The 81,469-nt window shown below is 62.0% G+C and carries 89 protein-coding genes and 1 tRNA gene; 43 read left to right on the top strand and 47 right to left on the bottom strand.

Going from position 1 to position 81,469, the window contains the following annotated elements:
* Window positions 1-38: 38 nt before the first annotated feature.
* The 6 genes from ABAC460_RS40365 to ABAC460_RS51205 all read right to left on the bottom strand — a co-directional run bounded on the left by ABAC460_RS40365 (window position 39) and on the right by ABAC460_RS51205 (window position 6,185).
* Window positions 39-887 (bottom strand): CheR family methyltransferase, encoded by an 849-nt coding sequence (locus tag ABAC460_RS40365; RefSeq protein WP_023454469.1) that lies wholly within the window; start codon window positions 885-887, stop codon window positions 39-41.
* Window positions 884-2,107, bottom strand: a complete 1,224-nt coding sequence (locus ABAC460_RS40360; RefSeq protein WP_023454468.1) for a protein-glutamate methylesterase/protein-glutamine glutaminase — start codon at window positions 2,105-2,107, stop codon at window positions 884-886. The genes ABAC460_RS40365 and ABAC460_RS40360 overlap by 4 nt, the downstream gene beginning before the upstream one ends.
* A 49-nt stretch (window positions 2,108-2,156) precedes the next feature.
* Window positions 2,157-2,522: a response regulator gene (locus ABAC460_RS40355; RefSeq protein WP_023454467.1), complete on the bottom strand. Its 366-nt coding sequence runs from the start codon at window positions 2,520-2,522 to the stop codon at window positions 2,157-2,159.
* A 27-nt stretch (window positions 2,523-2,549) separates the two neighbouring features.
* Window positions 2,550-2,993, bottom strand: coding sequence for a chemotaxis protein CheW (locus ABAC460_RS40350; RefSeq protein ID WP_023454466.1), 444 nt, complete (start codon window positions 2,991-2,993; stop codon window positions 2,550-2,552).
* Complete coding sequence (locus ABAC460_RS40345) at window positions 2,990-5,500, bottom strand: chemotaxis protein CheA (protein ID WP_023454465.1); 2,511 nt, start codon at window positions 5,498-5,500, stop codon at window positions 2,990-2,992. The genes ABAC460_RS40350 and ABAC460_RS40345 overlap by 4 nt, the downstream gene beginning before the upstream one ends.
* Window positions 5,501-5,963: 463 nt before the next feature.
* Entirely contained in the window at window positions 5,964-6,185 is a 222-nt protein-coding gene (locus tag ABAC460_RS51205) for a hypothetical protein (RefSeq protein WP_369794121.1), read from the bottom strand.
* Here ABAC460_RS51205 and ABAC460_RS50895 point away from each other — a divergent pair.
* Entirely contained in the window at window positions 6,114-6,365 is a 252-nt protein-coding gene (locus tag ABAC460_RS50895) for a hypothetical protein (protein WP_235075832.1), read from the top strand. The genes ABAC460_RS51205 and ABAC460_RS50895 overlap by 72 nt on opposite strands.
* A gap of 226 nt (window positions 6,366-6,591) precedes the next feature.
* On the opposite strand, the gene ABAC460_RS40340 is transcribed toward ABAC460_RS50895, so the two are convergent.
* Window positions 6,592-7,866 (bottom strand): hypothetical protein, encoded by a 1,275-nt coding sequence (locus ABAC460_RS40340; RefSeq protein WP_023454463.1) that lies wholly within the window; start codon window positions 7,864-7,866, stop codon window positions 6,592-6,594.
* 6 nt (window positions 7,867-7,872) lie between these two features.
* Entirely contained in the window at window positions 7,873-8,292 is a 420-nt protein-coding gene (locus ABAC460_RS40335; protein WP_023454462.1) for a hypothetical protein, read from the bottom strand.
* Window positions 8,293-8,513: 221 nt separating this feature from the next.
* Here ABAC460_RS40335 and ABAC460_RS40330 point away from each other — a divergent pair, with 221 nt between their 5' ends.
* The 5 genes from ABAC460_RS40330 to ABAC460_RS40310 are packed head-to-tail and all read left to right on the top strand — an operon-like array spanning window position 8,514 to window position 15,734.
* Window positions 8,514-10,064, top strand: a complete 1,551-nt coding sequence (locus tag ABAC460_RS40330; protein ID WP_023454461.1) for a type I restriction-modification system subunit M — start codon at window positions 8,514-8,516, stop codon at window positions 10,062-10,064.
* 17 nt (window positions 10,065-10,081) lie between these two features.
* On the top strand, window positions 10,082-11,221 hold the full coding sequence (locus ABAC460_RS40325; RefSeq protein WP_162150334.1) for a restriction endonuclease subunit S: 1,140 nt from the start codon (window positions 10,082-10,084) through the stop codon (window positions 11,219-11,221).
* Between the two features lie 6 nt (window positions 11,222-11,227).
* On the top strand, window positions 11,228-14,638 hold the full coding sequence (locus ABAC460_RS40320; RefSeq protein ID WP_023454459.1) for a DEAD/DEAH box helicase family protein: 3,411 nt from the start codon (window positions 11,228-11,230) through the stop codon (window positions 14,636-14,638).
* A 42-nt stretch (window positions 14,639-14,680) separates the two neighbouring features.
* Window positions 14,681-15,229 carry a helix-turn-helix domain-containing protein gene (locus ABAC460_RS40315; protein WP_023454458.1) on the top strand — a complete coding sequence of 183 codons (549 nt, stop codon included), beginning with the start codon at window positions 14,681-14,683 and terminating at the stop codon, window positions 15,227-15,229.
* A 16-nt stretch (window positions 15,230-15,245) separates the two neighbouring features.
* Window positions 15,246-15,734: a GNAT family N-acetyltransferase gene (locus ABAC460_RS40310; protein ID WP_023454457.1), complete on the top strand. Its 489-nt coding sequence runs from the start codon at window positions 15,246-15,248 to the stop codon at window positions 15,732-15,734.
* Here the strand turns inward: ABAC460_RS40310 and ABAC460_RS40305 are convergent.
* The gene (locus tag ABAC460_RS40305) at window positions 15,682-16,215 is read right to left on the bottom strand and encodes a GDSL-type esterase/lipase family protein (RefSeq protein ID WP_023454456.1); all 534 of its coding nucleotides are present in this window, start codon (window positions 16,213-16,215) and stop codon (window positions 15,682-15,684) included. The two genes, ABAC460_RS40310 and ABAC460_RS40305, sit on opposite strands and share 53 nt — an antisense overlap.
* A complete protein-coding gene (gene chpT / locus ABAC460_RS40300; protein WP_023454455.1) occupies window positions 16,212-16,982 on the bottom strand; it encodes a histidine phosphotransferase ChpT in 771 nt (256 codons plus the stop codon). Before chpT ends, ABAC460_RS40305 begins: the two co-directional genes overlap by 4 nt.
* 207 nt (window positions 16,983-17,189) lie before the next feature.
* Between chpT and cysK the strand changes: the two genes are divergently transcribed.
* From cysK to ABAC460_RS40270, 7 genes are all read left to right on the top strand, one after another.
* Entirely contained in the window at window positions 17,190-18,182 is a 993-nt protein-coding gene (gene cysK / locus ABAC460_RS40295; RefSeq protein ID WP_023454454.1) for a cysteine synthase A, read from the top strand.
* 56 nt (window positions 18,183-18,238) lie between these two features.
* Window positions 18,239-19,540 carry a DUF2336 domain-containing protein gene (locus ABAC460_RS40290; protein ID WP_023454453.1) on the top strand — a complete coding sequence of 434 codons (1,302 nt, stop codon included), beginning with the start codon at window positions 18,239-18,241 and terminating at the stop codon, window positions 19,538-19,540.
* A 249-nt stretch (window positions 19,541-19,789) separates the two neighbouring features.
* Window positions 19,790-20,218: a MucR family transcriptional regulator gene (locus ABAC460_RS40285; protein ID WP_023454452.1), complete on the top strand. Its 429-nt coding sequence runs from the start codon at window positions 19,790-19,792 to the stop codon at window positions 20,216-20,218.
* A gap of 322 nt (window positions 20,219-20,540) precedes the next feature.
* Window positions 20,541-21,047: a motility/cell cycle regulatory protein MopJ gene (gene mopJ / locus ABAC460_RS40280; protein ID WP_023454451.1), complete on the top strand. Its 507-nt coding sequence runs from the start codon at window positions 20,541-20,543 to the stop codon at window positions 21,045-21,047.
* A gap of 42 nt (window positions 21,048-21,089) precedes the next feature.
* Window positions 21,090-22,496, top strand: a complete 1,407-nt coding sequence (locus ABAC460_RS40275) for an FAD-binding oxidoreductase (protein ID WP_023454450.1) — start codon at window positions 21,090-21,092, stop codon at window positions 22,494-22,496.
* Between the two features lie 201 nt (window positions 22,497-22,697).
* Complete coding sequence (locus ABAC460_RS49865) at window positions 22,698-23,444, top strand: hypothetical protein (protein ID WP_155914688.1); 747 nt, start codon at window positions 22,698-22,700, stop codon at window positions 23,442-23,444.
* A 236-nt stretch (window positions 23,445-23,680) separates the two neighbouring features.
* Complete coding sequence (locus ABAC460_RS40270; RefSeq protein WP_023454449.1) at window positions 23,681-25,669, top strand: methyl-accepting chemotaxis protein; 1,989 nt, start codon at window positions 23,681-23,683, stop codon at window positions 25,667-25,669.
* A 5-nt stretch (window positions 25,670-25,674) separates the two neighbouring features.
* Here ABAC460_RS40270 and ABAC460_RS40265 read toward each other — a convergent pair whose 3' ends face one another.
* Window positions 25,675-27,249 (bottom strand): Na+/H+ antiporter, encoded by a 1,575-nt coding sequence (locus ABAC460_RS40265; protein WP_023454448.1) that lies wholly within the window; start codon window positions 27,247-27,249, stop codon window positions 25,675-25,677.
* 121 nt (window positions 27,250-27,370) lie between these two features.
* Between ABAC460_RS40265 and ABAC460_RS40260 the strand changes: the two genes are divergently transcribed.
* Window positions 27,371-28,333: an alpha/beta hydrolase gene (locus tag ABAC460_RS40260; RefSeq protein ID WP_023454447.1), complete on the top strand. Its 963-nt coding sequence runs from the start codon at window positions 27,371-27,373 to the stop codon at window positions 28,331-28,333.
* Between the two features lie 27 nt (window positions 28,334-28,360).
* On the opposite strand, the gene ABAC460_RS40255 is transcribed toward ABAC460_RS40260, so the two are convergent.
* Window positions 28,361-28,436 (bottom strand) — tRNA-Ala (locus ABAC460_RS40255).
* A 116-nt stretch (window positions 28,437-28,552) separates the two neighbouring features.
* Between ABAC460_RS40255 and ABAC460_RS40250 the strand changes: the two genes are divergently transcribed.
* Window positions 28,553-28,861 carry a YggT family protein gene (locus ABAC460_RS40250; protein ID WP_023454446.1) on the top strand — a complete coding sequence of 103 codons (309 nt, stop codon included), beginning with the start codon at window positions 28,553-28,555 and terminating at the stop codon, window positions 28,859-28,861.
* A complete protein-coding gene (locus tag ABAC460_RS0124905; RefSeq protein ID WP_031237085.1) occupies window positions 28,858-29,118 on the top strand; it encodes a DUF167 domain-containing protein in 261 nt (86 codons plus the stop codon). The genes ABAC460_RS40250 and ABAC460_RS0124905 overlap by 4 nt, the downstream gene beginning before the upstream one ends.
* A gap of 81 nt (window positions 29,119-29,199) precedes the next feature.
* On the opposite strand, the gene leuB is transcribed toward ABAC460_RS0124905, so the two are convergent.
* The 9 genes from leuB to ABAC460_RS49860 all read right to left on the bottom strand — a co-directional run bounded on the left by leuB (window position 29,200) and on the right by ABAC460_RS49860 (window position 37,502).
* The gene (gene leuB, locus ABAC460_RS40245; protein ID WP_023454444.1) at window positions 29,200-30,267 is read right to left on the bottom strand and encodes a 3-isopropylmalate dehydrogenase; all 1,068 of its coding nucleotides are present in this window, start codon (window positions 30,265-30,267) and stop codon (window positions 29,200-29,202) included.
* Window positions 30,267-30,857, bottom strand: a complete 591-nt coding sequence (leuD, locus tag ABAC460_RS40240) for a 3-isopropylmalate dehydratase small subunit (RefSeq protein WP_023454443.1) — start codon at window positions 30,855-30,857, stop codon at window positions 30,267-30,269. The genes leuB and leuD overlap by 1 nt, the downstream gene beginning before the upstream one ends.
* Window positions 30,858-32,270: a 3-isopropylmalate dehydratase large subunit gene (gene leuC, locus ABAC460_RS40235; RefSeq protein ID WP_023454442.1), complete on the bottom strand. Its 1,413-nt coding sequence runs from the start codon at window positions 32,268-32,270 to the stop codon at window positions 30,858-30,860. It lies immediately after the preceding gene.
* Window positions 32,271-32,439: 169 nt separating this feature from the next.
* Entirely contained in the window at window positions 32,440-33,384 is a 945-nt protein-coding gene (locus ABAC460_RS40230; protein WP_023454441.1) for a branched-chain amino acid transaminase, read from the bottom strand.
* A gap of 187 nt (window positions 33,385-33,571) precedes the next feature.
* Window positions 33,572-33,853, bottom strand: a complete 282-nt coding sequence (locus ABAC460_RS40220) for an ACT domain-containing protein (RefSeq protein ID WP_023454439.1) — start codon at window positions 33,851-33,853, stop codon at window positions 33,572-33,574.
* Window positions 33,831-35,516 carry an acetolactate synthase 2 catalytic subunit gene (gene ilvG / locus ABAC460_RS40215; RefSeq protein WP_023454438.1) on the bottom strand — a complete coding sequence of 562 codons (1,686 nt, stop codon included), beginning with the start codon at window positions 35,514-35,516 and terminating at the stop codon, window positions 33,831-33,833. Before ilvG ends, ABAC460_RS40220 begins: the two co-directional genes overlap by 23 nt.
* A 113-nt stretch (window positions 35,517-35,629) precedes the next feature.
* Window positions 35,630-36,637 carry a ketol-acid reductoisomerase gene (gene ilvC, locus ABAC460_RS40210; RefSeq protein ID WP_023454437.1) on the bottom strand — a complete coding sequence of 336 codons (1,008 nt, stop codon included), beginning with the start codon at window positions 36,635-36,637 and terminating at the stop codon, window positions 35,630-35,632.
* Window positions 36,638-36,676: 39 nt separating this feature from the next.
* Window positions 36,677-37,240 (bottom strand): dihydroxy-acid dehydratase domain-containing protein, encoded by a 564-nt coding sequence (locus ABAC460_RS40205; RefSeq protein WP_023454436.1) that lies wholly within the window; start codon window positions 37,238-37,240, stop codon window positions 36,677-36,679.
* Between the two features lie 118 nt (window positions 37,241-37,358).
* Window positions 37,359-37,502, bottom strand: coding sequence for a hypothetical protein (locus ABAC460_RS49860; RefSeq protein WP_023454435.1), 144 nt, complete (start codon window positions 37,500-37,502; stop codon window positions 37,359-37,361).
* A gap of 460 nt (window positions 37,503-37,962) precedes the next feature.
* Between ABAC460_RS49860 and ABAC460_RS40200 the strand changes: the two genes are divergently transcribed.
* From ABAC460_RS40200 to ilvD, 3 genes are all read left to right on the top strand, one after another.
* Window positions 37,963-38,946: an alpha/beta hydrolase gene (locus ABAC460_RS40200; RefSeq protein ID WP_023454434.1), complete on the top strand. Its 984-nt coding sequence runs from the start codon at window positions 37,963-37,965 to the stop codon at window positions 38,944-38,946.
* A gap of 52 nt (window positions 38,947-38,998) precedes the next feature.
* A complete protein-coding gene (locus ABAC460_RS40195; protein WP_155914687.1) occupies window positions 38,999-39,598 on the top strand; it encodes a hypothetical protein in 600 nt (199 codons plus the stop codon).
* Window positions 39,599-39,679: 81 nt separating this feature from the next.
* Complete coding sequence (gene ilvD / locus ABAC460_RS40190) at window positions 39,680-41,545, top strand: dihydroxy-acid dehydratase (RefSeq protein ID WP_023454432.1); 1,866 nt, start codon at window positions 39,680-39,682, stop codon at window positions 41,543-41,545.
* Here the strand turns inward: ilvD and ABAC460_RS40185 are convergent.
* The 9 genes from ABAC460_RS40185 to ABAC460_RS49145 all read right to left on the bottom strand — a co-directional run bounded on the left by ABAC460_RS40185 (window position 41,542) and on the right by ABAC460_RS49145 (window position 46,740).
* Window positions 41,542-41,997, bottom strand: coding sequence for an OmpA family protein (locus tag ABAC460_RS40185; RefSeq protein WP_023454431.1), 456 nt, complete (start codon window positions 41,995-41,997; stop codon window positions 41,542-41,544). The genes ilvD and ABAC460_RS40185 overlap by 4 nt on opposite strands.
* Window positions 41,982-42,152, bottom strand: a complete 171-nt coding sequence (locus ABAC460_RS50890) for a hypothetical protein (protein WP_023454430.1) — start codon at window positions 42,150-42,152, stop codon at window positions 41,982-41,984. The genes ABAC460_RS40185 and ABAC460_RS50890 overlap by 16 nt, the downstream gene beginning before the upstream one ends.
* Before the next feature lie 489 nt (window positions 42,153-42,641).
* Window positions 42,642-43,286 (bottom strand): hypothetical protein, encoded by a 645-nt coding sequence (locus ABAC460_RS48465; RefSeq protein ID WP_023454429.1) that lies wholly within the window; start codon window positions 43,284-43,286, stop codon window positions 42,642-42,644.
* A gap of 112 nt (window positions 43,287-43,398) precedes the next feature.
* Window positions 43,399-44,220, bottom strand: coding sequence for an OmpA family protein (locus tag ABAC460_RS48460; protein ID WP_023454428.1), 822 nt, complete (start codon window positions 44,218-44,220; stop codon window positions 43,399-43,401).
* A 67-nt stretch (window positions 44,221-44,287) separates the two neighbouring features.
* Window positions 44,288-44,608, bottom strand: coding sequence for a hypothetical protein (locus tag ABAC460_RS40165; protein ID WP_023454427.1), 321 nt, complete (start codon window positions 44,606-44,608; stop codon window positions 44,288-44,290).
* Between the two features lie 98 nt (window positions 44,609-44,706).
* Window positions 44,707-45,522: an OmpA family protein gene (locus tag ABAC460_RS0124880; protein ID WP_155914686.1), complete on the bottom strand. Its 816-nt coding sequence runs from the start codon at window positions 45,520-45,522 to the stop codon at window positions 44,707-44,709.
* Between the two features lie 141 nt (window positions 45,523-45,663).
* Entirely contained in the window at window positions 45,664-46,224 is a 561-nt protein-coding gene (locus tag ABAC460_RS40160; protein ID WP_023454425.1) for a cytochrome b, read from the bottom strand.
* Window positions 46,221-46,514, bottom strand: coding sequence for a type II toxin-antitoxin system RelE/ParE family toxin (locus ABAC460_RS40155; RefSeq protein WP_023454424.1), 294 nt, complete (start codon window positions 46,512-46,514; stop codon window positions 46,221-46,223). Before ABAC460_RS40155 ends, ABAC460_RS40160 begins: the two co-directional genes overlap by 4 nt.
* The gene (locus ABAC460_RS49145) at window positions 46,501-46,740 is read right to left on the bottom strand and encodes a ribbon-helix-helix domain-containing protein (protein ID WP_081716619.1); all 240 of its coding nucleotides are present in this window, start codon (window positions 46,738-46,740) and stop codon (window positions 46,501-46,503) included. Before ABAC460_RS49145 ends, ABAC460_RS40155 begins: the two co-directional genes overlap by 14 nt.
* Before the next feature lie 138 nt (window positions 46,741-46,878).
* Between ABAC460_RS49145 and murC the strand changes: the two genes are divergently transcribed.
* From murC to rpoH, 5 genes are all read left to right on the top strand, one after another.
* A complete protein-coding gene (gene murC / locus ABAC460_RS40150; RefSeq protein ID WP_023454422.1) occupies window positions 46,879-48,306 on the top strand; it encodes a UDP-N-acetylmuramate--L-alanine ligase in 1,428 nt (475 codons plus the stop codon).
* Between the two features lie 232 nt (window positions 48,307-48,538).
* The gene (gene murB / locus ABAC460_RS40140; RefSeq protein WP_023454420.1) at window positions 48,539-49,444 is read left to right on the top strand and encodes a UDP-N-acetylmuramate dehydrogenase; all 906 of its coding nucleotides are present in this window, start codon (window positions 48,539-48,541) and stop codon (window positions 49,442-49,444) included.
* A 72-nt stretch (window positions 49,445-49,516) separates the two neighbouring features.
* Window positions 49,517-50,356: a dihydropteroate synthase gene (gene folP, locus ABAC460_RS40135; protein WP_023454419.1), complete on the top strand. Its 840-nt coding sequence runs from the start codon at window positions 49,517-49,519 to the stop codon at window positions 50,354-50,356.
* A complete protein-coding gene (locus tag ABAC460_RS40130; RefSeq protein ID WP_023454418.1) occupies window positions 50,353-50,667 on the top strand; it encodes a hypothetical protein in 315 nt (104 codons plus the stop codon). The genes folP and ABAC460_RS40130 overlap by 4 nt, the downstream gene beginning before the upstream one ends.
* Before the next feature lie 308 nt (window positions 50,668-50,975).
* Entirely contained in the window at window positions 50,976-51,833 is an 858-nt protein-coding gene (rpoH, locus tag ABAC460_RS40125) for an RNA polymerase sigma factor RpoH (protein ID WP_035426303.1), read from the top strand.
* A 93-nt stretch (window positions 51,834-51,926) separates the two neighbouring features.
* On the opposite strand, the gene ABAC460_RS0124865 is transcribed toward rpoH, so the two are convergent.
* The 3 genes from ABAC460_RS0124865 to ABAC460_RS40115 all read right to left on the bottom strand — a co-directional run bounded on the left by ABAC460_RS0124865 (window position 51,927) and on the right by ABAC460_RS40115 (window position 55,547).
* The gene (locus ABAC460_RS0124865; RefSeq protein ID WP_023454416.1) at window positions 51,927-52,832 is read right to left on the bottom strand and encodes a response regulator; all 906 of its coding nucleotides are present in this window, start codon (window positions 52,830-52,832) and stop codon (window positions 51,927-51,929) included.
* 115 nt (window positions 52,833-52,947) lie between these two features.
* Window positions 52,948-54,237: an adenylosuccinate synthase gene (locus ABAC460_RS40120; protein WP_023454415.1), complete on the bottom strand. Its 1,290-nt coding sequence runs from the start codon at window positions 54,235-54,237 to the stop codon at window positions 52,948-52,950.
* 125 nt (window positions 54,238-54,362) lie between these two features.
* Window positions 54,363-55,547: a phosphoserine transaminase gene (locus ABAC460_RS40115; RefSeq protein WP_023454414.1), complete on the bottom strand. Its 1,185-nt coding sequence runs from the start codon at window positions 55,545-55,547 to the stop codon at window positions 54,363-54,365.
* 180 nt (window positions 55,548-55,727) lie between these two features.
* Here ABAC460_RS40115 and ABAC460_RS48455 point away from each other — a divergent pair, with 180 nt between their 5' ends.
* Window positions 55,728-56,192, top strand: a complete 465-nt coding sequence (locus ABAC460_RS48455) for a hypothetical protein (protein ID WP_023454413.1) — start codon at window positions 55,728-55,730, stop codon at window positions 56,190-56,192.
* Window positions 56,193-56,415: 223 nt separating this feature from the next.
* Here ABAC460_RS48455 and ABAC460_RS40110 read toward each other — a convergent pair whose 3' ends face one another.
* Window positions 56,416-57,111 (bottom strand): S1 family peptidase, encoded by a 696-nt coding sequence (locus ABAC460_RS40110; protein ID WP_162150333.1) that lies wholly within the window; start codon window positions 57,109-57,111, stop codon window positions 56,416-56,418.
* A gap of 260 nt (window positions 57,112-57,371) precedes the next feature.
* Between ABAC460_RS40110 and ABAC460_RS40105 the strand changes: the two genes are divergently transcribed.
* The gene (locus ABAC460_RS40105) at window positions 57,372-57,755 is read left to right on the top strand and encodes a hypothetical protein (protein WP_023454411.1); all 384 of its coding nucleotides are present in this window, start codon (window positions 57,372-57,374) and stop codon (window positions 57,753-57,755) included.
* Window positions 57,756-57,947: 192 nt separating this feature from the next.
* Here the strand turns inward: ABAC460_RS40105 and thiD are convergent, their stop codons facing one another.
* Complete coding sequence (thiD, locus tag ABAC460_RS40100; protein ID WP_023454410.1) at window positions 57,948-58,727, bottom strand: bifunctional hydroxymethylpyrimidine kinase/phosphomethylpyrimidine kinase; 780 nt, start codon at window positions 58,725-58,727, stop codon at window positions 57,948-57,950.
* 56 nt (window positions 58,728-58,783) lie between these two features.
* On the opposite strand from thiD, the gene ABAC460_RS40095 reads away from it, so the two are divergent.
* Both ABAC460_RS40095 and ABAC460_RS40090 read left to right on the top strand, forming a co-directional pair.
* Window positions 58,784-59,038 carry a DUF1653 domain-containing protein gene (locus ABAC460_RS40095; protein ID WP_023454409.1) on the top strand — a complete coding sequence of 85 codons (255 nt, stop codon included), beginning with the start codon at window positions 58,784-58,786 and terminating at the stop codon, window positions 59,036-59,038.
* Window positions 59,038-59,382: a hypothetical protein gene (locus ABAC460_RS40090; protein WP_023454408.1), complete on the top strand. Its 345-nt coding sequence runs from the start codon at window positions 59,038-59,040 to the stop codon at window positions 59,380-59,382. The genes ABAC460_RS40095 and ABAC460_RS40090 overlap by 1 nt, the downstream gene beginning before the upstream one ends.
* Before the next feature lie 113 nt (window positions 59,383-59,495).
* Here the strand turns inward: ABAC460_RS40090 and ABAC460_RS40085 are convergent, their stop codons facing one another.
* Together ABAC460_RS40085 and ABAC460_RS40080 are read right to left on the bottom strand one after the other, a co-directional pair.
* Entirely contained in the window at window positions 59,496-60,503 is a 1,008-nt protein-coding gene (locus tag ABAC460_RS40085) for an RluA family pseudouridine synthase (RefSeq protein WP_023454406.1), read from the bottom strand.
* A 298-nt stretch (window positions 60,504-60,801) separates the two neighbouring features.
* Window positions 60,802-61,224 (bottom strand): ExbD/TolR family protein, encoded by a 423-nt coding sequence (locus ABAC460_RS40080; RefSeq protein WP_023454405.1) that lies wholly within the window; start codon window positions 61,222-61,224, stop codon window positions 60,802-60,804.
* 125 nt (window positions 61,225-61,349) lie between these two features.
* On the opposite strand from ABAC460_RS40080, the gene ABAC460_RS40075 reads away from it, so the two are divergent.
* The 3 genes from ABAC460_RS40075 to ABAC460_RS0124855 are packed head-to-tail and all read left to right on the top strand — an operon-like array spanning window position 61,350 to window position 62,624.
* The gene (locus ABAC460_RS40075; protein ID WP_023454404.1) at window positions 61,350-61,541 is read left to right on the top strand and encodes a hypothetical protein; all 192 of its coding nucleotides are present in this window, start codon (window positions 61,350-61,352) and stop codon (window positions 61,539-61,541) included.
* A 20-nt stretch (window positions 61,542-61,561) separates the two neighbouring features.
* Entirely contained in the window at window positions 61,562-62,437 is an 876-nt protein-coding gene (locus ABAC460_RS40070; RefSeq protein WP_023454403.1) for an SPFH domain-containing protein, read from the top strand.
* Between the two features lies 1 nt (window position 62,438).
* Window positions 62,439-62,624 carry a hypothetical protein gene (locus tag ABAC460_RS0124855; protein ID WP_031237069.1) on the top strand — a complete coding sequence of 62 codons (186 nt, stop codon included), beginning with the start codon at window positions 62,439-62,441 and terminating at the stop codon, window positions 62,622-62,624.
* A gap of 77 nt (window positions 62,625-62,701) precedes the next feature.
* Here the strand turns inward: ABAC460_RS0124855 and ABAC460_RS40065 are convergent, their stop codons facing one another.
* Together ABAC460_RS40065 and folE are read right to left on the bottom strand one after the other, a co-directional pair.
* Entirely contained in the window at window positions 62,702-63,133 is a 432-nt protein-coding gene (locus ABAC460_RS40065) for an ExbD/TolR family protein (protein ID WP_023454401.1), read from the bottom strand.
* A gap of 292 nt (window positions 63,134-63,425) precedes the next feature.
* Window positions 63,426-64,058 (bottom strand): GTP cyclohydrolase I FolE, encoded by a 633-nt coding sequence (gene folE / locus ABAC460_RS40060; RefSeq protein WP_023454400.1) that lies wholly within the window; start codon window positions 64,056-64,058, stop codon window positions 63,426-63,428.
* Window positions 64,059-64,331: 273 nt separating this feature from the next.
* On the opposite strand from folE, the gene cysS reads away from it, so the two are divergent.
* The gene (gene cysS / locus ABAC460_RS40055; RefSeq protein ID WP_023454399.1) at window positions 64,332-65,729 is read left to right on the top strand and encodes a cysteine--tRNA ligase; all 1,398 of its coding nucleotides are present in this window, start codon (window positions 64,332-64,334) and stop codon (window positions 65,727-65,729) included.
* 1 nt (window position 65,730) lies between these two features.
* Window positions 65,731-66,288 carry an SRPBCC family protein gene (locus ABAC460_RS40050; protein ID WP_023454398.1) on the top strand — a complete coding sequence of 186 codons (558 nt, stop codon included), beginning with the start codon at window positions 65,731-65,733 and terminating at the stop codon, window positions 66,286-66,288.
* A gap of 112 nt (window positions 66,289-66,400) precedes the next feature.
* Here the strand turns inward: ABAC460_RS40050 and ABAC460_RS40045 are convergent, their stop codons facing one another.
* Genes ABAC460_RS40045 through ABAC460_RS40035 form a run of 3 tightly spaced genes read right to left on the bottom strand, consistent with a single transcriptional unit; the run spans window position 66,401 to window position 67,876 of the window.
* Window positions 66,401-66,589 carry a hypothetical protein gene (locus ABAC460_RS40045; RefSeq protein WP_023454397.1) on the bottom strand — a complete coding sequence of 63 codons (189 nt, stop codon included), beginning with the start codon at window positions 66,587-66,589 and terminating at the stop codon, window positions 66,401-66,403.
* A gap of 55 nt (window positions 66,590-66,644) precedes the next feature.
* Window positions 66,645-67,058, bottom strand: a complete 414-nt coding sequence (locus tag ABAC460_RS40040) for a SufE family protein (RefSeq protein WP_031237068.1) — start codon at window positions 67,056-67,058, stop codon at window positions 66,645-66,647.
* Between the two features lie 32 nt (window positions 67,059-67,090).
* On the bottom strand, window positions 67,091-67,876 hold the full coding sequence (locus ABAC460_RS40035) for a sensor histidine kinase (RefSeq protein WP_023454395.1): 786 nt from the start codon (window positions 67,874-67,876) through the stop codon (window positions 67,091-67,093).
* 176 nt (window positions 67,877-68,052) lie between these two features.
* On the opposite strand from ABAC460_RS40035, the gene ABAC460_RS40030 reads away from it, so the two are divergent.
* Entirely contained in the window at window positions 68,053-69,831 is a 1,779-nt protein-coding gene (locus ABAC460_RS40030) for a sensor histidine kinase (RefSeq protein WP_023454394.1), read from the top strand.
* 175 nt (window positions 69,832-70,006) lie between these two features.
* Here ABAC460_RS40030 and ABAC460_RS40025 read toward each other — a convergent pair whose 3' ends face one another.
* Window positions 70,007-70,945 carry a hypothetical protein gene (locus tag ABAC460_RS40025; protein WP_235075831.1) on the bottom strand — a complete coding sequence of 313 codons (939 nt, stop codon included), beginning with the start codon at window positions 70,943-70,945 and terminating at the stop codon, window positions 70,007-70,009.
* A gap of 82 nt (window positions 70,946-71,027) precedes the next feature.
* Here ABAC460_RS40025 and ABAC460_RS40020 point away from each other — a divergent pair, with 82 nt between their 5' ends.
* A complete protein-coding gene (locus tag ABAC460_RS40020; protein WP_023454392.1) occupies window positions 71,028-71,357 on the top strand; it encodes a DUF1491 family protein in 330 nt (109 codons plus the stop codon).
* Window positions 71,358-71,445: 88 nt separating this feature from the next.
* Window positions 71,446-71,826, top strand: a complete 381-nt coding sequence (locus tag ABAC460_RS40015) for a hypothetical protein (RefSeq protein WP_023454391.1) — start codon at window positions 71,446-71,448, stop codon at window positions 71,824-71,826.
* On the opposite strand, the gene ABAC460_RS40010 is transcribed toward ABAC460_RS40015, so the two are convergent.
* Window positions 71,823-72,263: a tetratricopeptide repeat protein gene (locus tag ABAC460_RS40010; protein ID WP_023454390.1), complete on the bottom strand. Its 441-nt coding sequence runs from the start codon at window positions 72,261-72,263 to the stop codon at window positions 71,823-71,825. The two genes, ABAC460_RS40015 and ABAC460_RS40010, sit on opposite strands and share 4 nt — an antisense overlap.
* A 55-nt stretch (window positions 72,264-72,318) precedes the next feature.
* The gene (locus tag ABAC460_RS51050; protein ID WP_023454389.1) at window positions 72,319-72,441 is read right to left on the bottom strand and encodes a hypothetical protein; all 123 of its coding nucleotides are present in this window, start codon (window positions 72,439-72,441) and stop codon (window positions 72,319-72,321) included.
* Between the two features lie 218 nt (window positions 72,442-72,659).
* On the opposite strand from ABAC460_RS51050, the gene ABAC460_RS40005 reads away from it, so the two are divergent.
* The 5 genes from ABAC460_RS40005 (at window position 72,660) to ABAC460_RS39985 (ending at window position 78,491) form a co-directional block, all read left to right on the top strand.
* Window positions 72,660-73,628 (top strand): cation diffusion facilitator family transporter, encoded by a 969-nt coding sequence (locus ABAC460_RS40005; protein WP_031237065.1) that lies wholly within the window; start codon window positions 72,660-72,662, stop codon window positions 73,626-73,628.
* Between the two features lie 69 nt (window positions 73,629-73,697).
* Window positions 73,698-74,381: a PAQR family membrane homeostasis protein TrhA gene (trhA, locus tag ABAC460_RS40000; protein WP_023454387.1), complete on the top strand. Its 684-nt coding sequence runs from the start codon at window positions 73,698-73,700 to the stop codon at window positions 74,379-74,381.
* A 563-nt stretch (window positions 74,382-74,944) separates the two neighbouring features.
* Window positions 74,945-75,517 carry a TetR/AcrR family transcriptional regulator gene (locus ABAC460_RS39995; protein WP_023454386.1) on the top strand — a complete coding sequence of 191 codons (573 nt, stop codon included), beginning with the start codon at window positions 74,945-74,947 and terminating at the stop codon, window positions 75,515-75,517.
* Entirely contained in the window at window positions 75,514-76,854 is a 1,341-nt protein-coding gene (locus ABAC460_RS39990; RefSeq protein WP_023454385.1) for a hypothetical protein, read from the top strand. Before ABAC460_RS39995 ends, ABAC460_RS39990 begins: the two co-directional genes overlap by 4 nt.
* Before the next feature lie 32 nt (window positions 76,855-76,886).
* Window positions 76,887-78,491 (top strand): peptide chain release factor 3, encoded by a 1,605-nt coding sequence (locus tag ABAC460_RS39985; protein WP_031237062.1) that lies wholly within the window; start codon window positions 76,887-76,889, stop codon window positions 78,489-78,491.
* A gap of 69 nt (window positions 78,492-78,560) precedes the next feature.
* Here ABAC460_RS39985 and ABAC460_RS39980 read toward each other — a convergent pair whose 3' ends face one another.
* Together ABAC460_RS39980 and ABAC460_RS39975 are read right to left on the bottom strand one after the other, a co-directional pair.
* The gene (locus ABAC460_RS39980) at window positions 78,561-78,968 is read right to left on the bottom strand and encodes an MAPEG family protein (RefSeq protein ID WP_023454383.1); all 408 of its coding nucleotides are present in this window, start codon (window positions 78,966-78,968) and stop codon (window positions 78,561-78,563) included.
* On the bottom strand, window positions 78,969-79,292 hold the full coding sequence (locus ABAC460_RS39975; RefSeq protein WP_023454382.1) for a CC_3452 family protein: 324 nt from the start codon (window positions 79,290-79,292) through the stop codon (window positions 78,969-78,971).
* A 98-nt stretch (window positions 79,293-79,390) separates the two neighbouring features.
* Between ABAC460_RS39975 and ABAC460_RS39970 the strand changes: the two genes are divergently transcribed.
* A complete protein-coding gene (locus tag ABAC460_RS39970) occupies window positions 79,391-79,987 on the top strand; it encodes a TetR/AcrR family transcriptional regulator (protein WP_023454381.1) in 597 nt (198 codons plus the stop codon).
* 90 nt (window positions 79,988-80,077) lie between these two features.
* Window positions 80,078-81,418, top strand: a complete 1,341-nt coding sequence (locus ABAC460_RS39965; protein ID WP_023454380.1) for a hypothetical protein — start codon at window positions 80,078-80,080, stop codon at window positions 81,416-81,418.
* Window positions 81,419-81,469: the final 51 nt, after the last annotated feature.

Below are 81,469 nucleotides of genomic sequence, written 5' to 3'. Positions count from 1 at the left end.
CGCTCCGGGGCTTTTTCCAAACTCAAACCAACCGGCGCTTACGCCGCGCCGACCCGCAACGGCCGCGCCGTCGTCTGCGACTGGTTTTTGATATACAGCCCGCGCATCCCCGGCATCGGCTTGAACGAGTCGGTGATCCCCAGCACGGTCTCGGCCGCGCCCAAGAACAGATACCCATCGTCCGGCAGCAGGTTGGCGATCTGCTCAAGCACCTTGCGCTTGGTTTCCAGGTCGAAATAGATCAGCACATTGCGGCAATAGATCACGTCCATGCGGCCGATCATGCGCAGATCTTCCAGCAAATTCAGCTTTTTAAACCGCACCGACTGACGGATCTTGGGCGAAATCCGCCACATCTCGTCGATCTTCTCGAAGTGCTTGACCATCATCTGGATCGGCAATCCGCGCTGGACCTCGAACTGGGTGTACAGCCCCGACTGGGCCTTTTCCAGACAACGATCAGAGATATCAGTCGCCAGGATGTCCAGATTAACCCGCGGATAGATCATCCGCATGTCGTCCATCATCATGGCCAGCGAGTAGGGCTCCTGGCCGGTCGAACAGGCGGCACACCAGATCTTGATGTCACCATTGATGCGGCTGCGCGCCAGAGCCGGCAGCACATCCGACTTGAACTGGTCGAACGGCACCTTGTCGCGGAAGAAGAACGTCTCGTTGGTGGTCATCGCATCGGTGACCGTGGTCATCAGCTTCTCGTCGCGCTTGGTGCGCAGCGCCGTCAGCAGGGCCGAGACATTGGCGAACCCTTCACGGCGGGCCACCGGCGCCAGCCGCGACTCGATCAGGTAGGTCTTGTCGGAACCCAAAATCAGACCCGACCGGGTCTTCAGGGTGGCGGCAAGATGATCGATATCTTCGGGTGTCATGGTCTCTCCCCTCGAGCAAAGGCTTTGCAGGCCTGAGCGAGGCCGTCTATGGTTTTGATATATTCGGCGTAGCCCGCTTCGGCGACGGCGCCCGGCATGCCCCAGACAACGCTGGAGGCTTCATCCTGGACCATCACCGTGCCGTTGACCGCCTGCAGCGAGGCGGCGCCGTCACGGCCGTCATGGCCCATGCCGGTCAAAACGACGGCCAGGGCATGGTTGCCGTAGGCGTCGGCAGCGGATTTGAACAGTGGGTCGACCGCCGGACGGCACCAGTTGACCTGAGGCCCCTGATCCAGCTTGATCTGCTTGACGATCGGGTCGTTCTTAATGGTCATGTGGAAGTCGCCGGGGGCGATGTAGACATTACGGCTTTCGATCAGCATGCCGTCCTTGGCTTCCTGCACCTTCTGCGGCAGCGCCTTGTCCAGGTGCTCCGCCAGGATGGTGGTGAAGGTGGCGGGCATGTGCTGCACGATCAGCACCGGAATCTTCCAGTCGTTACCCAACCCCAGCAGGAAGTTGCGCAGCGCCGGCGGACCGCCGGTCGAAGCGCCGACCACCAGGCAGTCGATGCGCTTGGGGCCCGTGCTACGTGGGCGCAGCGGCACGACCGGCGCCGCCACGGGCGTGATCGGGCGCAAAATCGTAGGAGCCGGCTGAGGCGCGGAACCCGGACGAAGCGACGGGGAAGGCGAAAACGAAGTCGATGAATGTCCCATGGACGGGGACGTATTCAAATTCTGTGCCGCAGACGACTCGGACGGCTGCGACGGCCAGGCGCGCGTCCGGCCGCACAACGCGCGGATCTTGGTCAGCAACTCGGTGCGGAAGCCGTCGGCTCCACCGATCCGCGTTGAATCCGGCTTGGGGATATAGTCGGCGGCGCCCAGTTCCAGGGCGCGGATGGTGACATTGGCCCCGCGCGTCGTCAGGGTCGACGCCATCAGCACCTTCAAGCCCGGCTTGGCGGCCAACAGCTTGGGCAACGCCTCAAGCCCGCCCATATTGGGCATCTCGATGTCGAGGATCAGGACGTCCGGCTGGATCTCCTTGACCTTTTCGACGCCCTTGGCGCCATCGATGGCCAGCCCGGCCAGGACCATGTCGGGCTCGTGCTCCAGCCAACGCGAGATCAGCCCCCGCACGACCGCCGAGTCATCGACGATCATGATCTTCAGGGGCCGTAAAGACGCGGCAGGATTGGGATACAGGGCCATTCTCGACGACACAAATGAGGGTGGAATACGCGCTACTTGGGAACCTGACTTAAATCAGGCCGACTTCGGAGAACTTGGCTTCCAGGATTTCGCCATCGAACGGCTTCATGATGTATTCCGATGCGCCTTCGGTCAGGGCTTCGGTAATGTGGGCCAGGTCGTTCTCGGTGGTGCAGAACACCACGATCGGATCCTTGCCGCCGTCTTCCTTGCGCAGTTGGCGCAGGAAGGTGATCCCGTCCATGACCGGCATGTTCCAGTCCAGCAGCACCGCGGCCGGCATCTTTTCCTTGCACAGGTTCAAGGCTTCGAGGCCGTCATTGGCTTCGAGCACTTCGAACTGGAGGTTTTCGAGGATGCGGCGTGCGACCTTGCGGATGACGCGGCTGTCGTCGACGACGAGGCAGGTTTTCATTGAGGTAACGTCCTGTAAAGAAAGGGCTTAGGCCGCTTTCAAATGCGCCGCATCCAAAAGGGTCTGAGGCTCCAACACTATCAGAAGTTCCTTTTCCAATTGATAAACACCGACGATTATTTCGGCCCAGCGCGGCGGCAGATTGCCCGGAGGCGCGTGGAACTTCTCGTCGTCCAGCTTCAGGACTTCATCAACGGAATCAATGACCAGACCGTAGGAATCGCCATGCACTTCCAACCCGACGGCCAGGGGCTCGGGCGAACCTTCCGGACGCGGCGGTAACCCTAACCGGCGCCGCGCGCAAACCGCGGTAACGATCCGGCCGCGCAGGTTCAAAACGCCGGCGATCTCGCCGCGCGACAAAGGCACCGGCGTCAGGCCGCGGGGATGGAAGACATCGTGGACGCGGGCGGCGTCGACACCGAAGAGCTGACCGCCGACGCGGAGGGTGACGTAATCGCGCAGGCTCATGCCACGGCCCTTTCACTGGAAGAATGCCCCGCCCCAGAAGAATTGGGAGAGCGCTGGTGTTCGGCCAGGCCGCGCAGGTGGTAATAATCGACATCGACGATTTCGCAGGCCCGGCCGGCGACGACGGCGGTGCCGCGCACGCCCGGACGATCGGCCGACAGCTCGATCTGCAGGCGGTCCTCGACGACATCGACGATCTCGTCGACCGCCAGGCCCATGGCATAGCCTTCACCGGTAAACACCAGCAGCGGCTGAATGCCCTCGTCCTTGAGCGTATTGTAGTCGCCGACATTGAGGATCGGCATCAGCTTGCCGCGATATTGCAAGGCGGCGCGGCCGTCCATGCGCTCGATCTGCGACACTTCGATATGTTCCAGGCGCGTAATGTGCTCCAGCTCGACCGCCTTGGGCGCGCCGCTGCCGGCCTTGAACAGCAGCATGGCGCAACGGTTGTCGTTGGTGGTTTCCACAGTGCCCTCGTTTTCCTCGGCCTGCTTTTCTTCCAGCATGTTGCCGGCGCGTTCCGACATGGCGTTCGGATCCAGGATCAGCACGACCGAGCCGTCGCCCAGGATGGTGGCGCCCGAGAAGACGTCGACATCGCGCAGCACGGTGGCCAGCGGCTTGACGACGATTTCCTCGGTATCCAGCACGTCATTGACGACCAGGCCATAGCGGCGCTCGCCGACCTGGATGACCATGACGAAGCTCGGGTTCTCGGTCTTGGCGGCTTCCAGTTGCAGCGTCGGCCCAAGCTGGACCAGCGGCAGCAGCTTGTCGCGCAGACGCAGCACCAGGGCTTCGTTGATGCGCTCGATCTTGTGCTCGGCGGTGACGCCGGTGCGGACCAGTTCCATGACGGCGGTCTGCGGCACGGCGAACTTCTGGCCGCCGGCGCCGACGATCAGCGCCGAAACGATGGCCAAAGTCAGCGGGATCTTGATGGTGAAGGTCGTGCCCTGGCCGGGGATCGAGTTCAGGTCGATCTGGCCGCCGATCTGTTCGATATTGGTGCGCACCACGTCCATGCCGACGCCGCGGCCGGACAGGTTGGTCACCTTGGCGGCGGTCGAGAAGCCGGGGGCGAAGATGTAGCGATGGACCTGCTGGTCGCTCATCGTATCCAGCTCGGTCCGCGTCGCCAGGCCCTTTTCGACCAGCTTCTCACGGATGCGGGCGGTATTCAGCCCCTTGCCGTTGTCGGAGATGCGGATGACGATGTAACCGCCTTCGTGGAAGGCGGCCAGCTTGACGGTGCCGACGGCCGGCTTGCCCAGAGCGATACGCTCTTCGGTGGTCTCCAGCCCATGGTCGGCCGAGTTGCGCACCATGTGGGTCAGCGGGTCGCGGATCAGTTCCAGGACCTGGCGGTCCAGTTCCGTCGCCTCGCCCTCCATGACCAGGTCGATCTTCTTGTGCAGTTCGTGCGACAGGTCGCGGACCAACCGCGGCAGCTTCTTCCACGCGGCGCCGATGGGCTGCATCCGCGTCTTCATGACGCTGTCCTGCAGCTCGCCGGTCAGGGTCGACAGGCGCTGCAGCGGGGTGGCGAACGCCGAGTCTTCCCGGTTGCGGCTGATCTGCAGAAGCTGGTTGCGCGTCAGCACCATTTCCGAGACCAGGGTCATCAACCCTTCCAACACGTCGACCGACACGCGGATCGACTGGGTGTTGTTGAGCGCGGCCAGATCTTCACCGCCCATCGAGGCGGGCAGGGGCTCGGCTTCCTTCTTGGCGACCGGAGCCGGGGCGGGCGCGGCAGGCTTCGGTGCCTCGACAACCGGCGCAGTGGCGGGCGCTTCGACTTCAGCCTCGGCGGCGGCAAAGGCGGCTTCCAGCTCGGCTTCGGACACTTCGCCGGGACGCAAAACGCGGCCGGTGGCGGGGTCGACATCGCCGGCCTTCAGATGCTTGGGTTCGTCTTCGGGACCGGCGGCGGCGGCGAAGGCAGCCTCCAGGTCGGCTTCGGAGACTTCGCCGGGACGTAAGGCGCGGCCGGTGGCGGGATCGATATCACCGGTCTTCAGGGTGGGCGCGGCGGCGGGCAGGTTCAACTCAGCCGGTTCGATTTCGGAGCCGATCGGGCGGTTGGGGACTTCGACGGCGTGGACGGCGGACAGATCGACGGCCTGGCCCTCGGCCATGGCTTCCAACTGCGCGATCAGGTCGTGGTCGTCGCCTTCGGGTTCGATGCCGGAGCCTTCGAGGCCAGCCAGGATCACCTTGATGCGGTCGATCGAGTGCAACACCAACGTCACGGCATCGGCATTGACTTCCAGCTTGCCGTCACGAAAGCGGCCCAGGAGCGTCTCGCCGGCGTGGGCGACGGCTTCGAGGCGCGACAGGCCCAGGAAGCCGCAGGTGCCCTTGACGGTGTGCACGAGGCGGAAAATGTTATCGAGCGTCTTTCGCTCGGAGGGGTTAGCCTCGAACCGTACCAGTTCGGCGTCCACGACCTCCAGACTTTCGGCAGTCTCGGTCAAAAACTCGGCAATTAAATCGTCCACGGCTGTCCCCGTCTTTTTGGAGGTGGCTTGGAGACGTAAAAGATACACTACGCCCCGGCCTAACAGCGTCATATTGCTGAGCTTTGGTTAAGAGAGCGTTCGCAAAACCCTAACCAATTCTAAATCAGCGCATTTTGTTCATATTGTCGCCATAGTTGCGCAAACGTTTGTCGCAAGCGGGGGCGCCGTAAAGACGGTTGCCCCAATCTGAACAACCACCGTTAACGGCCTTAATCTTCCCTCTCCCCGCTGGGCGGGGAGAGGACGAGAGCCGAGCGAAGCGTGGGCGACGGCGCGGGGCGGCGAGCCTGAGGGGCCTTCAGAGGACAACTGCGCACTAAACTCGTCCGCTGGCGCCTTCTTCCTTCTCCTCCCCATTTCTTCAATGGGGAGGTGGCGAGCAAGTGAAGCTGGGCCGAAGGCCAGCAGCGAACGCGTCGAGACGGAGGGGTCCTCTTAGCGGCTAATCCTCGAAGGAGACGATAGTGACTTGGCCCGCGACCTTATCAAGGCATAGGACTGGCGGGTCGGGAAGCCGGAGCCATCGCCCGGCCTTGATGCGCGACATCACCTTAGTCTTATACGCCTCCGGAGTTTTCGGCTTCGGGGTGTGATGCCGGTGTTCATTACAATACCGGCACGCGGCGACGATATTTTTTCGGCAATCCCGCCCACCACCATCCATGCGCGCGACCAGATGCTCGGCGGTACACTTGAACTGCCGGCTGGCTTTCAACCCAACCCCAAACCGTTGACAGAACTCGGCTGGGTCCTCCTCCCACATCGGGACCCCACAGTAAAAACAGAGTCCGCCTTGGCGCTCGGCGGCCTGATGACGGATACGGCGCAGTTTTCTGGAATTTGACATGGGCACATCCTGTTTCAAAGCATTGAAATGGATGTGCCGTACCCCTCAACAGGTACGCTTCAGTCGAGGTATATACCCGCACAAGACAGCGCGATAAACGCGCCACTCCTTAGTCTGACCGGTACCACCGGTAAGCCATGTCATCACGGTCGGTAAGCTCTGTCAATATGACGCGACGATGGCCCCTCTCTGGACTTTGCGAAAAGCTTCCGACCGCGCCTCATCATTCACCGACATAACGAAGGCTTACCAGCGAATAGCTGCCGTCGTTATAAAGGTCTTCCGACACTTCGCCCTGCTCAAAGACAACCCAGATCTTTTCCGTGACCTTGTGGCTGAACGACACGGAGTATCTCTGGAACGACACGTCTTCCAATGCCGGATCGCGGTAGTTGCGATCATTCTGTGACAGGGTGAATTCGGCGGTCCATTTCGGCGTCTGATAGTCCAGCTTCAGCGCGTAGATTCCGACCCGGGCCTCAGCTTCCTGGTCCTTGGCGTACTCGATCGTCTGCCCGGGCAGCATCCGGTAGAACAGTGTGAAATTGCCCTTGTCGTTCAGCTTGCGCTGATACCCCATCCAGGCGGACGCCCCCTGGCTTTTGAAGTTGGAGTAGCTGGTGTCGGGCGACGCATAGGCCTCACCGATACCGACATACCAGTCCTGGCGGGCCTTATCTTTCTTGAATATGGAGACGCATTTCTCCTTCTCATCATCCTGCGCCTCGAAAACAGGCGGCGGCGCGAGGTTTGCGGTCGCTGTCAGAAAAATGGCCTGAAGATCGGGAGACGGCACCGTCGTAATCGCTCGCGCCAGGTCTTGCGAAAGAATGACGTCTCGCTCGCCATCCGGATATTTGGCCAGAACGTCATTCAGCGCGTGGATGACGCGCCCGGTCTCTGACCTGTAGGAAGAGGCCGCCAATGCACTGCGAACGGCTTCGCGTAATTCTGGATAACGACTTGGAGGCACCACCCCGACTTCGAACTGAGGCGCCGGAATACCGTCCAGACAGGTCGTGTAAGGAATATTCAGTCGCGGATCACTATTTCCGAGCAGGCTGGTTTGCAGGCCTATGCCCACCTGAGGCCGCCCTTCCTCATCGTGATTGCTGGCTAAACTTACCTGCGTCCGCGCCAGAATACCGAAAGGCGTAACCTTATACCGTCCGTCGGGAGCACTGTCATCTTGGTAAGCGGCCCGAGTGGTTCCGCTGAAAACCCAATAGGGCTTGAAGTTCAGAGCAATAGACGCACCTGCGTCGCCATCGGGGGCGACATCGAAGTACCAGTCCGCGCCAAGGGGGGTGCCGATGACACCGTCAGATTTGAACCCGATGACCTCAAAGGCCGGCACGGCCGGCAGGCCGGTATCGATGGCATAATTACCCTTGTAGGCTTCTCCGCTTGCGGAGACCACGGTGTTGTCCTGGGCGTTCGCGGCGCATGACAAGCCCGACAGAACCGCCGAAAAAAAGATTGCAACTTGGATTTTCATGGCTGTCTACACAAATGTAAAGGTGGCGAGAAAAGCTAGGCTCTGGTGCATCTTCAGCCCGCTGCTGACGAAATCGATGCGGCCGTCGGAATGCCAGTTGATCCCGGCCGAAGGGTCTATGACCATGTAATCGAGTGTCGCGGGCATATCGAACGAGATGTGAATGCGGCTGCCTCCGAGCGGAGCCGATCTCCATCCGAACACAACGTCGAACCCCGGATAAGGGTCGGCGGCCGTATAAGGATAGGAGAACTGACGATTGGTGCCGGTACTCGTCACGGGCAAAGGTGTAGAAGGTCTCAGGGTCGAAACGCCGATATTGACGGAATTGGCCTTCTGTTCGTCGACGACCAAACTAATGGCTTGATTTGCCGCCGGCTTCTTCACCAGGATAGTGAGATTGGGTTTTATTATAACGGTTGACATGGCGCTCCCAGAATTCAACCATCTGGCGAATACGCGCCCTCCTTGTTGCTTGCAACATGCTCCTCAAGGTTGCGTTAACAAAGGTTAACGACTGCGTCATATTTGACACAATTTTTGCGTGTTTCTACCCGTGACATGCCGATAGGTTTAACAAACTGCCCTGTTGTTGCCGCCCGTGACTTCCCCTAGTTTCAGCCTCGAATCGCAAACAGGGGACATCCATGCTCACAGGCGACATCCGCTCAAAGGTCGATCAGGTCTGGAACGCCTTCTGGGCCGGCGGCATCGCCAATCCGCTCGAAGTCATCGAACAGATCACCTACCTGCTCTTCATGCGCGGCCTGGACGAATCCCAGACCCGCGAAGAAGCCAGGGCCACCATGCTGGGCCGTCCGCTCGAACGCGTCATCTTCCCCGAAGGCGCCTACGCCAAGGACCGCAACGGCCGCGATGTCACCTACGCCCAACTGCGCTGGTCCAAGCTGAAAAACGAAGACCCGGCCACCATGTTCACCCTGGTCTCCGACTTCGTCTTTCCCTTCCTGCGCGACATGGCCGAAGAAGGCACCGCCCACGCCGAACATATGAAGGGGGCCCGCTTCACCATCCCGACCCCGGGCCTGCTGGCCAAGGTGGTCGACATGCTGGCCGCCATCCCCATGGACGACCGCGACACCAAGGGCGACCTCTACGAATACATGCTGTCGAAGATCGCCTCAGCCGGTCAGAACGGTCAGTTCCGCACCCCGCGCCACATCATCCGACTGATGGTCGAACTGATGGCCCCGACGCCGAAGGACACCATCTGCGACCCGGCCTCGGGCACCTGCGGTTTCCTGGTCGCCGCCGGCGAATACCTGCGTGAACACCACAAAGCCCTGTTTCGCGACGCCGACCAAAACCGTCACTTCCACAACGCCATGTTCCACGGCTACGACTTCGACCAGACCATGCTGCGCATCGGCTCGATGAACATGCAACTGCACGGCGTCGAAGCCGGCGACATCCGCTACCGCGACTCCCTGGCCTCCGGCCACGCCGACGATGCCGACAAATACTCCCTCATCCTGGCCAATCCGCCGTTTGCCGGCTCGCTGGACTATGAGACCACCGCCGCCGACCTGCTCAGCATCGTCAAGACCAAAAAGACCGAACTGCTGTTCATGGCCCTGTTCCTGAAGCTGCTGAAACCGGGCGGCCGGGCGGCGGTCATCGTCCCCGACGGCGTCCTGTTCGGCTCATCGACGGCGCACAAGGCCATCCGCAAGATGCTGGTCGAAGACCACAAACTCGACGCCATCGTCAAACTTCCGTCGGGCGTGTTCAGACCCTATGCCGGCGTCTCGACCGCCATCGTCATCTTCACCAAGACCAATTCCGGCGGCACGGATCATGTCTGGTTCTACGATCTTCAGGCCGACGGCATGAGCTTGGACGACAAGCGCCAGATGCTGGTGCCGGAAGCGAAGTTCGGCCCGACCCCGGACACCGCCCTGGCGCCGGAAGATCATGCGAAGAACAACCTGCCCGACGTCGTCGCACGCTGGGCCGGTCGCAACGGCGCCGAACGCGACAATCCCCGCACCGCCCAAAGTTTCACCGTGCCGCGCGAAGACATCGCCGCCGCCGACTACGACCTGTCGCTCAACCGCTACAAGGAGGTGGTGCACGAAGCCGCCGACCACCGCGCACCGAAAACGATCATCGCGGAACTGCTGGCCTTGGAAGACGAGATCGCCAAGGGTCTGAAGGACTTGGAGGCGATGCTGTGAGCGGAATGTCTCGTCTCTTGGCTATCGAAGAATTTTGCCTAACAGGAAGCGGCGGTACGCCTAGCCGCAGCAACGACGAGTTTTACGGCGGAAACATTCCATGGGTTAAATCTGGCGAACTCCGAGAAAAAGTGGTCGTAGAGACCGAAGAAGCAATTACTGAAGAAGCGCTGGCGAAGAGTTCGGCAAAGCTCGTTCCCGCAGGAGCAATATTACTTGCGATGTACGGAGCTACGGTAGGCCGACTCGCACTTCTAGGCATCGACGCAGCTACCAATCAGGCCGTTTGTAATATTCGTCCCGATCATAAGGTTGCGGACACGGCGTATGTATATCGGGCATTGGAAGCGAAAGTCCCTGAGCTAATAGCGATGGCTACTGGGGGAGCACAGCCAAACATTAGCCAAGACAAAATTCGCAAACTAAAAATCCCTCTGCCTCCGCTGGACGAGCAGAAGCGGATTGCGGCGATCCTGGATAAGGCCGATCAGTTGCGCCAGAAGCGCCGCCAGGCCATCGCGCTGCTCGACAGCCTCACCCAGTCGATCTTTCTGGAGATGTTTGGCGATCCAATTGCTAACCCCTATGGCTGGCCTGCTAAGCCTTTAGATGAGTGTATCCTAATTGATGCTCCTTTAGTTGATCCCCGCCTAACTGAATATTGTAACTTACTCCATTATGGTCCCGACCGCATTGAGAAGGAGAGTGGCAGATTATTGCCTGCAAAGACTGCACTGGAAGACAATTTGATAAGCAAGAAATTTTTATGTAGTGAAAAGCATATACTTTATTCTAAAATTCGACCTTACCTAAATAAAGTTGCCCTCAGTCCTGGGCAGTGCCTATGTAGCGCAGATATGTACCCCGTCGAGCCAAAGCAACACGTTATGGACAATATCTATCTTTGGTTTATGCTTCGAACATCGGCGTTCCTCGGCTATGCGGAGAGTTGTTCCGGGCGAGCCAACATTCCTAAGATAAATCGAGAGCAATTGTTGGGATTTGAGATTTTGGTGCCTTCGCTCGCAGATCAAAAATCGTTCGGTTTGTTGATTGGCAAAGTCCAGAGGGAAACGTCTAGACAAGAGCTGTCATTGAGCTCGGTCGAAAACCTCTTCTCCTCTCTCCAACACCGCGCCTTTTCGGGTCAACTCTGAGGCCATATGTCCAACTTCGCCTTTCTGGCCGCTGAATTCCCTGAGGTGTTCGACAGCGCGAAGCGGGCGGAGTCCAATGTCGGCGGCGATCCCAGGGCGGCCGCCTTCTATGCCCGGCGCACCGTCGAACTGGCCGTGCAATGGGCCTACAAACACGATTCCGGCCTGCACTTTCCCTATGACGACAAGATCTCGGCCCTGATCCACGAGCCCAGCTTTCAGGCCCGCGCCGGCCAGGCCGTCTTCACCAAGGCCAAGGTCATCGTCCGTATCGGCAACCGCGCCGTTCACGAAGCCAAGGCCATCCCGGCCCAGGAAGCGTTGGACGCCGTGCGCGAGCTGTTCCATCTCTGTTTCTGGCTTGCCCGGACCTATGGCCGCCAACCGCCCGCCGACGGCCTGAGCTTCGATCCCGCCCATCTTGCCCGCCGCGACGACCTGATGAAACAGGCGGCCGACCACATCAACCGCCTGCGCGCCGAAGCCGAGGCCCGCGACCAGGCCTTTGCCGACCTGCTGCGCGACAAGGCGGCGCTGGATGCCGAACTGGCAGACGCCCGCGCCGAACGCGACCGTATCCGGCGCGACAACGAAGCCCGCCCCGACCATCACGACTACTCCGAAGCCGCGACCCGCGACCTCTATATCGACCTGCTGCTGAAGGAAGCCGGCTGGAAGCTGGACCAGGCCCGCGACCGCGAATACCCCGTCGCCGGAATGCCGAACACGGAAGGCAAGGGCTTTGTCGACTACGTCCTGTGGGGCGACGACGGCAAGCCCCTGGCCGTTGTCGAGGCGAAACGCACCAAGCGCGACCCGCGCGCCGGCCAGCAACAGGCGAAACTCTATGCCGACTGTCTGGAACAACAGTTCGGCCAGCGCCCGGTCATCTTCTACACCAATGGCTATGACCACTGGCTGTGGGACGATACCGCCTATCCGCCGCGCGAAGTGTCGGGCTTCTACAAGAAGGACGAACTGCAACTGCTGATCCAGCGCCGGACCAGCCGCCGCTCGATCGCCAGTATTGCCGTCAACAAATCCATCGCCGGCCGCTACTACCAGACCCGCGCCATCGCCAAGGTCGCCGAAAGCTTCGAAAGCCACAAGCAACGCAAAGCCCTGCTGGTCATGGCCACCGGTTCGGGCAAGACCCGCACCGTCATCGCCCTGGTCGACCAGTTGATGCGCGCCGGCTGGGTCAAGAGAGTCCTGTTCCTCGCCGACCGCGTCGCCCTGGTCAACCAGGCGGTCAAGGCCTTCAAGGCCCACCTGCCCGACACCTCGCCGGTCAACCTGGTCACCGAAAAAACAGGCGAGGGGCGCGTCTACCTCTCGACCTACCCGACCATGATGAACCTGATCGATGAGCGCAAGAACGGCGCCGCCCGCTTCGGCCCCGGCCATTTCGACCTGGTCGTCATCGACGAAGCCCACCGCTCGGTCTACCAACGCTACGGCGCCATCTTCGACTATTTCGACAGCCTGCTGGTCGGCCTGACCGCCACCCCCAAGGACGAGATCGACCACAATACCTACGGCCTGTTCGACCTCGAAGACGGCGTCCCCACCGACGCCTATTCGCTCGATAAGGCGGTCGAGGACGAATACCTCGTCCCGCCCGTCACCGTCTCCGTCCCCCTGCGCTTCGTCCGCGAAGGCATCCGCTACGACGACCTGTCCGAGACCGAAAAAGAACAGTGGGACATGCTGGAATGGGACGAGGACGACGGCGACCCGCCCGACAGCGTCACGGCCGAGGCCGTCAACAAATGGCTGTTCAACGCCGACACCGTCGACAAGGTCCTGGCCCACGTCCTGACCGAAGGCCTGAAGGTCGCCGGCGGTGACCGCCTGGGCAAGACCATCATCTTCGCCAAGAACCAGGCCCACGCCGAATTCATCGAACAACGCTTCAACGCCGCCTACCCGCACCTGGCCGGCCATTTCGCCCGCGTCATCACCTTCAAGACCGAATACGCCCAGAGCCTGATCGATGACTTTTCCAAAAAGGACGGCGCGCCGCACATCGCCATCTCGGTCGACATGCTCGATACCGGCATCGATGTCCCCGAAGTCGTCAACCTGGTCCTGTTCAAGCTGATCCGCTCCAAGACCAAGTTCTGGCAGATCATCGGCCGCGGTACCCGCCTGTGCCCCGACCTGTTCGGCCCTGGCGAGGACAAGGAGGTCTTCCGCGTTTTCGACTACTGCCAGAACCTCGAATTTTTCCAGCAGAACCCGAAGCCCGACGATGGCCGCAACGCCCTGAGCCTCAGCGAACGCCTGTTTGCCGCCCGCTTCGACCTGATCCGCGAACTGGACAAAAAGGAACAGGTCGAAGGCTTCAGCGAGACCTCGCCGCCCTTCACCGGCGCGCCCGGTTCCGCCCCGGACGAACCCGCTATCCGCGCCGATGCGCTGGACAGCCTGAAAACCTATGTTGCGGCCATGAACCTCGACAACTTCATCGTCCGCGCCAAACGCCGCCTGGTCGAAAAGTATCAGGCCCCCGACGCCTGGAGCCGGCTGGACGATGACACCCGCCACGAACTTCTGGACGAGGTCGCCCCCCTGCCGACCGCGATCAAAACCGAACCCGAAGAGGCCAAACGCTTCGACCTGCTGATGTTCCAGCTTGAAATTGCCCTGCTGCGCGGCGGCCGCAACTTCGACCGCCTGAAAAAGCAGGTTATCGAAATTGCCTCGGCCCTGGACGAACAGACGGCCATTCCGGCCATTGCCGCCCAGCATCCTTTGATCCTCGACCTCCTGTCCGACCCGTGGTGGGAAGGCGTCACCGTGCCGCTGCTGGAACTGGTGCGCCTGCGCCTGCGCAACCTGGTCCATCACATGGAAAAGGGCCGCAAGGCCATCGTCTACACCAACTTCGCCGACGAACTGGGCGCCGGCGTCGAACTGGATCTGCCCCAGGTCGGTGAGGTCGACTTCGCCCGCTTCAAGAAGAAGGCGCGCCATTTCCTGCGCGAACACGAAGACCATATCGCCATTGCCCGCCTGCGCCAGGGCAAGCCCCTGACCGCGACCGACGTCGCCGAACTTCAGGATATGCTGGTCAAGGCCGGCGTCGGTGATGCCGCCCATATCGAAAAGGCCACCGAAGCGGCGCATGGTTTCGCCGCCTTTATCCGCTCGCTGGTCGGGCTGGATCGCCATGCGGTGGCCGAGGCCTTCGGCGAGTTTTTGGGCGACGGCGCGGCGACGGCGGAACAGATCGAATTTGTCGAAATGGTGATCGAGCACCTGACGGAAAAGGGCGTGATGGACCCGGCCCTGCTTTACGAAAGCCCGTTCATCGACGTCGCGCCCCATGGCCCGCAGCAGGTCTTTACCCTGGACAAGACGAAACGCCTGGTCGAGGTCATCCGCGGCCTCAACGACAGCGCGGTGGGGTAGGGCCCTCTTGACGCCAATCTGATCGTCTCTTAAAGTATCCAAATGGATATTTTAGAAGACTTGGCCCATCGCCTCAAACTGGAACGCGAGACCCGAAACTGGTCCCTGGCCGAACTGGCCGACCGTTCCCGTGTATCCAAAGCCGCCATCAACAAGATCGAACGCGCCGAGGTCAGCCCGACCGCCGTGGTCCTGGTCAAACTGGCCGCGGCCTTCGGCCTGACCCTGGCCGCGCTGCTTGTCAAGGCCGAGGGCGGCGACCGGCTGTCCCGCGCCGATACCCAACCCGTCTGGCGCGACCCCGACTCCGGCTACATCCGCCGCCAGGTCTTCGTCCGGCCCGACCACCCGGTCGAGGTCGTCCGCGTCGAACTGCCCGCCGGCCAAAGCGTCACCCTGCCGGCCTCGTCCCTGGCCCACATCCGCCAAGTCGTCTGGGTCATGACCGGAAACTTGACCTTAACGGAAGGTGGCCGCCGTTACGACCTGGCCGATGGCGATTGCCTCGGCTTCGGTCCGCCGGCCGACGTCACCTTCGCCAATGCGACCGATTCGCCCTGCACCTACCTCGTCGCCCTGGCCCGCAGCTGACGCCCAAAAAAGAACCATGATCATCCCCGCAGACTTCACGAATTCCAGAGTTATCGATTTGTTGCAATATCACGCCGCCCAGGCAGCAAATAATACCGCACCGGGCAGTTCCCATGCGCTCGACCTGTCCGGCCTGACCGCCCCCGATGTCTCCGTCTGGACCCTGTGGGAAGGCGACGACCTGGCCGGGGTCGGGGCGCTCAAAACCCTGTCTCCGACGCACGGCGAGATCAAAGCGATGCACGTCGTAAAATCCCGCCGCGGGGCGGGATTGGGCGGAAAAATCCTTGAGCACATAATATCCGAAGCCCGAACACGCCGCCTTTCCCGCCTCAGCCTGGAAACCGGCGCCTGGCCCTTCTTCGAGCCGGCCTGGGCCCTGTACCGCCGTCACGGTTTCGTCGAATGCGAACCGTTCGGCGATTATCTGCTTGATCCCAATAGCCTTTTCTTCACACGTGAGGTAACAGCAGATCCCGCCACAGCCGGTAGCCTTCCTGGCTGAGATGCACCCCGTCCGGGAACAGGTTGCGCGGCCCGCGCCTGTCGCCATCGACAAAATGCGGATATAAGTCAAGGAATTGCGTATCCGCCATCCCTGCCACCGCCTCGGCCAGCCGCTTATTGATGGGCTCGACCACCATCCGGTTCAAACCCGCATCTCCCGTCGGTAACACCGACTGCACAAGGATTTGCGCTTCCGGCCGCAGGTCCCGCAGCCGCGCGATCACCGCCAGTTGCCCGGCGACGATATCTCCCGACTCGTCCCACAGATGGTTGGTGCCGATCATCACCGGGATCACCTCCGGCTGGATATAGGGGTCATTGAGCTGGGTCCGCAGCCGCCACAGCACGTCCTCGGTCCGGTCGCCCGCCACGCCCAGATTGAGGCTGTGATCGGCAAAAGTCTCTGACCAATAAGGGGTTTCCTGCCACCACTCGGTGATGGAATCCCCGACAAAGACGATCCGGATGTTCCGCGTCATGATGCCGGCAGGTTGATCTCAAAGAACAGCGCGTCGGTATCCGCCCGGAACTCCAAGGTCCCGCCGGCTTCCTGAACGGTGGCGTACAGCCAGTGCGGCTGGATCCACTGACCGGCCAGGCCATCACTCAGCGGCAGGCCTTTCAGGCCCTCGGTCGCCTCGACTTTCAAACGGGCGCGCGGGCCGCGCGATTCCGCGGTCAGCTTGATGCCGTCCTCGCCGATCGTGGCTTCCAGCCGCGCATTGCCGCCGACCGGCAGCGAATTCCCGGCGATCAAACCGAGATTGAGCAAGGCCCGCGCCGCCGACTTGGGGAAAATGATCTGACCGTCAATGGCGAAGTCCAGTTCCGCCCGCATGGTCGAATAGACATCGCTCAGGATCTTGTTCAGTTGCGCGCCGGAAAACGCCTCGGCGGAATTTGACGCGCCGAAAGCGACGCGGGCGAAATGGACCAGGGTCACCATCTTCTTGGCGGACGCAGCGATCAGGTTCAGCGCCTCCTGGCGCATATCCTGGGCGGACGGATCGTCCAGCAAATCCAGGCCGGACATGATGGCGCCGGCTGGGGAAATAAAGTCGTGGCACAGCTTGGCCACCATCTGGGTCGCCAGGTCGTGCGAGGTGAAATCCGCGGCGGCGGGAATGTCCGCCGCTTCCACCGGCGGCGCGCTGTCGGCCACGGCCGTGGCGACGTCAGGAGCCGGCGTTTCGACAGGCCCAGAATCGGAAGGCTGCTGGCTCAGATGGGGGGTATAATCGTCCATAAAGCTCTTCCTTGCGCTGCGCGGCGCCAGTATGCGTTAGAATTACTCACAGCAAATGTGAGGTGATTTGGCTTAACTGCAAAGCCAACAGGCGCTAACATGTCTAAATAAGTCCTTAACGACTGGTTAATGAGCGCCAAGGAACGCATCTGGGCCTATTAACATTTTGTTCAGCGCGTATCCTCTTTGAACACTCCGGAGACTCCCATGGCAGCCGACAACCCCCAGACCAACCCCACCGCCGCACGCTTTTCCCGCGCCGGACGCGGCAAGATTTTCGATTCCATCCTCGACACCATGGGCGACACGCCGCTCATCCGCCTGCCGCGACTGTCGGCGGAATATGGCGCCAAGGCCACCGTCCTGGCCAAGCTCGAATTCTTCAACCCGATGGCCTCGGTCAAGGACCGCATTGGCATCTCGATGATCGAATCCCTGGAACAAAAGGGTTTGCTGCAACCCGGTGGTACCATCGTCGAGCCGACCTCGGGCAATACCGGCATTGCGCTGGCCTTCGTGGCCGCCGCCAAGGGCTACAAGCTGATCCTGGTCATGCCGGAATCGATGTCGATCGAACGCCGCAAGATGCTGGTCCTGCTGGGTGCCAAGCTGGAACTGACCCCGGCCGAAAAGGGCATGCGCGGCGCTGTCAACCGCGCGCAGGAACTGCTGGCGGAAAATCCCGGCGCCGTCATGCCGCAACAGTTCCAGAACGAGGCCAACCCCTTCATCCATGAGATCTCGACCGCCCAGGAGATCTGGAACGACACCGACGGCGCCGTCGACGTCATCATTTCCGGTGTCGGCACCGGCGGCTCGATCACCGGCATCGGCCATGCCCTGAAAAAGAAGAAGGCCTCGGTGCAACTGATCGCCGTTGAACCCGAAGCCTCGCCGATCCTGTCGGGCGGTGAGCCTGGCCCGCACAAGATCCAGGGCATCGGCGCCGGTTTCGTGCCGGACATCCTGGACCGCGGCGTCATCGACGGCGTCGAAACCGTGTCCAACGACGCCGCCTTCGCCATGGCGCGGAAATCCGCCCAGACAGAAGGCCTGCCCGTCGGCATCTCGTCGGGCGCCGCCCTGGAAGTCGCCTTCCGACTGGCCGCCAAGGACGAATATGCCGGCAAGACGATCGTGGCCATCATCCCGTCGTTCGCCGAACGGTACCTGTCGACCGCCCTGTTCGACGGGTTATAACTCTCTGAAAGGGCGCAGGAAAATCCCTGCGCCCCCTCTACACAAAAGATTAACGCATGTCGGGCAATCATGGCCGCATGTCGAGTGCTGCCCTGCCGTCCCGTCCTGACAACGACCCTCACCGTGAGGGCGGCGGCCCGGCCGTAGCCAACGATATCGGCCCGGATATCCGCGAAGAAGCGCCGAAATTTCAGGCCCGTCATGTCCTGATGCGGCGCCTGGCCGACGTCGTCTGCCTGCCGGAATCGCGTATCAACGCCTTCGAACGCGCCGTCACCGCCGATCTTCTGGTCGAGATGCTGCGCGAGGCCGAGGTCGAGGACCGCGCCCGCGTGTCGCGCCGCCTCTCCATCCTGGCCGAAGTGCCCAATTCGCTGGTCCGCCTGTTGATCGTTGACGATATCGAAGTCGCCAGGCCGCTGATCGAAACCTGCGACGCCCTCAATGACGGCGACCTGTTCTACGCCGCCCGCCATGGCAAGACCGCCCACCGTCTGCTGCTGGCGTCACGCAAGAACCTGTCCAGCATCGTCTCCGAGACCCTCATCAATACCGAGAGTCTGGCGGTGATCGAAGTGCTGCTGCGCAACGCCAAGTGCACCCTGTCCCAGACGGCGATCGAAACCGTCGTGGCCATGAGCCAGAACGAACCGTCCCTGATCCCGCTGATCATGAAGCGGCCCGAATTACGCCCGTCCTCGGCCTATATCCTGTTCTGGTGGGCGGAATCCGATATCCGCCGTCAGATCCTCAGCCGCTTCGGCGTCAACCGCGAGGTCATGCAGGACATGGCGGCCGACGTCTTCGCCATGGCGGCCGAGGAGAGGTGGCAGGACGCCATGTCACGCAAGGCGCTGCAGTTCATCGAACGGCGCCAGCGCAACCGCGAGGCACTGAAGAAAAGCCCTTACAAGTCGTTGGAGGCGGCGATTGCCGATGCCGCCACCCAGGGCATGACGCGCAAGATGGCCGAGGAAATCTCTTACCTGTCGGGCATCAAGCCGTCGACCGGCGCCAAGCTGCTGCGCGACCGCGGCGGCGAAGGCCTGGCGGTGCTGTGCAAGGCCACCGGTTTGAGCAAGCGCGCCCTGCGCGCCCTGTGGAAGGCCCTGCGCCGGCCGATGAAGGGGCCCGACGGCACGACCCACCCCCATCTGGCGGAAGTGCTGATCACCTATGACGTGCTGGCGGTCGACCGCGCCCAAACCGTCCTGCGTTACTGGAACTGGTCGCTGTCCTCGGCCCTGACCCACGTCATGCTGCGCGCCCTGTCCAGCGGTGAGGAAGTCGATCTGGAAGGCCTCAGTGTTCCGCAACGCGCGGCCATGCTGGCCTTTGCCCAAGACTTGAAGAGCTGACGCCAAAAACTTCATGCGGTAATACGCATGGGCTTATAAAGCTTAGGCGATCGACTGCTCTTTTTACGGCTTGCCCTTTTGTTTGCCATTATTCCCGCGCAGGATTTACTTTCGTGATTCGCGCATTTAGGGCGAGACAAGTAACTTTATTCCGGCAATCAGGTGTAGAACATTTTTTTTAACGTTTCGGCTTGAATATTTCGGATCACTGGCTTAGGTAAAGCGCATAATTTTGACAGGATTAGTGTAATGGAAAACAAAACCGATACCTTGGACATGACGGCGGACATCGTTTCCGCGTTTGTCGGCAACAATTCAGTGCCGGCCAGTGAACTGCCCTCGCTGATTCAAAGCGTGTATCAGGCGCTGAACTCCATTTCGTCGGGTGAAGAAACCAAGGTCGAAGCGCCGAAGGAACCGGCCGTTTCGGTCAAGAAGTCTATCTCCAGCGATTTCATTGTCTGCCTGGAAGACGGCCGCAAGTTCAAGTCGCTGAAGCGTCACCTGCGCACCAAGTACGGCATGAGCCCGGAAGACTACCGCGCCAAGTGGAACCTGCCCAAGGACTACCCGATGGTCGCCCCGAACTACGCCAAGGCCCGTTCGGACCTGGCCAAGCAAATGGGCCTGGGCCAGGGCGGCCGCCAGGTCACCCGCAAGACCCGCGGCAGCAAGTAAGCTTTCCGGCGAAATATGGTAGCTCGCAACCGCACGCTGCCGGCATAAAGCGCGGCAAGTCATCCACAGTTCGTTGCGAAACCCCGCGCTTTGAAAGTGCGGGGTTTTTGCGTTGCTCCACAGCCAATCGCGGCCGGAATAAGGCGCCGTTAACCCTTTTTCGCTTGCCAAGGATTCACCAGTTAAGAGAAGGTGAATTCGGGTGATTCGCGCAGGCGCGAGCCTTTTTTAAAGTCAAACTACAAGTGTTCACACGTTGTTCTCATTTGAGGCAATGTTCATATTGAGTTTTTAGCAGTCAGGGGCGCATGTTCTTTTCGTGATGGCGGGTTTGGCTTCCGAAATGTTGGCGGGTCTGCGCTCGCACGAAGATATCTTTCGCTACTGGAAGAGTTTGCGGCAACGCGGCCGTCTGCCGGCCCGGGCCGATCTCGATCCGGCCGCCATCAAACGCCGCCTGCCGACCATCAGCCTGATCGACGTCCTCGAACCCCACCCCGACAACCTGGCCACCTGTTTCCGCCAGCGCCTGGCCGGCACGGACCTGTTTACGGCCTATGGCGGCGAGATCACCGGCAAGACTCTGGATGGCATCTACACGGCCCCGGAGGCCGAATACTGGGCCGAAGCCCTGACCTTTGTCGTTGAACAGAAAAAGCCCAATGTCGGCCTGCATTCCATGGCGTGGCGCGGCGCCCAGGGTTTGAGCCTGTTCTGGCTGCGCCTCCCGCTCGCCAGCGACGGTGTCAATGTCGACATGATCTTGGGCCACGACGCCCTGATCGGCAAGATCGACATGATGCACTCGGGCATCCGCGCCGCGTCGTAGGTGGCTATGGCTGCCCGCAGCAGGGTGGAGTAATATGGCGCCATGGACACGCCGCACACGCCGGTTCACGGCACGATCTCACCACAATGCCTCCACGACCTGCGCACCTTGCTGGGCGACCGGTTGTCACTCTCGCAAGCCGTCCGCGCGCAATACGCTACCGGTGAAGCCTTTCCCGAAGCCTATCCGCCCGATGCGGTCGCCTTTCCGCTGACCACCGAAGAGGTGTCGCAGATCGCCGCCCTCTGCACCCGCTATCGCGTGCCGATGATCGCCTCGGGCGCCGGCACCTCGCTGGAAGGCCATATCACCGCACCTTTGGGCGGGCTGGCCATCAACCTGGCGCGCATGGACGCCATCCTCGACGTCAGCGCCGACAATATGGACGTCCTGGTCGAAGCCGGAGTGACGCGCGAACAGCTCAATCACGACCTGCGCCACCAGGGGCTGTTTTTCCCGATCGATCCGGGCGCCAATGCCTCGATCGGCGGCATGGCCTCGACCCGGGCCTCAGGGACGAACGCTGTCCGCTACGGCACCATGGCGCACAATGTCCTGGGCCTGACCGTGGTCCAACCCGACGGCACAGTGATCAGAACCGGCGGCAGGGCGCGCAAGTCGGCGGCAGGCTATGACCTGACCCATCTCTATATCGGCTCCGAAGGCACGCTGGGGATTATCACCGAAATCCGCCTGAAACTTCACGGCCTGCCGGCGGCGATCGGCGCGGCGACCTGCGCCTTCGACACCATCGGCGGCGCCATCACTGCCGTCCAGCAGATCATGCTGTCGGGCATCCCCGTGGCGCGGGTCGAGTTCCTCGACCAAGCCCAGGTCCGCGCCTGCAATGCCTGGTCGCAGCTGGGCCTGCCGGACAAACCGCACCTGTTCATCGAATTCCACGGCAGCGACGCCTCCGTGGCCGAACAGGCGGAAATGGCCGCCGAGATCGCGGCTGACAATGGCGGTGAGGGTTTCCAGTGGGCGACGGCGGCCGAGGACCGCAGCCGGCTGTGGAAGGCGCGTCATAACGCCTATTTCGCCAGCAAATCCCTGCGTCCAGGGGCGGTGGTGTGGTCGTCGGATGTCTGCGTGCCGCTGTCGCACCTGCACGAAGCGGTGACCGCGGTCCACGCCGATATCGCCCGCGAAGGGTTATTGGCGCCGATCGTCGGCCATGTCGGCGACGGCAATTTCCACGTCCTGTTCTGCCTCGATCCCAACGCTCCGGAAGAACGCGCCCGGGCGAAAAAGGTCTACCAGGCGATGATCGAGCGCGCCCTGGCCTGCGGCGGCACCTGCACCGGCGAGCACGGCATCGGGCTGAACAAGCGCGAATACCTGGTCCAGGAACACAGCGCCGACGCCGTGGCCACCATGCGCGCCATCAAACAGACCCTGGACCCGCATAATCTGATGAACCCCCAGAAGATCTTTTTGCCTGGATAGTGGAGGCTTCAACGATCAGGGGCGCTTGAGGCAATTGCTCGTTTATGTCAGCCTGCGGACATGGGTGAGGGCACATCTGAGTCGAGTCGGAATTGGACCAAGATCGCGTTGCCGATTCTGGTCTGTTTTCTGGCTGCGCTGACCTTTTCCAACCTCATTCTGTTGTGGAAGAATTCGAACGGGCAGCACCGGGAAATGCAGATGGCTGGTCTGGCGGCGACTCTTGAGACAGCTATGGCTAGCAGCTATGCGCCCGAAAGCTGGCCTTGTGATCCGTCAATGGACTTGCGGACCTCCGACTTATGCGCCCAATGGAAAGCGGCAGATGCAGCTCGCGACAGTGCAAATTGGACTGCCATAGCCTTTATTGTCGGCACGGTTATTAATTTTGCGGCTTTGATTGCGGTAGCTCTCACCTTTCGAGAAGCAAGACGGTCTGCAAATGCTGCGATGCTGGCTGCCAACAGTGCTGGAGAGTTGTTAAAAGCCGATAGAGCTTGGGTTTTGGCTGATGGGCCTACGATTGAATATGATCCATTACGCTTCAATCCTGATGGAGATGACTATCAGGATTTACTAATTTTCGCTTTGACAGTTACTAATTTTGGTTCAACTCCCGCTTTGGGAGTGGCTGTCAATGCCACCTTATGGGTTAAGTATGAACCTACAGGCATTGCGCCAAAAAAATTTGACGGTCGCACACGTCGTCTTTCGGCTTTAGCACCAAATCAAAGTGAAGTTCTTTATTTTTGGTTTTTTGGTGAGTCTGGACGAGAGTTTATGCGAACATCTTCGGGCGAAATTGATATGGAAGTTACCTACTTTGACGTATTTGAAAGAAATCAGCCTCGAATTTTTCACTCGAACTACACTTTGTCAGTAGAGCAGACGGGTCCTAGTAGCTACTATATCGGCCGAAATAATTTTGGTCAGGCAAGAGTTACGTAAAGAAAAAGCGGTATGTTTAATTTTTATTTCAAAAAATTGAATACAAACTTAATCATTTATGTAATGCTTAGCGAGATATGTCATGCAGTCACCAACTCACCAACTCACCGACTCGTTGATGCGATCGCATAACGCGAAATTAAACGAAATATAACTCCGGATTTGCCAAATTAAGCCTAAATTTACGGCCTTTGTTAACACTGTCGGCGAGTGTAATCGTTTGCCGGATCGTGACCATGGGTTTGTTTGGATCGGATGACAGCGCCTTTCGTCGGGCCGTCGACAAGTCTTTGGCGGTGATCCGTTTCCGGCCGGATGGCACCATCCTGGACGCCAATGACAATTTCCTGAAGACCATGGGCTACACGACCAGCCAGATCGTCGGCCGGCACCACAGCCTGTTCATGCCCGAGGGTGCCGCCAACACCGAGGTTTACCGCAGCTTCTGGGCCGAACTTCGCACCGGCGAGTTCAAGGAAGGCGAGTTCGAACGCATCGCCGCCGGCGGCCGTCACATCTGGCTGCAGGCCACCTACAACCCGATTACCGATGCCCTGGGCCGGGTCACGGCCATCGTCAAGATCGCCAGCGACATCACCGCCGAAAAGCATCAATCGGTCGACGACGCCGGCCAGATCGCCGCCATCCAGCGCTCCCAGGCGGTTATCTCTTTCACCATGGACGGCACCATCCTGGACGCCAACAGCAACTTTCTTTCAACCATGGGCTACACCCGCGGCGAGGTCGTCGGTCAGAACCATCGCCTGTTCGTCCCGCCTGAAGAAGCCGGACATCCCTCCTACCGGGCTTTCTGGGCGGCGCTGCGTAGGGGCGAGTTCCAGGCGGCGGAGTACCGTCGCCTCGCCAAGGGTGGCCGCGAAGTGTGGATCCGCGCTACCTACAGCCCGATCATGGATGCCGGCGGCAAGCCGATGAAGGTGGTCAAGTTCGCCACTGACGTCACCGCGGAAAAGATACGCAACGCCGACTACGAAGGCCAGATCGAAGCCATAAACCGCACCCAGGCGGTGATCGCCTTCACCCTGGACGGCATCATCCTGGACGCCAACCCGAACTTCCTGGCGGCGACGGGCTACGGCCTCAACGAGGTCAAGGGCCAGCATCACAAGATGTTCGTCAAACGCGACTATGCCGAAAGCCCGGAATACGCCCATTTCTGGGACAAGCTGCGCTCGGGCCAGCCGGTCTCGGCCATCTACCAGCGCTTCGGCAAGAACGATAAGCCGATCTGGCTCCAGGCGACCTACAATCCGATCATCGACGCTGCCGGCCGGCCGGTCAAGATCGTCAAATACGCCACCGATATCACGGCCTCCATGTCGGCGCGCACCCGCGCTGTCGAAGCCGCTGACGAGACCCTGAACAATGTCGAGGCCGTCGCTTCGGCTGCCGAAGAGATGCACGTCCAGGTCGGGATGATCGTTGACAGCATGGGCCGCACCCGCGACGCCGTCCAGCAGATCCACGCCCGCACCCACGGCGCCGGGACCTCGACCTCGGACATGCGCCGCGCCGCTCAGGCCATGGACGGCGTGGTCCAACTGATCGCCCAGGTCGCCGGCCAGATCAACCTGCTGGCGCTGAACGCCACCATCGAATCCGCCCGCGCCGGAGAGGCCGGCAAGGGCTTTGCCGTCGTCGCCAACGAGGTCAAGCAACTGGCGTCGCAGACCAGCGCGGCGACCAAGCGGATATCGGCGGAAATCGCCGCCATGCAGACCCTGTCGGACCAGGTCGTCGCCGCCCTGTCGTCGATCACCGACGCGGTCGACGAGGTGCAGTCCTATGTCGACCACGCCGTCGAGTCGATCCAGGAGCAGAGCGTCGCTACCGAGGAGATTTCATCCAACATGCATGTCGCGACCAGCGGCGTGGCCAGCATCGGGCGCAATCTCGACGACTGGATCATCGGCATGGAGGAGCGCCGCTTCGACACCCGCATCCGCACGGCGCGGCCGGGCATGATCATCACCAGCGCCGGAGTGAAAATCCCCTGTTCCCTGCGCAATATCTCCAAGCGCGGCGCCAAGGTGATCACCAACGACCCGCGCAAGGTGCCGGACAGTTTCGACCTGGAAATCGGTGACAATGGCGGGACACATCACTGCCTGATCGTCCGCCGGGGCAGCAGCGAGATCGGCATCCGCTTCGCCGAAGCCGTAGCGCCGGAGATGACGTCCCTGGTCGCGCGCTACGGCACCTGACGGCTTCAGGCCTTTGCCGAGATCGCGCTCAGCTCTTCCAGATCCAGATCACGCTCCAGTTCATGCAGGGTGTGATCATCGATCTCGCCGGCGCGGTGCAGCCGGATCAACTCGGCGCGGCCGGCGGCCACCGCCGCCAGAATCAAGTCGAAATGGGCGTGCAGGCGCGGCGTGAAGCTCTCCTTGTCGGCAGCATATTCCACGCTGATCACGGCGCGTTTGCTGTAACGCTCCAGCAGTTGTGGGTGGACCAGCTTGCCGTCTTCGTCATAGGCCAGTTTTTGAACCACCACAGCCTGGGCCTGGGCCATGGAGGCCTCGGCCTGGCTCATGGTCATGCGGGCGCGATCGGCTTCGTGCTCCTTGAGATCGGCCCAGCGGATGACCTGGCCCAGGGTCATGCCCTGGATCACCACAGTCCCCAGGATGACCGCGAACGCCGTCACCAGCATGAAGTCACGGCCGGGGAAATTTTCCGGCACGCTGAGCGCAACCGCCAGCGTCACCACGCCGCGCATCCCGGCCCAGCTGATCACCGTGGAGCACTTGGCCCCCAGTGGCGTGCATGTTTTCCAGCCCATCCGATTCAGGCCGGCGGCGATCAGGTCGCCCCCAAACACCCAGGCGAACCGCGCCAGGGTCAGGGCCAGCAGGATCAGCAGGATCGGCACCGCCATCTGTTCGACGATCACGCCGAAGCCGCCGACCCGTTCCAGCACGCCGCGCAGCGACGAGCCGATCAGCATGAAAACCATGGCTTCCATCAGGAAGATCATCACCGTCCAGAAGGAGGTGCCGCGCATCCGGACAGCGGCGGAGAAGACGACATGCTGGTACCAGCCGCAGATCAGGCCCGCCACGACGCACGCAATAACCCCCGAAACATGCAGCATTTCGCCAGCCAGATAGGAAGCCCAGGCGGTCAGGCACGAGGCGGCGATGATCAGGTATTCGTCCTTCAGGTGTTTGGCCAGCTTCACCCAGATGCCGGCAATGACCGCGCCGACCACGGCCCCGCCGATGGCCAGGATGGCAAAGCTCTGCACGGCCTCGACCGCGCTGAAGGCACCGGTCACCCCGGCCGCCACGGCAAAGCGGAACAGCACGAGGCCGGTGGCGTCGTTGAGCAGGCTTTCGCCTTCCAGCAGGATAGCAGGGCGCTTGGGTAGGTGGACCTGCTGCAGCACGGCGCGGGCCGAGACGGCGTCGGGCGGCGCGACGATGGCGCCCAGCGCGGCGCAGGCGGCCCAGGGCAGGGCAGGGAACAGCCAGTGGGTGACGACGGCGACCACGACGGTGGTGAAGATCACCGCGCCGATGGCCAGCGATCCGACGCCCAGGATATGCTTGCGCAGTTGCGCGAACGGGATGAACCAGGCGCCGTCCATCAGCAGCGGCGGCAGGAAGATGACCAGGACCAGGGCCGGATCGAGATGGATCTGCGGCAGGCCCGGGATAAAGGCTAGCAGGGTCCCGCCGGCCAGCAGCGCCACGGCGGGCGGCAGGTTCAGTTTGCGGGCGATGAAGTGGAGCACGATGATCGCCAGCAACATGGCGATCACGAGTTCAAACAGATGCATGACGCCAATCCCCGGCTGGATGTTGGTCGCCGACCGTAATGGTAATCGGGACCCTGTCAACCTTACCGCTTAGGGTCTTTCCCTCATCGCGGCCTTGGTGCACTGTAGGGACGGAGGCGCGATGACGATCGATCGACGGACATGTCTGGCGGGCTCTGCGGCCGCATTGCTATCGGCGACCGGTTGCCGCAGCGAGCCGCACGTCGCCGTACCGGCGCCGGTGTTCTCGCCGCCCAGGCCCGACGGACCCTATGCCATCGGCCGCTCCGGTCTGGTGACCTCGGGCGCAGGCGCCGTGATCGTCTTCTACCCCGCACAAGGACAGCCGTCGGCCTCGACCCATCCCGCCCCCGTGATGTCGCCTGGTCATGCGGCGCAACTGACGCGGCGCTTCGGCGGCCCGGTGGCTCAGGCCCTGGCCGAGGCGCACGGTCACGCCATCCCGGATGCGCCCATGGCGAAAGGCGCCTGGCCGCTGCTGGTATTTGCGCCGGGCTGGTACCTGACGGGGCAGGATTATCGCGTCCCGTGCGAGGATATTGCCAGCCATGGCTATGTCGTAGCAGCGCTCAGCGACCTGCCCGACGCCGGGTCGCACCCGCCCTATGCCAAGACGGCGGAAGCGATCCTCTCGGTTCTGGCGGACAAAAGCCTCCGCAGCCATTCGCCCGTTGGCGTCTTTGGACACTCTGTCGGCGGTGCGGCGGCAGTTCTGGCGGCTTCCCGCAACCCGGCGATCCGCGCCGTGGTCAACCTTGACGGCGACTATGCCGACGATGCGCTGGCGGCCCGGCCGAAACAGCCGCTTCTGCATGTCCGCAGCATCACGCCTGGCGAGCCGGCGAACAGCATCGCCCGGAGCGAACGCGACTGGGCGGCCGTCAGCCAGGCATCTGCCGCGCCGCATCTGGTGCAGCGCGCGGACTTCCGGCACCTGAACTTTCTTGATGCCGCCCTGTTGTCGGGGCATGTTCCGCAAGACCGCCGCCGTAAGGCCTTCGGCGAGGTCGACCCTGCCAAGGGCCTGGCCATCACGGCGAATCTGGTGGTGGCGTTCTTCGACGAACACCTGAAGACGTCATAACATGTAAGGGAGAACCGGAAGGACGGGTGGTGGAGCTAAGCGGATTCGAACCGCTGGCCTCCTCATTGCGAACGAGGCGCTCTACCAACTGAGCTATAGCCCCGTGCCTTCCGCAAGGAGCCGTCTATTTAAGCCAAGAACGACGCATGTCAAGCGCTCCTTAACTTGTACGGCTTACGGAATCCATTATATCTGCCAGCAGGCAGAGAAAGGTCCGCAATGGTTGGTTTCATCTTCGACGTCCTGAATGGCTTGTTCAGCGCCATCCTGTTCGTGCTGTTCGCCTATATGATCCTGAGCTGGCTGGTCTTCTTCAATGTGGTCAATTTGCGTAACCCGACCATGGCGCGGATTGCCGACGTCCTGGACCGCATCACGGCGCCGATCCTTGAACCCTTCCGCCGGTTTATTCCGTCGGTCGGCGGGCTGGACATCAGCTTCCTGATCGCTGTGCTGATCATCGGCGCCATTCAGCGCCAACTCCTGCCGATTGCCGAGCGTAACCTCTACGCTCTGATCGGTTCTTGAGGATTGCGATACGCCTGACTCCCAGGGCTTCGGCAGATGCCGTCGACGGCTGGGGCGAAGACGAGCAGGGGCGTAGATTCCTGAAAGTGCGGGTCCGCGCGGCGCCCATCGAAGGCCGCGCCAATGAGGCCTTGATCGCCTTTCTGGCCAAAACCCTCGGCATCCCGAAATCGCGCCTGTCGCTGGTCGCCGGTGACACGTCGCGCCTCAAGCAGATCGAGATAGACGGGGACGTGGACCTCAGCCGTCTCGCATAAAGAAAGGGCCAGGACCCGAAAGTCCTGACCCAAGTTTTCACCTTTGCGAGGTGGTCTCATTACGAGGTTACGCCGATGCGGTTAAGCCGCCGTCAATGCGTTCTCGCGAATCTTGTCGACAATCGCCTTGGCCACCGCCGAGCCCGAAGCCGTGCCGCCGATATCGCGCGTCACGAAGCCGCTTTCGACCACGGCGTCGATCGCCGCGTCCAGCGCGTCGGCTTCCTTGGTAAGGTTCAGCGAGAAGCGCAGCATCATGGCCACCGATTTCAAGGTCCCAACCGGGTTGGCCAGGTCCTTGCCGGCGATGTCCGGCGCCGAGCCGTGGATCGGTTCGTACAGGCCCTTGCCCGTGGCGCCGAGCGAGGCTGAGCCCAGCAGGCCGATCGAGCCCGGCAGCACCGAGGCCAGGTCCGACAGGATGTCGCCGAACATGTTTTCGGTGACGATCACGTCGAACGAGGTCGGGCGGGTGACCAGGTGCATCGCCATGGAATCGACCAGGGCGTGCTCCAGCTCGACGTCGGAATACTCTTCCTTGTGCAGGCGGATCACCGTCTCACGCCACAGGCGCGAGGTTTCGATGACATTGGCCTTGTCAACCGAAGTCACCTTGTTGCGGCGCTTGCGGGCGGCGTCGAAGGCAACTCGGGCCACGCGCTCGACTTCGGCGACCGTATAGACGCATTCGTCCGTGGCGGAGGTCTCCGTCCGCGTCTGCTTGCCGAAATACAGGCCGCCCGTCAGTTCACGGACGATCAGCAGATCGGCGCCTTGCACGACGTCGGCGCGCAGCGGCGAGCGGTGCACCTGGGAGGCCTTGACGTCCATCGGACGCAGGTTGGCGAACAGGCCCAGCGACTTACGCACGGCCAGCAGGCCCTGCTCCGGACGCATCTTGCCCAGGTCCCACTTGGGGCCGCCGACGGCGCCCAGCAGTACGGCATCGGCTGCCAGACAAGCCTTGTCGGTGTCTTCCGGGTACGGATTATTGTCGGTATCGATGGCGATGCCGCCGATCCGCTTTTCGTCGAAGTTGAAGGTGTGGCCGAATACTTCGCCGACCGTCTTCAGCGCCTGGACGCCAGCGGCCGCAACTTCGGGACCGATGCCGTCACCGGGGAGGACGACGATATTGAAAGAAGCCATTACGCAGCCTTTCCGTGGGATTGCTCAAATTTTTCAATGTCGGGCAGGCGCTTCAGCAGCCAGCCCATGGCGTCGACGCCTTCCAGCAGACACTGACGCGCGAAGGCCTCGACCTCGAAGGTGATGACCGTGCCGTCTTCCAGCGTCAGGGCGTTCTGTTGCAGGTCGATGGTAACGCGCTGCTGCGGATTGGCCAGCAGCTTGTCATGGACCTCCTTGGACACTACGACCGGCAGCAGGCCGTTCTTCAGGCAGTTCGACTTGAAGATGTCGGCGATTTCGGTCGAGATCACGGCCTGGAAGCCGTAGTCCATCAGCGCCCACGGAGCATGTTCGCGCGATGAACCGCAGCCGAAATTGTTGCCGCCGACCAGGACGCGGTGCTCGGTCGGGTCGATCTGATTCAGGATATGCGGCTTGTCGGAGCCGTCGGCATTGTAGCGCCAGTCGTTGAAGGCGACCTTGCCGAGACCGACCTTGGTGGTGGTGGTCAGAAAGCGCGCCGGAATGATCTGGTCCGTGTCGATATTGGCTTCGGGCAGGACAAGGATGCGCGACGAAAAGCTGTGAATGGGTTCCTGGTTCGACATTTAGGCCTCCTCGAGCGCCATGAATTGACGGGGGTCGGCGACGTGGCCGGCGACGGCCGAAGCCGCGGCGGTGGCCGGGGAGGCCAGAACCGTGCGCGAACCCGGGCCCTGGCGGCCTTCGAAGTTACGGTTGGAGGTCGAGACGGCCAGTTGACCCGGCAGCACGAAGTCGCCGTTCATGGCGATGCACATCGAACAGCCCGGCAGACGCCATTCGGCGCCGGCTTCGAGGAAGATCTCGTGCAGGCCTTCCTTTTCGGCCTCGATGCGGACCCATTCCGAACCCGGAACGACCAGGGCGCGGACGCCCGGCGCGACCTTGCGGCCCTTCATGATGGCGGCGGCGGCGCGCAGGTCGGCCATGCGGCCATTGGTGCACGAGCCGATGAACACGACGTCGACCTTTTCGACTTCGCGCGCTTCACCACCGGTGAAGCCCATATATTTCAGGGCGCGTTCCTGGTCTTCGTTGCCGGCGACGGGGACGCCGCGAACGATGGCCGCTCCCTGGTCGGGCGAGGTGCCCCAGGTGGCCATGGGCTCGATGGTCGAACCGTCGATGCGGATTTCCTTGTCGAAGACCGCGCCTTCGTCGGAGGCGAGCGCCAGCCAGCCCTTGGCCGCTTCGTCATAGGCTTCGCCTTGCGGCACATATTGACGGCCGCGCAGCCAGTCGATGGTCTTCTGGTCGGGGGCGATCATGCCGCAGCGGGCGCCGGCTTCGATCGACAGGTTGCAGACCGTCATGCGGCCTTCCATGTCGAGCTCGCGGATGACATCGCCGGCATATTCCAGCGCGTAGCCGGTGCCGCCGGAGAAGCCGAGCGTGGCGATAACCGTCAGGGCGACGTCCTTGCCGGTGACGCCCGGTTGCAGCTTGCCGTCGACCGTGATGCGCATGGTCTTTGGCTTGCGCTGGGCCAGGCACTGGGTGGCCAGGACGTGGCCGACTTCCGAGGTGCCGATGCCGAAGGCGATACAGCCGAAGGCGCCGTGGGTCGAGGTGTGGCTGTCGCCGCAGACGACGGTGTAGCCCGGCTGAGTCAGGCCCATTTCCGGCCCGATGACGTGGACCACGCCGCGGTTTTCGGCATCATAGCCGAACAGGCGCAGGCCGTTGTTGGCGGCGTTGGCCTCCAGCGTCTCGACCTGCTTCTTGGCCTGGGCGGTGACGTAGGGGCGGTTGCCGTCGGCGTCGGGCGCCAGGGTCGGAATCGAGTGATCCAGTGTGGCGAAGGTCCGGTCGGGCCGGCGCACCTTCAGCCCGCGGGCATCCAGCTCGGAGAAGGCCTGGGGGGAGGTCACTTCGTGGACGAGGTGCAGGTCGATATAGAGGACGGCGGGCTTGTCGGCCCCTTCCGGCTCCACGACGTGGGCGTCCCACACTTTTTCAAACAACGATTTCGCGGTCATCGAACAATCTCTTGGTTGGCTGAACCTTCTCCTCCCCTGTTTACGGGGGAGGTGGATCCTTGCGAAGCAAGGAGACGGAAGGGGCTTTTCCACTGACGGCAAAGCCCCTCCCACCGCTTCGCGGTCCCCCCTCCCCGTAAAGAACGGGGAGGGAGAAGGGGTACATTAGTTACTCGGCCGGGACTTTTGCCTCGATGGGCTCCAGCCAGCCGAAACGGTCTTCGGTGGTGCCGTTGAACAGACCATGGAACAGGGTCTGCAACCGCTTGGTGATCTTGCCCGGCCCGCCGACGCGGGTCGGAATGTCGTCGACGCTGCGGATCGGAGTAATTTCCGCCGCCGTGCCGGTCATGAAGATTTCGTCGGCCAGATACAAGATCTCGCGCGGCAGGTCCTGCTCCAGCACCTCGATGCCGTCGGCCTTAGCCAGGCGGATAACGGAGTCACGGGTGATACCGCCCAGGATCGAAGCCGCCACCGGCGGGGTATAGATCTTGCCGTTCATCATGACGAACAGGTTTTCGCCGGCACCTTCGGAGATCAGGCCGTTGACGCCCAGGCCGATGCCCTCGACATAGCCGCGGTCGCGGGCTTCCTTGCCGATCAGGTAAGACGACAGATAGTTGCCGCCGGCCTTGGCCAGCACCGGAATGGTGTTCGGCGCGGCGCGGTTCCACGACGAGATGCAGACGTCGACGCCCTTGGCCAGGCCTTCTTCGCCCAGGTAAGCGCCCCACGGGAAGGCGGCAATGGCCAGGTCGACCTTGACCCTGTCGGCCTTGGGCGTCACGCCCATGCCGCATTCGCCCAGGAAGGCGATCGGACGCCAGTAGGCGCTTTTCAGGTTGTTGGCGACGATGATGTCCTTCGACGCCTGGACCATCTGGGCCAGGTCGAAGGGAATCGTGATGCCGTAGATGCGGGCGGAATCTTCCAGCCGGCGCAGGTGGTCGCCCAGGCGGAAGCCCACGGGGCCATTGGGTGTATCATAGCAGCGGATACCCTCGAAAACGGACGTGCCGTAATGCAGGGCATGGGTCATGACGTGGATCTGGGCGTCTTCCCAGTTGATGATCCGGCCGTTGAACCAGATTTTGTCAGCGAGTTTGGTCATGTTCTCTCAGCAATCTTAGTCGGTATGGTTTCGTCTGGAACCGTCCTCATACGCCCTTCCTCGGGCGCCAGAAAGACGGATTTTTCAATCGCCTTGCATAAGGCGCGCAAACCCAGCCCTACCGAACCGGGGCCGCGACCACGGCCCCGATCAACCTCTCCGTCAAAACCTGTCAGACGCGCGTCCATCATGCGCGTATCCCTTGCTTGGCCTGCGTATCCGCGCCGGCACCGACTCTCGGGTCGGCGGAAAGGCGCGTGATGCCGTACAGGCGATCGATCTGAAGGCCCAGCTGGTCAGGACTACGCGAGGGGTCACGCGGCCGCACCGTCACGGACAGCCCGCGCTTCTCGCCGAGATCGTAGAGTTCCATCTGGTCGATGTGGAAGCCCCGGCGTTCAATCAGCCCCAGGACCCGCAGCAGCGAGCCTTCGAGACGATCCAGCTCAATATGAATCAAGTGGCTCATCCCAACGCTCCTCCATCATTTCCGCATTCGACGCGCCTGGTGGAACCAGCGGCCAGACGTTTTCGCGCGGATCGATCAAAACATGTAAAAGGGTCGGACCTTCGGCGGCCAAAAGCCGGTCGACGGCGCCCTCGACTTCGTGGCGGTGGGTGATGCGGAACGCATCCAGCCCGAACGCCTTGGCGACAACGACGAAGTCGGGATTGTCCGACAGGTCGATCTCGCTGTAGTTCTCCTGGTAGAACAGCTCCTGCCACTGACGGACCAGGCCCAGAGACGAGTTGTCGAGCAGGACGATCTTCAGCGGGATGTTGTAGCGGTTCAGCGTCGCCATCTCCTGGATGTTCATCATGAACGATCCGTCGCCGGAGATGGTGACGACATGGTGGTCGGGCTTGGCCAGCTTGGCGCCGACCCCGGCCGGCAGGCCGTAACCCATGGCGCCGGACCCGCCCGACGTCAGGTGGGCGCGGCAGTTGGCGAATTCGCAGTGCTGGGCGACCCACATCTGGTGCTGGCCGACGTCGCAAGCGGCGATGAACTTGTCACCGGCCTTTTCCGACAGCAGCTTCAGCAGGGCAGGGGCATAGACCCCGGCGCCGGGCGCGTTATAGCGGAAGCGGTGCTCCCACTTGTCGGCCTTGCACTTTTCGACCCACTTCTGGATGCCTTCCACCTTGGGGTTCAGGCTTTCGATCGTGGTCTTCAGGTTGCCGACAATGCCGACATTGGCCTTGCGCAGCTTGTTGATTTCCGCCGGATCGATATCGGCGTGGATGATCTTGGCATTGGGCGCGAAGGCATTGAGCTTGCCGGTGGCGCGGTCGTCGAAACGCGCACCCAGGGCGATCAGCAGATCGGATTCCTGAACGGCGGTGTTGGCGGCGCGCGTCCCGTGCATGCCCAGCATGCCCAGATACAGCTCTTCGGTCGTCGGAACGACGCCGATACCTTTCAGCGTGGTGACGACCGGGATGCCGGTCCGCTTGACCAGCTCCAGGAAGGCCGGCGAAGCCCCGCCCATCTCGACCCCGCCGCCGGCATAGAACAGCGGCTTCTTGGCAGAGGCGATCAGCTTTTCGGCTTCCCGGATGGCATTGGCGTCGGGCTCGGGCGCCGTCCAGGCGGGGAAGGTGGCGGTCGACGATGTGCCGGTATGGGCGGCGGCAACATCCTTGGGGATATCGACCAGGACCGGCCCCGGACGGCCTTCGGAGGCGATCGCAAAGGCCTCGGCCAGGATGCGCGGAATGTCGGCAGGATTACGGACCAGCCAGGAGTGTTTCACGATCGGCAGGCAGATGCCCAGGATATCGACTTCCTGGAAGCCGTCTGTCCCCATCAGGTGCGTGCCGACCTGACCGGTGATGCAGACCAGGGGCACGCTGTCCATATAGGCGTTGGCGATGCCGGTGATCAGGTTGGTGGCGCCGGGGCCGGACGTGGCCATGCAGACGCCGACCTTACCGGTGGCGCGGGCATAGGCGTCGGCGGCGAAGGACGCGCCTTGTTCGTGACGGACCAGGATGTGTTGCAGGCCAGATCCGGCCAGGGCGTCATAGATGGGCATGATCGCCCCGCCGGGATAGCCGAACAGGGTCTCGACCCCCAGCGCCTTCAGCGTGGAGATGACCAGTTGTGCTCCGGTGGGTTCGTTGCTCATCGTTCAAAACTCGAATTAGATATTTCTTCTCCTCCCCACCTGTGGGGAGGGGGACCGCGGAGCGGTGGAGGGGTATCTTGCTGACCCTTCCCCCACCGCACCACTGTGAGGTATTATGCCTCGACTTGCTGCTTGCTTTGCAGCCAGCTCATGCGCGAACGCAGATCCTTGCCGACATGCTCGATCTGGTGATCCAGGTCCTGGCGCATCAGGGCGTTGTAACGCGGACGGCCGGCCATGTTTTCCAGGATCCAGTCGCGGGCGAAGTCGCCCGACTGGATGTCGTTGAGCACTTCGCGCATGCGCTCGCGGGTTTCTTCGTTGATGATGCGCGGGCCGGAGACCAGGTCGCCGTACTTGCAGGTTTCCGACACGAAGCTGTGCATCTTCTCGAAGCCGCCTTCATACAGCAGGTCGACGATCAGCTTCAGTTCGTGCAGGCATTCGAAATAGGCGATTTCCGGACGGTAGCCGGCTTCGACCAGGGTTTCGAAACCCATCAGGACCAGCTCGGTCGTGCCACCGCACAGGACGGCCTGTTCGCCGAACAGGTCGGTTTCGGTTTCTTCCTTGAACGAGGTCTCGATGACGCCGCCGATGGTGCCGCCGATGCCGCGGGCATAGCCCAGGGCCTTGGTCGACGCCTTGCCCGACACGTCGCGATCGACGGCGAACAGCGACGGCACGCCGCGGCCGCGTTGATATTCGCGGCGGACCAGGTCACCCGGGCCCTTCGGGGCGACCAGGATCACGTCCATGTCGGCGCGCGGGACGACACGGCCGTAGAGGACCGAGAAGCCGTGGGCGAACAGGATGGCGACGCCTTGCGGGGCGTTCGGCTCGATGACGTCCTTGTACAGGTCGGCATGGGTCATGTCCGGGGTCAGGATGGCGATGATGGTCGCGTCCTTACAGGCGTCGGCAACGGACAACACCGTGTGACCGTCCTGCTTGGCCTTGACCTCGCCGGCGCCGCCGGCACGCAGGCCGACCACGACATCGGCGCCCGAGTCCTTCAGGTTCGAAGCATGGGCGCGGCCCTGCGAGCCGTAGCCGATGATGGCGATGCGTTCGCCCTTGAAAGCGTCGGGCGAAACGTCGTCATTCGTATAGATCTTCACAATGGTCTCCGTAGTCTCTTAAGTCTGGGAAGGTGGGGTTTAGAGCATGCCTGCGTTGGTAACGGAAGTGACCATGCGGGCGTATTTTTCCAGCGCACCGGCGCCGAAGGTGATCTTGCCGGGCTTCTGCGCCTTGGAGGCGCGGCGCAGCTCGATGTCGGCGAAGACGTCGATGCGGCGGGCGGCAATGTCGATATGGATGATGTCGTCGTCATTGACATAGGCGATCGGGCCGCGCGCCTGGGCGCCCGGTGCGACATGGCCGATGATGGCGGCGTTCTCGTTGCCCGACGTGCGGGCATCGGTGATGACGGTGACGCGCTCGATACCGGCGTCTTCCAGAGCGTCGGTAAAGGCCTGCAGACCGGCGGCGGTGATCTCGCCGTCCTGGCGGATGATGACGATGTCGCAGGCACGGACGCGGCCGATCCCGGCCAGGGCTTCATCGGTCGAACCGAAGACGCGCGCCGGACCGTCGAAAATTTCTACACCAAAACCATCCAGCTTTACGACGCAGCCTTCCGGAGCGAGCGTGCCATGAAGAATGGCAAAGCCCGAAGCAGAGGCGGCGGTTTGGCGTTGGATTTGCGTGAACTGGGTCATGTCACAGGTTCCGGTGATGAAAACTCTTGGTTACTGAAGGCGCGTATTAAAAATCCCGCTCTTTTAAGGGAGCGGGAGGATGTCTTATCCTCTTGAAAGCGTTAGGTACGACCTTTCGCTACCACTCCGATGACAGGGGGCTTAGTACGCCCCCAATAAGGAGCGATACCAGGTCGAATACGATGACGGCCATGACGAAAGACACGGCCAGAGCGGTCAGCTCCTGCGTCCGGTTCTTCGCGATGGCGATGGCCTTGGCCATGGTCAAACATACTCCTGCACAGCCCAATTCGGGTGTGATGAGTCATATAACCTGAACGCTGCGGGAATTGCAAAGGAAAATTTGGAAAATTATTTCGGTAAGTGCGCGATTTACGGCGGTGCAGCAAAAGATTTTTTCACAATAACGCCGTTTAGAGAAATACGTTTTCGTGATAAGTCGGGTTTTCGCTCGAAATTGCACCCCGCTACGGGAAAATGCGAAACGATTTTGTCTTGGTGTCGGCTGAAACCAAAGCGGGTGACGGGTTTTGTCACGACGCCGCGCCGCACACTATGGTATATCCGTGATCAAGAGCGGAATGATTTTAGCATTCTTCGCCCGCCCCGTTTACGGGGAGGGGGGACCGCGAAGCGGTGGGAGGGGCTTTACCGTCAGCGGGACGGCACCTTCGGTTGCATGGCGCTCTCAAAGAGTCACAGAACTCAAGAGGGAAGAGACCATGCTGATCCGTATCCTGATGGCCGCCGCCGTGCTGGCCATGGCTTCACCGGCTCTGGCCGACGAACCACGCAAGCCGGGTGAATACGCCCTAACGCCCGACTCGCTGGAACAGCCCGGCGTGCAGAAGGGCCAACTTCTGGGACCCTACGAATTCCATTCCAAGATCATCGCCGGCACGGTGCGGCGTTACTGGGTCTACGTCCCGGTCGGCTATGATCCGAAAACCCCGCCCAACCTGCTGGTCTTTCAGGACGGCCAGCGCGCCACCAATCCCAACGGTTCGCTGCGCGTGCCGGCGGTGCTGGACAACCTGATTGCCAAGGGCGAAATCGCCCCGACCCTGGGCGTCTTCGTCACGCCGGGAAATCTGAGCGAGCACTATCCCGACAATCTCGGCATGTCGAACCCCGACCACCGCGCCGAAGAATATGACGTGGTGGACGACACCTATGCCCGCATGCTGCTGGAAGAACTGTTGCCGGAAGTCGGCAAAACCTACACTTTCAGCGACAATCCGCGCCGGCGCATCATCGGGGGCACGTCGTCCGGGGCGATTGCGGCCTTTACCGTGGCGTGGAACCGGCCGGAGTCGTTCGGCAATGTCATTTCGATCATCGGCTCCTATACCTCGATCGCCTATCGCCCGGCCGCCGATGGCCAGCCAGCGCGCTTCGGCGGCGACACCTATCCGGGCATGATCCGCAAGTCGAAGATCCGCCCGATCCGCATCTTTATCCAGGACGGTTCGAACGACCTGGATAACGAACACGGCAACTGGTTCCTGGCCAACCAGCAGATGGTCAAGTCGATTGAATGGGCCAATGCCAATGCCGAGAAATGGAACCTGGGCCCGGCGAAGTACGAGTTGAAATATGTCTGGGGCGACGGCACCCATTCCGACCTGCATGGCGGCACTTTGTTGCCGGACATCCTGCGCTGGGTGGCCGGAACGTCGGAGAAGGCGTGTTGCGCCAAGCCGTGATTGAAAAGCCAGCGCCACGACAGTAATCTTTTCGGATGTAGTGGAGGGGATAATGAAAATGCTTACAAAGATTTTGGCATTTGCTATGGTCTTAACGGCGGCGCCATATGTTGCTCTGGCGGAGGACATCTCGGTCCGCGAAGAGGTCTGCGGACCGGTCAAACCCGTATCGGCCTACACGGCGCGCGCCGCAGGAATGAAGATCGAACTGCCAGCAATCCGCCATGTGAAAGTCGATGGCAAGACGGTTGCCCGTAACGAGCCCTCGCCATGGGAGGACTCGGCCAACGGCGCCGCCATGGCGGTCACGGATAACGCGGTGGTCATTCTGGTGTCAGAGACCGACTGCATCGACCTCACCCGGTCGGATGTCTATGTCCTGGACCTGGACGGCAAGTTAAGGGCCAGTAGCCGCCTTTGGACGGAAAATCACGTTGACGGCTTTGTCCGCGAGGCTGGCGGTCTGGTCTTTTGGAGCGACTGGTTTTGCGATTCCGAGAACAAAGACCTGAAACCCGGGAAGAGTCATGTCTATGTTTTGAAGGACGGCGCCCGATCGTTTGTGCGTGAAGAACGTTCGTTCAACGCTGTTTGCAACGTGCTTCGCAACCAACGGCCGCTGCGCTTCACACCTATGACAGCCATTCCATGATTGCCATCTCGGCGTTCAAGACTATATAGGACCCAAAAGCGCAAACCGTTGCTGCGCCAAGAGCTTTCACAGGTAACCATCATGCCCGCCTATCGTTCCCGCACCACCACCTTTGGCCGCAACATGGCGGGCGCACGGGCGCTCTGGCGGGCGACCGGCATGACCGACGCCGACTTCTCCAAGCCGATCATCGCCGTGGTCAACAGCTTCACCCAGTTCGTGCCCGGTCACGTCCACCTGAAGGACATCGGCCAACTGGTGGCGCGCGAGATCGAAGCCGCCGGTGGCGTCGCCAAGGAATTCAACACCATCGCCGTCGATGACGGTATCGCCATGGGCCATGGCGGCATGCTGTATTCGCTGCCGTCGCGCGACCTGATCGCCGACAGCGTCGAATACATGGTCAATGCCCACTGCGCCGACGCCATGGTCTGCATCTCCAATTGCGACAAGATCACGCCGGGCATGCTGATGGCCGCCATGCGCATCAACATCCCGGTCGTCTTCGTCTCCGGCGGTCCTATGGAAGCCGGCAAGGTGGTATGGCCCGACGAGAACGGCGTCGAGAAAACCCATTCGCTCGACCTGATCGACGCCATGATCCAGGCCGGCGACGACCGTATCTCCGACGCCCAGGTCAAGGCCGTCGAAGAGGCCGCCTGTCCGACCTGCGGTTCGTGCTCGGGCATGTTCACCGCCAACTCGATGAACTGCCTGACCGAAGCCCTGGGCCTGTCCTTGCCCGGCAACGGCACGACCCTGGCCACCCATGCCGACCGCCGCCGCCTGTTCGAAACGGCCGGCCGCCTGATCGTCGACATTACCCGCCGCTACTACGAAAAGGACGACACCTCGGTCCTGCCGCGCAATATCGCCACCAAGGAAGCCTTCGAGAACGCCATGGCGCTGGACGTCGCCATGGGCGGTTCGACCAACACCGTGCTGCACATCCTGGCCGCGGCCCAGGAAGCCGGGGTCGACTTCACCATGGCCGACATCGACCGGATTTCGCGCGTCACGCCGTGCGTCTGTAAAGTCGCGCCGGCCTCATCCGAAGTCCATATCGAAGACGTCCACCGCGCCGGCGGCATCATGGGTATCCTGGGCGAACTGTCGCGCGGTGGCCTGCTGCACACCGAAGCCAAGACCATCCATTCACCGTCCATGGCCCACGCTCTCAGCTACTGGGACATCCGCCAGACCAATGACGAAGAGGTCACCGAATTCTTCAAGGCGGCGCCGGGTGGCGTGCGCACCACCGAGGCCTTCTCGCAGGACCGCCGCTGGGACGACCTGGACCGCGACCGCATCGGCGGGGTGATCCGCTCGAAGGAAAACGCCTTCACCAAGGACGGCGGCCTGGCGGTTTTGTACGGCAACATTGCCGAAAAGGGCTGTATCGTGAAAACCGCCGGGGTCGATGAATCGATCTGGGTGTTCAACGGCACGGCGAGGGTGTTCGAATCCCAGGACGAGGCGACGGTCGCCATCCTGAACAACAAGATTGTCGAGGGCGACGTCGTGGTCATCCGCTACGAAGGCCCCAAGGGCGGCCCGGGTATGCAGGAAATGCTGTACCCGACCACCTATTTGAAATCGAAAGGCCTGGGCAAGGCCTGCGCCCTGCTGACCGACGGCCGTTTCTCGGGCGGGACCTCGGGCCTGTCGATCGGCCATGCCTCGCCGGAAGCGGCTTCGGGCGGTCTGATCGCTCTGGTCCGCGAAGGCGACCGGATCGAGATCGACATCCCGCGCCGCTCGATCCAGCTGGCCATTTCCGAAACCGAAATCGCCAAGCGCCGCGCCGAAGAGGAAGCGCGTGGCGCGGACGCCTATACGCCGCACAACCGCGACCGCGTGGTCTCGGCGGCGCTGCAGGCCTATGCCGCCCTGGTCACCTCGGCCGACACCGGCGCCGTCCGCGACCTGGGGCTGCTGAAGCGTTAGGAAAGATAGTCCAGATATACGCGGTTGTTGAGCGGTTCACGGACATTGTCGGCCGTCGGAACGGGCGTATTCGCTTCCCCTTTAGGAACGAGGCGCAAGGGCAAGGTTACGCCTTTCATCTTTAACCGCGCAGCGACGGCTTCCACACGCCTCCTGGCTAGGCGCAGATTGGCCTCTGTGTCACCGACCGTATCAGTGTGGGCGACGAGGGTTATTCGATCAACCGGAAGGCAGGGATCGTAGTATTTTGTAGAAGCGGCTAACTCGTCGATTATTTGTATGGCGTCGGGTGACAGTTCAGAACTATCCGGCACGAAATAGGCAATATAGTCGCGAAGCTCGTAGGTCGGACAGTCCTTGGTTTCGTCGAATCTCTTCCAAAGGAATACACCAGCGGCAACGCCTATGGTCGTTGCTACAGCAAGGCCGGCTAGGACTATTCGCCGAAACATGCCTTGTCCCCCTTGTCATCGAGCCAGATCGTCACCCGGCGGTTCAGCGGCTCATGGGTATTGTCCGCCGTGGCGACCGCTGGCCGGGTTTCGCCATAAGCATGGATGCTGATGCGATCGGCCGCGATACCGCCACCAATCAGGGCATCGGCCACCGCCTGACCATAGGCGGTTGAGCGGCTCCTCCGTCTCGTCGGCGGTGGCGACCGGAGGGTCGAGGTCGCCCATGATATCCATGGTGATCAGATCTAGCGGCACACCCAACGCCAGAAGCCTGTCTACCACGCCGGTGGTACGCAACCGTGACAGGCGCATCGCATCCTGCTCTGTTCCAACCGTGTCACTGTGGCCCGAGATTTTCAGCCCAACGAATTTTGGGGCACATCTGTCAGGTTGGTTCGTTGATTCCGTGATGGCGACGTCAGCGGCAACTTCGAGCGTGTGATCAAAATCCTCACGCCATTGCGACTCACCCGAAGGAAAGTAGATTCGGTATTCGAAAGGGTGGCGCAGCACGAACGGACACGGTTCGTTTGCAGCGCCTTGCGCATCGGGATTTGCAGCCAAAGCTGAGGTTGCAGATAGACAAACTGTCAATATCGTGAATAACGCTAAGCCGTTGAGTAATCCCCCTCGCATGGCCCTTACCCCTTTTTCGCAGCGTCCATCTCCGCGGCCTGTTTCATCCAGTTTTCGCGAACTATGCGGCTGGGGAACTTGATGCGCTCCGACACCCACTTGATGTTCTCCGGCGTCCAGGCGGCGATCTGGCGGAAATGGTAGATGCCCAGAGCGTGCAACTGCACCTCATTGACCGGCCCGATGCCGATAATGTCCAGCAACGCATCCGGCTTGCCCTTGTCGGCGGCCTTCAGCCGTGCCGGCTCGACCGGAGCGTCCGCCGCGGCCACGGCAGCTTCGACCTGATCGGGCGTCATGGCGGCCAATGGCGATACCGTCGGAGCCGCCTCCGCCTTGCGTGCGCGTGTTTTGGCGGCAACCTCGGGCTCAGGCTTGGGCGTCGTTTTGGCTTTCGGCGCCTCGACCACGGTCGCGACCGGCGCGGCCTCCGCCGGCATGGTCACGTAATCCCTCTCCAGCGGCATCAGTTCGGCCTCGCCCGGCGGCAGGATGGATTCAGTCGCCGGCGCGGGCAGTTCGTCTTCCAGCAGACGCGGTTTCGGCTTTTCCGCCGGCTTGGGGGCCTGGCGGCTCAGCAGATAGCCGATGCCGCGCCCGATCAGGAAGGCGGCAATCAACAGGACGGCGGATTTCAGCAGCATCGACATGGCGCTTCCTTTCCTATTTGCCGTACCGGCGAGCGGCGTATTCGACGGCAACGCCCAGCACCAAAGCCAGCAACAACCACCAGCGTAGTTCGGAAATCAGGTACAACATGGCTTAACTCACGGAACTGATGGTGAAAACGACGCGGCGGTTCTGTTTGCGTCCGGCGGCCGTGGCGTTGCTGGCGACCGGATCGGCGCTGCCGGCGCCGATGGCCGTGACCTTGTCGTCGGGCCAGCCGGCGGCGGTCAGGGCATTCATGGCGTCGACCGCTCGCCCAGCAGACAGGGATTTGTTGACCTCATCGGCGCCGACATTGTCGGTGTAGCCGGTGATGGTCAGCTTGACGTCCGAAGGACAACCTTTCAGCACGCGATAAACATTGCGCAGGGTGCGCTGGCCCTGGGGCGTCAGTTCATAGGCGTTGAACCTGTAGCGGATACCGCCATGCGCCACGGCGGCCGTGATCCGTTCCTGGCAGCGCTGGGCCTCCTGAGACAGAGGTCTGGCCAGGGCGGGGGCCTCGACGACAGCAACAGCGGCTGGCGGCGGACTGGAAGCGCTGACCTTCGCTGACGCCGAGCCCGCGCTTTCGCTATGGCTTTCGACGGCGATGGCGCTTTCATTTGCGACGGCGGCGACACGCGTCGCCACGACCACCGGGGGGACGGCGCGCACCTGCGCCACCGGACCTACCCAGAAATCGTCAGGTTTGAGGATCGCCTGGGCCGCGACAATCTTATCGGGTTTGCCGCTGAGCACGAGGTCCTGGCCCGATGCCGCAACCGTCACGCCGGTGACACCGGCCTGGGTCAGTCTGGCCGACGCTTCGCTTTTCAGCCGCGTCTCAGTGTCTGCTTTGGTTGTCGTCAGGGCGATCACGCCGACGATCAGCAAGGCCGCCCAACCGGCCAGATGGATCATGTTTTTCTTCATGATGCGAACCCTATAGCGATTCCCGCTGCCTTGTTGTCGGAAACAACTGCGGCGGGTTCATGGCGGTTTAGATGGCTGGCGCCTGAGTCACGGTAACGATTCCGAACTGATTGATCGGAAACAGCAAAGGCGGCTTGATCCGCCGGGGCGGCGCGACGGGCAATGGCGGCGGAGGCGGTGGAGGAGGCGCTTCGGCGACGGCCGGTTCTGGCTGGTTGTCATAGCCGTGATAAGGCCGATACGGCTCCCTGTCCTCGAACGCCGCGACGGCCGCCGGTTCGGGCCGCGCGGCACCCTTGGTGAGTATCGACACCACGTGCCCCAGCCACAGACCGACGGAAAACGTCAGGGCGATCAGGACCAGCGATTGCAGCCACAACCACATCATGTCAGCGCCCCCAGCGATGGGCGGCAAAGCCGAACACCATTCCTAGCACAAGGACGCCCAGCAACAGCCAGCGCAGATCGTACAGGAGATATACCATATTACGGCCCCTCCGGTTCGTCGCGCGGATGGAGGATGAAGTCGACCCGGCGGTTGCGCGCCCGGCCGTCGTCGGTGGTATTGTCGGCAATCGGGTTCTGGGCGCCGAAGCCACGTGAACTGACCGACGCCTGGGCCAGGCCCAGGTCGATCAGCGCAAAAGCCGCGGCCTCGGCCCGGGCGGTCGACAGCTTCATATTATCGTTGTCCTGGCCGACATTGTCGGTATAGCCCTCGACGCTGAGCACCAGGTTCTGCGGACAGGTCTGGATGGTGTTGTAAATGTCGGTCAGGATGGTCTGGCTGTCGCCGGTCAGTTCGGCGCTGCCGGAAACGAACTGCAGCCGCCGGTCGGCGACCGCCGCTGTTACCCGGCCAGTGCAATCCTCGGCCGCCTGAAGCACCTGTTCGGTAACCACGGTCTGTGTGGCGACACTATCCAGCCGTGCCTGCATCAGGTCGACCGAGCCTTCGTCCATGCGTACCCGCGTCACCGGCCCCATCAGGACGCTGCCGTAGAGCGTGCTCTCCGGCAGACCGCCGGTCACGCTGCGGGCATGGGCGACGGCCCGCAGCATACGGTCGCGTGCGGTTTCACCCGAGGCCGCAGTCTGGGCAAAGCCGTCTTCGCGATAGGCAAGGGTTGTCGCCTGGCCGTCCATCCGGACTTCGAAATCACCCAGGCCCTGGGCCGCCAGCTTTTGCTGGACCTGGCCGCGCAACATAGTCTCCAGCCCCTCGGCACGCCAGGGGAGGGCAAAGGCTACGCAAAGTCCCAGGACCAGCCAGCCGAGACTGTAAATCCATACCCTGCCCACCGATTCGGTCCCTGCGACGCCAACACATTCAGCGGAAAACGTACAATCGGTTGCGGCAAAAGACAACGCGGTTAACAAATCATTAATGAGGTGTGGCGCTTACGCCCGGGTTCACCGCACGAGCGAATCGAAACTCTCTTGTCAGGACGATTTTTGCCCGACCAGCATGCGGATCAGCACATCGTCGCGGCGGATCAAGTGGTGGTACAGGGCGGCCGCGACATGGATTACGACCAGGCCGGCCAGGGTAAAGCCCAGCACATCGTGAACATTGAACCACAGGTCGGCGGCGGCGGCGTTTTTGGCGGTCAGGGCCGGCAGGTCGAACAGTCCGAAAACGCTGATCCGTGCGCCATAGGCCGAGGTGGCGTACCAGCCGACCAGGGGCTGGACGATCAGCAGACCGTAGAACAGGTTGTGCACGACGGTCGACGCCCTGCGCTGCCACGGCGTCAGGCTCGATTCCTGCTCCGGCCATTTGGCGGTCAACCTGTAGCCCAGCCTGATCACGGACAAGACCATGACCAGCACACCCAGCGAGCGATGGGCGGTATAGAGGGCGTTCTGCGGTTCCCCGGAGGGAAGTTGGTTCATCAACAGTCCTGCCGGGATCAGCGACAGCACACACAAGGCAATGACCCAGTGCAGCAGCCTGGCAGCGAGCGGGTAGCCATCCGGGATGGACGGTGGTTCGGCGCTCATTTGAACTGTCTCAACGGATCCTGAGCATGGTGAAGAATGCGGATAATAACGACGTCAGAATCTACGACCTCGTAATAAATAACATGAGATTCGTGAGGAAAGGATCGCGTATCGGAATGAATATGGGCCACTTTTCGACCTGAAAATGGCATCTGAGCAAGTAACTCAAAGGCGGAAATCATACGGTTAGTATAAAGGTCCGCTTGGTTTTCTCCGAACGAATCGAAAGTGTAGAAATAAATTGCGGTCAAATCCCGATCGGCGTCGGCTGTGAGGCTATAGGTGGCCATCGGCCCTTAACCTGGCCTTGGCATCAGCAATAATCTCTTGGGGCGTGCGGGGGCTGATCCCGCTGTCGAGCCCCTCTTGTATCAAGTCTCGCAATTTCGCTTCTGCGGCCTTGCGTTCCTGATCCCTGCGCAGCACATCGTTGACATAGGCATCGACATTGGCGCCCGCCTGCTGCTGCACCCAATCGCTATTGCCGTCGTCCAGAGAAACCGTGATCCTGTCCATAATCTGCACCTTGCGCCTTGCCGCCATAGTGCCATGAAACGCCCGTGCCACCAAGTTGAAAACGGCCCGTGACAGGCACGACAGCGTAGTATAAAGCGCGTAATCCTTCCCCTTTTTGTCGCGCGTGAACCTGTCCCAATGGCCTCTCTGTCCCAAATCCGCCCTACGCCTTTCGACCTCGGCCCGGTCCATTTCGTCGGCATCGGCGGCATCGGCATGAGCGGCATTGCCGAGATCATGCTCAAGATCGGCTACCAGGTGCAGGGCTCGGACGCCAAGGCCTCGGCCAACACCGAACGGCTGGAAAAGCTGGGCGCGAAGATCTTCATCGGCCACGCCGCCGAACATGTCAGCGACGGCGTCTGCGCCCTGGTCTATTCGACCGCGGTCAAGCACGACAACCCGGAGATGGTCGAGGCGCGCCGTCGCCGCATCCCGCTGGTCCGCCGCGCCGAGATGCTGGCTGAATTGATGCGGCTGCAGTTCTCGATCGCCGTCGGCGGCACCCATGGCAAGACCACCACCACCTCAATGGTCGCCTGCCTGCTCGACGCCGGCGGCATGGACCCGACCGTGGTCAATGGCGGCATCATCAATAACTACGGCACCAATGCCAAGGTCGGCGACGGCGACTGGATCGTGGTCGAGGCCGACGAATCCGACGGCTCCTTCCTGCGCCTGAAGTCGACCCTGGCTATCGTCACCAATATCGACGCCGAACATCTCGATCACTGGGGCGACTTCGAAGCGGTGAAAAAGGGCTTTGTCGACTTCGTCGAAAACATCCCCTTCTACGGTTTCGCCGCCGTCTGCATAGACCACCCCGAAGTCCAGGCCCTGGCCGCCAAGGTCGAGAACCGCCGCCTGATCCCCTACGGCGTCAGCCCCCAGGCTGAGGTCCGCTGCCTGAACATCGAGTTCGGCCCGGAAGGCGCACTATTCGACGTGCAGTTCTCACCGACCGGTGTCGAGCCCTTCATCTGGGAAAAGATCCGCCTGCCGATGACCGGCAACCACAATGTCAGCAACGCCACGGCGGCCATTGCCATCGCGCGTGAGCTAGGCGTCACCGAAGATGACGTGCGCAAGGGCCTGGCAGGCTTCGGCGGGGTCAAGCGTCGCTTTACGACCACGGGCGTGGTCGACGGCATCCGCGTCATCGACGATTACGGCCACCATCCGGTCGAGATCGCCGCGGTACTGACGGCCGCCCGTCAGGTCACGCAAGGGCGGGTCATCGCCGTGGTCCAGCCGCACCGCTATACCCGCCTGCGCGACCTGATGACCGAGTTCTCCTCGTGTTTCCACGACGCCGACACGGTCATCGTCGCCGATGTCTACAGCGCCGGGGAGGCCCCCATCGACGGCGTCAGCAAGACGGCCCTGGTCGAAGGCCTGCATCGTTTCGGCCACCGCAATGCCATCGCGCTCGAAGGTCCCGCGGCCCTGGCTGGCATTGTGGCCGGAGAAGCCAAGTCCGGCGACCTGGTGGTCTGCCTGGGCGCCGGCGACATCACCCAGTGGGCCTATGCCCTGCCGGGGCAACTGGAAGCGCTGAAGGCATGAAGCGGAAGAGCGGGGGGCAGCCGCTATCTTCGGAACTAGCTGCGATCATCGCGGACCCTGACAGCTATTTGTTCGCAGACGGTCGAACTTTGGCTGACTATTTCATCAGTAGTGGTGCAATTGGCTTTAGGTTCAATGGACGTGAGTATTATTGGTTGATCGACCATGAGGAACTTGCTCGGTCACTTCAAAAGCGATTAATGGAGCTGGGCGTGGAGCAACGGAACTAGCTATGACTTGGCGTGACAACCTTCCCACCGTTCGCGGCAAGATCGCTCTGGATACGGCCCTGGCGCCGTTTACCTGGTTCCGTGTCGGCGGCCCGGCCGAGGTATTGTTCATTCCGGCCGACCCGCAGGACCTGAGCGAATTTCTGGCGGCACTCGACCCGGCAGTGCCGGTGACCTATCTGGGTGTCGGTTCGAACGTCATCATCCGCGACGGCGGCATAGATGGCGTGGTCATCCGCCTTGCCGGACGCGCCTTCTCTGAAATCAAGGTCGATGCCGAAACTCATCAGGTTACGGCCGGTCCCGGCGCTCTGGACAGCGCTGTGGCGCGCGCGGCAGCCAAGGCGGGCATCGCCGGGCTGGAGTTTTACGCCGGTATTCCGGGCACGATCGGCGGCGCCCTGACCATGAACGCCGGTTGCTACGGCTCCGAAACCAAGGACGTGCTCGTTTCCGCCTGGGGTTTCGATCGCCAGGGCAAGCGCCACCATTTCAGCAATGCCGACTTTGGTTTTACCTATCGTCATACGCAGATCAGCCCGGACATCGTGTGGATCGAAGCGGTGTTCCAGGGCACGCCGGACGATCCGGCGGCGGTGACTGAACGCATCGACGCGATTACTTCACGCCGCGAACAGACCCAGCCGATCCGCGAAAAGACCGGCGGCTCGACCTTCAAGAATCCGGAGGGCCGCTCGGCCTGGCAATGCGTCGACGGTGCCGGCTGGCGCGGTAAGCTTTATGGCGGCGCCAAATTCTCTGAACTGCACGCCAACTTCATGATCAACACCGGCGATGCGACCGCAGCCGACCTGGAAGGCCTGGGCGAAGCCGTCCGCGCCGACGTCCGCGACAAGCTGGGCGTTGAGCTCAACTGGGAAATCAAGCGGATCGGGAAACCGGCCTAAAGCCTTCCCGCAATCAGGGGAGTTCCTTGTTTCAGGAATCAAGGTAGTTTTCGCCTGAAAAGGGAGTGCGCGTTGCTGTTGGATCTTTATGCCGTCAAAGGCCCGCTCATCATGGGCGTGGTCAATGTCACACCGGACAGCTTCTCCGATGGCGGCCGTCATTTCGGCCTCGAAGCCGCGCTTGCCCATGCCCGGCAACTGATCGAAGACGGCGCCGACGTTCTGGATATTGGCGGCGAATCCACCCGGCCCGGCGCGGCTCCCGTTACCCTGGAAGAAGAGATCAACCGGGTGGTGCCGCTGATTTCAGCCCTGACCGGCTTGAGCGACATCCCCATCAGCATCGATAGCTTCAAACCGGAAGTGGCCGAGGAAGCCTTCAAGGCCGGCGCGAAAATATGGAACGATGTCAGTGGCTTGTCCTACAGTTCCGAAAGCCTGGAAACGGCCGCGCGGCTGGACGGCGATATCGTTCTGATGCACATGAAGGGTGAGCCCCGCACCATGCAGACCAACCCGTGGTACGAAGACGTCACAGCGGAGGTCGAGTCCTACCTGCTGGAGCGCGCGGGCGCGGCGATAAAAGCTGGCGTCGACAAAAACCGGATCTGGCTCGATCCCGGCATCGGCTTCGGCAAGAACCTGGATCATAATCTTGAGCTGATCCGCGCTACCGGCCGGCTGGCCGGGCACGGCTTTCCCTATGTCATGGCGGCGTCGCGCAAGCGCTTCATCGCAGCCCTGGAGGAACGCGAAGGTGCAGAACCGTCACAGCCCGACGACCGCGTCGGCGCCACATTGGCGGTTCATTTGCATGCCGTTGCGGAAGGTGCCAAGATGGTCCGCGTACACGATGTGGCTGAGATGAAGCAGGCCATGCGGCTGTGGAGGGCGATCGGCGGGGCGGGATGACGAGTTACCACTGGCGTGCCGCGATCTATTTTGTCCTGCTGATGGGATGCCTCATCGGCAGCCTCAGCGGTGTGGCGCCTCTGCTGTTCGCCTTTGCCTTCTTTTTCGTCGCCGTGTCGCAATTTTTCTTTTTGTGCCCGCGCTGCGGCAAGCATATCGACACGCGCAGCCACCTCGACGGCAGCTTCTTCTACCTGCCGGGCGAAAAGCACGACGCCCATTGCCCGCGCTGTGGCCGCAGCCGCAAAGACGTGTGGATGCTGCAGTATTTCCTGAAGCGTGAACCCTGGGACGGAATTCGCGAACCTTGACCTCGTCGCGATGTGTTGCACCGCACTCACCGTCTTGTGACCGCTGTCATGTTCAGGTTGGTGCTACGCTAAAGTCACAAAATAGAATTTGTGACGGGGAGGGGTCTTTTTTTCGGCAAAACCCTTCCTAAATCTGAACGCAGTTGTCGGGCATGAACTTGGTCCCCCTGCGCTTCTCCCTTCGCAGACAAGGCCTTGAGTTCATGACCGACACGACTTCCTCTTCCGATCTTCTGGATCGGTCCCCTGAAAGCGAAGATACACCGATGAGCAGCTCCGTTGCCCTGACTACGTCCAACCTGTCCTCGATGCCGGCCCTGTCGCCCGACGGCGGCCTGAACCGTTATCTGTCGGAAATCCGCAAGTTTCCGATGCTGGCCAAGGATGAGGAATTCATGCTGGCCAAGCGCTGGCAGGAACATCAGGACCCAAAGGCCGCGCACAAGCTGGTCACCTCGCACCTGCGCCTGGTGGCCAAGATCGCCATGGGTTACCGCGGTTACGGCCTGCCGGTGGGCGAAGTCATCTCCGAAGGCAATGTCGGCCTGATGCAGGCAGTCAAGAAGTTCGACGCCGATCGCGGTTTCCGCCTGGCGACCTACGCCATGTGGTGGATCAAGGCTTCGATCCAGGAATATGTCCTGCGCTCTTGGTCGCTGGTCAAGATGGGCACGACCGCTGCCCAGAAGAAGCTGTTCTTCAACCTGCGCAAGGTGAAGTCGGAAATCTCAGCCCTGGAAGAAGGCGATCTGCGCCATGAACAGGTCGAACAGATCGCCACCAAGCTGGGTGTGTCGGAAACCGACGTCATCAATATGAACCGCCGCATGTCGTCGCCGGACTCGTCGCTGAATGCGCCGATCCGTGCTTCGGAAGGCGAGTCGGAGTGGCAGGACTGGCTGGTCGACGACAAGCAGGTCTCGCAGGAAACGGTTCTGGCCGATTCCGAGGAATACGATCAGCGCATGGGTCTTCTGGAAGCCGCCATGGGTGAACTGAACGCCCGTGAGCGCGAAATCCTGACCGAGCGCCGCCTGAAGGACAGCCCGACCACCCTGGAAGACCTGGCCGAGCGTTTCGGTGTCTCGCGTGAGCGCGTTCGCCAGATCGAGGTCCGGGCGTTCGAAAAGCTGCAAAAGGCGATGACGGCCTCGCAGGCCGCCTAACCTCCCCACGTGTGGGGAGGGGGACCGCCCGAAGCCGAAGCAAAGCGAAGGCGTAGGGTGGTGGTGGGGCGACTTGCTTTCGGAAGCGCAGACCTATGCCGCCGCGCCGCCGCGGTTGTCCAGTTCCATTCCCGTCGACAGCCGCTTGGCGGCGGCCGTCTCGGCCTCCTGGTCGGCCATGCCCTTGGCGAACAGGTCGTGCGCCCATTGGTTGCCGCTGGCCTTGTTCATGCCCAGGGCCTTGATCATCGCCTCGACCTGGGGCGCCAACCGCGCCTTGGTCAGGATACGCAGCTTCAGGTCGCCGACGATCGCCGTCACGGCAGCCAGGAACTTGGTTTCCTTGATCGACTTGGCAGCGGGAACGATGACCGCCATTTGCTGCATGACGGTGCGCATCATGGTCTCGCCGTCATCGTCGAACAGTTCCAGCGAGGATTTCAACAAACGCACCGCTTCTTCGACGGCGATCCGTTGCGAGCCGTCCTTTTCCGACTTGCGCTTCTTGGCGCCCTTGTAGTCGCCGGTGTTGAAGCGGCGGCGGTCCGGTCCGACATAGGAGGCGACCTCGACCCAGTCGCGCGTCTTGAACAGCACGTTTTCCAGACGGGTCATCAGGTCCTGCCAGGCGAAGGGCTTCATCAGCATCTCGTGGACGCCGGCGTTTCGCGCCTCGCTTAGCTGTGCCGGGGTGACTTCGGCCTTGACCATGATCACGGGCGCCTTGCGGCAGGCCATGTCGCTGCGGCGCAGGGTCTTGACGAATTCGATGCCGTCGACCTTGCTGGCCTTGTATTCGATCAGGATCAGCTGCGGATTGAGGTTGCGCGCCATGGCCAGGGCGCGACTTTCGTCGGTCTCAATGACGATATTGTCGGCGCCGATACTCCGCAGCATGTCGGCCAGCATACGGGCATAGGCCGTGTTTTCCTCCAGAATGAGGACACGGCTCAGATGCATGCGCAGCTTGGCTTGGAGGCGGGGATCCAGGGCGAACATGGTACTCTTTCAACGAAACTTGAAAGCAGCCTAGTTCAAACTGGTAAAAATCCGCTTGGAAAACGCGGTTAAAAAAGGCTGAATCCCTTGAGTTAAAAGGAAACGCCGTTCTCAATCAGTCCTGAAACGGATCGCGCATCAAGATGGTGTCCTCGCGCTCCGGGCTGGTCGACAGCAGGGCGACCGGCGCGCCGATCAGTTCTTCGATGCGGCGAACATATTTGACCGCATTGCCCGGCAGGTCTTTCCACGACCGCGCGCCCTGGGTGCTCTCGCTCCAGCCCGGCAGGTCCTCATAGATCGGCTCGATGCCCTGCTGCGCCTTGAAGCCGGACGGCAGATAATCCAGCACCTTGTCGCCGACCTTATAGCCGACGCAGACCTTGATGGTTTCGATGCCGTCCAGAATATCGAGCTTGGTCAGGGCGATGCCGTCGATGCCGTTGATGGCGATCGACTGGCGCGCCAGCACGGCGTCCAGCCAGCCGACGCGGCGGGCGCGGCCGGTGACGGTGCCGAATTCGTGGCCGCGCGTGGCAATGCCCTGGCCGACCTCATCGAACAGTTCGGTAGGGAAGGGGCCCGATCCGACGCGGGTGGTGTAGGCCTTCAGAATCCCCAGGACATAGCCGACCGACTTGGGGCCCAGGCCGGAACCGGCGGCGGCCTGGCCGGCCACCGTGTTGGACGAGGTCACGAACGGATAGGTGCCGTGGTCGATGTCGAGCAGGGCGCCCTGCGCGCCTTCGAATAGGATGCGCTTGCCTTCCTGGCGCGCCTTGTCCAGCACGTACCAGACCGGACGAGCAAACGGCAGCAGGCGCGGTGCAATCTCTTTCAACGCATCGGTCAGGGCGGTGACGTCGACATCGGGCAGGCCCAGGCCCTGGCGCAAGGCGTTGTGGTGGGTGAGCAGGCGGTCGATCTTGCCGGACAGGGCATCCAGATCTTCCAGGTCGGCAACGCGGATGGCGCGACGGCCAACCTTGTCCTCATAGGCCGGGCCGATGCCGCGGCCGGTGGTGCCGATCTTGCCGGCGCCGGCGGCGGCTTCACGGGCGATATCCAGTTCGCTGTGGATCGGCAGAATCAGACAGGCATTGTCGGCGATGTTGAGCAGGTCGGGCGTGATGCTCAACCCTTGCGCTTCCACCTTGGCGATTTCGGCGAACAGCGCCCACGGATCGATGACGACGCCGTTGCCGATGATGGAATGCTTGCCCTGGACGACGCCGGACGGCAGCAGGCTGAGCTTGTAGACCTTACCATCGACGACCAGCGTGTGGCCGGCATTATGGCCGCCCTGGAAACGCACCACGACATCGGCGCGGTTCGACAGCCAGTCGACCAGCTTGCCCTTGCCTTCATCGCCCCATTGGGCCCCGATCACGGTCACATTTGCCAAGGGAAATACTCCGTCCTTCTTCAGACCTGGGATGGTCCGGTCAACAAACGGTGCGACCCTATAGAGCAGGAATCGGCCCTTGTAACCCCTTAAAGTGTTTTATCTGGATAAAACAACGATGAGGGTCAGGCTGTTGCCTTATCGTCCGAGGTCAGAGCTTCCAGCGCCTGAGCATAGGCCCATTCCAGCCACGGCAGAAGGGCGTCGATATCGTCCGAATCGACCGTGCAGCCGCACCAGATGCGCAGACCCGGCGGCGCCGCGCGATAGCCGGTGACGTCGAAGGCGATACCCTCGACTTCCAGCAGCGAGCCGATCTTGGACGCCAGTTTCGCCTGGAATTCCGCTGGGCGAGTGGTGACCGCGGATTCGACGAACTTCAGGCACACCGAGGTGGTCGAGCGCTGGGCTTCGACCTCGGCGACGAAATCGATCCAGTCCGTTGCCTCGACCCATTCGCGCAGGGTCTCGAAATTGCGGTTGCAGCGATTGATCAACCCTTCCAGGCCACCTTCCAGCGACGCCCAACGCAGGGCGTCGAGATAGTCTTCGACCACCAGGAAGGAGAAGGTGTTGATGGCGTCGCCACCGAGGATATTCGGATCGGCCTTGTCGCCCTTTTTCAGGCGCAGCACCTTCGGGATCGCCCGGCCGGAATCGAAGCTATTCAAACGTTCGACGGCGCGCGGCGACAGCACCAGCACGCCGATGCCGGCCTCACCGCCCAGGGCCTTCTGGAACGAGAAGGTGGCGACGTCCAGGTCGGCCCACGGCAGTTCCATACAGAAGGCGGCTGAGGTGGCGTCGCACAGGACCAGGCCATCGTGGCCTTTGAGGAACGCTCCGTCAGTCAGGCGCACGCCCGAGGTGGTGCCGTTCCACGGAAACACCAGGTCGGCAGCCGGATCGATCTTCGTCAGGTCGGGCAATTGACCATAAGGCGCGCTCAGTACCTCGGCATCCAGCTTCAGGTGTTTCGTGGCGTCATCGGCCCACAGTTGGCCGAAGCTCTCGAACGCTAGGAGCTGGACCTTGCGCGGCCCCAAAAGATTCCACATGGCGGCCTCAAAAGCGCCGGTGTCGGAGCCCGGCGTCATGAACACCTGGTATTCGGCGGGAATCTGCAGGATTGACCGGGTCAGCTCCAGAGCCTGGTTGATGCGGCCGACCGTGACCTTGGAGCGATTCGAACGGCCGACCGGTGCGCCCGACAGGGCCTGCACGCTCCAACCGGGACGCTTGCACGTCGGGCCGGAGGAAAACCACGGCCGTTCGGGCGCGCGGGCGGGCTTGCTGGCGGGCAGGGGCATGTTCGAAGCTCCTTTGTAAATATGGCCGCGTCATGCGCCAAAACCCCTTTCGGGTCAATCACCACCTGAACCGAAAATGAACCGCACCGTTCAGGTTGGGCTCAGTTCCACAATGTCATTATGGCCTCATCGCTGAAGGAACAGCGACTGACATCGAAACCCTGAGCAAGGAGAAAGACCATGAAGACCCGCAACACCCTGATCGCCCTGGCCGTCGCCGCCTCCGCCCTGACCGGCATGGCCGCCCCGGCGTTTGCCGACACCCGCGCCTCGGTTTCGGTCGGGTACAACAACAATGATCGTGACTATCGCGACAACGATCGCGGCTACCGCGACAATGATCGTGGTGGCCGCTGGGATGATCACCGCGGTGGCGGGCGCTGGGACGACCGCGCCGAGAACCGCATCGACAACCGGATCGACAATATCCGCGATCGCATTCAGCAAGGCCGCCGTAGCGGTCAGATCAGCCGCCGTGAAGGCGAGCGCCTGGAATACCGTCTGCGCGACATCGTCTCGCTGAAGCGTTCGTTTGAACGTTCCGGCCGCGGCCTGAACCGTCAGGAAGTGGCGACCTTGGAAGGCCGCCTGGACAACCTGTCCGGCCAGATCCGTTCGGAGCGTCGCGACTATAACCGCTGGTAGGTTTCCTCCCCTTGCCAGCTGGTCAAGGACCGGAGCGGGCGGCTGCCCCGTAAACCCGACCGTTCCGGTCCCCATGGACCCGGAGCCTGCACCTCACCGCAGGCTCCGGGTCTTTTTCTGTGTCAGAGCGCAATCCGATAAAGTGTGCCGCACGTTTCGGTTAAATTGCGCGACACAACAAAGACCTGTACGGCGTTTTGATTCTACCAAAACGCACACCGCTCTAGGGAGCGATCGGGGTGCCGACCAGTTTGTAGCCGAAAACCATGCTGCCATAGGTGGGGTCATCGGTGACGCCACCTCTCAGGACGGCCACGACCTCGCCCTGGGCATTGACCACGGGTGCGCCGGAAAAGCCGGAGATCTTGCCGATCTTGTTCACCTGTTCGAAAATGTAATAGCCGGTGTTGTCGGCGCCGCTGTACTTGACCGCGTAGATATTCTGGTTGCATGCCGGCTCGGCATAGGGGCAGCCGATGACATAGCCGGTGTCGCCGGCAACAGGCGCCTGGGTGGCGACCTTGAGCGGTGTTACCCCGGCCTTGATCGTCTTGATCGAGAAAAACAGGATATCGCGATCATAGTCGTCGTCCGGCGCCAGGAGCGTGTCGACCTCCGCAACCGTTTCGCCCGTTGCCGGCTTCAGGAAGCGCCAATACTTGATCGTGGCGTTGAACTGACTGGGTTTGACGGCGGGTTCGATCCCCATGTCGCCCGTCAGCAGATGCTTGGCCGTGACGGCGTAGGTCTTTCCGTCCTGGCTGATCAGGAAGGCGGAGGCGCCTTCGGATTTCTGGCCGGTCTTGAAGGCGAAGTTGTTGCGAAGAAGAACCTGGTCCTTGAGCGCTGCTGGCTGGCTGAAGCCGGCGACCGGCGCGAGCAGGCAGAGCGCGGTTATGACCGTAGCGAAAGCTTTCATCTGTGGGTTCCCCAAAAAATCTTCGCCCATCTAACAATTTTCCTGGCGGGAATGCCAGAGGCTTGGCGCCGCATGTCAGCGCCGACATATTGCGACAGGCGGCGGCGTAAGGCGTTGCGAGATATATCCTTGTTTTATTGGCGAAAATCCGGCGCCAGCCTAAACCCAACCTGAACCGTGCGGTTCAGGTCCGGCTCACAGGCGGTATGATGATATGGCTTCATCGCTGATGCGCAGCGACCAACCTAAGGAGCCTCACCATGACCCGCACCAAGACGACCCTTACCGCCCTGATCGCCGCCGCTGCCATGACTGCCGGCCTGGCCACCGTCCCGACCCTGGCCTCGGCCCGGCCCCAGAACACGCACATGGATGCCCGTGTCGAAGTCCGTGCCGACAATCGCATCGATGCCCGTATTGACAATCTGCGCGATCGTATCCGCGTTGGCGACCGCACGCATCAACTCAGCAACCGCGAATCTGTCCGCCTGAGCGGCAAGCTCAACGGTATCGTCTCGCTGAAGCGCCAGTTCGAACGTTCGGGCCGTGGCCTCGATCGCCAGGAAGTCGCCCTGCTGAGCGGCAAGCTCGACACCCTGTCCGGCCAGATCCGGGTTCAAGCGCATGATCGCAACCGCCGCTAAAATACGGTTCGGAAACTCCGTCCGGCTGGCCTGCAAAGGTCCGTTTTCTGCGCTTCCGGTGCTCACGTACTTGAGTACGCTCCGCTCCGGTTCTCGAAACCAGCCCTTTTCGGCTCACCCTGACGGCTTTCCAAACCGTATTTAACTTCGGTGACATTTCAACAACCCTCCGCTCCTGCGGAGGGTTTTCTGTTACAGCAACCAGTTGTGCCGCAACGGCCCGTGCCCGCCGCCCAGGCCGGGTGCCATGAGAATGGCTCCGATCACATAGTCGCGGGCCAGTTCGACGGTCTCATTCAAAGGCCGCTCCGGACGCCACAGCGCAGCGCAGGCGCTGGCCAGGGTGCAGCCCGTGCCATGGGTGTGCGGTGTATCCACCCGCTCCGAAGCAAACCGGAATACGGCGTCCTGGGTGAACAGCAGATCGACCACCTCCGGCCCGGGCAGATGCCCGCCCTTCACCAACACATTGCGAGCGCCGGCTCTCAGCAGGGCCTCTCCGGCGCGGCGGGCGTCATCTTCGGTTTCGACCGCAAAACCCGTCAGCGCGGCGGCTTCCGGCGCATTGGGCGTCAGCAACCCGGCGCGCGGAATCATCACCGACTTCAACGCCGAGATGGCCTGTTCGGCCAGCAGCGGATGGCCGCCCTTGGCCACCATCACCGGGTCGACCACGGCAAAGGCATCGGTCGCGTCCATCACTTCGGCGACGGCTTCCATGACGGCGGCATCGCCCAGCATGCCGGTCTTGACCGTATCGGCGCCGATGTCGCTGAGGCAGGCCATCCCCTGGGCGGCGATGATCTCCGGCGGCACGGCCATCACGCCGGTGACGCCCAGGGTGTTCTGGATCGTCAGGGCCGTGATCGCGGTCATGGCGTAGCCGCCCAGGCAGGTGACGGTCTTGATATCGGCCTGGATGCCGGCGCCGCCCGACGGGTCGGATCCGGCGATGATAAGGACACGGTGCACTTTCAATCCTTGGCGAACAGGTTCATCATTGCGATACGCTCAGATAAGAGGCGGCGATGCCCCTGACAACCTCGTTTTACCAGTCCGATATCCAACGCGGCACCTATCGTCACTATAAGGACAAGCTGTACAAGGTGTTCGGCACCGTGACCCATTCGGAAACCGAGGAAGTGATGGTCCTCTATGCGCCCCTGCACCAGGAGGCCGGGAATGCACGGCTATGGGTGCGGCCGCTGTCGATGTTCACCGAAACTGTGGTAACCGAAGACGGCGAAAGGCCGCGATTCGCATATGTTGAAGGTGGGTACTGATGGGACGATGGAATGAGCTGGTGCCGGAGGCGTTTGCCGACCGCAACCACCCCATCCTGAGGGCTATGCGCGGCACGCTTATACTGGTCAGGATGAACCAGATCGGCGCCCATGACGAACTGCAGTCGACGGAAATCCTGGCAGGCCGGTTGATCCGTGCCAACCGCTCGGAAGGTTTCGTCCTGTCCCTTGTCGGCAAGAAATCGGGCCAGGAACTTTTCCTGCCGCTGGTGCCGGATGCTTTCAACCTGGTTGACCGCGGCCGGTATCAGCTGTCGTGCGGCAGCATCATCCACAATCCGGAATTCCTGGGCGCCTTCGACATCTACCGCGAGGGGACATGAATATCCCCTGGGACCGGATCGTCACCGATCCGTGGCTGATCATCATGCTGGTGCTGTTCGTGGGCCTGGGCGGATGGATGCTGTTCCAGAAGTGGCGGAGCAGGCGATAACCGTTACATCCCGCTCAGCGCCTCGACCAGTTGGGCCATGTCGTCCGGCATCTTCGCCCGGAACTTCAGCTTCTCACCGGTGATCGGGTGAACAAACCCCAGCAAGCCGGCGTGCAGCGCCTGACGATCGAATTCCAGCTCCCGCACAACTTCCTGAACCTCACGCGACGGCGCGCCCGAGCCATAGACCGGATCGCCCAGGCAGGGACAGCCCAGGTGCGCCATATGGACCCGGATCTGGTGCGTCCGCCCCGTCTCCAGGCGGCAGGTCAATAACGCCGCCAACGGCTTGGTGAAGCCGAACACCTCCTCGACCTGATAGTGGGTGATGGCTTCGCGTCCGCCACCGCGCAGGACCGCCATCTTCTTGCGGTCATGGTGCGAACGGCCGATGCGGGTATTGACCGTGCCTGAGACATAGCGCGGTGAGCCGCGCACTACAGCCTTGTATTCACGGTCGATATCGTGGCGGCCAAACAGTTCCGACAGGCTGCGATGGGCGACATCGGTCTTGGCGGCCACCATCACGCCGGAGGTGTCCTTGTCCAGCCGGTGGACGATGCCCGGACGCAGCACGCCGCCGATCCCGGAGAGGGTATCGCCGCAGTGAAACAGCAGGGCATTGACCAGCGTACCGTCCCGCGTGCCCGGCGCCGGATGCGCCGCCATGCCGGGCGCCTTGTTGACGATGATCAGATGCTCATCTTCGAACAGGATATCGAGCGGAATATCCTGCGGTTCCGGATTGGCGCTGACCGGCGCCGGAATGCTGAGGCTGTAATCGCCGGGCCGCGCCTTGTGCTTGCCGTCGGTGATGACGGCGCCGTTTTGGCTCAGCCGGCCTTCGGCGATCAAAGCCTGCAACCGGGCACGCGACAGGTCGGGAAAATGTGGGGTGAGGGCGCGGTCAAGCCGTTCGCCGGCCTCTTCGGCCGTCACCGTGGCGGTCAGGATCTGGGCCTCGCCTTCGGAGATGTCGTCGTCTTCGATATCGTCGGGGGTATCATTCATGCGTTCCGATACGCCAGGACAGCTGAGAAGGAAACCCTTTCCGTGACGAGGTTGCGAAATGCCAGAAAGTTAAGTATGAAACCAACCCCACCCGGTCGCGGGTGGTGCACAGATGTCTGAAGGTTGTCTGCGTGGTGTCGACCGGACTTACTTCAGGGGAGCGCTTCTTCGGAGTCCAGGTTCAAATCCTGGTCTGCCCTTCATGGGGCAGGTGGCGGAATGGTAGACGCGGCGGTTGTTCAGTGTCCGGTCAAGTGTTCCCGCAGGCAACCTTCTGACATCTGTGTGCCCGTCTCTATCAGTCGATATCTTCGTTCATCAGGCCGATCCGGGTATAGCCGTGGGCGTTCAGCTCGTTCAGGACGTCCATGAAGGCATCATACTGGATATCGGCGCGGCCGCGAACCAGTACCCGCTCTTCTGTCGGATGATCGCTTTGCAGTGCCATCCGCAGATCGGCATCCAGGGTCGTGAGGCTGGTCCTCTGGCCGCTGATATAGAGTTCGCCTGGTCCTTCGATTGAGATGAAGGTCGGCGTCTTGCCCGTAGCTTCAAGGCTGGGCGGCGGCATGTCCAGCTTGACGGCCTTGGTGGCGACCGGAATCGACACCATGAAGATGATCAGCAGAACCAGCATGACGTCGACGAACGGCGTCACGTTGATGTCGGAATTCTGTTCGATTTTGTACACCGCGGTCTTGGCGTGAATCCTTGCCGGCATTGGTTTTCCCTCCCTCAGGCGCGCCGGAAGACGCTCCGGCGACACTCTATTGTATCATAACGCCGCTCTTGCTCACCCTGTCAAAAAGTGATATCACTTTGATATGAGTTTCGGGAGGACTGGATATGGCCGATGATGACAAGCCGCTGAGCACCCTGGTGTCCCAGGGCTGGGAGATTGTGAACTACACCGTGGCCTATGAGGCTGAGGGCGCCATGCAGAGCGTGCTACTGCGCAAGCAGAAACAGCACAAGGTCCTGCGCTTTCGCCCCAAGACCTTCGGCAAGGGTTATGTGGTCAAGGAAATGGACGTTTAAGAACGTCATGGGAGGCTGAAATGAACGATAAATCCATCAACAAGACGCGCGAAATTCCCGGTGCCGGTGGCAGCGGCGGCCTTTGGCTGCTGATCCTGCTGGCCCTGGTGGCGGCGATCATCGCCGTTCTGGTTACACGCAGCGTGTTGGGCTTCGCTGCCATCGCCCTGGGGCTGGCGGCGCTGTTCCTGCTCTGCGGCTTCTATACCGTCCAGCCGAACCAGGCCGTGGCCATCACCGTCTTTGGCAACTACAAGGGCAGCGACCGCACGACGGGCCTGCGCTGGGTGCCCTTCTGGTACGGCCGCAAGAAGGTCTCGCTGCGCGTACGCAACGTCACCAGCGAGACCCTGAAGGTCAACGACCAACGCGGCAATCCGGTCGAAATCGCCGCCAACGTCGTCTGGCGCGTGGCGGACTCGGCCCAGGCTCTGTTCGACGTCGACGACTATGTCGCCTTCGTCAACATCCAGATCGAGACCGCGCTGCGCGAAACGGCGCGGCAATATGCCTATGATCATGCCGACGACGGCCAACCGACCCTGCGCGACGATGCCGAAATCGTTGGCGAGAGGCTGAAGAACGATCTGGCCAAACGAGTCGAAGTCGCTGGTGTTACCATCGACGAGACCCACCTGATGCACCTGGCCTATGCACCGGAAATCGCTGGCGCGATGCTGAAGCGCCAGCAGGCCGAGGCGGTCATCGCCGCCCGCCACAAGATCGTCGCCGGCGCCGTCGGCATGGTCGAAATGGCGCTGGAACAACTGTCCGAACGCGGCGTCGTCGACCTGGATGAGGAACGCAAGGCGGCCATGGTGTCTAACCTGCTGGTGGTGCTGTGCGCCGACCGCGAAGCCCAGCCGGTCGTCAATACCGGCACGCTCTACGGCTGATATGGCGTCGCCGGGTAAAAAATCCTATCCCCTTCGGGTCAGGCCCGAAGTCATGGAGGCGGTCGAGAAACTGGCCGCCTCCGAGCTGCGCTCGACCAATGCGCAGCTGGAGATGCTGCTGCGTGAGGCTCTGGCGAAGCGTGGGATTAAACTCCCTGCGGGTCGCAAACCGGAGGCGGATTCGTAAGACCTTGTCGAAGGGCCCATAGAAAAACCCCGGCAGGATGACCTGCCGGGGTTTTCAAATTCCAAAGCCGTGAAAGACTATTCGATGTCTTCGTTAATCAGGCCGATCTTCAGGTAACCGTGCTGCTGCAGCTCGTTCAGGACCTTAACGAACTCCTTGTACTCGATGTCCTTCCAGGCCGTCACCATGACGCGCTCGTTAAGCGGGTCCGGCGACTGCAGGGCGGCGCGGAGATCGGCGTCCAGAGTTTCCAGAGTGGTCTTTTGACCCTTGATATAGATGTCATCCGGGCCCATGATCGCGATGAAGACCGGTTCCTTCTTTTCTTCCGTCTTGGACGGAGAGGGGGGAGGCAGGTCCAGCTTGATCGAGACGGTGGCCACAGGGATGGACACCATGAAGATGATCAGCAGCACAAGCATAACGTCAACGAACGGAGTCACGTTGATGTCCGAGTTCTGTTCGATCTTGTATTTACCGCCGCCACCGCCGCCGAGCTTTGCGCCCATGAGTAAAACTCCCTTTAAGCCCCGCGCCACAAGCGTCTGGGGGCAGAATCTTATAACATCCGGTCACAGGCACAAAACCGTAAGCGCCCGAGTTTCAGAAAACCGACACCGGCGATTTAGGCCAAGTCCCGGTCAAAAGTAAAGACCTAAAGCCGTCGAAACGGAGCCTTAGCCGAGAAGGATTAAGAATATTTCTCAGCCGGCTGCCGAAATTTCGCGCCACCGGAGAAAATAACGGCGCGTGCTCGTCACCCAAGCACGCGCCGCATAAAAAATCGATCGCTGTCTGAGCCTATTTTTGGGTCAGACGCAGGAATCGCTCCTGCAGCACGGTATCGGTCTTGAACACGCCTGTGAACCGGGTGGTGACCGTGGAGACATTCTTGTGGTGGACGCCGCGCGTGCTCATGCACTGGTGCTCGGCGTCGATCAGCACGGCCACGCCCAGCGGCGCCAGCGACTCTTCGAGCGCGTCGGCGACCTGCTTGGTCATGGTTTCCTGGGTCTGCAGACGCTTGGCGAAGATTTCGACCACGCGTGCGATCTTGGAAATACCGACGACCTTTTCGGTCGGCATATAGGCGACCCAGGCCTTGCCCAGGAACGGCGCCATATGGTGTTCACAGTGCGATTCGACATCGATCTCGCGCAGCATGACCATGTCATCATAGCCCTGCACGTCCTCGAAGGTGCGCGACAGCTCCTTCTTCGGGTCGGCTTCATACCCCTGGAACCATTCCTGATAGGCGTCGACGACGCGTTTGGGCGTGTCGATCAGGCCTTCGCGGTCGGGATTGTCACCGGCCCAGGCCAGAAGCGTGCGAACGGCCTCCATGGCCTGTTCACGCGACGGGCGGTTGGTGAAGGTGGTTACGCTGACCGGCTTCGACGTGGCGAGCAGGCTTTTTGGATCCAGACTATCCATATTCAATATCACAGTCCCCTTGAGGGCCGAGTGGCGCCGGTGCGAAGGCATCCGGAATGACGCGTGGCATCCCTCAAATTTGGCCTCAAAATTAGTTGTCCCGCACAACGATGCGCGACGCCGCGACCCGATTCCGTCAGTACGGTAAGATGGGCGGCTTTGACATTTACGTTCCTAGCACAAATTGGATCAATGTGCGCGAGTTAAACGTGGTGCATCGGCGAGACCGCGTCTATATGGGACACCCCACCCTGATTACAACTGAAAATACCGATGAAATTACAGATTCACGACACGCTCCGCCGCGACAAGGTCGAATTCGTTCCCCAAAACCCTGAGCGCGTGACCCTGTATGTCTGCGGTCCGACGGTTTATTCCTATGCCCATATCGGCAATGCCCGTCCGGTGGTGGTGTTCGACGTCCTGTTCCGGCTGCTGCGGGAAATCTATGGCGAAGACCATGTGATCTACGCCCGCAACATCACCGATGTCGACGACAAGATCAACAAGGCCGCCATGGAGCAGGGCGTCGAGATCGACGTCATCACCAACCATTTCGCCGACATCTATAACGAGGACATGGCGACCCTGGGCGCTCTGCGGCCGAGCATGGAGCCGCGGGTGACGCGTAACATGGACGCGATCGTCGCCCAGATCGCCGCCATCGTCGCCAACGGCCACGCCTATGCCGAACAGGGCCACGTCCTGTTCGACGTCGAGTCGTTCAAAACCTATGGCGCCCTGTCGCGGCGCTCGGTCGACGACATGATCGCCGGCGCCCGCGTCGAGGTGGCACCCTATAAACGCAACGCCCAGGACTTCGTGCTGTGGAAGCCGTCCAAGCCGGGCGAGCCGGTGTGGGACAGCCCGTGGGGCGGCGGCCGGCCGGGCTGGCACATCGAATGCTCGGCCATGATCGAGGCCAATCTGGGCCTGCCGATCGACATCCACGGTGGCGGTCACGACCTGATCTTCCCGCACCATGAGAACGAGATCGCCCAAGGCCTGTGCGCCCAGCACGCCCATGGTCACGACAGCGAATATGCCCGTTACTGGATGCACAACGGCTTCCTTGATTTCGGTAGCGAAAAGATGTCGAAATCGCTGGGCAATGTGAAACTGGTCCACGACCTGATCAAGGAAACCCCGGGCGAGGCCCTGCGCCTGGCCCTGCTGTCGGGGCATTATCGCGGACCGCTGGAATGGACGCCGGAGCTGGTGACCCAGTCGCGGGCGCGGCTGGACGGCTTCTATGGCGCCCTGCGCCGGTTCGCCGCCGTGCCGGTGCGCGATGAGGCTGTGCCGCCGGCCATTCTGGAGGCCCTGTGCGACGACCTCAACACACCGCGCGCCCTGGCAGAACTGTCGGCCCTGGCCAAGGCCCTGGAAACCGCCTCTGACGATGAGGCGCGCATGACCGCCAAGTCGCAACTGCTGGCCGGCGGTGCCTTGCTGGGTCTGCTTCAGGGCGATGCTGAAGCCTGGTTCAAGGGCGGGGCGGACGAAGATCTGACGGCGAAAATCGACGCACTGATCGCCGAACGTATCGCGGCGCGGGCGGCGAAGAACTGGCCCGAAGCCGATCGCATCCGCAAGGCGCTTGACGAACTGGGGGTCGAGGTGATGGACTCGGCGACGGGCGCAACCTGGAAGCTGAAGGCGGGGGTGTAATATGGCGTACAAGATTGAAGTGCGGGTCGGTGTCGCCGTGCCGGTCGACGATGTTTATGAAATCATCGCCGATATCGACTCGTGGACGTCATGGAGCCCGATCCACCAGGAGGTTTCGGGTAAGCTGGGCTTCGGCGCACCTTTCCATTCCAAGGAAAAATTCGAAGGCCTGGGCGTTTGGGAGATCGACGGTGTCATCGCCGACTGGACGCCGCTGTCGCACATCCACATCGCCGTGCCGAAGAAGTTCTACGAAGGCAGCCTGACGCGTTATTTCGAGTTCGACTCGCTGTCGGAAACGGGGGCGTCCTTCTCGATGGGCGCCGTGTTTTCGGGTTTTCTGTCCGAGCGGGAAGGGCGCCGTTATGGCAAATTCTTCCGTGCCGGCTTCCAGGCCTTTGCCGAGGCTCTGAAGGCCAAGGCCGAGGCCGAGTACGCCGCCAAACCGCCCGAGCAGCGCCTGAAGGCCAGCAAGCCGGTAAAGGTGCCGGAAATTCCGGAAAAGAAGACCGCCCCCTGGGCGCCGCCGAAGCAGTGGAAGTTCGGCAAGAGCAAGTAGGTTGGTATAGGTCGCTCCACCACCTTGAACCGCTGCCCGGCTTCGGCCCGTAAACAGGCGAGAAACCTCGGGGCATCGAAAAAAGATCGTGAAGCGACCTATCTCCCCCCTCTCACACGACATGAACGGTCACGGAATTGCCGTTGCCGTCCAAACCGCGATAAAAGCCGGCTTCCACCACACCCGTGAACAGGCTGCGAAAATCCTGCGCCTGCAGGATTAGCTTCAGGTCGCGCATGGCTTCGCGCGCATCCAGGCGCGTCCAGTTCAGACAGGCTTTGAGATCGAATACAGCGGCCATAACGAACACCTCGAATAAGAATGTTCACTATTTGTTCCATGTAAAAACGCCGTTGTCAAGCGGCGGCCTTCTTCAATCTTTCGACCATGGACATCAGCCCGTTGGTCCGCTGCGACGACAGGGCCTCGTCCAGGCCCAGCCGGTGCAAGGTATCCCGGATCGAGAAGCTTTGGATCTCGTCAAACGGCAGGCCATCCAGCAGCCGCACCAGGATGGCGATCAGTCCCTTGACGATGAAGGCATCCGATTCACCGCGAAACCGCAGTTCGCCGTCCGGCGCCGGGTCTATGACCAGCCACACCTGCGAAGCGCACCCCAGGACGCGCGTCGCATCGCTGCGCTCTTCCGGCTTTAGCGGCGGCATATCCTTGCCCAGGTCGATGATATAGCGGTAGCGTTCTTCCCAGTCGTCGAACAGTTCGAACTCTTCGAGCAGGGTATTCAGGCGGGCTTGCAAAGGTGCGGACATGGCCGCCATATAGGCGGCCTACCCCCAGAGGTTCAAGCGGCTTTCAGACGCAATATCGCTTTCAGGCCCTCGCCGGGTCGCGAAATCACCCGGAACAGCCCGCCCATAGCCTGGCAGTTCAGCTTGACGATGGCCCAGCCCAGACCGGCGCCTTCACGTGTCCGGCTGACATCACCGTCGCCTTGTTCGAACGGCAGCATCAGCCGCTCGATCTCGGCCTGGTCAGGCGCGTCGCCGCGGTTGAAAACGCTGATATCGATCTGGTCGCCGTGGCGGCGGGCGTCCAGTTCGACCACCCCGTCGGCGGTGAAGTCGATGGCGTTGTGCAGGAGTTGATCCAGGCATGAGGCCACGCCGCGTGGATCGAACATTGCGTACAGTTCCTCGTCGCGCAGCTTGACGTCGAGCTTCACGCCGCGGTCCTCGGCGACGGCTTTCAGCTTTCCGGCCGCCTCTTCGAGATAGGGCAGGACGGGTTCCGGCACGGCCTTCAGGTCGCCGCCGCTCTCCAGCCGCACGATTTCGATAAAGCCATTGAACAGGGTCAGCAGCTTGGTGCCGCTGTCGCGGATGATGTTGGCGTATTCGACATACTGCGGCGATCCGAGCGGGCCGTACAGTTCCTGCCGCAGGATCTCGGAAAAGCCGATAATGCTGTTGAGCGGGGTGCGCAGTTCGTGGCTGACCATGCGCAGGAAGGACTTGCGCGCCACGTCCTTGTCCGGACTGCGGCGCGGGTCGAGGTTCCACGCCGGCGGCTCGCCCGGGGGTGAGGGGCGCGACTCGGTCTCCGGCGATTGGGGCATCGGAAGGGGCATACTACGCGTCCGGTGGTCATAAACGGGCACTATGCCATACCGGGATTAACCTTAAGTTACAGTCCTTTGGTTCATACTATTCGCTTAAGGCGCGATTGTTTTCGTCTTTTCCGCGCCGGCGTTTAAGATTGTCCGGTTATGGGGCGGGGAGCCCTGCAGAGGGAAGTTAGGTCAGCGTGCCGTTCAAAGCCTATTTCCAGGAGGTTCTGTCACCGTCCGCCGGTACGGAAGGTGGCCTGCGTCTGGGCGTGATCCTGTGGCATCTCGGCTGGTCGTCGGTCATGCTGCTGGGGCTTTTGCGCCTGCTGTTCATGCCGGCTTCGCCCCTGGTCTCGGGCGCCCTGGTCGCCATGACCGTGCCGGGCGCCTGCGCCATCATGTTGCTCAGCCGCGATTCACCCGCCTGGCGCCAGAGCCTGATCTGGATCTGGGCCGTGTGCGCCACGGTCGCCGTGCTGCTGACCGGCGGCATAGCCGGACCGGCTGCCGCCTGGGCCCTAAGCCCGATCGCCTCTGCCGTGGTGTTGAACCAGCGCCGCCTGATTTCGCTGGCCGCCACCTTGTCGGTGGTCACAGCCCTGATCGCCATCATGGTCGGCCTGTGGCAGGGCGTACGCCTGCCCGATCCGCAGGAAGCCTTCTGGCTATCGCTGATGTCGATCCTGTCGGTGGCCATCGGCCTCGGCGTCGGCCTGCTGCCGGCCCTGCGCGCCCGCGTCGACCGCGCCCACGATGCCGAAGACGCTCGCGCCCGCCTGCTGCGCATGCTGACCGAACAGCCGCACCTGATCCTGTGCCTGGACGGCCATGGCAAGGTGGTCTCGGCCTATGGCGAAGCGCCGCCGGGGCTGGACCTCACCTCGTTGATGAGCCTGGGCCTGTCGGCCTGCGCCCACGTCCCTGACCGGACCGCCGTCAAGGCGGCGCTGGACCAGGCGTCGCTGACCGGCCGTGCCGAGATCGGCTTTACCCCACACGGTGCGCTTGACCACTTTGTCGCCCTGAGCCTGCGCCGCGGCGCGGACAATCGCATTCATGGCGTTCTGAGCGATGCCTCTCTGAACCATGCCCGGGAGTTGAGCCTGGAAGCGGCGCGCGCCGAGGCCGAGACGCTGAACCTGAGCAAGACCAAGTTTCTGGCCAGCATGTCGCACGAACTGCGCACGCCTCTGAACGCGGTGATCGGTTTCTCGGACATCATGCGGCAAAAGCTGTTCGGCGACCTGTCGCCGAAATACACCGAATATGCCCAGCTCATCTGGGAGTCGGGCCAGCACGTGCTGGACATGATCAACGACGTGCTCGACATGTCCAAGATCGAGGCCCAGAAGTACGAACTTTCCCTGGAAACCTTCGACCTGCGTGAGCCGGTGTCCGGCGCGCTGCGCCTGATCCGCGCAGCCGCCCACGACAAGGCGATCGAGATCACCAGCACCATGCCGGTATCGGCCTTGACCGTGACGGCCGACAAGCGCGCGATCAAACAGATATGTCTCAACCTGCTGTCCAACGCCGTGAAGTTCACGCCGAAGGGCGGCGATGTCGCCCTGGTCCTGGGCCATACGGCCAACGAGGTCGAGATCACCATCCGCGATACCGGGATAGGCATCGCGCCGGACGATCTGAGCCGCCTGGGCCAGCCCTACGAACAGGCCGGGCCGGCGGAACAGAAGGCCATGGGTACCGGCCTGGGCCTGTCGCTCGTAAAGGCCATGGCGCATCTGCACGGCGGCCGTATGGTCCTGGCCAGCACGCTCGGCGAAGGCACCAAGGTATCGGTGTTTTTGCCGGTGGGGCAAGGGACCGGGCAGGCGGAAGAGACCTCTGCCGCGGCCCAGGATGCCGGCTTGCAGGCGGCGGCGCGGGCCGCGGTCAATCCGCTGGAGGACTATACCCAGACGCCGGAAAGCCTGACGGGCTTCGGCGATTTCGTGATCCGCCCACCAAAGAGCTAAAGCGTTATGATTTTACCCGTAATCTCCCGCCCCGCTTGCGGGGAGGGGGGACCGCGAAGCGGTGGGAGGGGCTTACTATCAGTGGGATAACCCCTTCCGTCTCATTGCTTCGCAATGATCCACCTTCCCCGTGAACGGGGCAGGAGGAAGCGGTTCAAACTAAAACCATAACGATCTAGATATGCCAGCCCGACGGCAGGTTGACCCAGGTCAGGCCGGTGACGAAATCGCCGACCTCGAAGCGGACATAGCGCGGGCCGTCGTCACATTCGAACACCACGACAATGTCCTCGCGCGGGTCCAGCCGTCCGATCGCCGGAAAGGCCCGCGACGGAAAGTCGAACCGCACGGCCTCGACCGGGCTCTGGTCGCCGACATACTTGCCGGTCAGGCTGAAGCCGGCGGAATTGACCTTCACATGCGGCGCCAGGTGCGCCTGCGTCGTGCTGGAAGCGCGGGCCATGAAGCTGATCGCGCCGGTCTCCGACAGACCCAGGGGCGCCTCACGGCTAACATCGTAAGGCGCGGGATTGATCAGCCCGACCGCGGCCATCGCAGGATCACGGACCAGCAGCCGCGCGCTGTAGGGGCGGGCGCCGTCCTTGAATTTGGCCATGACGGCAAAGCTGTAGCGGTCGACCGCGCCATACAGGCCCAGCGCGGCATCGATGCCAGCGGCGTTCTGATACTGAACCAGGCGCCAGCGCGTCTCGCTGCCATGGGCGCGGGTGCCGCTCCACGCCGTGCGGCCGGTCGGCAGGTCCAGGCTCGACTGGGCCAGGAAACGGCGATAGCCGCCGCGCGCCAGTTCGGCCTCGGTCGTCACTTCGGGCGCGTCGCAGGGCGCTGCGGCCGCGGCGCTGCGGGCCTTGGCCAGCCACGGACTGAGTTCGGCCATGTCATGGCCGGCACGCAGGACGCCGTTGCGCGCCTGGACATAGCCGGCCGACAGCGCACGGGCGGTGGCGGCGTCCAGCAAGCCGCAACGGGCATTGACCTCTTTGAGGAAATAGCGTTTGACGGCGGTGGCGGCGATATCGCCTTCGGCCATGGCGGTCGGCGCCAGCCCAAACGCAGCGGCGGCCATCAGGACGGATAGAAACGGTTTGGCCACGCGTTTGCCTTGGCTGGAGGACTCCATAAGCCATCTATAAGCCATCAGGGTTTATGGCCGGTTGGGAAACAGGGTTAAGCATATGTTGCTGTCGGCGGATCTTTGGGTCGGGGCCTTGCTGCGCCGGGTAGGCCAGGCGGGCAGTTTCGCCCACATCATGCGCAAGGGCGATGCCCGCGCCGGTTCGGTCGTCATCAAGGTGCTGAACCTGCGCACGCGCGACGCCTATGTCCTGCGCGAAGCGACAACCGGCGAGGAAACCGTGTGGATGCGGCCGATCGAGACGGCCAGCGAGCCCGACCTCGACGCCTGGATCACCCGCCAGATCCGCTATGATCCCGACCTGTGGGTTATCGAGATCGAGGACGTCGAAGGCCGTCACTTCCTGACCGAAAAGGTCGATTTGCGGTAAACGCCGCTGTTAACCGTCTTCCTACACCGGATGGCAAACGCTTTGTGACAGAGTGACGCTAACAACCTACCAGTAGCGAGGCGTCCTTTTGTACTTCCTGTTGAACGACATTGTCCTGGAATTCGAGCCCTCGCGCATGATGCATCCGCTTGACGCGGAGCGCTTTTCCGCGCTCAGCGCCGAGTATATCGCGCAACTGGGCCGGGAAATGTTCGCGGAAGACGCCTTTGCCCATCGCAAAAACCCTGAGCGTGCGCGACGGCTGGCCTATCTGATCCATCTGAAGATGCCGCGCATCAATGCGGCGCAATTCTTCGTGACCATCGCCAACGGCAATCCCGCCGGCGTCGAGCCCAGCTTCAAGTCGCTGAACGAGATGGCCATGGGCATGATGTACGAACAGCAATCGCGCGGCCAACTGGATGCCCAGAAGGTCGACAACGCGGTCTGGCACCGCATGGCGGCCTAAAACCCGGCGGCCTCCAGGCAGCGCGCCCGGTCGAAATCGGCCCAGGCGCGCAGGACATCGCGTTTTTCCCGCCACGCCAGCCCGCGCGCCGCATAGGCCGAAGCCAGGTCCGGCCGCAGCGCGATCGCCCGATCCAGATCGGCGATGGCGTGATCCAGCGCGCCCATGGACAGGAAGAGGTTGCCGCGCAGGTGGCGGGCCACCGCATTGTCCGGCTGCAGCGCCAGGGCTTGGTCATAATCGGCCAGCGCTGCCGCCCAGTCATTTTGGACATAATGGATCGAGGCCCGGAACATCAGAGCGGCCACGGCATCGGGCTCAAACACGAGCGCCTGATCGACAGCCGCCAGGGCGCCGTCGCCATCTTCCCGCAGCCATAGAGCGTGGCTCAAGTTCAGCAGGTCTGTGGCGGTCGTATGAACGGCTGTATCGGGCATGGCTGGATCACCAAAAGGTCGGGGTTTTGACGCCGGTCTTTTGTCATGGATGAGGTCAGGATTTTTTGTGGGGCTGGGCTTTCCAGGTCTTCAGCCCGTCTTTGGTGACGGTGCCGTCGCTGTTGGCGTCGATTTCGGCGAAGGACAGTACGCTCACAATAAGGAAGGTGGTCTTCATGATGCGTCCTCCTTGCGGGGTCATGGCCTTGGAAGCGGCCGTTCCCTGACTAACGCGCCGGATATCACGGTTCCATACGCAATCGCTAACCGGGACTGCAACGTCGTGGAGCGGGCTAAGGTGTTGGTATTATTGCACTTATGTAATCTTCTGTCGGCGTTGTGGTGATGGGCGAAAGCGCTGGCTTCGACGGGCCGTGTTCGGCTATGCTGGTGGTCATGGCGCACGATCATCAAGGTTCTCACGGGCATCAGGGCTCTCACGGGCATCACCACGGCCACAACCATGATAACCATGGGCACGGCCACAGCCATGCGCCTAAGGATTTCGGTCCGCGCTTCCTGATCGCCGCGGCGCTCAATGCTGTCTTTATCGTCGCCGAAGTCATCTACGGCCTGGCCTCGCAGTCCCTGGCCCTGCTGGCCGACGCCGGCCACAATTTCAGCGATGTCATCGGCCTGTTGCTGGCCTGGACCGCCTGGTGGCTGGCCAAACGCAAGCCCGGTCCCAACTTCACCTACGGCTACCGCAGCGCCTCGATCATCGCCGCTTTGCTCAATGCCCTGCTGCTGTTCGCTGCCGTCGCCGTCATCGTCTGGGAAGCCGTCCGCCGGCTCCAGGCGCCCGCCGCCGTCGAAGGCGAAACCGTCATCTGGGTGGCGGCGCTGGGGATCGTGATCAACGGCGTCACGGCCTGGCTGTTCGTCGGCGGCCAGAAGGACCTGAACATCAAGGCGGCCTTCGCCCACCTGGCCATGGACGCCTTAGTCTCAGCGGTGGTCGTGGTGTCGGGTGTGGTGCTGCTCTATACCGGCTGGGCCTGGGTTGATCCGGCCCTGTCAATCCTGGTCTCCGGTGTTATCATCTGGGGCACATGGGGGCTGCTGGTCGATTCCACCGGCCTGGCCTTGCAGGGCGTTCCGAAACATATCGACTATGCCAGGGTCAAGGCCTGGCTGGCCGCGCAACCCGGCGTCAGCGAAGTCCACGACCTGCATATCTGGGGCATGAGCACCACCGAGGTCGCCCTGACGGCGCACCTGGTCATCCCCGGCGGACACCCAGGCGACGACTTCCTGCATGAGGTCACCCACCACCTGGAGCACGATTTCGCCATTGGCCACGTCACGATCCAGATCGAGACCGGCGCCCATCCCTGTGGCCTGGCACCTGACGACGTGGTATAATCGGCACGCTGGGGAATTCTTCATTATTCGTGAATTGACGTTGACGTTCGCGTAAGGTTATCTGACATCATGACCCTTGAGCAACTGACCGACAAAATCGCCGATAAACTGGCCCATTATCCGACCCAATGGGCGCGGCATGCCGATATGATCGTGCACATTGTCGGCCTGGCGCTGGCCTTGTTCGGCGGCGGCGTTGCCCTGGGCCTGGCGGTCAGCCACGGCCTTATGGGCGTGGTCGCCGCGGTCACGGTCTATGCCGTCGGCTTCATCGCCATGCTGGCCTTTTCGATGGCCTATAATTTCGCCAAGCCGTCGTGGCAGCCCTTCCTGCGCCGCCTCGACCATGCCGGCATCTTCCTGATGATCGCCGCCAGCTACACCCCCTTCACCACTCAGGCCCTGACCGGTGGCTGGGCGTTGTGGATGAGCGTGGCGGTGTGGACCCTGGCCGCCTTGGGTATCCTGGGCAAACTGTTCCTGCCGGGTCTGGGCAAGGCCTTCTGGGTCGCTTTGTACCTGGTCCTGGGCTGGCTGATCGTCGTGGCCATTGTGCCCATGGCGAAGAATGTTCCCCTGGCTGCCATGATCCTGCTGGCTCTGGGCGGGGTGGCCTATACGGTCGGCACCTTGTTCTATATGCGCAAGTCGTTGCAGTTCCGCCGCGCCATCTGGCACGGCCATGTCCTGACCGGCGCGACCCTGCACTATGTCGCCGTTCTGGTCGGCGTGGTGCTCGTGGGTACGAACTAAACTCCCTTTAACAGGTCGGAAATTTCTGAAGTCGTGCCTCACGAGATGCCGGGGCACTGTTCGTCCGCGCCTGCCACGAAACCCTATCACTAGACAAAAAAAAGCCCGGGACAAGCCCGGGCCAGTTTACAGGGAGGAAACGCCCAAGAAGGGCAACGACGTAAAAACGTCGAACAAGTTGAATATATGCTGCGGTGCACACGAATGCAAGTGCGATAACACGCGTTCTCTTCAACTGTCGTTACAAATATTCCTATTATCGTATAATTATCGTGATCGTCCGGAGGCTTCGGATTTTATTTTTATGCCGGCATCGCCATCTTTTGGCACACAAGGGGTTTGCGACGGCCAGGGCACCTGGCGACAGTGCGAAAAAGCCGGTTGTCTGGCGCATCCGGCCGGTCACGAAATGTAACATTTCCGATCTTGAGGCGTTGTTCGAGTCGAAAGCCGCTCCGGGCTATTGCTGGTGCATGGCGTGGCGCGACAGGGGCAAGGACGCAACTGCAATATATGGCGACCGTCTCTTGCCAAGACGTCCATGACATGTATACACTGTATACATGTCAACTCGCTACCGTATCCTGTCCAGCGCCATCGACCAACTCCAAGTCCACGGTCTCGCCGGTTTAAGCCTGCGCGCCGCCGGTCAGCAGGCCGGTGTTACCCCCATGGCCGTCTACCGCCATTTCAGGGATAAGGACGACCTGCTCCAGGCGGTCGGCGAACACGCCCTGACCGTCTGGCAAAGTCGCATCCTGGCCCTGCCGGTGGAAGAACTGCCCGGCTGGTACGACGCCATGGCCACGGCCTTTGTCGATTTCGCCCTCGACGAACCGGCCCTGTTCGACGCCGCCTTTGTGCTCAAAACCAAGGCCGAACGTATCTATCCGGAGGACTTCATCTCCGGCCGGTCGCCGGTGGTTTCCGCCTTCGCCAAACTGCTGGCCGACGGCCAGACCCAAGGCCATGTCCGCGCCGGTGATCCACTCGAAATGGCCATGGCAACCTGGGGCGTACTGCAGGGCCTGGTCAGTCTGCATCGCTCAGGCCGGTTCAACCTGTCGCGGCCGGAGTTCACCGCGCTGTGCCTGAGGTCGGCGGCGCGCATCTATCGTACGGGAGACGGACTATGAAAGCCTGGGGGTTTGTTGGGGGTTTTCTTGCCGCTCTGCTATCCGGCGCCATCCTGGCGGTCAGCCGCGACACGGGACACCTCGGTTGGCTGGTCCTGATCGGCCCGGTGCCGCTGCTGATCCACGCGGCACGTAGCCAACACCCCTGGCGGCTGTTCGGCCTGGCCTTGCTGACCGGCGTCATGGCCGAAACCGGCCCGATACTCTATTACGGCAAACTCCTGCCGCTGATCTATGCCATCGCCGTCTTCCAGGGCCTGCTATTTGCCTTAAGTGTGCTCTTCTTCCGCGGCCTCTATAACCGCACTCCGGCCGCCGCCGTCATTGGTTTCGCCGCCATGACCGCGGGTAGTGAATATCTCTATTCCCTGGTCTCGCCCAATGGCAGTTTCGGCGCGCTGGGCTATGCCCTGGTCGACGTCCTGCCTTTGCTACAGGCAGCCTCTCTGGGCGGCGTGCCGCTGCTCAGCTTCCTTGCGGCTCTGATCCCCGCCGGCCTGGCCGTAGCTATCCTGGCCCCGAGCGACAAGCTGGCTTGGGCCGCCTGGACGGTCCCAACCCTGGCCGCCATGGCGTTCGGTCTGTGGCAGATGGCCCAACCGCAAGGCCCGACGACCCGCGTTGCCCTGCTAAGCGACGACCGCTATGCCGGTCGCATCTACCGCGAACCCGAACTGAACCCCGAGATCGTTAGCGCCTTTACCGCCCAGATTGGCGCCGTCACCGCGGACAAACCGCAGTTCATCGTCTTGCCTGAAAAAATCCTTCAGTCCGCAGACGCCTTCAAGCTTTCAGGCGTGACGGTTGTCGCTGGTACGGACGAACCGGTGGACGGCGGCCGTTACAATGCCGCGCGGGTCTACGCCCTCAATACCGAACCGCGCCTCTATCTCAAGCAACGCATGATCCCCGGCCTGGAAGCCGAATATACGCGCGGTACAGAACCGCTTGTTTTCGATGGTATCGGGGTCGCCATCTGCAAGGATATGGACTTCGCGCCCGTCTTGCGCCGCTACTCCGGCGCCGGCATTCTCCTTGTCCCGGCTTGGGATTTCGAGAAGGACGCCCGCCTGCATGGCCGCATGGCAGTGGTCCGTGGCGTTGAAAACGGCTTCTCGATCGCCCGTTCTGCCTCTCAGGGCCTGATGACGATCAGCGACGCCCACGGCCGCATCCTGGCCGAGCGGGCCTCCGCCCGTGAACCGCGCCATCTGGTCCACGACGTCCCGGCCGGCAAAGGCGGCACGGTCTATACCCGCATCGGGGACGCCTTTGCCTGGCTGACTCTCATCCTCTGGGCGGGACTTCTCCTTCTCCTGCTGCGCCGAAAGCTTTGACTTTTGCCGGCCATGGCCTTATCGCCACCGCCATGGCCCATACCCCCGAAATCGAAGCCAAGCGTCGCCGGACGTTTGCCATCATCTCCCACCCCGACGCCGGTAAGACCACCCTGACCGAGCACCTGCTGCTGGCCGGGGGATCGATCCGCGCCGCCGGCCAGGTCCGGGCGCGTGGCGAAAACCGCCGCACCCGCTCCGACTGGATGAAGATCGAACGCGAACGCGGCATCTCGGTGTCGTCCTCGGTGATGACCTTCGAACATGCCGACCTGATGTTCAACCTGCTCGACACGCCGGGCCACGAAGACTTCTCCGAAGACACCTACCGCACCCTGACCGCCGCCGACGCCGCCGTCATGGTGCTGGACGCCGCCAAGGGCATCGAACCCCAGACCCTGAAACTGTTCGAGGTCTGCCGCCTGCGCGACATCCCGATCATCACCTTCATCAACAAGATGGACCGAGAGGCCGAAGACCCCCTGGCCCTGCTGGATGAGGTGGCGTCAAAGCTGCAACTGGACCCGTCGCCGCTGTACTGGCCGGCCGGGTCGGGCAACCGCTTCCGCGGCATGGTCGAACTGAAGACCGGCCTGTTCTACCCCTTCACCAAGCGCGAGTCCGGCGCCGACTACGACCAGGGCCACGAAGATCCGGTGCCGCTGGACCAGGCCGTAACGGCCGGACTGCTCGATGACGCCGAACTGGCCGAGGTGACCGAAACCGCCGAACTGGTCGCCGGCGGCTTCCAGGCCTTCGACGTCCAGAGCTTCCTCGAAGGCCACATGACTCCGGTCATCTTCGGCTCGGCGCTGCGTCACTACGGCGTCAATCAACTCCTGGCGGCGCTCGGCGCCTATGCCCCGCCGCCCAAGCACGTCAAGGCCGAGAAGGCCGGCGTCGACACGGCGATCGATCCGGGCGACAAGGAAGTCACCGGCTTCATCTTCAAGGTCCAGGCCAATATGGACCCGAACCACCGCGACCGCATCGCCATGCTAAAACTGACCTCGGGCAAGTTCCAGCGCGGCATGAAGCTGAAGGTCCAGAACACCGGCAAGCAGTTGTCGGTCAATGCGCCGATCATGTTCTTCGCCTCGGACCGTGAACTGGCCGAGGAAGCCTTCGGTGGTGACGTCATCGGCATCCCCAATCATGGCGTGCTGCGGGTGGGCGACAGCCTGTCGGAAACCGGCGTGATCCGCTTCCAGGGCCTGCCCAACTTCGCGCCGGAAATCCTGCAACGCGTTCGCGTCAAGGATCCGCTGAAAGCCAAGCACCTGAAGAAGGCGCTGGAATCCCTGGCCGAGGAGGGCGTGACCCAGCTCTTCCGCCCGGCCATCGGTTCGGACTTCATCGTTGGCGCCGTCGGCCAACTGCAGTTCGAAGTCATGGCCGACCGCCTGGCCAACGAATACGGCCTGGAATGTATCTTCGAGCCATCGCCGTTCTCAGAAGCGCGCTGGCTGGCCGGGACGCCGGACAAGATCGAGGACTTTGCCGGCAAGTACCGCTCGGCCATGGGCACGGACCTGGACGAGGCACCGGTCTTCCTGGGCAAGTCGGCCTGGGAAATCAACTACGTCGCCGAGCGCTTCCCCGACGTCCAGTTCCAGCGCACCAAAGAACGCGGCTGATAAAAATGGCCCGGCGGGTTGGAACGCCGGGCCAAGTCAGCAGAGACGGCTGAGACCAAAGGGATGAAATCAGCCGTAGAGCCCGACCAGGCCGCGGACGATCAGGCCGCCGAGGACCAGCCAGGACACCGAAAACACACTGAAACGCAGCAGGATATTGTTAAACGTCGTCTGGATCAGCGAGTGCACCACCCGCAATCCGACATAGCTCCAGGCTAGCGCCGTATTGAGCGCGTCTTCCTGTTTGAGCAGCACCAGGACGATGACGACCGCATAGAAGACGGTTGGCGCCTCGGCCAGGTGATTGTAGTTGTCGGCGACATTGCGCGCCCAACTCGGCAGCGTCTCCCGCACACCCGGCTTGGCCAGCCGGCGGGCGCTGATCTTCATCTGGATCATGGCCGGGATGCGCGTCGCGTATAACGCCACCCACAGCACCAGATGCAGCGCCGCCAGGGCTAAAACGGCCCCGAGCATCTAGGCCTTGGCGCGGGTGTTGCAGACCTGGATCTCGGCGGCGCTCAAGGCCTTGCCGCGCCAGGTGAATGCGGTTACCGCGCCGGTTTCGGCCACGACGCGCTTGCACGACCGCAGGGCCGGCATGTCGTCGACGAAGTTCGCCTTGCAGTCGGCGCCCGCGCAGGTCCAGGCCGCACCGTCGATGACGTAGTCCGCCTTGGCCGCTTGCCCCGCCAAAGTCAGCGTAGCGCCTTCGGCGGCCGGTTGACGCGCCGCGCTAAAAGACGGAACGATAAGCGCCGCGAAAGCAGCCGAAAGAATGATGATTGAACGAGCCGACATTTAATCCTCCATTTGCCTCTGGATTTTTGTATCGTTTCGCACAATATACATCTGAGTCAAGGGTTTTATGCAGTATGGTACAAAAAGACGCAGGTGCTGTGGCCAAAACACGCGGGCGTCCGCGCGCCTTCAATCCGGTCAAGGCGCTCCACGCCATGCGCGAAGTCTTCTGGCATAAGGGTTACGCGGCGACCTCGCTGGACGACCTGTGCGCGGCGGCGGGGATGAACCGCCCCAGCCTGTACAACGCCTTCAAGGAGAAGGCGGAGGTGTTCAAGGCCGTGCTCGACGACTATGTCGCCGAGGTCAAACCCTTGTACGAAAAGGCCTTCCTGGCGCCGGTACGCTATAAGGAAGCCCTGCTGCTGGTCTACGAGACAGCCTTCAACATCTACCTGGTCCACACCAAGGGCCTGGGCTGTTTCATGATCGGCGCCGCCCTGACCGACTCGACGCGCGACGCAGGCGTCGCCGCCATGATCCTGGAACAGCTCCGCAAGATGGACCGCGGTTTTCTCAAACTGGCCCAGGCCGCCGAACGCCGCGGAGAGCTGCGCGCAGGCGTAACGCCGGAGCAGGCGGCCATCCTGTGCGCCTCGATCCACAATGCCATTTCGGTCCGCATGCGCGCCGGCGAAACGGTCGATGACCTGCGCTGTTACGTTAAACAGGCCATTAATATTATCTGCGCGTAAACTATGGCTGACGGCTTGCAATAGTCCCTTCGAACGAAAGCGGGGCGTATCGTCCTGATACGCTTTTCGTCTTTCACGATGGATCGGGCTATGTTTGAATTCGGCCGTGAATTGAGGCGCATCTTCCGCAACCAGGAGCGGGTCGACACCGACCCCAGCCTGTACGAGCTGCTGAATCTCAAGCTGCTGATCACCCAGGGCCGCAATCTCGATATCGAAGGCGGCCGGGTCTCGACCAAAGACCGCTTCACCCCCTACCTCGAAGCCGCCGAGATCTGGCGCGAATATGCCCGCCGCACCGGTGACCCGGTGGCGCTGCGCCGCGCCGCCACCGCCGCCGAAAGCGCCGGCAAGGAAGCCAAGACCGCCAACCAGGCCGCCCGCGCGGTTCTGGAACAGGCCCAGACCTGTATCCTGGGCGTCGACCTGTTCGAAACCCGCGAACTCCTGACCTCGGCCGAAGACCTCCTGGCTAATGGCCGCGTCGCCGTCCAGGACGATGAAGCCCTGCGCGCCAAGTTCAACCGCGTCGAAGCCCGTCTCGCCGCCCGCCTGGCCATCCGTCAGGGCATCAGCGGCGATCTGGAGCTGGCGCTTTTGGCCATGTCGCATATCGACCGCGCCATCGAACGCGCCGATGCTCAGGTCCGCCAGACCGGCGCTGCCGGCGACAAGATCGCCGCCGCTCAGGCCCGCTTCGAACGCGGCGACCTGCTGATGCTGGTGGGGATGGACCGCTGTGACTCGTCGCTTATGACGGCAGTGATCAAGGATTTCGAAGCGCTTCTGGTGCGCCTGGACCCGGCCTATGAGCCGGTGACCCACGCCCGCGTCACCCTGCGTCTGGCCCTGGCCCATATCTGGAAGGGCGAGATCGAAGGCAAGCCGGATATCATCAGCGAAGGCATCGCCTTGCTGTCGAACGACGACAACGCCATCGACTTCGAACATTCGCCACTCGACTGGGCCGAACACAAACAGGCCCTGGCCATGGGATTGCAGGCCCTGGCCGAGCTGACTTTGAACGAGGAAATCTACGAAAAGGCGATGCAGGTCTACGACCTGGCGCTGAAGCGGCCGCTGCAAAAGGGGCTGATCCTGCGGGCGCAACTGGCCAACAACCGCGCCACCTGCCTGGCCAAACACGCCGAACTGCGCGGCGATATGGCGTCGCTGGAAATGGCCGAAGCGGCCTTCAAGGTGGAGCTGCGCGGCGTGAAGGCCCAGGACGATCCGGTCGGCTGGGCGATTTTGCAGACCAACCTGGCGCGGCTGTATGTGGCGCGCGGCGACATCACCGGCTTTATGCTGGAACGCGCCGAAGCCGCCTATGCCTTGGAAGCGGCGCTGGAGATCTTCGCCGAACACGGCCTGAAATCCCTGGCCGCCACGGCCCAGGAACACCTCGATCGGGTGCGTGAGCAGTCTTAATGTGCCGCTCAACTCGCGCCTTTCGCATGACTTGAGGCAAAGAAGGTCGAA

The sequence above is a fragment of the Asticcacaulis sp. AC460 genome, from assembly GCF_000495795.1.
Taxonomy (GTDB): domain Bacteria; phylum Pseudomonadota; class Alphaproteobacteria; order Caulobacterales; family Caulobacteraceae; genus Asticcacaulis.
Note: the sequence above shows the minus strand (reverse complement) of the source record. Positions and strands in the feature narration are given on the sequence as shown.

What these genes read in the sequence shown, in the direction of transcription:
- ABAC460_RS40005 (WP_031237065.1), top strand. Translation starts at nt 72,660, where the DNA reads ATGGCGCACGATCATCAAGGTTCTCACGGGCATCAGGGCTCTCACGGG.
- ABAC460_RS40230 (WP_023454441.1), bottom strand. Translation starts at nt 33,384, where the DNA reads ATGACCAAACTCGCTGACAAAATCTGGTTCAACGGCCGGATCATCAAC.
- ABAC460_RS40070 (WP_023454403.1), top strand. Translation starts at nt 61,562, where the DNA reads ATGAACGATAAATCCATCAACAAGACGCGCGAAATTCCCGGTGCCGGT.
- ilvD (WP_023454432.1), top strand. Translation starts at nt 39,680, where the DNA reads ATGCCCGCCTATCGTTCCCGCACCACCACCTTTGGCCGCAACATGGCG.
- ABAC460_RS40355 (WP_023454467.1), bottom strand. Translation starts at nt 2,522, where the DNA reads ATGAAAACCTGCCTCGTCGTCGACGACAGCCGCGTCATCCGCAAGGTC.
- ABAC460_RS0124855 (WP_031237069.1), top strand. Translation starts at nt 62,439, where the DNA reads ATGGCGTCGCCGGGTAAAAAATCCTATCCCCTTCGGGTCAGGCCCGAA.
- ABAC460_RS40035 (WP_023454395.1), bottom strand. Translation starts at nt 67,876, where the DNA reads ATGCCCCTTCCGATGCCCCAATCGCCGGAGACCGAGTCGCGCCCCTCA.
- ABAC460_RS40020 (WP_023454392.1), top strand. Translation starts at nt 71,028, where the DNA reads ATGTTGCTGTCGGCGGATCTTTGGGTCGGGGCCTTGCTGCGCCGGGTA.
- ABAC460_RS40090 (WP_023454408.1), top strand. Translation starts at nt 59,038, where the DNA reads ATGGGACGATGGAATGAGCTGGTGCCGGAGGCGTTTGCCGACCGCAAC.
- ABAC460_RS40220 (WP_023454439.1), bottom strand. Translation starts at nt 33,853, where the DNA reads ATGAGCCACTTGATTCATATTGAGCTGGATCGTCTCGAAGGCTCGCTG.
- ABAC460_RS40080 (WP_023454405.1), bottom strand. Translation starts at nt 61,224, where the DNA reads ATGCCGGCAAGGATTCACGCCAAGACCGCGGTGTACAAAATCGAACAG.
- ABAC460_RS40315 (WP_023454458.1), top strand. Translation starts at nt 14,681, where the DNA reads ATGGATATTTTAGAAGACTTGGCCCATCGCCTCAAACTGGAACGCGAG.
- ABAC460_RS40110 (WP_162150333.1), bottom strand. Translation starts at nt 57,111, where the DNA reads ATGAAAGCTTTCGCTACGGTCATAACCGCGCTCTGCCTGCTCGCGCCG.
- ABAC460_RS40105 (WP_023454411.1), top strand. Translation starts at nt 57,372, where the DNA reads ATGACCCGCACCAAGACGACCCTTACCGCCCTGATCGCCGCCGCTGCC.
- ABAC460_RS40010 (WP_023454390.1), bottom strand. Translation starts at nt 72,263, where the DNA reads ATGCCCGATACAGCCGTTCATACGACCGCCACAGACCTGCTGAACTTG.
- ABAC460_RS40360 (WP_023454468.1), bottom strand. Translation starts at nt 2,107, where the DNA reads ATGGCCCTGTATCCCAATCCTGCCGCGTCTTTACGGCCCCTGAAGATC.
- ABAC460_RS40260 (WP_023454447.1), top strand. Translation starts at nt 27,371, where the DNA reads ATGACGATCGATCGACGGACATGTCTGGCGGGCTCTGCGGCCGCATTG.
- folE (WP_023454400.1), bottom strand. Translation starts at nt 64,058, where the DNA reads ATGGATAGTCTGGATCCAAAAAGCCTGCTCGCCACGTCGAAGCCGGTC.
- ABAC460_RS40065 (WP_023454401.1), bottom strand. Translation starts at nt 63,133, where the DNA reads ATGGGCGCAAAGCTCGGCGGCGGTGGCGGCGGTAAATACAAGATCGAA.
- leuB (WP_023454444.1), bottom strand. Translation starts at nt 30,267, where the DNA reads ATGGCTTCTTTCAATATCGTCGTCCTCCCCGGTGACGGCATCGGTCCC.
- ABAC460_RS50895 (WP_235075832.1), top strand. Translation starts at nt 6,114, where the DNA reads ATGCCGGTGTTCATTACAATACCGGCACGCGGCGACGATATTTTTTCG.
- ABAC460_RS40050 (WP_023454398.1), top strand. Translation starts at nt 65,731, where the DNA reads ATGGCGTACAAGATTGAAGTGCGGGTCGGTGTCGCCGTGCCGGTCGAC.
- ABAC460_RS40185 (WP_023454431.1), bottom strand. Translation starts at nt 41,997, where the DNA reads ATGTTTCGGCGAATAGTCCTAGCCGGCCTTGCTGTAGCAACGACCATA.
- ABAC460_RS40045 (WP_023454397.1), bottom strand. Translation starts at nt 66,589, where the DNA reads ATGGCCGCTGTATTCGATCTCAAAGCCTGTCTGAACTGGACGCGCCTG.
- rpoH (WP_035426303.1), top strand. Translation starts at nt 50,976, where the DNA reads ATGCCGGCCCTGTCGCCCGACGGCGGCCTGAACCGTTATCTGTCGGAA.
- ABAC460_RS39980 (WP_023454383.1), bottom strand. Translation starts at nt 78,968, where the DNA reads ATGCTCGGGGCCGTTTTAGCCCTGGCGGCGCTGCATCTGGTGCTGTGG.
- ABAC460_RS51205 (WP_369794121.1), bottom strand. Translation starts at nt 6,185, where the DNA reads ATGGATGGTGGTGGGCGGGATTGCCGAAAAAATATCGTCGCCGCGTGC.
- ABAC460_RS39975 (WP_023454382.1), bottom strand. Translation starts at nt 79,292, where the DNA reads ATGTCGGCTCGTTCAATCATCATTCTTTCGGCTGCTTTCGCGGCGCTT.
- ABAC460_RS40160 (WP_023454425.1), bottom strand. Translation starts at nt 46,224, where the DNA reads ATGAGCGCCGAACCACCGTCCATCCCGGATGGCTACCCGCTCGCTGCC.
- cysK (WP_023454454.1), top strand. Translation starts at nt 17,190, where the DNA reads ATGGCAGCCGACAACCCCCAGACCAACCCCACCGCCGCACGCTTTTCC.
- ABAC460_RS40365 (WP_023454469.1), bottom strand. Translation starts at nt 887, where the DNA reads ATGACACCCGAAGATATCGATCATCTTGCCGCCACCCTGAAGACCCGG.
- cysS (WP_023454399.1), top strand. Translation starts at nt 64,332, where the DNA reads ATGAAATTACAGATTCACGACACGCTCCGCCGCGACAAGGTCGAATTC.
- ABAC460_RS40350 (WP_023454466.1), bottom strand. Translation starts at nt 2,993, where the DNA reads ATGAGCCTGCGCGATTACGTCACCCTCCGCGTCGGCGGTCAGCTCTTC.
- ABAC460_RS40250 (WP_023454446.1), top strand. Translation starts at nt 28,553, where the DNA reads ATGGTTGGTTTCATCTTCGACGTCCTGAATGGCTTGTTCAGCGCCATC.
- ABAC460_RS39990 (WP_023454385.1), top strand. Translation starts at nt 75,514, where the DNA reads ATGAAAGCCTGGGGGTTTGTTGGGGGTTTTCTTGCCGCTCTGCTATCC.
- ABAC460_RS40340 (WP_023454463.1), bottom strand. Translation starts at nt 7,866, where the DNA reads ATGAAAATCCAAGTTGCAATCTTTTTTTCGGCGGTTCTGTCGGGCTTG.
- ABAC460_RS48465 (WP_023454429.1), bottom strand. Translation starts at nt 43,286, where the DNA reads ATGTCGATGCTGCTGAAATCCGCCGTCCTGTTGATTGCCGCCTTCCTG.
- ilvG (WP_023454438.1), bottom strand. Translation starts at nt 35,516, where the DNA reads ATGAGCAACGAACCCACCGGAGCACAACTGGTCATCTCCACGCTGAAG.
- trhA (WP_023454387.1), top strand. Translation starts at nt 73,698, where the DNA reads ATGACCCTTGAGCAACTGACCGACAAAATCGCCGATAAACTGGCCCAT.
- ABAC460_RS48460 (WP_023454428.1), bottom strand. Translation starts at nt 44,220, where the DNA reads ATGAAGAAAAACATGATCCATCTGGCCGGTTGGGCGGCCTTGCTGATC.
- ABAC460_RS49145 (WP_081716619.1), bottom strand. Translation starts at nt 46,740, where the DNA reads ATGGACAGGATCACGGTTTCTCTGGACGACGGCAATAGCGATTGGGTG.
- ABAC460_RS40085 (WP_023454406.1), bottom strand. Translation starts at nt 60,503, where the DNA reads ATGAATGATACCCCCGACGATATCGAAGACGACGACATCTCCGAAGGC.
- ABAC460_RS40130 (WP_023454418.1), top strand. Translation starts at nt 50,353, where the DNA reads ATGACGAGTTACCACTGGCGTGCCGCGATCTATTTTGTCCTGCTGATG.
- ABAC460_RS39995 (WP_023454386.1), top strand. Translation starts at nt 74,945, where the DNA reads ATGTCAACTCGCTACCGTATCCTGTCCAGCGCCATCGACCAACTCCAA.
- leuC (WP_023454442.1), bottom strand. Translation starts at nt 32,270, where the DNA reads ATGACCGCGAAATCGTTGTTTGAAAAAGTGTGGGACGCCCACGTCGTG.
- ABAC460_RS40310 (WP_023454457.1), top strand. Translation starts at nt 15,246, where the DNA reads ATGATCATCCCCGCAGACTTCACGAATTCCAGAGTTATCGATTTGTTG.
- murB (WP_023454420.1), top strand. Translation starts at nt 48,539, where the DNA reads ATGACTTGGCGTGACAACCTTCCCACCGTTCGCGGCAAGATCGCTCTG.
- ABAC460_RS40155 (WP_023454424.1), bottom strand. Translation starts at nt 46,514, where the DNA reads ATGGCCACCTATAGCCTCACAGCCGACGCCGATCGGGATTTGACCGCA.
- ABAC460_RS51050 (WP_023454389.1), bottom strand. Translation starts at nt 72,441, where the DNA reads ATGAAGACCACCTTCCTTATTGTGAGCGTACTGTCCTTCGCCGAAATC.
- ABAC460_RS40330 (WP_023454461.1), top strand. Translation starts at nt 8,514, where the DNA reads ATGCTCACAGGCGACATCCGCTCAAAGGTCGATCAGGTCTGGAACGCC.
- ABAC460_RS40115 (WP_023454414.1), bottom strand. Translation starts at nt 55,547, where the DNA reads ATGCCCCTGCCCGCCAGCAAGCCCGCCCGCGCGCCCGAACGGCCGTGG.
- ABAC460_RS49865 (WP_155914688.1), top strand. Translation starts at nt 22,698, where the DNA reads ATGGCTGGTCTGGCGGCGACTCTTGAGACAGCTATGGCTAGCAGCTAT.
- ABAC460_RS40290 (WP_023454453.1), top strand. Translation starts at nt 18,239, where the DNA reads ATGTCGGGCAATCATGGCCGCATGTCGAGTGCTGCCCTGCCGTCCCGT.
- ABAC460_RS40075 (WP_023454404.1), top strand. Translation starts at nt 61,350, where the DNA reads ATGGCCGATGATGACAAGCCGCTGAGCACCCTGGTGTCCCAGGGCTGG.
- ABAC460_RS39985 (WP_031237062.1), top strand. Translation starts at nt 76,887, where the DNA reads ATGGCCCATACCCCCGAAATCGAAGCCAAGCGTCGCCGGACGTTTGCC.
- ABAC460_RS40285 (WP_023454452.1), top strand. Translation starts at nt 19,790, where the DNA reads ATGGAAAACAAAACCGATACCTTGGACATGACGGCGGACATCGTTTCC.
- ABAC460_RS40335 (WP_023454462.1), bottom strand. Translation starts at nt 8,292, where the DNA reads ATGTCAACCGTTATAATAAAACCCAATCTCACTATCCTGGTGAAGAAG.
- ABAC460_RS49860 (WP_023454435.1), bottom strand. Translation starts at nt 37,502, where the DNA reads ATGGCCAAGGCCATCGCCATCGCGAAGAACCGGACGCAGGAGCTGACC.
- ABAC460_RS0124865 (WP_023454416.1), bottom strand. Translation starts at nt 52,832, where the DNA reads ATGTTCGCCCTGGATCCCCGCCTCCAAGCCAAGCTGCGCATGCATCTG.
- ABAC460_RS40200 (WP_023454434.1), top strand. Translation starts at nt 37,963, where the DNA reads ATGCTGATCCGTATCCTGATGGCCGCCGCCGTGCTGGCCATGGCTTCA.
- ABAC460_RS40305 (WP_023454456.1), bottom strand. Translation starts at nt 16,215, where the DNA reads ATGACGCGGAACATCCGGATCGTCTTTGTCGGGGATTCCATCACCGAG.
- ABAC460_RS40270 (WP_023454449.1), top strand. Translation starts at nt 23,681, where the DNA reads ATGGGTTTGTTTGGATCGGATGACAGCGCCTTTCGTCGGGCCGTCGAC.
- leuD (WP_023454443.1), bottom strand. Translation starts at nt 30,857, where the DNA reads ATGTCGAACCAGGAACCCATTCACAGCTTTTCGTCGCGCATCCTTGTC.
- ABAC460_RS40195 (WP_155914687.1), top strand. Translation starts at nt 38,999, where the DNA reads ATGAAAATGCTTACAAAGATTTTGGCATTTGCTATGGTCTTAACGGCG.
- ABAC460_RS40095 (WP_023454409.1), top strand. Translation starts at nt 58,784, where the DNA reads ATGCCCCTGACAACCTCGTTTTACCAGTCCGATATCCAACGCGGCACC.
- murC (WP_023454422.1), top strand. Translation starts at nt 46,879, where the DNA reads ATGGCCTCTCTGTCCCAAATCCGCCCTACGCCTTTCGACCTCGGCCCG.
- ABAC460_RS39965 (WP_023454380.1), top strand. Translation starts at nt 80,078, where the DNA reads ATGTTTGAATTCGGCCGTGAATTGAGGCGCATCTTCCGCAACCAGGAG.
- ABAC460_RS40205 (WP_023454436.1), bottom strand. Translation starts at nt 37,240, where the DNA reads ATGACCCAGTTCACGCAAATCCAACGCCAAACCGCCGCCTCTGCTTCG.
- mopJ (WP_023454451.1), top strand. Translation starts at nt 20,541, where the DNA reads ATGGCGGGTTTGGCTTCCGAAATGTTGGCGGGTCTGCGCTCGCACGAA.
- chpT (WP_023454455.1), bottom strand. Translation starts at nt 16,982, where the DNA reads ATGGACGATTATACCCCCCATCTGAGCCAGCAGCCTTCCGATTCTGGG.
- ABAC460_RS40275 (WP_023454450.1), top strand. Translation starts at nt 21,090, where the DNA reads ATGGACACGCCGCACACGCCGGTTCACGGCACGATCTCACCACAATGC.
- ABAC460_RS40320 (WP_023454459.1), top strand. Translation starts at nt 11,228, where the DNA reads ATGTCCAACTTCGCCTTTCTGGCCGCTGAATTCCCTGAGGTGTTCGAC.
- ABAC460_RS40165 (WP_023454427.1), bottom strand. Translation starts at nt 44,608, where the DNA reads ATGATGTGGTTGTGGCTGCAATCGCTGGTCCTGATCGCCCTGACGTTT.
- ABAC460_RS40040 (WP_031237068.1), bottom strand. Translation starts at nt 67,058, where the DNA reads ATGTCCGCACCTTTGCAAGCCCGCCTGAATACCCTGCTCGAAGAGTTC.
- ABAC460_RS40265 (WP_023454448.1), bottom strand. Translation starts at nt 27,249, where the DNA reads ATGCATCTGTTTGAACTCGTGATCGCCATGTTGCTGGCGATCATCGTG.
- ABAC460_RS48455 (WP_023454413.1), top strand. Translation starts at nt 55,728, where the DNA reads ATGAAGACCCGCAACACCCTGATCGCCCTGGCCGTCGCCGCCTCCGCC.